This window comes from Candidatus Cloacimonadota bacterium (assembly GCA_020532085.1).
Taxonomy (GTDB): domain Bacteria; phylum Cloacimonadota; class Cloacimonadia; order Cloacimonadales; family Cloacimonadaceae; genus Syntrophosphaera.
The window spans coordinates 1-83,385 of sequence record JAJBAV010000009.1 but is presented as its reverse complement, the minus strand read 5'-3'; the positions used below and the strand labels follow the sequence as shown (position 1 = coordinate 83,385).

Annotated in this window: 66 protein-coding genes, 1 tRNA gene, 1 other RNA gene and 1 pseudogene; 45 read left to right on the top strand and 24 right to left on the bottom strand. The window is 58.2% G+C overall.

The features are described 5' to 3' along the window. The first annotated feature begins 546 nt into the window (after nucleotides 1-546). The 3 genes from LHW45_03925 to LHW45_03915 all read left to right on the top strand — a co-directional run bounded on the left by LHW45_03925 (nucleotide 547) and on the right by LHW45_03915 (nucleotide 3,888). The gene (locus tag LHW45_03925; protein ID MCB5284724.1) at nucleotides 547-1,740 is read left to right on the top strand and encodes an ankyrin repeat domain-containing protein; all 1,194 of its coding nucleotides are present in this window, start codon (nucleotides 547-549) and stop codon (nucleotides 1,738-1,740) included. Between the two features lie 124 nt (nucleotides 1,741-1,864). Next, nucleotides 1,865-2,896: an ADP-ribosylglycohydrolase family protein gene (locus tag LHW45_03920; GenBank protein MCB5284723.1), complete on the top strand. Its 1,032-nt coding sequence runs from the start codon at nucleotides 1,865-1,867 to the stop codon at nucleotides 2,894-2,896. A gap of 161 nt (nucleotides 2,897-3,057) precedes the next feature. Beyond that, the gene (locus LHW45_03915) at nucleotides 3,058-3,888 is read left to right on the top strand and encodes an alpha/beta hydrolase (protein ID MCB5284722.1); all 831 of its coding nucleotides are present in this window, start codon (nucleotides 3,058-3,060) and stop codon (nucleotides 3,886-3,888) included. A 185-nt stretch (nucleotides 3,889-4,073) separates the two neighbouring features. Here the strand turns inward: LHW45_03915 and LHW45_03910 are convergent, their stop codons facing one another. Then, on the bottom strand, nucleotides 4,074-6,863 hold the full coding sequence (locus tag LHW45_03910) for a T9SS type A sorting domain-containing protein (protein ID MCB5284721.1): 2,790 nt from the start codon (nucleotides 6,861-6,863) through the stop codon (nucleotides 4,074-4,076). A 337-nt stretch (nucleotides 6,864-7,200) separates the two neighbouring features. Between LHW45_03910 and LHW45_03905 the strand changes: the two genes are divergently transcribed. Both LHW45_03905 and LHW45_03900 read left to right on the top strand, forming a co-directional pair. Continuing rightward, nucleotides 7,201-8,334 (top strand): efflux RND transporter periplasmic adaptor subunit, encoded by a 1,134-nt coding sequence (locus tag LHW45_03905; protein MCB5284720.1) that lies wholly within the window; start codon nucleotides 7,201-7,203, stop codon nucleotides 8,332-8,334. Then, on the top strand, nucleotides 8,331-11,432 hold the full coding sequence (locus LHW45_03900; GenBank protein MCB5284719.1) for an efflux RND transporter permease subunit: 3,102 nt from the start codon (nucleotides 8,331-8,333) through the stop codon (nucleotides 11,430-11,432). The genes LHW45_03905 and LHW45_03900 overlap by 4 nt, the downstream gene beginning before the upstream one ends. Nucleotides 11,433-11,518: 86 nt before the next feature. Here the strand turns inward: LHW45_03900 and ssrA are convergent. The 5 genes from ssrA to LHW45_03875 all read right to left on the bottom strand — a co-directional run bounded on the left by ssrA (nucleotide 11,519) and on the right by LHW45_03875 (nucleotide 15,984). Then, nucleotides 11,519-11,869: a transfer-messenger RNA gene (gene ssrA / locus LHW45_03895) on the bottom strand. Nucleotides 11,870-12,122: 253 nt separating this feature from the next. Beyond that, entirely contained in the window at nucleotides 12,123-13,025 is a 903-nt protein-coding gene (locus LHW45_03890) for a dihydroorotate dehydrogenase (protein ID MCB5284718.1), read from the bottom strand. Next, on the bottom strand, nucleotides 13,022-13,762 hold the full coding sequence (locus tag LHW45_03885; protein MCB5284717.1) for a dihydroorotate dehydrogenase electron transfer subunit: 741 nt from the start codon (nucleotides 13,760-13,762) through the stop codon (nucleotides 13,022-13,024). Before LHW45_03885 ends, LHW45_03890 begins: the two co-directional genes overlap by 4 nt. After that, a complete protein-coding gene (locus tag LHW45_03880) occupies nucleotides 13,759-15,033 on the bottom strand; it encodes a dihydroorotase (GenBank protein MCB5284716.1) in 1,275 nt (424 codons plus the stop codon). Before LHW45_03880 ends, LHW45_03885 begins: the two co-directional genes overlap by 4 nt. 12 nt (nucleotides 15,034-15,045) lie before the next feature. Beyond that, nucleotides 15,046-15,984 carry an aspartate carbamoyltransferase catalytic subunit gene (locus LHW45_03875; GenBank protein ID MCB5284715.1) on the bottom strand — a complete coding sequence of 313 codons (939 nt, stop codon included), beginning with the start codon at nucleotides 15,982-15,984 and terminating at the stop codon, nucleotides 15,046-15,048. A gap of 236 nt (nucleotides 15,985-16,220) precedes the next feature. On the opposite strand from LHW45_03875, the gene LHW45_03870 reads away from it, so the two are divergent. Genes LHW45_03870 through LHW45_03860 form a run of 3 tightly spaced genes read left to right on the top strand, consistent with a single transcriptional unit; the run spans nucleotide 16,221 to nucleotide 18,716 of the window. Further along, nucleotides 16,221-17,315 carry a tetratricopeptide repeat protein gene (locus LHW45_03870; GenBank protein MCB5284714.1) on the top strand — a complete coding sequence of 365 codons (1,095 nt, stop codon included), beginning with the start codon at nucleotides 16,221-16,223 and terminating at the stop codon, nucleotides 17,313-17,315. A 10-nt stretch (nucleotides 17,316-17,325) separates the two neighbouring features. Continuing rightward, on the top strand, nucleotides 17,326-18,297 hold the full coding sequence (locus LHW45_03865; protein MCB5284713.1) for a DMT family transporter: 972 nt from the start codon (nucleotides 17,326-17,328) through the stop codon (nucleotides 18,295-18,297). A 23-nt stretch (nucleotides 18,298-18,320) separates the two neighbouring features. Continuing rightward, complete coding sequence (locus LHW45_03860) at nucleotides 18,321-18,716, top strand: VOC family protein (protein MCB5284712.1); 396 nt, start codon at nucleotides 18,321-18,323, stop codon at nucleotides 18,714-18,716. A 478-nt stretch (nucleotides 18,717-19,194) separates the two neighbouring features. Here the strand turns inward: LHW45_03860 and LHW45_03855 are convergent. Together LHW45_03855 and LHW45_03850 are read right to left on the bottom strand one after the other, a co-directional pair. Further along, nucleotides 19,195-19,980 (bottom strand): annotated as a pseudogene (locus LHW45_03855) (formylglycine-generating enzyme family protein). A gap of 238 nt (nucleotides 19,981-20,218) precedes the next feature. Then, entirely contained in the window at nucleotides 20,219-20,626 is a 408-nt protein-coding gene (locus tag LHW45_03850; GenBank protein ID MCB5284711.1) for a hypothetical protein, read from the bottom strand. A gap of 524 nt (nucleotides 20,627-21,150) precedes the next feature. Here LHW45_03850 and LHW45_03845 point away from each other — a divergent pair. Next, complete coding sequence (locus LHW45_03845; GenBank protein ID MCB5284710.1) at nucleotides 21,151-21,702, top strand: hypothetical protein; 552 nt, start codon at nucleotides 21,151-21,153, stop codon at nucleotides 21,700-21,702. Between the two features lie 98 nt (nucleotides 21,703-21,800). On the opposite strand, the gene dinB is transcribed toward LHW45_03845, so the two are convergent. Beyond that, nucleotides 21,801-22,868: a DNA polymerase IV gene (gene dinB / locus LHW45_03840; protein ID MCB5284709.1), complete on the bottom strand. Its 1,068-nt coding sequence runs from the start codon at nucleotides 22,866-22,868 to the stop codon at nucleotides 21,801-21,803. A gap of 195 nt (nucleotides 22,869-23,063) precedes the next feature. Here dinB and LHW45_03835 point away from each other — a divergent pair, with 195 nt between their 5' ends. Together LHW45_03835 and LHW45_03830 are read left to right on the top strand one after the other, a co-directional pair. Continuing rightward, complete coding sequence (locus tag LHW45_03835; GenBank protein ID MCB5284708.1) at nucleotides 23,064-23,519, top strand: hypothetical protein; 456 nt, start codon at nucleotides 23,064-23,066, stop codon at nucleotides 23,517-23,519. A gap of 139 nt (nucleotides 23,520-23,658) precedes the next feature. Then, complete coding sequence (locus LHW45_03830) at nucleotides 23,659-24,906, top strand: OFA family MFS transporter (protein MCB5284707.1); 1,248 nt, start codon at nucleotides 23,659-23,661, stop codon at nucleotides 24,904-24,906. Nucleotides 24,907-25,128: 222 nt separating this feature from the next. Here LHW45_03830 and LHW45_03825 read toward each other — a convergent pair whose 3' ends face one another. Then, nucleotides 25,129-29,019: a T9SS type A sorting domain-containing protein gene (locus LHW45_03825; protein MCB5284706.1), complete on the bottom strand. Its 3,891-nt coding sequence runs from the start codon at nucleotides 29,017-29,019 to the stop codon at nucleotides 25,129-25,131. Nucleotides 29,020-29,651: 632 nt separating this feature from the next. On the opposite strand from LHW45_03825, the gene LHW45_03820 reads away from it, so the two are divergent. The 5 genes from LHW45_03820 to LHW45_03800 all read left to right on the top strand — a co-directional run bounded on the left by LHW45_03820 (nucleotide 29,652) and on the right by LHW45_03800 (nucleotide 36,139). Continuing rightward, nucleotides 29,652-31,748 carry a T9SS type A sorting domain-containing protein gene (locus LHW45_03820; protein MCB5284705.1) on the top strand — a complete coding sequence of 699 codons (2,097 nt, stop codon included), beginning with the start codon at nucleotides 29,652-29,654 and terminating at the stop codon, nucleotides 31,746-31,748. Nucleotides 31,749-32,042: 294 nt separating this feature from the next. Further along, nucleotides 32,043-33,503 carry an IMP dehydrogenase gene (guaB, locus tag LHW45_03815; GenBank protein ID MCB5284704.1) on the top strand — a complete coding sequence of 487 codons (1,461 nt, stop codon included), beginning with the start codon at nucleotides 32,043-32,045 and terminating at the stop codon, nucleotides 33,501-33,503. After that, nucleotides 33,457-34,392: a tyrosine recombinase gene (locus LHW45_03810; protein ID MCB5284703.1), complete on the top strand. Its 936-nt coding sequence runs from the start codon at nucleotides 33,457-33,459 to the stop codon at nucleotides 34,390-34,392. The genes guaB and LHW45_03810 overlap by 47 nt, the downstream gene beginning before the upstream one ends. A 54-nt stretch (nucleotides 34,393-34,446) precedes the next feature. Then, a complete protein-coding gene (locus tag LHW45_03805; protein MCB5284702.1) occupies nucleotides 34,447-35,424 on the top strand; it encodes an ABC transporter substrate-binding protein in 978 nt (325 codons plus the stop codon). Then, nucleotides 35,399-36,139 (top strand): ATP-binding cassette domain-containing protein, encoded by a 741-nt coding sequence (locus LHW45_03800; protein MCB5284701.1) that lies wholly within the window; start codon nucleotides 35,399-35,401, stop codon nucleotides 36,137-36,139. The genes LHW45_03805 and LHW45_03800 overlap by 26 nt, the downstream gene beginning before the upstream one ends. A gap of 9 nt (nucleotides 36,140-36,148) precedes the next feature. On the opposite strand, the gene LHW45_03795 is transcribed toward LHW45_03800, so the two are convergent. From LHW45_03795 to LHW45_03780, 4 genes are read right to left on the bottom strand one after another with little or no spacing between them, the layout of a single operon-like run. Then, nucleotides 36,149-36,979 carry a peptidylprolyl isomerase gene (locus LHW45_03795; GenBank protein ID MCB5284700.1) on the bottom strand — a complete coding sequence of 277 codons (831 nt, stop codon included), beginning with the start codon at nucleotides 36,977-36,979 and terminating at the stop codon, nucleotides 36,149-36,151. 7 nt (nucleotides 36,980-36,986) lie between these two features. Continuing rightward, complete coding sequence (miaA, locus tag LHW45_03790; protein ID MCB5284699.1) at nucleotides 36,987-37,910, bottom strand: tRNA (adenosine(37)-N6)-dimethylallyltransferase MiaA; 924 nt, start codon at nucleotides 37,908-37,910, stop codon at nucleotides 36,987-36,989. Then, complete coding sequence (gene mutL, locus LHW45_03785; GenBank protein ID MCB5284698.1) at nucleotides 37,907-39,811, bottom strand: DNA mismatch repair endonuclease MutL; 1,905 nt, start codon at nucleotides 39,809-39,811, stop codon at nucleotides 37,907-37,909. Before mutL ends, miaA begins: the two co-directional genes overlap by 4 nt. A 2-nt stretch (nucleotides 39,812-39,813) precedes the next feature. Further along, nucleotides 39,814-41,475 (bottom strand): nucleoside kinase, encoded by a 1,662-nt coding sequence (locus LHW45_03780; GenBank protein MCB5284697.1) that lies wholly within the window; start codon nucleotides 41,473-41,475, stop codon nucleotides 39,814-39,816. 120 nt (nucleotides 41,476-41,595) lie between these two features. On the opposite strand from LHW45_03780, the gene LHW45_03775 reads away from it, so the two are divergent. Continuing rightward, nucleotides 41,596-42,546, top strand: coding sequence for a YitT family protein (locus LHW45_03775; protein ID MCB5284696.1), 951 nt, complete (start codon nucleotides 41,596-41,598; stop codon nucleotides 42,544-42,546). A gap of 110 nt (nucleotides 42,547-42,656) precedes the next feature. Continuing rightward, a complete protein-coding gene (locus LHW45_03770; protein ID MCB5284695.1) occupies nucleotides 42,657-44,909 on the top strand; it encodes a hypothetical protein in 2,253 nt (750 codons plus the stop codon). A 723-nt stretch (nucleotides 44,910-45,632) separates the two neighbouring features. Here LHW45_03770 and LHW45_03765 read toward each other — a convergent pair. Then, nucleotides 45,633-46,703: a peptidylprolyl isomerase gene (locus LHW45_03765; protein ID MCB5284694.1), complete on the bottom strand. Its 1,071-nt coding sequence runs from the start codon at nucleotides 46,701-46,703 to the stop codon at nucleotides 45,633-45,635. A gap of 226 nt (nucleotides 46,704-46,929) precedes the next feature. On the opposite strand from LHW45_03765, the gene asnB reads away from it, so the two are divergent. Beyond that, nucleotides 46,930-48,963 carry an asparagine synthase (glutamine-hydrolyzing) gene (asnB, locus tag LHW45_03760; protein ID MCB5284693.1) on the top strand — a complete coding sequence of 678 codons (2,034 nt, stop codon included), beginning with the start codon at nucleotides 46,930-46,932 and terminating at the stop codon, nucleotides 48,961-48,963. Nucleotides 48,964-48,983: 20 nt separating this feature from the next. Beyond that, entirely contained in the window at nucleotides 48,984-49,883 is a 900-nt protein-coding gene (locus LHW45_03755; GenBank protein MCB5284692.1) for a hypothetical protein, read from the top strand. Nucleotides 49,884-50,178: 295 nt separating this feature from the next. Here LHW45_03755 and LHW45_03750 read toward each other — a convergent pair whose 3' ends face one another. Further along, a complete protein-coding gene (locus LHW45_03750) occupies nucleotides 50,179-50,445 on the bottom strand; it encodes a hypothetical protein (protein ID MCB5284691.1) in 267 nt (88 codons plus the stop codon). A gap of 238 nt (nucleotides 50,446-50,683) precedes the next feature. On the opposite strand from LHW45_03750, the gene LHW45_03745 reads away from it, so the two are divergent. The 8 genes from LHW45_03745 to LHW45_03710 all read left to right on the top strand — a co-directional run bounded on the left by LHW45_03745 (nucleotide 50,684) and on the right by LHW45_03710 (nucleotide 57,245). Further along, nucleotides 50,684-50,974 (top strand): hypothetical protein, encoded by a 291-nt coding sequence (locus LHW45_03745; protein MCB5284690.1) that lies wholly within the window; start codon nucleotides 50,684-50,686, stop codon nucleotides 50,972-50,974. Between the two features lie 15 nt (nucleotides 50,975-50,989). Continuing rightward, a complete protein-coding gene (locus LHW45_03740; GenBank protein ID MCB5284689.1) occupies nucleotides 50,990-51,931 on the top strand; it encodes a DMT family transporter in 942 nt (313 codons plus the stop codon). Nucleotides 51,932-51,973: 42 nt separating this feature from the next. Next, nucleotides 51,974-52,366 (top strand): preprotein translocase subunit SecG, encoded by a 393-nt coding sequence (gene secG / locus LHW45_03735; protein MCB5284688.1) that lies wholly within the window; start codon nucleotides 51,974-51,976, stop codon nucleotides 52,364-52,366. 20 nt (nucleotides 52,367-52,386) lie between these two features. Next, nucleotides 52,387-52,475, top strand: a tRNA-Leu gene (locus LHW45_03730). 98 nt (nucleotides 52,476-52,573) lie between these two features. Next, nucleotides 52,574-53,761, top strand: a complete 1,188-nt coding sequence (locus tag LHW45_03725) for a glycine C-acetyltransferase (GenBank protein ID MCB5284687.1) — start codon at nucleotides 52,574-52,576, stop codon at nucleotides 53,759-53,761. Between the two features lie 9 nt (nucleotides 53,762-53,770). Then, entirely contained in the window at nucleotides 53,771-54,610 is an 840-nt protein-coding gene (gene rsmI / locus LHW45_03720) for a 16S rRNA (cytidine(1402)-2'-O)-methyltransferase (protein ID MCB5284686.1), read from the top strand. After that, complete coding sequence (locus LHW45_03715; protein ID MCB5284685.1) at nucleotides 54,607-55,242, top strand: HAD hydrolase-like protein; 636 nt, start codon at nucleotides 54,607-54,609, stop codon at nucleotides 55,240-55,242. Before rsmI ends, LHW45_03715 begins: the two co-directional genes overlap by 4 nt. Before the next feature lie 107 nt (nucleotides 55,243-55,349). Beyond that, the gene (locus tag LHW45_03710) at nucleotides 55,350-57,245 is read left to right on the top strand and encodes an Omp28-related outer membrane protein (protein MCB5284684.1); all 1,896 of its coding nucleotides are present in this window, start codon (nucleotides 55,350-55,352) and stop codon (nucleotides 57,243-57,245) included. A gap of 317 nt (nucleotides 57,246-57,562) precedes the next feature. Here LHW45_03710 and gdhA read toward each other — a convergent pair whose 3' ends face one another. Both gdhA and LHW45_03700 read right to left on the bottom strand, forming a co-directional pair. After that, the gene (gdhA, locus tag LHW45_03705; GenBank protein MCB5284683.1) at nucleotides 57,563-58,900 is read right to left on the bottom strand and encodes an NADP-specific glutamate dehydrogenase; all 1,338 of its coding nucleotides are present in this window, start codon (nucleotides 58,898-58,900) and stop codon (nucleotides 57,563-57,565) included. A gap of 58 nt (nucleotides 58,901-58,958) precedes the next feature. Beyond that, the gene (locus LHW45_03700) at nucleotides 58,959-60,182 is read right to left on the bottom strand and encodes a 6-phosphofructokinase (GenBank protein ID MCB5284682.1); all 1,224 of its coding nucleotides are present in this window, start codon (nucleotides 60,180-60,182) and stop codon (nucleotides 58,959-58,961) included. Nucleotides 60,183-60,325: 143 nt separating this feature from the next. Between LHW45_03700 and dnaX the strand changes: the two genes are divergently transcribed. Next, nucleotides 60,326-61,930, top strand: a complete 1,605-nt coding sequence (dnaX, locus tag LHW45_03695) for a DNA polymerase III subunit gamma/tau (GenBank protein MCB5284681.1) — start codon at nucleotides 60,326-60,328, stop codon at nucleotides 61,928-61,930. A 200-nt stretch (nucleotides 61,931-62,130) separates the two neighbouring features. On the opposite strand, the gene LHW45_03690 is transcribed toward dnaX, so the two are convergent. Continuing rightward, entirely contained in the window at nucleotides 62,131-62,379 is a 249-nt protein-coding gene (locus LHW45_03690) for a hypothetical protein (GenBank protein MCB5284680.1), read from the bottom strand. Nucleotides 62,380-62,515: 136 nt separating this feature from the next. Here LHW45_03690 and LHW45_03685 point away from each other — a divergent pair, with 136 nt between their 5' ends. After that, complete coding sequence (locus LHW45_03685; protein ID MCB5284679.1) at nucleotides 62,516-62,920, top strand: hypothetical protein; 405 nt, start codon at nucleotides 62,516-62,518, stop codon at nucleotides 62,918-62,920. Nucleotides 62,921-62,940: 20 nt separating this feature from the next. On the opposite strand, the gene LHW45_03680 is transcribed toward LHW45_03685, so the two are convergent. Both LHW45_03680 and LHW45_03675 read right to left on the bottom strand, forming a co-directional pair. Further along, a complete protein-coding gene (locus LHW45_03680; protein ID MCB5284678.1) occupies nucleotides 62,941-63,519 on the bottom strand; it encodes a hypothetical protein in 579 nt (192 codons plus the stop codon). Between the two features lie 94 nt (nucleotides 63,520-63,613). After that, the gene (locus tag LHW45_03675; GenBank protein MCB5284677.1) at nucleotides 63,614-65,299 is read right to left on the bottom strand and encodes a glutamine--tRNA ligase/YqeY domain fusion protein; all 1,686 of its coding nucleotides are present in this window, start codon (nucleotides 65,297-65,299) and stop codon (nucleotides 63,614-63,616) included. 176 nt (nucleotides 65,300-65,475) lie between these two features. Between LHW45_03675 and LHW45_03670 the strand changes: the two genes are divergently transcribed. Continuing rightward, nucleotides 65,476-66,636, top strand: a complete 1,161-nt coding sequence (locus LHW45_03670) for a glycosyltransferase family 4 protein (GenBank protein ID MCB5284676.1) — start codon at nucleotides 65,476-65,478, stop codon at nucleotides 66,634-66,636. Next, nucleotides 66,623-67,891, top strand: coding sequence for a glycosyltransferase (locus tag LHW45_03665; GenBank protein ID MCB5284675.1), 1,269 nt, complete (start codon nucleotides 66,623-66,625; stop codon nucleotides 67,889-67,891). Before LHW45_03670 ends, LHW45_03665 begins: the two co-directional genes overlap by 14 nt. A gap of 567 nt (nucleotides 67,892-68,458) precedes the next feature. Here LHW45_03665 and LHW45_03660 read toward each other — a convergent pair. Together LHW45_03660 and LHW45_03655 are read right to left on the bottom strand one after the other, a co-directional pair. Beyond that, entirely contained in the window at nucleotides 68,459-69,520 is a 1,062-nt protein-coding gene (locus LHW45_03660) for a glycosyltransferase family 9 protein (GenBank protein MCB5284674.1), read from the bottom strand. Beyond that, nucleotides 69,517-70,866 carry a polysaccharide biosynthesis C-terminal domain-containing protein gene (locus LHW45_03655; GenBank protein MCB5284673.1) on the bottom strand — a complete coding sequence of 450 codons (1,350 nt, stop codon included), beginning with the start codon at nucleotides 70,864-70,866 and terminating at the stop codon, nucleotides 69,517-69,519. Before LHW45_03655 ends, LHW45_03660 begins: the two co-directional genes overlap by 4 nt. A gap of 215 nt (nucleotides 70,867-71,081) precedes the next feature. On the opposite strand from LHW45_03655, the gene LHW45_03650 reads away from it, so the two are divergent. The 3 genes from LHW45_03650 to LHW45_03640 are packed head-to-tail and all read left to right on the top strand — an operon-like array spanning nucleotide 71,082 to nucleotide 74,279. Continuing rightward, complete coding sequence (locus LHW45_03650; GenBank protein ID MCB5284672.1) at nucleotides 71,082-72,230, top strand: glycosyltransferase family 2 protein; 1,149 nt, start codon at nucleotides 71,082-71,084, stop codon at nucleotides 72,228-72,230. A gap of 16 nt (nucleotides 72,231-72,246) precedes the next feature. Continuing rightward, nucleotides 72,247-73,254, top strand: a complete 1,008-nt coding sequence (locus LHW45_03645; protein MCB5284671.1) for an NAD(P)-dependent oxidoreductase — start codon at nucleotides 72,247-72,249, stop codon at nucleotides 73,252-73,254. Next, nucleotides 73,251-74,279, top strand: coding sequence for a Gfo/Idh/MocA family oxidoreductase (locus LHW45_03640; GenBank protein ID MCB5284670.1), 1,029 nt, complete (start codon nucleotides 73,251-73,253; stop codon nucleotides 74,277-74,279). Before LHW45_03645 ends, LHW45_03640 begins: the two co-directional genes overlap by 4 nt. A gap of 50 nt (nucleotides 74,280-74,329) precedes the next feature. Here LHW45_03640 and LHW45_03635 read toward each other — a convergent pair whose 3' ends face one another. Continuing rightward, complete coding sequence (locus tag LHW45_03635; GenBank protein MCB5284669.1) at nucleotides 74,330-74,590, bottom strand: hypothetical protein; 261 nt, start codon at nucleotides 74,588-74,590, stop codon at nucleotides 74,330-74,332. Between the two features lie 18 nt (nucleotides 74,591-74,608). Between LHW45_03635 and LHW45_03630 the strand changes: the two genes are divergently transcribed. From LHW45_03630 to LHW45_03585, 10 genes are all read left to right on the top strand, one after another. Then, nucleotides 74,609-74,821: a hypothetical protein gene (locus tag LHW45_03630; GenBank protein MCB5284668.1), complete on the top strand. Its 213-nt coding sequence runs from the start codon at nucleotides 74,609-74,611 to the stop codon at nucleotides 74,819-74,821. 74 nt (nucleotides 74,822-74,895) lie between these two features. Continuing rightward, nucleotides 74,896-75,783 (top strand): polyprenyl synthetase family protein, encoded by an 888-nt coding sequence (locus LHW45_03625; protein ID MCB5284667.1) that lies wholly within the window; start codon nucleotides 74,896-74,898, stop codon nucleotides 75,781-75,783. 3 nt (nucleotides 75,784-75,786) lie between these two features. After that, on the top strand, nucleotides 75,787-76,575 hold the full coding sequence (locus LHW45_03620) for a capsular biosynthesis protein (GenBank protein MCB5284666.1): 789 nt from the start codon (nucleotides 75,787-75,789) through the stop codon (nucleotides 76,573-76,575). Then, nucleotides 76,576-77,550, top strand: coding sequence for an NAD(P)-dependent oxidoreductase (locus LHW45_03615; protein MCB5284665.1), 975 nt, complete (start codon nucleotides 76,576-76,578; stop codon nucleotides 77,548-77,550). Further along, nucleotides 77,550-78,398, top strand: coding sequence for a class I SAM-dependent methyltransferase (locus LHW45_03610; protein MCB5284664.1), 849 nt, complete (start codon nucleotides 77,550-77,552; stop codon nucleotides 78,396-78,398). Before LHW45_03615 ends, LHW45_03610 begins: the two co-directional genes overlap by 1 nt. A 15-nt stretch (nucleotides 78,399-78,413) precedes the next feature. Then, on the top strand, nucleotides 78,414-79,421 hold the full coding sequence (locus LHW45_03605; GenBank protein ID MCB5284663.1) for a flippase-like domain-containing protein: 1,008 nt from the start codon (nucleotides 78,414-78,416) through the stop codon (nucleotides 79,419-79,421). Then, nucleotides 79,411-80,391: a MoxR family ATPase gene (locus tag LHW45_03600; protein MCB5284662.1), complete on the top strand. Its 981-nt coding sequence runs from the start codon at nucleotides 79,411-79,413 to the stop codon at nucleotides 80,389-80,391. The genes LHW45_03605 and LHW45_03600 overlap by 11 nt, the downstream gene beginning before the upstream one ends. 76 nt (nucleotides 80,392-80,467) lie before the next feature. Beyond that, complete coding sequence (locus tag LHW45_03595) at nucleotides 80,468-81,403, top strand: hypothetical protein (protein ID MCB5284661.1); 936 nt, start codon at nucleotides 80,468-80,470, stop codon at nucleotides 81,401-81,403. A 20-nt stretch (nucleotides 81,404-81,423) separates the two neighbouring features. Then, nucleotides 81,424-81,906 carry a hypothetical protein gene (locus LHW45_03590; GenBank protein ID MCB5284660.1) on the top strand — a complete coding sequence of 161 codons (483 nt, stop codon included), beginning with the start codon at nucleotides 81,424-81,426 and terminating at the stop codon, nucleotides 81,904-81,906. 47 nt (nucleotides 81,907-81,953) lie between these two features. Continuing rightward, the gene (locus LHW45_03585) at nucleotides 81,954-82,532 is read left to right on the top strand and encodes an NAD(P)H-dependent oxidoreductase (protein ID MCB5284659.1); all 579 of its coding nucleotides are present in this window, start codon (nucleotides 81,954-81,956) and stop codon (nucleotides 82,530-82,532) included. Nucleotides 82,533-83,385: the final 853 nt, after the last annotated feature.

The following is an 83,385-nucleotide window of genomic DNA, read 5'->3' as shown; positions in this document are numbered from 1 at the left end:
AGAGTGACAAAATATGAGCCTATCTATTTTGTCAAGAATTATTTGCAGATTTCAAAAACTACTTTTTGATCCTAAATGCTCTTACTTTTTCACCAGACCCTGAGGATTATGTGCAAAGGTCTTTGGATAATTGTTACCCACTAAATATGGAGGCTCTCTGTGCCTCTTCCCACCCACATCCCATTCACTTCCCGCTGACTTCCCAAGGGTTCAATGGGAACTGAACGGGAGGCGGACAGGAAGCTGACAAGCAAGGTTTAACAAAGAATCATCAACCCGGAGACACGGAGACACGGAGACCCAGAGAAAAGAGCATAAGGCAGGGCTATGTTGATTACTGAAACCACCGTTACGATCTTATCCTAGGGTCCCAAGGGCTGAAGCCCTTTCCCCGGAATGACAAGCGGCGTGGCGCTTCAGGGGAGAACAGACGGGGCGATGAGAAAAAAACGATTGACATTCTGGATGGAGATCCAAGACAATGACGCCACCGGGTTGGTCCAGTCTGCAGCAGGTCCCGCCCGGAAAACGGCAAAGGAGATGATCATGAAGCTTACGCTGATTTTGGTTTTATTGGCTCTGCTGGCAACAGTTTCCGCGTTTGACCTTGAGTACATCAAGCCTGTTCCCCTGGAGGGGGACAGCAAGAGCAAGACGGAAGTTAAGGAAAAACCCAGACAGAGTGAGGATGTCGTTCTGAGGCCGGCCACGCCCGATGAGTACCGGATCGAGGACGCTTTGGCCTATGTGAAAAGCCTGGATTACCGCACATACGATTGGGAACTGATCAAACACGCCTATCTGGGCAACACCGAGGTGGTGCGCGTCCTGCTGGAGCGCGATGCCAACCCAAACGCCGCCCTCAGCCCCTCCGGGGTGAGCGCTTTGCAGGCCGCGCTGTTCAGCAACAACGGCGAAATCGCACATCTGCTGCTGGACCGTGACGCCAACTGCATTCACTGGGACCAATGGGAGCGGATCGCCCTTTTCTATGCCGCGGAATGCAGGGGCAATCAAGATGTGGTGGCCAAGGTGCGCGAGCACACAGACCTCATCTACAGAGATTGGAAGTGGCGCACCGCCGCCATCTATGCTACCGTCCACGACAACGTGGAGGTGCTGGAATGGCTGCTCGACAATTACGGGCGTTATGAGGATGCCGCAGAGGACTATTCCGACCGGGACCCGGGCGCATACGCGGCCGCCAACGGCTGTCTGGACATGGTGCGCCAAATAGTAGAACGAAAGATTAAGTTTTGCGATCCGGCCGGCATGCTGGATTATGCCATAGCCGCCGGGGCAGCGGATATCGTGGATTATCTGGTGAACACGGCCGGAGTGGCTGTAAACGCCTCCGACCTGGTGATCGCCGCCGGCGGTGTGGACAGTTTTTATGCCTGGGAGATCCCGGAGATGGAGGTGAGGTTGTTCGATCCTGGCCTGCTGCTGGTCGAAGGCTACGAGGTATCCGAACTGGGGATGACCTACGATCCCGATAGCTACAAAGCCATATTTGACATGCTGGTGTCCAGGGTGGATGTGAATGCCCGTGACAGCGAAGGCAAGACCTCCCTGATAGCCTGCACCATGCAAAACGATTTCGAGGGAGCCAAAGCGCTGATCGGGCTGGGAGCCAGTCCCTTCCTGCGGTTCGAGGGCAGGACCCCGCTGGATTACGCTCTGGATTATCCCGAAACCGACCCCAGGCTGGTGGAACTGCTCAGAAGCGCGATGCGCTGAAGAATACCCCCCGGAGTATCACCAGATTCACTTCATTTTGGGAACAGCCATGCTCCATAGCGAGAAAGCCGGCGCGCTCGGGCTGAAATTGACATGCCGGCAAGGGTTGACACAGGAGATCAATGTGAAACAGGCGAACAGCTCTGAATTGATGCGGGCCATCCTGACCGGGGTGGCGGTGGGCGACGCGTTGGGCTTTCCCGCCCAGTTTGAGCCAAGGTCCGAGCGCGAGGCAAGGCCAGTGGTGGGAATGGGCGATTTCCGCGGAGAGGGCGGGCAGATCCGCTCCTGGGGCGAAGAACTGAGGGGGCTATGGTCCGATGACACCTCGCTGACGCTGTGTTTGGCGGAAAGCCTGGCGAAGGGCTTTGACCTCCAGGACCAGGCCCGGAGGTTCCTCGCCTGGCTGGACCAGGGTTACATGTCGGCCCGCGACCGCGCTTTCGACGTGGGGATCCAGACCACAAGGAGGCTGGCCGACCTCCGGAAGATCCTTAGGGCGGGCGAAACCGACCGGCTGGAAGACCTGGCCGATGATTCCGACGAATACAGCAACGGCAACGGCAGCCTGATGCGCATCCTGCCCCTGGTTGTGGCGATCAGCGGAAAAGACCCCGAAGAGCAGTTCAGGCTTGTCCGCCAAGCCGGAAACCTCACCCATCCGCACATCAGGTCCGCCCTGTGCTGCTTCCTTTACCTGAACATGGCGGAAGGGATCAGCGGCGGGACCGACAAGTTCCTGGCCTATGAACAAGCCCGAACTGATACCGCTGAACTGATGACCCGCCTGGCCTGCCACACCAAGGAGTTCCAGGCCCTGAACCGATTGCTGGAGCCCGGCCTGGCCAGCCTGGCAGAGGCGGAGATCGATTCCGGCGGCTACGTGGTGGCCAGCCTGGAAGCGAGCATCTGGTGTTTGCTGACCACGGATGACTTTGCCGCAGCGGTTTTGAAAGCGGTGAACCTGGGGGACGACGCGGACACCACCGGCGCCATCACCGGCGGGCTGGCCGCCCTGCACTACGGATATGAGGCCATCCCCACGGAGTGGATCGCCAGCCTGAAAAAACCTGAGCTGTTCGCCGCGGTGATTTCCAAATTCCAGATAGCCTCAGGCGCGGCAGCATTGCCAGCTTCACCGGCGACGCCATCGTGAACGCCGCGAACATACCCCCGCTTCCGGGCGGCGGAGTAGACGAAACCATCCCTCCCCGTGACGCTGAACCAAGCGCGGGTTTCAGATACCGGCATCAGGCCTGTCCCGGAGCCGGTTCCCGGTGTATCCAGCTGAGCCTGGGCCTCCTGGGGATGAAGAGGGTGACCCTGAAAACACTCATCAACCGCAAAAGTGGCATGAAGGCTGCCGGCCTGCCACGATCGCTGCTCAGGGAATGTGAGGTGAAAGTTGTTCGCATACGCCAGCGCCGGGTGTGGACGCTCTGTCCCAAAAACAACCCCGCTGAGACTTTGGTGCTGTTCCTGCATGGCGGGGCCCATTTCGCCAATCTCACCCGGATGCACTGGCGGCTGGTGAATAAACTCATCCGCGCCACCAAATCCACCTTTATATTGCCAGACTACCCGCTGGCCCCGGAAGCTGACTGCGAAGACGTTTACGGCTGGCTGGACGAGGTTCGCGCGGAGCTAATCTCCCGCCATCCCGGCCAGAGACTGGTTTTCATGGGGGATTCGGCAGGCGGCGGACTGGCCCTGGGTTTCGCGCAGAAGATCAGGAATGAGGGCGGCCGGCAACCGGAAGCGATCATCCTCTTTTCCCCCTGGCTGGATGTGAGCATGGACAACCCCGACCTTAGCAGATTTGACCGCAAGGACAAAATTCTGAGCATAAAAGAACTGAAATTCGCGGGCAAAGCCTTCACGGGAGGCCTGGAGACCACGGATTTCCGGGTGAGCCCCGTCCATGGCGATCTGGCCGGCTTGGGCAGGATCTCGGTCTTCACCGGCACCCACGACCTTCTGCACGCGGACGCCCTGAAGCTTCGGCAAGTGGCGGAGGAACACGGGGTCGAGATCTGCTTTTATGAATATCCGGGAATGTTTCACGATTGGGTGCTGATCACTGGCCTGAAGGAAAGCAGGGATGTGATCGGAAAAGTGGCTGGTTTTCCGGGGTTTGGGGTCCACTAATTACACGAGTTAAAATAGTGTTCACGCAGATCCACGCAGAAAAAAACACGGATCAACGCGGATAAAGGGATGGATCTGGAATGAAGGGGGTGTGGCGGAGTGGCGGGGTGGCCATTCACGACAGCCAAACGAAGAAAACCCCGGGCGGGGAACCCGGGGTGATCAATATGGCAGGGCTGGGGAGCTTATTTCAGCAGCAGCATTTTGCGGGAGGCGCTGTAACTGCCGGAGTTCATCCGATATAGGTAGAGGCCACTGGCCACGGTCGTTCCGGAGTCGTCGGTGCCGTCCCAGACCAGGCTATGGAGGCCGGAGGCGAACTCGCCCTGGGCCAGGGTTTTCACTTTGCGGCCCTTGAGGTCGTAGATTTCCAGGGTAACGGGCGCGGCGTCCTTGAGGGTGAAACTGACGCTGGTGCTGGGTTTGAAAGGATTGGGGTAATTGCCCCGCAGCGCGGTGGCCAGGGCGGGAGCGCCGGGATCCTCGTTGGCGACGGTGATGGTGGCGTAAACCTGGGTCGGAGCGGAATCCCCGGTGATGTAGGTGACCGTTATGGTATAAGCATAAGTTCCGGGCGAAAGGTACATGTCGATGTGACCATCCACGTCAGGATCGGTGATCTCGATAAGCAGTTCGCCTTCACGGTAAAGCTTGTAGCCGATCTGTCCGGCGTCCGGGGCGACCCAATTGAGCACGACGGACTGGCCCTGGACCGTAGCCGTGAACTCGATCACCGGCGGATGCGTGGGGATGGCCGGAACGACGGTGACGATCTGGGTGGGTGAGGTTTGGATGTTGTCCGCATAGACGGCGGAGACGAAGTACCTATAGGCCTGGCCGTTGAGCAGGCTGGAATCCGTGAAGGTGGAAAGACCCGCCGGCACTTGGGCCACCGGATAGCCGTCGCGCCAGATGCAATAGGCAGTTGGAGCCGGCTGTTGCGACACGGGGGTCCAGGTCAGGATCACCGATTGATCGTTGGGGATGGCGGTGAGGTCTGTGGGAAAGCCGTAGTCGGTGGCGCTGAAGCGGCTCTCCATCACACCCCGGGTCCGCAGGGCGATGTACACCTGATTGGTGCTGGAGCCCCAGGCCATTTGCCAAATGGTGGCGTTTGAGCTCAGGTTCTGGGTGAGGGAAGTGGAGGTGGCACCTTCATCCGTGCTGTAGCTCAGGCCGTTGTCCTTGCCGGAGATCACCTGCTGGCCCGGCCCGCTCAGGACACTCCAGCTGAATCCGGGCATTCCCGCCAGAGTGTAGGTGGCGCCGCCATCTGTGGATTTGTACACCCCGGAATTGGAGGAGGCGTAGATGATCTGGGGCTGGGTGCCAAAGCCAGGCCGGATGGACACCATGGGCTGATAGGTGGTGCTTTCCATGCCGGTGGAGGAGGTGAAGGTGAAGCCGTCGTCGGAATACCAGATGGCAGTGGCGCTGCCCTGATAGGAAAGGAAGAGGCGCAGATTGCCTGAAGGACCGCGTCCCAGCTTCAATCTGGGGGCGAATCCCCACATCCCGCCTGTGGCAACGGTCCAGGATTGGCCGCCGTCGTCGGTGTAGCGGATCTCGCCGGTGGCGGAACCCAGCCAGAACTTGTCGGGATCGGTGGGATGCACTTCGCAGGCCGAGACCTGCGTGCCCTGGTAATAGACATAGCTCCAGGTCTGGCCGCCATCCAGGGAGGTATAGGCGCCGTCGAGGGTGCCGGCCAGCATCCGGCCGGACTGGTAATACTGGTGGTTGGTGGGGGCAAGTTCGTAGATCATCCAGTTGTTCAAGCCGTTCACCATCTGATCCCAGGTAACGCCGCCATCGGTGCTGCGATAGAGGCCGCTGCCCTCGGTTCCACCCCAAAGCTCATTGGTGTCCGAATAGTAGGCCAGGCCGTGCACCAGGGCGAGGTTCAGGCCAGTGTGGGAGGCCGGCACGGGATCATTGTAGCCGCTGGCGCGGAAGATCCCGCCCCAGTGTCCCAGCAGCGCCCCGGCGCCCGACGAGGTGGCTGATTGCCAGTTGGATTGCGGGACCTGGGGTGAGACGGGGGTCCAGGTGAGGCCGCCGTCGTTGCTTTTCTCCACTCCCCCGCTGTTCGAGGTGGCATAATAAATCCCGTTGAATCCGGTGACGCCGCGGTAAGTGCCGGAAGCCGCGAGGGTCCAGTTGGCGCCGCCGTCCGTGGTACGGTAGATGCCGCTGGCGTGGGCGACCAGGCTGAACAGGCTGTCCGTGGGCGAAATGTACATGCCCCAGCCGTCGCCGGCGGGACCCCAGGGAGTCCAGGTCTGGCCATTGTTCACGCTGGTCATCACCGAAGCGGCGGCGGAGCCCATCACCACGAACATCCTCTCCGGATTGGCCGCTGAAGAGGTGAACATCCGCATGAAACCGCCGTTCACGCCCACCTGGGCAAAGCTGTTGCCGCCGTCCGTGGAAACCTCGATCCCCACGTTGCCGGATTTTCCCACCACGATGGTGTTGCCGTCGTTGGCCTTCACCCCCACTCCAAGGATGTAGGCACTGGACAGGGCGGCCACATTCCAGGTGAGGCCGTTGTCCACGCTTTTATAGAGGCCGTTGCGGGCACCGGCGTAAAAGGTGCCGGGCTGGGAAGGTGAAGCCGCCACGGCGTTGTACTGCTTGCGGGGCAGGGGAGCGGGCTCCCAGTTCAGGCCGCCGTCCAGGCTCATGTACACCCCGCCTTCCACGGCGGTGAGGCTGGAACCGCAGGCGGCGAAGACACGCAGGGGGTTGGCCGGATCGGTGGCCAGGCCGCGCACGTTCCCACCCCAGGGGCCGGAGCCGGTCCATTCGTTCACGCCGCGCTGGGATGACAAAGCCTCGAGGACGTCAGGCTGGTAAAAGGGATTGTGCCTGGTGAGGGAGGGGATCTCTTCACCCGTGTCCGGGCAGAGCGTAGCCGCGCCGGCAAGGGCGGCCAGGGCGAGCAGGCAAAAAATGAGGATTCTGTGTTTCATTCTGGATCTCCTGTATGTGATGATTTATCTATCCAACGGAGTGAATCTTTCAGGCGAACACGCTGGTAAACTATCTGAGCCGTGGGAGGAATCTGTCAAGCAATATATGCGGATGCGGAAAAAGAATGGACCGGGGATGAACCAGGCTGTCATTCCGGGGTGGCGTTTCAACGCCGGGGTCCCGGAATGACATGAAGGCTGGCTCTTCAGGCCAAACTGCGGAGGATCGGCATCCTCCAGCAGCGACCAAACTTTTACTTGACCTGAGACGCAGGTTGACATTTGGATGTTTAGGATCTTAATAAATTGTAAAATAATCAGATAGTGGTAACGAACGATGAAGAAATACCTTTGGCTAGTGATCGTGGTGGCGCTGCTGGGCTTGCTTTTTGCCTGGCGGCTGTGCTCCGGCAAGGATAAAGACGCTCAGCAGGGCGGCGGACCCCAGGCGGTGGCGGTGGAAACCGCGCCAGTGGAAGTGATGGACTTGGAGGACAGCGCGACCTTCAGCGGCAACCTGCGGGCCGCGAACAGCTATATCCTGGCGCCCAAGGTGGCCGGGCAGCTGGTGCAGCTGAACGTGAACATAGGCGACACCGTGAGCCGGGGCCAGGTGATCGCGGTGCTGGACGACGTGATCTTCCGGCAGGAATTCAACAAGGCCAAAGCCAATCTGGAGCAGGCAGCCAGCGCGATGGCAGAGGCGGAAAAAGCCCTGGAGCAGAGCCGGACGCTTTTGGCCAAATCCTACATCCCCCAAAGCGAGTTCGACCGCGTGAACGCCCAATACATCTCCGAACAAGCCAAATACCAGGTTGCCCTGGCCGGCAAAAACGCCGCCGAGACCCAACTGGCCAACACCCGGGTGAAGGCGGACTGGAGCGGAGGCGGGTCTGCGAGGGTCATCGGAGAAAGATTTGCCGACGCCGGCCAGCTATTGAATTCGGGCTCGCCCCTGGTTTCCGTGCTGGACATAGGCACCCTGGTGGCGGAGATCGACGTTATCGAAAGCGATTACACCCGCGTGAAGGTGGGCCAGCCCGCCAGCATCAGTTCAGATTCCTGGCCGGAAGAGGAATTCAACGGCAGGATCGCGCGAGTGGCGCCGATGCTGAAGGAGGAATCGCGGCAGGCGAGGGTGGAGATCGAAGTGGCCAATCCCGGCCTCAAACTGAAGCCAGGAATGTACGCGCGGGCACGGATAACCTGGCAGATCAAACCGCAGGCCACGGCGGTTCCCTCCGCCGCCATCTACAAGCACAAGGGCGAAGAGGGGGTTTTCCTGGTGGACAAAGCCTCCAGCAAAGTAAGTTTCATTCCGGTTGAAAAGGGCATTGTCACAACAAAATACGTGGAGATCCTCTCCCCCGCCCTCAGCGGCGAGGTGGTTACCCTGGGCCAGGACCAGCTGGATGACGGGCGGGAGATCATTCTGCCCGGAGCGGAGAAAAAGGGTAAAGCCAAACCATGAAGATAGCCCAAACATCCGTCAATTTTCCCGTGACCACCATCATGGTGGCGCTGATCGTGATCATCCTGGGCGGGGTGGCCCTCACCAGGCTGCCCATCGACGCCATGCCGGACGTAACCTCGCCCACCATCAGCATCTCCACCAGCTACTCCAAAGCCAGCCCGCTGGTGGTGGAGGAGCTGATCACGCGGCCCATCGAAGAAGCGGTGGGCGCGGTTTCCGGAGTGGAGGAGATCTCCTCCCGCTCTTCGGAAGGCAGCAGCAGCGTGCAGGTGTATTTCGCCTGGGGCACCGATCTGGACGCCGCTTCCAACGACATCCGCGACCGCCTCGACCGCATCCTGGCACGCCTGCCGGACGACGCCAGCCGGCCTTCGCTGCGTAAATTTGACCTTGCCGCCATGCCCGTGGTGATGATGGGCGTGGTGAGCGACCTGGACCCCGTGACCCTGCGCACGCTGATCGACAACGAAATCGGCTATCGCCTTGAGAGGGTCAACGGCGTGGCCAGCATCAACGTCTGGGGTGGGCTCACCCGGGAAGTGCAGATCAACATCGACCCCCAGAAACTGAAGTCGCTGGGCATTTCCATGGACTCCGTGATCAGCCGCATCCGCGCTTCCAACGTTAACCAGCCCACGGGCAACATCTACCGCGGCAACTACCAGATCACGGTGCGCGTGCCCGGGGTGTTCGAAAATCTGGACGAACTGCGGGAAACCGTGATCGCCCAGAAGGGAGGGACCTCCGTTTCGCTGAAGGAGATCGCCACCGTCGAAGACGCGTCATCCAAAGAAACAAGCGTGGTGCGGATCAACGGCGAGCCGGGCATCCAGATCTCGGTGAACAAACAATCCGGCACCAACACGGTGCGGGTGGCCAAAGGCGTTTTAAAAGAGGTGGAAAACATCAACCACAGCATCTCCCAGGTGAAGGTGGTGCCCCTGGTGGATCAATCTGTCTATATCAGCCGCTCCATCAACAATGTGGCCAGTTCCGTGGTGATCGGCGGCATCCTCGCAGTGCTGATCCTGCTCTTTTTCCTGCGCAACTTTAAAAGCACCCTGGTGATCTCCACCGCCATCCCGATCTCCATCATGGCCACCTTCGGCCTGCTCTATTTCAACGGCTTCACCCTGAACCTGATGACCATCGGCGCGCTCGCGCTGGGGGTGGGCCAGCTTTTGGACAACTCCATCGTGGTGCTGGAAAATGTATTCCGGCACCGGGAACTGGGCAAAAAACCGAAGGAAGCAGCCATCGTCGGCGCGGATGAGGTGACCTCCCCCATCATTGCCAGCACCCTCACCTCCGTGGTGGTGTTCCTGCCCATGATCTTCATGCAGGGCATGACCGGCCTGATGTACCGCCAGCTGGCCTTCGTGGTGGTTTTCGCCCTCATCTGTTCGCTGGTGACGGCGCTCACCATGGTGCCCATGCTTTCCAGCAAGCTGCTAAGCGTGAGCACGGAGCCCAAAGGCCGCAAAGACAGCCTGCGCTGCCGGATCTACCACGCCACAGGGCGGATCCTGGAGGGCATGGAAAACGTGTATGGCAAAGCCCTGAACTGGGTGCTGGACCATCGCGGCAAAGCGGTGCTCATCGCCGGAGCCGCACTGGCCGGAGCTGTGCTGCTTTCCCTGGCGATCGGCTCCGAACTGATGCCAGTGTCCGACGAAGGCGAGATCCGGGTGAACCTGGACATGGAAGCCGGCACCAGATTGGAGGTGGTGGACGCCAAGATGAAGGTTTTGGAGGAGCGGCTCAAAGGCATCGACGAGATCACGCACACCATCACCCAGGCCGGCAGCGGCGGCTGGGCCTCGGGCTCAAACACCGGCTCCATCCGGCTGCGGTTGGTGGGAAAATCGGAACGCTCCCGCAGCGATGAAGAGATCGCCGGCGAGATCCGCAAACGCTTTGCCGGCATTCCCGGCGCCAGGATCCGCGTGCGCACCGCCACCAGCAACCAGATGTCCCGCTTCATGGGTGGCGGGGACAGGCTGGAGATCCAGGTGCGGGGCCACGACCTGGAGGAATCCTTCCGTCTGGCCAGCAGCATCCAAAAATCCATCGAAGCGGTGGAAGGCGTAACCGATGCCAATCTCAGCCGCACCGCCGGCGCTCCGGAAGACCTGATCATCATCGACCGGACCAAGGCCGCCGAACTCGGCCTCAGCGTGCAGCAGATCTCCTCCGTGCTGGAAACGGCGCTCTCCGGCTCCAGCGCCGGCGAATTCGTCGACGAAGGCCGGGAATACCCAATGCTGGTGCAGATCAAGGACGCGGACCAACTGCCCCTGGAACAGCTGCTGGACCTCACGGTGGTCAATTCCGCCGGGCAGCCCGTCGTGCTGCGCAACGTGGTGCGCGTGGCCAGCAGCCAGAGCTCCACCGTGATCGAAAGGCTGAACCAGGAACGCATGATCGACATTTCCGCCAACCACACCGGCCGCAACCTCAGCGCTGTGGTGCGCGACATCCAGGCCCGGCTGGACAAGATCCCCCTGCCCCTGGGCTACAGCGTGGAGATCGCCGGCGACTACAAACAGCAGCAGGAATCCTTCCGCGAAATGCTCATCGGCCTCATCCTGGCGATCATCCTCATCTACATGGTGATGGCCAGCCAGTTCGAATCCATCAAAGATCCAATGGTGGTGATGGGCTCGGTGCCCTTCGCCTTCATCGGCGTGGCCCTGATCCTCTTCCTCACCGGCACCACCTTCAACCTCCAAAGCTACCTCGGCATCATCATGCTGGCCGGGATCGTGGTGAACAACTCCATCCTGCTGGTGGACACCACCAACAAACTGAGGCGCAATGAAGGAATGCCGCTGCGCGAGGCGATCGAGAATGCCGGACGCCGCAGATTGCGGCCCATCCTGATGACCGCCATCTCCACCGTACTGGGCCTCACGCCCCTGGCCATCGGCATGGCGGAAGGCGGCGAAACCCAGGCTCCGCTTGCCCGGGCGGTGATCGGCGGACTGCTTGTCTCCACTTTGGTGTCGTTGCTGTTCATCCCGGTGATCTATTCCTTCTTTGAAGGGGGATGGCGGCGGAAACTTTCCAAACGCACTGAAGTTCAGGATGTTTAGCGACCAGCGTTGCTACCGTTTACGGACGAAAAAAGGCTCCCCAATAAAAAAAAGGCTCCCTGAGAGGAGTCTTTTTTTTGACAAATTGGTGGAGGTGGCGGGTATCGAACCCGCGTCCAAAAAACCGGTCATGAGTGAATCTACATGCTTAGTTGTCTTTGCTCGCGGCCGGGGCGGTGAAAGACAATCAGACCCGCCGGGGCCAGGGCTCATAGTCTTAGCCGGGTTTTATGAGCTCTCGAACCCGGAGCGGCCACACTGTTTCGACGCCCAATCCCTTCCCGGCGGCGCGGAAGGGTTGAACGTTAGCTGCTTACGCTGCTAAGGAGTAGTTGTTGTTTGCAATTAGATTTGTTTGCTGCTTGATAACGGAGCGGACAGCGTCTCCGGCATGCATCTCTCACACCCTGGTTCCCTGTCGAAACCATGTCACCCCCTATACGCTGGTAAAGAACTAATAGACAAGATATTCGAAGCGGGGCTGCTGTCAAGCGGTAATTCCGCTCAAGCGATTGCGGGGATACCCGGCACTCTGGAAGTGGTTTCAAAGGCCGTTGCCTGATCACCCTCCCCAAACCCCCGCTGGTTCGACCCCTCCGAGCCTCCCGCCTGATCACCGCATTTGAGGCGAGGGGCATGCGGGGGGCACGGCGGGCGCTTGGCTGGAAGGCTTATGGTTGGGCTCAGGGATCAGCGCGCCTTGCCGATGATATCACGCAGTGAGAGGTCGTTCTCCCGCAGGAAAGCCTCCAAACCCTGGCGCAGTTTCACCGCGGCCAGGGGATCGCTGTAAAAGGCGGTGCCGAGGGCGATGGCGGAAGCGCCGGCCCAGAAAAATTCGAGGGCGTCCTGCCAGCTGTGGATGCCGCCCAGGGCCAAAATGGGGATGTCAACAGCCTGGTCAACCTTGTGGCAAAGGGCCAGAGCCACTGGTTTGATACCGCATCCGCTGTAGCCGCAAACGGGGTTGGAGATCCTGAATTTGCCCGTTTTCCAGTCGATCGCGGAGCCGTAGAGGGTGTTGATCAATGCCAGGGATGTTGCCCCTCCGGACTCGGCGGCTTGAGCGACGCGGGCGATGTCGGTCACGTTGGGGCTGAGTTTGAAGATCAGTTCGCGCTCCGTGATGGCGGCCAGCCTGGAGGCAAGGGCGAAAACCACGTCCGGGTCCGCCCCGAAGGCGATCCCCTCCCTGGCAACGTTGGGACAGGAGATATTCACCTCGTAGCCGGCGATCCCTTCCTGCAGTTCCAGTCCGTCGAGAACCTCCAGAAACTCGTCTTCGGAAGAGCCTGAGAAACTGACGATCAGCGGGATCCGAAGTTTTTCCCGCAACAACGGAAGATCTTCATTCAGCCAGGCTTTGAGGCCCGGATTCTGCAGGCCGATGGAGTTAAGCAAACCAGCCTCGGTTTCAAAGAGCCGGGGCGGCGGATTGCCGGCTATGGGGGCCAGGGTGATGGTTTTCGTGGTATAGGCACCGAGTACGTGCTGGTCGAAGAGATCGAAATACCCGGTGTCAAAGGTGCCGGAGGCCACTGTTACCGGGCTTTTCAGCCGCAGGCGCCCCATCGAGGTGGCAAGCCTGTTCATAACTCGCTCCAGCGGATTTTTGCGGCCTCGAACACAGGTCCTTCCTTGCACACGCGCTGCCAGCCCTCCCCCGCCGGGACCGCGCAGCCGTGGCAGGCGCCCAGGCCGCAGGCCATGTAGGCTTCCAGCGAGGCATAATGCGGCAGGTCGCCAACGCAGGCCTGCAGGGCTTTAAGCATCGGCAACGGCCCGCAACTGAAGACGATATCGAAGTCTTCCGTCCTGATGAAGTCAGGGATGTCCAGCGTGACCGGTCCCCGGCTGCCGGCGCTGCCGTCGAGGGTATAGGCGAGGTCACAGGGAAAGACGTCCTCGGCACAGGACCCGCCGTGGATGTGGACGACTTGGTTGTCCGCAGCCAAAACCAGCTTTAGCCAAGCCAGAGGCGGATATCCGATCCCGCCGCTCACCAGCAGGGCCTTGCGGCCCCGCACCAGGGGAAAGGAGTTGCCCAGCGGCCCGGTCAGCAGCAGCGGTTCGCCCAGCTGCAATTCTGCCAAAGCCCGGGTGCCGGGGCCCACAACCTTGATCAGGAAAGCGATCTCACCATCATGGGCGGCAAACACGCTCACAGGCTTGAAGAGGCGCTTCGTTTGGGAAGGCAGCCCGGCCTTGAGCTCAAAGAACATCCCAGGACGGCAGAGCGAGGCCAGATCCGGCGCCGCGACGCTGATCCGCAGGTAATCCCGGTTGATCCTTTCGCTGCTGAGCAGAGGCACTTCCCGATGGGCGATCATGCTCCGTCCTGCCAGGTGATCCGGCCTTCCAGAAAGGTGCAAAGCACGCGTCCGGAAAGCGTTTGATCCAGCCAGGGAGTGTTTTTTCCCTTGGAGAGGAGGGATTCCGCGGTGAAAGTGGTGCTGGCCTCGAGGTCGATGAGGTTGAGGTCGGCGGGATGTCCTGCTTTGAGTTCGGCCGGCGGCAGGTCCAAAACCCTGGTCGGGGCAATGGTCAGGGCTTCGGCAAGGCGGGCCAGGGAAAGCTGGCCGGGTTTCACCAGATGGTGGTAGATGGCGCAGAAGGCGGTTTCCAGGCCGATGATGCCGAAGGGGGCGTGGTCGAACTCGCGCACTTTCTCGAAATCCGCGTGGGGCGCGTGATCGGTGGCGATGCAGTCGATGGTGCCGTCCTTGAGGGCGGCCAGACAGGCCAGGCGGTCCTTCTCCGTGCGCAGCGGGGGTTTCATCTTGGTGTTGGTGTCGAAGCCCAGGCAGGCGTCTTCCGTAAGCAGCAGATGGTGAGGCGTTACTTCGCAAGTCACTTTCACGCCGCGCTGTTTGGCCTCACGCACCAGCTCAATGGAACGGGCGGTGCTGATGTGGGCGATGTGCAGCCTGGCGCCGGTGTTTTCCGCCAGCATGATGTCCCGCGAGACGATCACTTCTTCGGCCAGGCCGGGAAGGCCGGAAAGGCCGAGTTTGGAAGCGATCCGTCCGCCGTGGATCTGGCCTTTGCCAGCCAGGTTGTAGTCCTCGGCGTGGATCACCAGAGGCAGGCCGAAATTGGTGGCGTAGCGCATGCAGTTGAGCATCAGCTTGGCATTTTGCACGCAGTGGCCGTCGTCTGAAACAGCCACGATCCCGCCGGACTGCATGGTGGCCATTTCGCTGATCTCCTTGCCCTCGCTCTTTTTGGTCATGGCGCCGATCACATGGACCCTGGCCGAGCCCAAATCCTTGGCGCGGCGCTGGATGTAGTCCACCGTGGCGATGTTGTCCACCACGGGATCGGTGTTTGGCATGGCGCAGAGGCTGGTGAAGCCCCCCCTGGCCGCGGCGCGGGTGCCGGAAACGATGTCTTCCTTGTAGGTCTGGCCGGGGTCGCGCAGATGCACGTGGAGGTCCACGAAACCGGGAAAGACGTGCCTGCCGGTGGCGTCAAGGATCTGGTCCGCCTTTTGGGGCAGGCTTTTGGCGATCCGGGCGATGCGGCCGTTTCGGATCAAAATGTCGCGGAGCTGGAACTTTCCGTTGATGTAAGCGGTGCTGTTAATGATGAGTGTGGTCATTTTTTCCCTCCCTCAAAGTTTTCCGCCAAGGATGAGGAACATCAGCGCCATGCGCACTGCCACGCCGTTGGCGACCTGTTCCACGATGATGCTCTGGCTGCTATCCGCGATCTCGGGCAGGATCTCCACCCCGCGGTTCATCGGCCCCGGATGCATGATCAGGGCGTCCTTCTTGGCATATTTGATGGTGTCTTTGGAGAGCACGTAGTGTTTGCTGTATTCCTCAAGGCTGGGAAACAGCCCCTCCCCCATCCTCTCCAGCTGCATGCGCAGGCCCATCACGATGTCGGCGTCGCGCAGGGCTTCGCGCAGATCGTATTCCACCCGGCAGCCAAAAATCTCCGCCATGCCGCCCGGCATCAGGGTGCGCGGACCGCAGACGGTTACCTCCATGCCCAGTTTTTTCATGCCGATGAGGTTGGATCGCACCACCCGGCTGTTCAGGATATCGCCCACAATGGTGATCTTCAGGCCTTTCAGCTCGCCCACGCGTTCCCAGATGGAAAAAATGTCCAGCAAGGCCTGGGTGGGATGGGCGTGGCGCCCGTCGCCGCCGTTGATCACGGGCTTGCCGGAGTATTTGTTCACCAGTTGCGGGCTGCCGGGGCTGCTGTGGCGGATGCAGTAGAGGTCGATGCCCATGGCGCCGAGGGTGTAGATGGTGTCCTGCAGGCTTTCGCCTTTCTGGAGGGAGGAAACTGAGGCCTGAAAGCTCACCACGTCGGCGCTGAGGCGGTTGGCGGCCAGCTCGAAGCTCATCCGGGTGCGGGTGCTGTCTTCCACAAAAAGGGTGCAGACGGTCTTTCCGCGCAGGGTGGGGATCTTTTTGTACTCGCGAAGGTTGATCTCTTTCATGCCTTGGGCGGCTGAGAGGATGTACATGATCTCGTCGGCGGAATAGTCCTCCAGGTCGAAGAGGCTGCGGCCGACGAATTGGGGCGTAGATTCCATTTTGGCTCCTTTCCGGCTCACTGGCACGGATTAAAGGTTTGAATTTGTTCCCTTTTGGCGCGGCGGCCGATTTGGTCAAGTTATTTTTCCCGGCCCGGGGCCAAACCTTTCCGGACGAGGGAAAAAGCCTCTGTGCGACGGCTGTTGGGGAGGCAGGGAGGAAAAAGTCTTGACTGATAATCCCTTTCGGATTTTTGGTGCAAGCCAAAGAAAAAAACTTCACAGGAGATATAATAATGAAACGTCTCGTGATCCTGACCCTGGCCGCGCTGCTCTTTCTTACAGCCTGCGCCGCGAACAGGGAGAAACTCAACCCCCGCGCCACGGTCGACCTCAAATCCGCCGATGTGGCCTACAATCAGCAGAACGTGGACGAAGCCCTCGCTTTGTACACCAAGGTGCTGGACGAAAAAGAAGGCAATCCCAACCACGCCCACGCCCTGAGAAGGGTGGCGGATATCAACCTTTATTATGGCGAAACCATTGCCGACAAGGCCGTGGAATACAATAAGACTGCGTTTGAGAACTACGACAAGTCCATCGCCATCATGGAAAAGTATGAAAAGCCCACGGAGAAAGAGCTGGCCGCCATCCGCGACATGAAAAAACGCCGCACCAGCGCCTGGACCAGGATCTTCAACGCCGCCGACACTCAGCTGGCCGAAGGCAACACCGCCACCGCCATCGAGATCTTCGAGACCGTGGCCGCGATGGACCTTTCCCGCACGGAGCCGCTTTACAAGCTGGCCACCATCTATCAGAAGGACATGAAGGACGAAGCCAAGGCCGAGGCCATCCTGCTCAAGATCTATGACGTGGATCCCGAGAATACGGAAGTGCAGGAGTCCATGGGGATCTTCTATCTGAACAAGAAAGATTATACCGCCGCCCTGCCTTTCTTCGAGAAGGTGAAACTGGCTGAGCCGATGAACGTGAACAACCTGATGAACCTTTCCTTCTGCCAATTCGAGCTGGAGCAGTATGAGGCCGCCAAGCTGAACAACCAGATGGTGCTGGCCATCGAGCCCAACAACGAAGACGCGCTGGCCGACGCCAAATACATCGCCTACAAGCTGAAAGACAACGCCGCCGCGCTGGGATATCTGAAAAAGCTGCTGGGGATCCGCGACGATGACAAGGATTTTCAGGAGATCAGCTTCCTGCTCAACGAGATGCAGAACTTCGAAGAAATGATCACCTACGCCCGCAAATGGTACGAATATGACGGCCTGAGCAAGGACGCGGTGAGGCTGGTGATCCTGGGCGCTCAAAAGACCAAGAACAAAGCCCTCGAAACCGAATTCAACAACATCCTGAAAAAGATGAACTAAACCTATCCGGATGGAAATCAGCCTGTCCGCTATCCGGGCAGGCTTTTTCTTTGCCACCATGAAAGTGAAAACAGCTTACCTTTACGCCCTGGGCGCCGTGCTGGCCTGGTCCACCGTGTCCACGGCCTTCAAGCTGAGCCTCAGGCACCTCACGCCGCTGGGCCTGCTGCTCTTCGCGTCCAGCGCCGCAACCCTCTTTCTGGTTGTGGTGAACCTGTTTGACCGGGCAAAACGCGGGGCGGTTTTTTCCTCCTGGTGGCGTTCGCTGCCGGCGGGCTTGCTGAACCCCTTTGTCTATTACCTGATGCTGTTCGTGGCCTACCACCGCCTCCGCGCCCAGGAAGCCCAGGTGCTGAACTACACTTGGGCGATCGTGCTGTCCCTGCTTTCGGTGTGGTTGCTCAAGGAAAGGTTTCGGCTGAAAGACCTGCTGGCGCTGCTGCTAAGTTTTCTGGGGGTGGTGATCATTTCCACCCGGGGCCGGGTGCTCCTGCTGCAGTTCGAAGATCCGCTGGGCTCGCTGCTGGCGGTTTCCACCTCGCTGGTCTGGGCGGTTTACTGGATCCTGAACCTGAAGGATACCCGCGCAACGAACGGCAAGCTGCTGCTCAATTTCCTGGTGGGGACCATCGCCACCGCGCTCTACGCCCTGATCCGCGGCAGGCTGAACCTGTCCGGGCTTTTCACTGTGAACGGCGTGGTGCTCCGGGGCTTGCTGGGCGCGCTCTACGTCGGCGTTTTCGAGATGGGTTTCACCTTCATCCTCTGGCAGAAAGCGCTTCAGTCCAGCGAAAACACGGCCTCCATCTCCAACCTGATCTTCCTCACACCCTTCCTCTCGCTGATCTTCATCTCCCTCATCCTCAGGGAAAACATCCACCCCGCCACCCTCATTGGCCTGGTGGTGATCATCGGCAGCAACCTTTGGCAGAAAGGTATTTTCGTTACGCGGAGCTCCAAAGGCCCGCGGAAACAATTATGAGTACAAGTAAAAAGGAGCCTGCGATGACAGGAGTTTTGCACCATGTGGAAATTTATGTGCGGGACCTTCAGACGAGCCGCGAGTTTTGGTCCTGGTTGCTAAAGCGGCTGGGTTATACGCTCTTTCAGGCTTGGGACGGTGGCTTCAGCTACCTTCTGGGCGAGACCTACATCGTATTCGTGCAGGCGGAACAGCGCTGGCTGGACATCCCCTACCATCGCTGCCGCGCGGGTTTGAACCATCTGGCCTTTCACGCCGACAACCGGGATTGCGTGGATGAGATCACCTCTGAACTGCGGTCGAAAGGAATCACCATTCTGTACGAGGACAGGCATCCCTATGCCGGCGGAGATGACTACTACGCCGTTTTCTTTGAGGACCCGGACCGCATGAAAGTGGAGATCACCGCGGCCACTTAGGCCATGAAACATTGCCCCACGCGCGCGTCATTTTGGGAAACCAAGCTGGCGTAGAGCGAGGCTGGCGTCGGGCGAGGCAGGCGTAGAGCGAGGATCGAGCATCGACGACAGCAGATCTTACCCATCTCAGCCCTGAACGCGGGCCATTCCGGAACGCAGTGACGGAATTCAACCCTTGCGGGAATAGCAAATGTAACACAGGAGCGGGGTCGATTCAGGTAGCGCCTGGATCGTCCCTCTGCCAGGGCATTACCCAAACAGCCTGGATTCCGGGACCCCGCGTGCTGGTGCACGCTTCCCCGGAATGACATGCTGGCTCTAGCTTACCAAGAGAGTAATGTTTTGCTCTCACCAACTCGACTTGAAAGAGAGCCAATTTCTTTGGGAAAGAAAAGTAGCAAAAGAAAAACCGATCCCAGGCGTCCGAACCACGTTTCATTTTTGGCGCTTTAGGGTAAAAAGGTAAGAAATCATAAGATCAGGGGACTGCCCTGCAGACGCGGAAGCCGTAGCCGCTGTAGCCGTGGTACGGGTAGGCGCTGTAACGATTCGCGACCCGGCAACCGGAGGCATTGACGCCCCAGTAGCCGCCGCGCTTCACCCGGTTCGACCCGCTTGCAGGCCCCGTTGGATTGTTCTGCGGGCTGCTGCTGTAATAGTACCAGTCATACCAATCCCAACACCATTCCTCGAGGTTGCCGCTCATGTCGTAGGTTCCGAGTTCGTTGGGCGACTTGGTCCCGACGGGCTTGCTGCCGTAAGGCGAGTTGTTTCCACCATGCCAAGCCACTGCGCTAATGTCACCTGAGCCGCTGTAGAGATAGTCGGGCGGATCCACAGCACCCCGGGCGGCGTATTCTCATTCCGCCTCCGTGGGCAATCTGTATCCGGTGGCGTTCCAGTTGCAAATGGCGGCGTTCCAGTTGGCGTTGTAGGATGTGGGTACAGTACCCCAATTGGCGGGATTGGTGGAACCGGAAATGCTGTAGACCGGAGTGAGCCCCTCCGCGAGGCTGCGCAGGTTGCAGTATTTGAGGCTGGCGTACCAGGAGACATAATAGGCAGGATAATTGTCACCAAGTCCAGAAATTATTGTCCAGCTGAAACCTGGCTGCATATACTGGACGTACTCCGCCTGGGTGACCTCGTATTTGCCGATGTAAAAGGGATCAAGGGTTACACTGTGGACGGGAAGCTCACCGTCGTCTCCTACCTCGTCATCGATGGTATCCCCCATGGTGAAGGTGCCGCCGGGGACGAACACGAAACCGGCAGGAACTCCGGAAGTGACTGAGGTCACATAGTAAAAGCGGCGGGGGTTGGTAACCGTGGTGGACCAGGTTGTACCGGCGAAGCTGCCGCTGATGTCTTCACTGAAGCCAGACTCCGGCGATGCCGATGAAAAAACCTTGTAAGCCGCGGCTCCCGGTACTTCGAGCTAATTTAGTGTGAGCGTTGAACCGTTCACGGAGATGCTGAGATCACTCACCCTGCTCGCGCCTTCAGCGGCGATGCTGGCGGATTCGACCCGCTCCGCGCGGATGCCGGAATCGCCGCCCGCTATTGTTGGAGCTGCTTTGGGAGCTATTTCCGCGGACAAAGGGACAAGGCAGATCGCGAGCATCATAATTGAGAAAAATGTGGTCGTAAGGGCTTGCATTTCTTCCTGCCAGAAGCCTATGGTTGAGAAAATCAGCCTGTGTACAAGCTGGATTTCGACTTGAAATCACCGGGGTAGCCATGCTTCCGGCCGCTCCGGCCAGCAAAAAACGATGATCTTGCCGCCTGGCTGAAATTTGTTGGGACACCACTTTGCCCTTTACCGGTTTCTCTGATCGAACCTGCGCGGCATTTGTGAATGCTCCACCCAATATGGCCCGGAACAGCTCACCGGTTTTGGGTACGCCCATGGTACCTCCTTATTTGGCGTCATGTAAAACCTCGCCACATGTTTGTATGATCACTCCAAATTTGTCAAGCTATTTCTTTCCGACTTCGCGAGGCTGGACTTGCCCGATGTGTCCCGCAACTCATCCACCCAGGAGACAAGCCTCGTAATGGATCGGAGCTAAAAAAGTCATAGCTATACCATGGTTGGCCCCAAGTATCAATACGGTATCAATACGGAATCAATACGGATTTCATCCGTAATGATTCCGTATTGATACCGTATTGATATTGGGAGCGACCCGTGGAAAGACCAAAGTAAAAATCTGAGGATATCCAGAGCTGAAAACCATTAATGATATAGGATATAATACGGTATAATAATGGAATAAGTAATGCAATATGGACGCTGTTCATCATTTCTCTTGACAGATTTTAGCGCCTTGGGCTAATGGCCATTGAGATGAGGCAAGCAGCTTGGGGAAAATGATTGGTTTTCACCTTGCCTCACCCGAGCTTTGGAACCCTCAACAAAGGAGTGTCCGCGATGAGAAAATCAAGCTTGGCATTAGTCCTGATCACATTGGTGGCAGGATTGGCGGTTTGCGCCCAATTGGCAGCCCAGCAAGCAATCGACAGGGCTTCTGGCACTCATTTACGCGTGGGTATCTTTGACTCCCGCGCCATCGCCGTGGCCTACGCCCGATCGGAAGAATTCAATCAGTACATCAAAGACCTGAGAACTGATCTTGCCCAAGCCAAAGCCGAAGGAAACGACAAACTTGTGAACGAATTGGAAACCCTGGGCCCCGCCTTGCAGCAACTGATGCACAAACAGGGTTTCAGCACCTGGCCGGTGGATGACATCCTGGAACGGATCAAGGACCAGATCCCGGAGATTGCGAAACAAGCTGGCGTGGACATCATTGTGAGCAAATGGGACATAGTTTACCAGTTGCCTGGGGTTGAATTCATCGATGTAACCGATCTTTTGGTGATGCCCTTCGCTCCCGATGCCAGTACTCTGGACCTCATCAAGAGTTTAAGGGAGATCGAACCGGTATCACTGGAAGAACTTGAGGAGCTCGAATCCGAGTGATGGCTGACGATCTCTCCGCCAGATAAGCGATTCGGTATTCAACGGCCCAGTTCAGCACTCAGGCTTTCTGAGGTGGAATACTCCCGCGTAAACAAAGATCAGACCGGCAGTTCGAGCTGTTCGCAGCCGGTGTTTTCGCCCAGGTCCAGCTTACCCACGCCCACGCCCAGGAGGCGGATCCGGCGGCCCTCATCCCAGTTCGCCACCAGCAGTTTCTGGGCGTATTCGAAGAGCAAGACCTTATCGGAAGAGGCTTCGGGTAGCGGACAGCTGCGGGTGACGCATTCAAAATTGTCGTATTTGATCTTGAGGATCAGGTTGCGGGCCTGGATGTTGCGAAAGGCCATGCGGTTCACCAGCCTGTCCACCAAATCCCGCAATTCCTCCAGCAGCTCTTCGATGGCACTCAGATCGGCGTGGAAAGTGCTTTCGCAACTGATGGATTTGGGGTCGGATTCGGTGATCACGGCGCGGTTGTCGATCCCGCGCACCACCTGGTAGAAGTAGAGCCCCGTTTTGCCGAAAACTCTGATCAGATCGAGCATTTCCCGGGCATGCAGGTCCTCGCCGTTGTGGATGCCCATTTTCTTCATGCGGGCGGCTGTCACCCGGCCGATGCCATGGAATTTTTCAATCGGGAGAGCGAAGAGGATCTCCCGCGCGTTTTCGGGGGTGATCACGCTCAAGCCGTCGGGTTTGTTCAGTTCAGAGCCGATCTTGGCCAAAAATTTGTTGAAGGAAACCCCGGCGGAGCAGGTGAGCCGGGTGGTTTCCAGAATATCGGCTTTGATGAGCCGCGCGATCTCCACCGGGTCGTCCAGGCCCGCTTTGTTGGCTGTAACGTCCAGATAGGCTTCATCGAGGGACATCGGTTCCACAAGGTCGGTATAGCTGAAAAAGATGGCGCGGATCTGTTCCGAGACCTCTTTGTAGAGCTTGAAGTGGCTGTGCACAAAGATCCCCTGGGGACAGAGCTTCCAGGCCTGGTGTGAGCTCATGCCGCTGTGGACGCCGAATTTCCGCGCCTCGTAGGAACAGGTGGAAACCACACCGCGGCCGTTGGGGCTGCCGCCCACGATCACGCATTTGCCCTTCAGGAAAGGGTCCTCGCGGATCTCGATTGCCGCGAAATAGGCGTCCATGTCGATGTGGATGATCTTGTTCACGCGACCAATCTGCCGCCGACGCCGGTTTGGTCAAGACATTCTTTTGGTGGGGATGCATTCCGGTTCGAAAACCATTTTTCTTGAAGCACCGCCAACCTTCTTCACCGAAGCTTTGATCATGGAGACATTTTTTGCTTGACAGCGGAATCAATGACCGATTTAATCGACTTTGATAAAAAAAAGCAGGAGTTTACCATGTGTTTCAGCATCTTTTCCAAGAAGAAAAAGAACATTGAAGAAGCAGCCAAAGGCTTTGCCTCAAAGGTAAAAGATTCGGTGGGCGATGCCTACGAAAAAGCCAAGGACGCGGTGGAAGACACAGTCGACAAGGTGAAGGACGCCAATCTGGATGACAAGTTCGACAAGTTTGTGGATAATGCCAAAGACAAGTTTGAAGACGTCAAGGACAAGGTCGGCGACACACTGGAGAAAGCCAATCTGGACGAGAAGTTCGACAAAGTGGTGGAAGGCGCGAAAGACAAGTTCGAAGACATCAAGGACAAGGTCGGCGACACCCTGGAGAAAGCCAATCTGGACGAGAAATTCGACAAAGTGGTGGAAGGCGCGAAAGACAAGTTCGAAGACATCAAGGACAAAGTTGCCGACGCCACGGACAAGATCAAGGATGACACTCCGGAGAAACCTGTCTGAAAAAACTCTTCAGCCATTGAAGACACCAATCTAAACAGGAGCCCTTTATTTTTAGAGCAAGGATACCGGGATCGCCAGGGTTGATCCTGACCCGCGTGGCGCGGTATGTCCGGCGGAAGCTTTCTGGAGGAGCCAGGCCATGACCAACGGCCGCGAAAGATCGCCTTGGAAACAACGCTGGTTGGTTGTTTTGGGTGGTTTTTTGCTGGCCATGGTTGGAGGCCTTTCCTATTCTTGGGGCGTGTTTGTAGAGCCGATGCAAAAGCAGTTCGGCTGGACCAAGAGCGACGCCACCCTGCCCCTGTCCGTGTTCATGGTGGTGTTTGCCATCATGATGATCCCCGGAGGCCGGCTCCAGGAAAAGATAGGCCTGAAGAAACAGATCCGGCTGGGGGCCTTCCTCTTCCTGTTGGCCTACATTCTAAGCGGTTTGGTGCATTTCACCAACCACAAGCTGTGGCTGGTGTTCAGCTACGGGGGTTTGGGCGGAATCGCCTGCGGAATCACCTATTCCTGCATCGCGCCCGCCATTCGGCGGTGGTTTCCGGACAAGCCGGGACTGGCCGTATCGCTGGGCGTGATGGGCTTTGGCCTTGCCTCCACTTTCTTCGCGCCCTTCAAAGCCAGGGTGGCGCTGCCGCATCTGGGGATCGCCGGGACTTTCGTCCTCACTGGCGGGATCACCTTTGCCATCGCCTGGGTCGCTTCCAGTTTGCTGCGGTTTCCAGAGGATGACTGGTTCACCCACCTCTTCGGCACGATGCACCTCACCGGCCATACCAGCAGCATCATGGAGGATGTGACCCCGCGGAAAATGATGCGTGAAAAGCTCTTCTGGCTAACCTGGCTGGCTTTTCTCTGCGTGGTTTTCGGCAGTTTGATGATCATCGGCATCCTGCCATCTTTTGGCCGGGAAGCTTTGCGGCTCACAATTGCCCAGGCAGCCATACCTCTTTCCTTTTTTTCTTTCACCAACGGACTCAGCCGCCCCCTGGCGGGCTATCTTTCCGACAGGATCGGCTCCCTGCAGCTGATGGTGATGGTTTACACTCTGCAAACTGCGGTTTTTTTGCTGCTGCCCTTTCACATCAACACCCTGCTGCTGCTGAACCTTGCCGGGATCATCCTCGGCCTGGGGATCGGGGTCACCCTGGCGCTCTTTCCGGTGCTTAGTTCGGAGTTTTTCGGCGTAACCCACATGGGCATCAACTACGGCCTGCTTTTTTCCGCCTACGGGTTCGGGGCGCTGGCCATCCCGGTGGGAACCTTGATGCACGCGCGCTGGAATAGCTACACCCCACCTCTGTTGCTGGCAGGAGTCCTATCCGGTTTGGGAACCCTGATCCTAGCAGGCATCCTGCTCTTCCTGAGAAAACGGCCGCACTGACCCAGTCCGTGTCCAGCTGGCCAGCCTGAATCTCAGGATTTGTTTCAAGCTCCCTTCCAAACCACGTGGTTGGAGTGAAGGAATGACTGGAGAACCTCCAACCGCTGTTCAGATCGTCATTCCGGGAAGCGTGTACCAAGCACGCGGGGATCCGCAATGACACGCCGCTTTATCTTACCTGGGAAAGGTATTTGCCCCACCCACTTGATTTAACAGAGAGCATTATTTCATCAGCATCATCTTGATGGTTTTGGTTTCGTTTTGCGTTCTCACCCTGGCGAAATAAACGCCGCTGGCCACACCCCGGCCGTTGTCGTCACGTCCGTCCCAGCGCTGGCTGTGGTTTCCCCCAGACAACTTGGCCTGGAGGAGGGAACGCACTTTCTGGCCGCGGATGTTGAAAACGTCCACGCTCACTTCGCTGGAGAGGGCGAGGTTGAAAGCGATGCTCACATCAGGGTTGAAGGGATTGGGATAGGCCGTGAGCGCGGAAATGGGACTCTGGACCAGGTCCTGGAGAGGCACCTGATAGTTGCTGACGCGGATGTAGCCCTCGTAAGTTCCCGCCGCCGGAGGCTGCCAGGTGATCGTATCCTGGCCGTCCAGATAGTAGGGAACGTCGTTGAGCATCAGCAGGATCTGCCACTGGTCACCGATTCCCTCGGTGATGAAACTGATCTCACGGGGCGCTTCCGTACCCGCGTGGAGCCGGATGTTGAAATACTCAGCCTGTTCCGGGGCGCTGAAGGGCCGACGGTATTCACTGCAGAGGTTCCAGGCGGCCGTGGAATCGGCGTTGGCATGATGGATCCAGAGCGCGGAGCCATCCGTAAGGGGAGGATAGAGCGGGCGGGGATGGTCGAAGCGAAAATCCACCGCTTCAGAGGCCAAAGGATGCAGGCCAAGCTCGATTCCGGCGGGATGGGCTCCCGCGAGTTCCATCCGCAGCTGGAAAGCGGGCGGCGGAGCTTGCATCCCGGGACCCTCAAAGAAAGGCAGGAAGCGGATCTGTGGCACCAGGTCAGTGGAGCCGTTGTAATAGATCAGGAAAGCTTCCCAGGGCTCGATCCGGTTAGTCTTCTCATAATCCGTGCCGCGCCAGACGAAGACGGCGGGCGAGATCAGCTCCTGGCTCAGCATTTCGCTGAAGCTGTACGACTGGCCGGAAAGGGCAAAACTGAGGTCTTCAAGGTCATAGGCGCAGAGGTGGGGATTGGGCAAAAAGTTCCAGCCAGGCGCTAAATCAAGGTAATAGGTTCCGTTTTGGAGCGGCATGGTGTTGCTGTAGAAACTAACGTCATCGGTCATCACCCAGTAGGCAGTGCCGAAGTCGTAATCTTCCGTCATGCCCCAGCCGCCATCCGGGGTCAACTGATACGCAAGCGAGGGACCGAAAACCTGATCGAAGCTGAGATCAGTATTCAGCCAGGGATTGGAGCGCATCTTCAAGCCGGGTTCGTTGTAAGCAAGGATCATCTGGGGAAGCAGGGAAAAACGATAGGGGGAAAGATACCTGCTGCGCACGCCATCCACTGCCACAATGTCCACCACGAAACGACAGTCCTGCATTTCAGCCACGCTTGCCGGCACCAGCCAGGGAAAGCTGGTCTGGGTGGGCGGCACGGTGTCCGAGAGCAGCAGGCTGTCGGAAGCGTTGATCACCGAGATCTCGGCATGGTCGATGAGGAAGGGATACTGGAAACTCCAGCCAAATGTAACATTGTTGCCGCCCTGATAGACTTTGTTTTCCAGCGAGGCAAAGGTAGCCCGGGGCTGCATGTTCCCCCAGTGCAGAGTCATGGTTCGAACATTCGAGTTGGCGTTGCTGTATTGGTAGGGTCCGGCCAGCAGGTTGTGGTAGGTGCCGCCATCCTGCAAATAGAGCTTTTCCGCCCGGCTGAAGTTGCCGGATGCCGTGATGTTGAGCGTTTCCAGCTGATCACTGCGCACCCGGAGCACCCAGGTCTTGATCTGGTTGTCCGAATCGTAATCCCCTTTCACTTCCCGCGACAGATTGGTGCCGTTGGTGCTCCAATACTGTTCGTAGAAGGCGTTCCAGACATAAGTGGTACCGGGGTTGCCTTTCGTTACATCCCAGTACGCGTCGTTGCCGTCGGTGGCGAAAGGATTTGCGCTGAAGAACACCTGATCGGAAAGCGTGCCGGCCATGTTGCTGATGGTGACGGCATGGATGGGCCGGGGTGCCGCGCTGGCGGGATAATTGTGGAAATACTCCACTTCAAGGAAGTTGGTGCTGCTAATCTTGTAGGTGTATGCGCTGCCGTTGGTTACCTCGTTATCCCACCATTCAAAGCTGTTGGCGGTGGGATTGGCCAGGGCCGGATTGGTGAGCCATGAATCCACCAGGGTGAAGTTGCTTACGGCGTCACGGCGGTAGATCTTGAAGCCCTGGTTGTTGGTCTGGCCGTTCACCTGCCAGTAGAGACGCACCGTGCCGTCCAGACCGTGGGCGGTGAAAGCGGTTATATTGGCGGGAGCGAGGTTGGTGTTCACCTCGTTCGAAAGCGCGGAGACGTTGCCGTTTTTGTCTTTGGCGCGGATCTTGAAATAATAGGGGTTGGCGTTGGCCAGGTTGGGAACGGTGATCATCTCGCAGTCGGGCGAGGCGAGGAAAGAGTTGTTCGCCCGGTTGAAGATCTGGAAATTGTCTGTGCTTATGGGTTCCGTGGCATAGAGGATCTCGTAGCTGTCAAAATCGAAACCGTGGCTTTTGGCCCAGCTGAGGGTAACGCTGTTGAGGGATTGATTGTGCACTGTAAGGTTCCCCGGAGTGGGCGGGGTTTGATCGTCGTTCAGGGCGAACATATCCACCAGAACCGGTTCCAGATCGTAAACCCAGCGGCCGTAATAGTCCATGAAACGGCTGAAGAGCCCTTCCATGTCCCAGTTCTGGCTGGCTGCATCCCAGCCATAGAACCAACGATACACGTTGTCCGTTTCATCATAGCAGTTTGGCAATTCGTCCATTTCCAGGTGGAAGAAGGGCTCATAGATGTCATAATCCGTGGTTCCGCTTTGGGTGTAAAGCATGTGCTGATTTTGCGTGTAGGCCGGCAGGTCCACCTGATCGTTCACGGGATAGGCATTCTCGCCATCCGAGAAAGTGAAGTCGTGGGTGCTGTAGTTCACGCTGTAAAAATCGTTCAGCCAGACATCCGCATGGATGCCCACGGTGTTGGCGGGAATCATCAGATGCTGGCCGGCGTTGATCAGATCTCGCTTGAGCGGGGAAAGGTCGCGGATGGGCAGATTGGGGCAGGGCCGCGGATTACCGGCCGAAATCTGGCAATTGGCATAGCCCTGGTGCCGGTTCCAATCGTAGGAGTGGATCTGGGCGGAAAACTCCCGAAGGCCGAAGAGGGCGCGGATGGAATCGGCAAACTTCTTATAAAGCGTGTTGAAGGGATGAATGGCGTTGCGCAGGGGATCAGCCAGGGATTTGGAATTGGTGTAACTGCCCTCATTGGTCCAGCGCACCTCGCGGCCAGAACCGTTGATCAGCAGATAGCGGGCATCCCAAACATTCAGGGCTTCGTACCCCGTGGCAGGGGTGGGAAAGTCGTCACAGGGATGAGGAACGGTGATGATGATGGGCTTGCTGCCTTGGGGATTGTAGATGAAGAGCCCCCAACCATAGGTGAATGCGCCCCATTCATCGTCATATTCAGCCAGCGTTCCATTGTCATCAAAATAGCCAGGGTTGGGTATCTCGCGTAGCATGACATAAGTGCGGCCGGTATCTGTATCGTTGAGCTGCACGATCTCAAAGGGGGCGCTGTTCGCCGTCAGGATGGCCTGCGCGCCGTCGTAGTCTCCGGCCACAAAGAGGTCCGCCATGTTGTTCCAATAGATCAGATCGGTGGCCGTGGGCAGGCGGAAGTTGCCAAATCCGTTGGTTTGAACATCGTAGGGGGCGTAGAGGTTGTAATTCGGGCTGGCTATGCCTTCGGCCAGATGCGAGATCCAGTTGTCATAAGCGCAGGCGGGTTCGCTGCCCATAAGGAAGTCGCGCAAAGATCCGTTTTCGATGATTATTGCCGGGGCCAGAGCCGCCAGCAGACACAGCCAGGCTGCCAAGACTATTTTTTTCATGCTTTCATCCCTGTTCGGTGGCTTTGATTTGCATGAAACATACTCCTTCACAGGGGTGAAATAAGTCAAGCCTTTTTCTTTCAGCTCTGTCCAGTCCTTCATTCTGGATGCCTATCAGTACTTCGTTACCGCCGGCTTGGGCGGCATGGAACTCCTGGTGACGGCCTACACCCATTAGATTTCAAAAGAGAGCCGTACATTCCTGGCCACCACAATATCCTGTCAGCCACACCCTGAGCGCTCACGTCCATCCCCCTCCCTCGCCTCCCGCCAGATCATCGCATCAAACGCGGAGATCAGGCGGGAGGCGCATACGGAACCCGGAACAGGGCCTTTACGGACAGGCTGTATCGCTTCAATACTCCGCGGGGTAACCGTCTCTGGGATCAAGGCAGCACCACCCACTCTATTTGAATATGAGCCTTTATCTCCAAAGCACTTTCTAGTGTCTTTTTTTAATCTTCTAAAAATAATCTTTTGATGTGAGCAGAAATTGCTTACATTTTTATATGGAGCTGGAGACGAGTTCTACCTGGACATGGATGCCTGGCGGTCCAGGGTTGAGCCCTGAGCTACAAGCATCCGGTCGGGCAAGTATTAACCGCCCTATCAGGACTACAGGAAGGTGCAAGATGAAGACAGCCGTCATGGCGTTGCTGTTCCTTTTCGCCGTTGCGGCCATTCCGGCCGCCCAATGGGAACTGCACAGCTTCCCCACTGTGAAAGGGAATATGATAGCCACCCCGAACCATATCTATTACATCAACTATCCCGGCTTGGGCCGCATCGACCGCCTCACCCAGGAAATTGAGATTTTCTATACCTTCAATTCCGGCTTGCAGGAAGCCACACTGCTCAGCCTTTACTATGACAACGACGGCCTTCTCTGGATCGGCGGTTTGCATTCGCTGACCACTTTCGATGGCGACAGCACCTGGCAGAGCTTCGATCTATCCACTGCGCCGGTCGATCCGGGCTGGATCAGCGCCATCCACAAGGATTCCGCCGGCAATCTCTGGCTGGGCTGCACCCACGGTTTGTTCAAATACGATTTCTCCACCTGGACCCATTTCAACACCTTCAACACACCCCTGGACGACATGGAAATCCAGGTGATCGAGATCGACCATCTGGACAGGGTTTGGATCGGGACTTTGGAGCTCAACTCCAGTCTGGCTTGCTATGATGGGGTCAACTGGACACAAACTGACTACCATGTCACCGGACAGATCAAATTCATCCTCGAAGACAGGCAAAACAACATCTGGGTGGGAGCTTCGAACCTGAGCAAGTACGACGGGTCCAGGTGGGCCGCCATTCTCGATCCAGGCATCGGCGACAACTGGCTTTACTTTTACACAGCTGACGTGGACAGCCAGAACAACCTCTATGTGATCTGTTATGGCGACCTATACCGGCTGGACTCCCAGGGCTGGTCGATGTATGAGGAATCCGGATCTCTGCGTGAGGTCGCCGTCGATTCCGGCGGCGCGGTCTATTACTCTTCGGACAGGTTGTTCCGCCTCCACACGGAACTGGCTGGCTCCTATCAGGTCGGCAACGTCTATCCCGCCAGCTCAAGTCTGCGCGACAGCCAGAACAAGCTCTGGATCGGACAGATCAACGGCGGCATCAGCATTTTTGACGGAACCCAGTGGCAGTTCCTGGATGAAACCACGGACCCTCAACTGCAGTACGGGGTAATGGATCTGGAAATCGATGCCGACGGATTTCTCTGGGCGCTAACCCGCAGCCATGTAGTCCTGTTCCTCGATGGCTACTGCTGGTCTACGTTTGAGCTGCCCGATCTGGAAGACTATTACCACTATACCTGCCTGGAATTCGACGGCCAGGGCAACCCTTGGATCGGATCCAACGGCAATGGCCTCTACATCCGCCAAAACGACGTCTGGCAGCACTACAGCTCCCAGAATTCCGGCCTGCCGGGAGACTTGATCGATGACATCACCAAAGACCAGCAAGGCCGGATGTGGATGCTGACCAACGATGGCATCGCGGTGAACGACAACGGAAACTGGCAGGTCTACAACCATCTCAACGCCCCCTTCGAACCCCAGGGCTTCAGCGCCCTCGCCTGCGATGCCCAGAACAGGATCTGGGTTCGCAATGGCCCACAACTCTGCCGCTGTGAAAACGGCACCTGGTCCGCCTGGGCAGTGCCCTCCACAGGCAGTGGAACCTATGGAGACTGCGAACTGGGCTTTGACGCGCTGGGCCGGGTCTGGGTAGGTCTCGGCATCCACGGGGTCGGAATCTTCGACGGCACGGACTGGCAGGTCTGGAATCAGTCCAACTCCCAGCTCCAGGATTCATGGGTCTGGTCGGTTTTTTCGGATACCGACGGCGGCGTCTGGATCTGCCTGACGGCGGGATTTCAGGTCTATCGCTATGACGGCGTTGCCAGTTCAGATCCCCACTTGGTTCCGGCCGTCAGCCTGGACTTGCGCTGCTATCCCAATCCCGCTTCGAAAGAAGTGCAGATCTCTTTTTGCGCCAAGGATCGGGACCGTTACCGTGTCCAGGTGTTCAATGTGCGCGGGCAACTGGTTCGCGACCTCAGTGATACCATTTTGGAAGCTGGCCGTGTGGAAAACCTGGCTTGGGACGGACAGGACGGCCAGGGCAAACCTGCCCCCAACGGACTTTATCTGCTCCGGGTAAACAACGGAACTGAGGCGCAAACCCGGCGGGTTATTCTCCTGCGCTGAATCAGCGGCAGCCGAGCCCGATCCTGGCGGATTTCTGCCAGCTTGGGATTCTTTGCCCCCAGACCAGCCTGCGGCGCGGAAAGAGATTTTTGTTTTGCCACACCGCCATCTCCAAAGCCTGTCCATCGCAATTAACAATCATTCAAAGACTTGTCCCCACTTTCCCCTTGGGCCACAACTTGCAGCTTTGGGTGTCAGTTCACACTTCATCTGGGCAAACGATCTGCCCACTCCCGGCAAAGTGCTTGACAGCCGGGACGAAGTTCATTTTATGGCTTGTTAAGGAAGTTCACGATGAAGAAAACGATCCGTAAGACCTACACTTTCGACGATGTTCTGCTGGTGCCGCAGCATTCCAAAGTGCTGCCGGCAACGGTATCCTTGGAAACGCAGATCAGCGCCAGACTAAGCTTGAAAATACCGGTACTGAGCGCGGCGATGGACACGGTGACAGAAGCCGGGATGGCTATCGCGATGGCAAGGGAAGGCGGTCTGGGCATCATCCACAAAAACCTCAGCATAGACAAGCAAGCCGAAGAGGTGCGGCGGGTGAAACGAGCCGAAAGTGGCCTCATCACCCGTCCCTACACCCTGGCCCCCAGCGACAGCCTGGCCAAAGTGCGTCAGATCAGGGAAGAGCACAGGATCGGCGGCTTCCCCGTGGTGGACAAGGGGCGCTTGGTGGGGATTCTGACCAGCCGCGACATCCGCTTTGAGACCAACGGCAAACGTTTGGTGAAAGATCTGATGACGCCGCGGGAACGGCTGATCACCGCTCCGGAAGGCACTTCCAGCGAGGATTGCGTTGCCCTGCTGCAAAAACACAGGATCGAAAAACTCTTGATCGTGACCTCGGAATTTGGCCTGGCTGGCATGCTCACTGTGCGCGACATCTTGAAAAGGATCAGCTATCCCAACGCCGTGCAGGACGAAAAAAACCGCCTGCTGGTGGGTGCCGCCATCGGCGTAACCGGCGATTTTCTGGAACGCGCGCAGGAATTGGCGAAACAGGGTGTGAACCTTTTGGTGATCGACACCGCGCACGGCCACCAGGTGAATATCCGCGCCGCGCTCAACAAGGTGAAGGCCACCTGCAACGTGGAACTTCTGGCCGGCAACATCGCCACCGCCAAAGCCGCCCAGTTTCTGATCGACAGCGGCGCGGACGCCATCAAGGTGGGCATCGGACCCGGCTCCATCTGCACCACCAGGGTCATCGCTGGCATCGGTGTGCCTCAGCTTTCCGCCATCATGGACTGCTCCGAAATCGCTGCCAAAGCGGGGATCCCGCTGATCGCCGACGGCGGCATCAAATACTCCGGCGATATCGTGAAAGCCCTGGCCGGTGGCGCGGACGCCGTGATGATCGGCTCGCTGCTGGCCGGCACCGATGAAAGTCCCGGGGAATACATCATCTACAACGGCCGCCGCTTCAAAAGCTATCGGGGCATGGGCTCCATCGGGGCCATGCGCAAGGGCAGCAGCGACCGCTATTTCCAGGAAAACGCCGAAGACAACAAGCTGGTGGCCGAAGGCATAGAGGGCATGGTGCCCTACAAGGGTCCGCTGAAAGACTTTTTGTACCAACTGATGGGAGGCTTGCGCTCCGGAATGGGCTATTGCGGAGCGGAAAACCTGTCCGCCCTGCGAGAAAAGGCCGAATTCATCGAGATCAGCGGCGCCGGCCTCAAGGAATCGCATCCCCACGATGTCAACATCACCAAAGAATCGCCCAACTACCAGGCCGGAGATTGAACTCGATCCCAACCTGACCAGCCTGCTGAACGGTTTTGTCTATTACATCCGGGTGGAAAAAGGCATGGCTGAAAACAGCGTGGAGAGCTACCGGCGGGATGTTCTCGACTATCTGGGCTGGAACGGGCTGCCGATCGAAAAACACCAGGCGGAGCAGGTGGGCAAATACCTGGCGGAACTTGTGGGGGCAGGGTTGGTGAACACTTCCGTGGCCCGCAAAAGGGTGGCGCTGAAGCAGTTTTTTGGCTTTTTGGCTGACAACGGCAAAGACCTTAAAGTGGATTTCGACCAGATACCCAAGATCAGGCTGAGCCAGCATCTGCCGGATTTCCTGGATGTGGAGACCATGCTGGCCTTTCTGGACGAACTGCCCCGGGAAACCGTGCTGCAGAGACGCAACCGGGCGATGCTGGAACTGCTGTACTGCACAGGGTTGCGCGTCTCCGAACTGCTGGGACTCACCACCCATGACCTCAATTTTGGCGAGAGCGTGATCCTGGTGCGCGGCAAAGGTTCCAAACAGCGATTTGTCCCTTTTGTGGATAGCGTTTCAGACATCCTGAAAGACTATCTTGGTCAAACCCGCCCCGCCCTGCTGAAACTTTCCCAAACCGACAATCTGTTCCTGAATAACCGTGGCGGCAAGCTTACCCGCATGGGTTTCTGGAAGATCCTGCGCCAGGCCGCCCTGGAAGCCGGCCTCAAGCAGGAGATCACACCCCACACCTTCCGGCATTCTTTCGCCACCCATCTGCTGGAAGGAGGCGTGAACCTGCGCATCGTGCAGGTGTTGCTGGGTCACTCCAGCTTGAACACCACTCAGATCTACACCCACGTCGATACACGTTATCTGCTTGAAACACACAGAATGTATCACCCCAGAGCTTAAGTTTTATATCATATCATAGGGAGCAATAAATTGAATAACAAAATTCTTAGTATCATGCTGATCCTTGTTCTGCTGCTAGCTTTTGCCGGCTGCAAGCAAAAAAATGAGGGGCCCGAACTCCGCAAGGTACGCCTGGTGCTGGACTGGACCCCAAACACCAACCATGCCGGGGTTTATGTGGCCCGTGATCTGGGCTATTACAAAGAACAGGGCCTGGATGTGGAGATCATCCAACCGGGTGAAAACACGGCGGAAAAGATCGTGGCCATGGGGCAGGCGGAGTTTGGCTTCAGCTATCAGGAAAGCGTAACCATCGCCCGCTCCCAGGGTGTTCAGGTGAAATCCCTGGCCGCGGTGATCCAGCACAACACTTCCGGATTCGCGTCCCTGAAAGAATCAGGCATCACTTCCCCGAAGGAATTCAGCGGGAAAAGGTACGGCAGCTCCGGCTGGCCTTCCGAACTGGGGATCCTGCAGCAGGTGATGGAGAGCAGCGATGCGGATTTCGAAAGCGTGGAAGTGGTGCATGGAGTTACCGATTTCTTCACCACAATTGGCAAGAACGCCGATTTTGAGTGGATCTACCACGGATGGGACGGCGTCCAGGCCCGGCTGAAAGGCATCGACATTAACTTCATCCCCGCCCGGGAGATCGACCCCATCTTCGATTTCTACACGCCGGTGCTTATCACCAGCGATCTGCTGGCCAATTCGGACCAGGATTTGATGCGCAAGTTCCTGGCGGCCACAACCAAGGGCTACGAATTCTGCGTCAAAGACCCCGCCGAAAGCGCTGAAGTATTTTCCCGGGCGGTCCCGGAGCTTGACCCTGAGCTAGTGAAGGCCAGCCTGGAGTATCTCAGCAGCCAGTTCCAAGCCGATGCTCCCCGCTGGGGCCAGCAAAACCCGGTAATCTGGAAGAATTTTGCCGACTGGATGCTACGCAAGGGGATCATCACCACTGGCGTGGAGGCCCTGGCGGCCTTCACAAACGAGTTTCTGCCTGATGCAGCCGATCCTCAGGGCCCGTAAGCTAAGCAAATCCTTCCTGCTGCATGGGCAGCCTCAACTGATCCTGCGCGAGGTTGATTTCGAGATGCGGGCGCAGAGCTTCGTATGCGTGGTGGGAAGCAGTGGCTGTGGCAAAAGCACGTTTCTGGAACTGCTGGCCGGGATCACCCGGCCCGATTCCGGAGAGATCTTTTTCCGGGACGATGAGATCACCGGCAAAAGCGGCTGCCTGGGCTATATGCCCCAGGACGACCTGCTCTTTCCCTGGCTGAACGTATCGGAAAACGCCCTGATTCCCGTGCGGATCAAAGGCGGTGACGTAAAGACCGCCAAATCACGGGTGAAGGAACTGCTGCCGGTCTTCGGGCTGGAGGATCACGCCGCGCACCTGCCCTACCAGCTCAGCGGCGGTCTGCGCCAGCGAGCGGCTTTTCTACGCACCTGCATGATGGACACGGAACTGCTGCTGCTCGACGAGCCCTTCGCCAGCCTGGATGCCATCACCAGATTGCAACTGCAAAACTGGCTTGGATATATCGCTAAAGAGTTGAAGTTGAGCATCATACTCGTTACCCACGACATCAACGAAGCCATAAAGTTAGGCGATGAGATCCGAGTGATGAGGAGTCAGCCGGGCCAGTTCGTGGCCACGTTCACGCTTGAACGCGGCAAGGATTTGAGCGAGATTCAGAAGTTGGACCTCCAGCGGGAGGTCCTGGCCTGGGTGGAAGGCTGAAAATGAGGGTCAGCAGCTGAAGCGGGGGTCGAGGATCTGGATCTGGTCCTCGTGGTCTCGGCGCAGGTCGTTCATGTGGCGGATGAGGAAATACTCCCTTTCCAGCTGGACCAGCCTGGCTTTGAGGCTGTCCTTGATCTCTTCGAAAGGTATGCGCTGACGCAGTTTACGGTCTGTAACCAACAGGATGTGATAGCCGTGGCGGGTTTGAAAGACATCGCTGATCTGGCCTGGTTCGAGGGCGAAGGCGACATCTTCGATCTCCTTGATCATGCGGCCGCGGGGAAACCAGCCCAAATCGCCGCAACGCGCTCCGGTAGGGCACTGCGAGTGGCTGGGGCATACATTTGCGAAATCGGCCTGAGTGTGAATCTGGGCGCGTAAGTCAGTGGCTTTGCGCAAAGCCTCCGGTTCATCGCTGCGGAACAGAATATGGGAGGCCCGCACTGCCTCCGGCGCGAAAAAAACCTCCGGTTGGTCTTCATAGAAAGCCAGCAGCTGGTCATCGGCGATGATATGGTCTTGCCCGATGATCTGGCTCACATATTTGCGGATCACGATTTTCTGCCGGATGCGCTCTTCCATGTCCTGGGTCTGCGCTTCGTTTTGAGGGGCTTCGTCGATGTCCTCCAGGGTCTCCAGCAAGGCGCTGTCAAATTCGTCCTCCGTGACTTGGATGCCGGCCCGCAGTGCTTCATGCAGAAGCAGACAGCGGTCTATCACCCGGTTCAAGGCTTGGACCAAAGCCAGCGGGCCGTTCTGCCCGATCAGCTTTTCGCTTTCCGTGAGGACTTCGTCCTCTGTGATAATCAGGTCAAAGACCTTCGCGACCAGATGCATTCATTCCTCAGTGCAAAGATTTCCGCCAATCTCTAATGAGTGTGGGGATCTCTGATATTATACACACATTGGAGCCCAATGTCAAATCAAACTTGCGCTTGCGGTACCAGGTGCACTGGCGTTTGGCGTAATTGCGGGTGTGCTGGGCGGCGAGGGTGGAACAATCCTTTAGGGAAGCGGCTTCCAGCAGATGCGGCAGATATTCTTTGCAGCCCACGCTGTTAAGGCCGGGCGCGGAAGGGTTAAACCCAATTTTCAGAACGTGGCTGATCTCGTCGAGCAAACCCTCTTCCAGCATCCGGGCCGTCCGGGCGTTGATCCTTTCATAGAGCGGTTCCCGGGGTGGATCCAAGAGGACGCGGAAAGCCCGGAAACTGCTGCCGGGCTGTTGGCGGCGCCAGTGTTCGCTGATGGGAAAGCCGGTGGCGGCAAAGATCTCCAGACCCCTCAGAATCCGTTGCCTGTCATTGCGGCTGATTTTTGCGGCAAAATCGGGATCCAGCGCGGCCAGCTCACCATACAAAGCGCTCAATTCCTCGCTTTGCAAACGCTCCTGCAGCTGGCGCCGCACCTGGGGATCGATGCCGGCCTGTGGAAAGAGGCCTTGCAGCAAGGACTCCACATAGAGTCCCGTACCGCCGCAGATCAGCGGGATCCTCCCCTGCCGGTGCAGCGTTTCAATGGCTTCCGAGGCGTCGGCGATGAACCTGCCGGCGTTGTAGCTCTCCGAAGGTTCGATTATGCCGATCAAATGGTGCTTTACCGCCATCAGGTCCGCGGCGGAGGGCTTGGCCGTGCCGATATCCAGAAGCCGGTAAACCTGGCGCGAATCCGCGGAGATGATCTCCGTGTCCAGTTCCTGGGCCAGGCGCAAGGCCAGATCGGATTTTCCCGAGGCGGTGGGCCCTTCCAGCGTGACCAGGGGGATCATAGCTGGCGCTTGAATTTCTTTTCGAACTCCGCCAGGGGCATTTTCAGGATCAACGGCCGGCCGTGGGGGCAGAAATAGGGCATCTGACAGGCGAAAAGCTGATTGATCAGGTTAAGCATTTCCTTGCGGGTAAGCTTCTTCCCAGCTTTGATCGCGGCTTTGCAGGCGATCGATTTGGCCAGGGATTCGCGGAAATCGGGGTTCAGTTCCAGCTCTTCCTCCAGCTGTTTGAGGATCTCGATGAAGATCTTGCCGCCCTGCCAGTCATCCAGTTCGGCCGGAATTTCCTCTATCACCAGGGAATCGCCGCTGAATTTTTTCAGCACGAAGCCTGTCTTCTCCAGCAATTCCAGGTTCTGTTCCACCAGATCGCGGATCTCTGTGGCCACGATCGGCGGAATGTCGATCACAAGCGGAATTATCAGTTTCTGCCGCACCGGCGGCGCTCCCTGGGTGCGCTGCAGCAGCTTTTCATAGATGACGCGCTCGTGGGCGGCGTGCTGGTCGATGATCACCAGGCCATCCTCCACCTGGATGAAAATGTAGGTGTTGTGCAACTGCCAGGGATTGATGTAGTCCTCTTCGTTGCGCAGCAGCAGCCTGTACTGGAACGACTCGTTGGGCAGGTCGTTGGCTATTTCCAGCTGGTCCTCGCTGTCCTTTTTGTCCGCGTCCACCAGCGGCACCTCGATCTTGCGGGGAGGGGCCGGATCCGCTTGGGATGCGGGAAACAGCTCATCCTGATAGAGACTGCCAAACTCTTTTTTATACTGGGAAAAGCGGGGCACATCCACCTTGTTGCCGTAAACGGTGCGCTCCACGAAAGTGGCTTCGTTCACCTGCTGGGCGTGGTCGAATTTCACGCGGGCGGAGGCGAATTTCGCGTGTTCATAGGCGTTCAGGGCGTCCGTGAGCGTGAGGAAGACAAGCGAGTGCACTTTCTGCTGTTCCCGGAACCGCACCTCCAGTTTGGCGGGATGGACGTTCACGTCGATCTGCTCCACCGGGATGTCCAGAAACAGCACGTAGGGCGGGGTGCTGCCTTTTTGCCAGACGCGGGTTTTGAGAATGAAGGGCTCGTAGGCAGCCTTGATGGCGTGTTTCACGGTTTTGTCGGAGATGTAGCGTCCGTTGATGAAGCAGTATTGCATGTCCACCAATTTGTCGCTGCGGTCTTCCAAGCCAAAAATGTATCCTTCCAGGCGGTAATCCTCGGATTCGGCCTGCACTGGGATGATGTCGTCATTGAAAAATCCGGAGCCGAACACCTCACCCATCCGCTGTTCGCGATTTTCCGCGACCACGAAGGAAAGCTTCTGATTGCCTTCCACAAAGAGTTTGAAGCCAATGCCGGGATGCAGCACGGCCTGGTAGTGGATGTATTTGAGAATGTGGCGCAACTCGGCCGGAGCGCTGCGCAGAAACTTGCGCCGGGCGGGCAAGGCCTTGAAGAGGCCGCGCGCGGTGATGTTGGTGCCGGGATTCGAGGAGGTTTGCCCCACGTTGCGCAGGCGTCCGAAATCGAAGTCCACCTGGGTGGCGACCTCGCTGGCGGCGTCGCGGGTGATCAGGGTCAGGTTGCTCACGCTGGCGATGCTGGGCAGGGCTTCCCCGCGAAAACCGAGGGTGCCGATGCTGATGATGTCGCCCACGGTCTTGATCTTGCTGGTGGCGTGGCGTTCAAAGGCCAGCAGAGCGTCGTCCGGGCTCATGCCGCAGCCGTTGTCGCTCACCTGGATCAGGTCCTTGCCACCGTTCTCCACCGCCACCGTGATCTGGGTGGCGCCGGCGTCGATGGCGTTTTCCACCAGTTCCTTCACCACAGAGGCCGGCCGTTCGATCACCTCGCCCGCGGCGATCTTGTTGCGCACGTCATCGGCCAGAATATGGATCCTGTTCACGCTCAGTACCTGAAGATGGAGCCGTTGGTGAATTCCCTGATGATCGAGTTGTAGGGCACCAGAGCGTCCGGGATGTCTTTGACGTTGGCCAGCAGGGCCAGCAGTCGCTGGGCCTCGGTGTAGGCGGCGGAGCTTTTGGGAACCGAAAGAAGCAGTTTCCAGGCGTGTTTGCGCAGCACTCCCAGCTCGTAGGTGAGGCTGCTGTTGAACATATAATCCGCGTTTTCCTGATAGGGGAAGATGTTCTTTTCCTCGCCTTCTCGCACACTGGGCCAGCGCAGCATGGTCTCTGTGGCTGTGTAGCCGCGGTATTGGTGGTCTCGGATCATCCGGCGCAGCAAACGGCAGTCGGTGGTGGCCACGCGATTGTGGTTGTCTATGTTGAGCTGATTCAGGGCGCTCACGTAGATCTTGGCTTTGCGGTTGGCCGGAATGGCCGCGGTGAGTTCGTCGTTGAGGCCGTGGATGCCTTCCATCACGATCACGTCTTCCTCGCGCAGCCTGATGATCTTGTTGCTGCGGCGGCGCATGCCGCGGGTGAAATCGTAATGCGGCAGCTCCACCTCCTCGCCGCTGAGCAGCTGGGTAAGCTGTTTGTTAAGATACTCCAGGTCCAGGGCATAAATGGATTCGAAGTCAAATTCGCCGCTGTCCTTGCGCACGGTTTTGTCTCGGTCGATAAAATAATCATCGAGGCCCACCACGTTCGGTTTGGCTTTGGAGGCCTGCAGCTGGATGGACAGGCGTTTGGCGAAGGTGGTCTTGCCGGAGGAGGAAGGCCCGGCGATCAGGATCAACTTCACTTCCGGGTGTTTAACGATGTCGGCGGCGATCTCGGCGATCTTCTTTTCGTGCAGGGCTTCCTCCACCAGGATGAATTCCGAGATCTCGTAGTTGTCGGTCAGTTTGTTGATGTCGATGATGTTGTGCACGCGCAGGATATCCAGCCATTTGTCGTGTTCCTGGTGCAGTTGGAATATCTTTTCCGGCAGCACGAAGGGCTGGGCGAGGCGGCATTCCCTGCCGGTGGGAAACCTCAACACGAAGCCGGTTTCCTTGTACACCACGTCGAATTCCCTCACCATGCCGGTCCTGTCCGCCAGGGGGCGCAGAAAGCGGTCGTAATACTTGCCGCAGCGGTAAACGTAAACCTCTTCGCTGAAACGATACTGCAGGTTCTTGATCACGTCCTTCCGGCCCATGGTGCTGAAGATCTCCAGTGCCTCCCGGGTTTTCACCAAAATCTTGTCGATCGGCAGGTCGCCCTCCACGATCCGCAGCATTTCCTCTTTCACCCGCTGGCAGTCATTCGGAGTCCAGCTTTGGGTGCCGAATACCTCGCAAAAGACGCCGTCGCCGATTGAGTGTTCGATCACCAGGGCATGCCCCGCTCCCAGGATAGCGTTCAACGCCTTGGCCAGGATGAAGATCACGGAGTCCTGGTAGATCCGGCTGCCTTCGGGGTGGTTGTATGAGATGCAATCCACCAGCATGTTTTGCGTGGGAGTATATTCATCATTGACATAACGGACGTGGTCAATTTTGTAGGACAAGATCCTGTCGGCAGGGATGTCCGTGCCTTTCAGGATCTCGCGGATCGGTTTTGCCGCTTCCAGTTCGATATGGCTGTGTTTGTTGCCGTCAAATCTCAGGTCGATGATCATCTGATGTTCCTTGTCAAAGTTTTGCCAGCGGGGCTGAAACTCCCATCCGAAGCCAATCCCGCACGAAGATGCCATCATTCTGAAGCGCGCCAATCCGTCAAGCTATTAGGAGAACTAAAAATGAAGAAATTACAGGGAAAACAGCTCTTCCTCCGGGAAGCCAAATACATGGCCGGGATAGTGTTTGGGGCTTTGCTGGTGGCCATCGGCTACGCCTGGTTTTTGATGCCTTACAACATGGCTCCGGGCGGCGTGGGCGGTCTCGCCCAGGTGCTGAATTTCTATTTCCGCATCCCCGTGGGCATGTCCATGATCATTCTGAACATCCCGCTGTTCGTGATCAGTTTCATCTTCATCGGCAGATCCTTCGGCGCCAAATCCGTGCTGGGCATGCTTATCTCATCTGTTTTCACCGATCTGGTTAACATCCAAAACATCGCCAGGATAGGCATCCTGAGCCTGGGAGAGCATACTTACAGCTATCAGGGCCGCACCATCTTTGCCTACCTCGGCCCGGAAGACCTGCTCCTTTCAGCCATCGCGGGTTCCGTGGTGCTGGGCCTCGGCCTCGGCATCATTTTCAAATCCCGTGGCTCCACCGGCGGCACGGACATCCCCGTGGCCCTGATCAAACAGAAGGCCGGGGTTTCCATCGGCACCGGCTACTACATCGTGGAAAGCGGGATCATCCTGCTGGTGGCCATCCTGCTCAAAGACCCCAAGATCCTCATCTGGGGCTACATCAACCTCTTCATCACCACCAAGATCACCGACCTCGCTTCCGAAGGCCTGCCCTACATCAAAGGTGTTTACGTGATCTCGCCCAAGGTTGACGAGATCAAGGAGGACATCTACACGGAACTCGACCGCGGCGTAACTTTTTTCAAGGCCCTGGGCGGTTACGAGAAAAAAGAGACCGAGGTGCTCTTCTGTGTGATCAACCGCCGCCAGGTACCCCTGCTCACGGACATCGTGAAAGACATCGATCCCGACGCGTTCATGATCGTTACGGACGTCTACGACGTGCTGGGCTACGGGTTCCGCTCACGCAAGATCAACCTCAGCGAGTGACCGGCCCCAAAACTGGCCAGCCCGGAAAAATCGCTTGACCGGATGCGGCCCTCAGCCGAGAAAGTGATATCGCCCTCCGGGATGATCAACACCAAACAAGGAGACAGATGATGACCAGAACGGCAGTTACCCCGATCCTGCTGGCCTGCGTGCTGGCTTGCCTGATCTTGCCGCCCCTGGCGGCAAAGCACTCAGACGATTTTTTACTGGGAACCTACTCCTATCTGCGCAACAGCGGAAACTCCGCCCAGCGGGAAGCCCTATACAGGCAGATGCAAGCCCTTGGCTACAATTCCAACCTGGTGGAAACTTTTGAGGACAATGCCGACCTGGCCACCCTGCTGAAGGAGCTTGACAGCTTCGGCCTGGACGCCTGGCTGGCAGACAAAACCTGGCCCGGCCCCTCCTCCGATGTTAAGAGTTATCCCAGCTACGCCCTGTCCACGAACAACCTGCTCCGTTTTGAAGCCGAATTCGCCAGCGAAAAGGACCTGAAATACGGCGACGGCCTGGACAATCAGCATTGGTATGCCGCCCGCAGCGACAAGAAGATGCCGCGGGTGGGCAGGCCTGTCGACATCGCCGGAGCTTCCTACGGCTGGGCCTGGCAGGCAAGCATGGGGAAAGACAGGCCGGGCTGGCTGCTCACCGATCTCCGATATCGCTGGCCCAATAAAAACGGGGCTTATGTGCGCTTTGGCAAAGAATTCGTGCTGCGCCAGCTCGATCCCCCGGGGCATGAGAACAGCTTCATCCGCGTAACCTACCGCTTCCGGATCGGCAAGGTGAAAAAAGACCTGCGGATCGACGAACCCCTGCTGCGCTTCGATGTGAGCGGCTACGAACTTCAGGGCGGCGTTTTTTCCGCCCAGGCCAGGGTTTTGCGCCATCTCAACCAGGACCGCGGGCTCACCGAAACCGTTTTCCGGCTCAACGACCTGCTGCTCTCTTCCGGAGGCGACTTCACAGAGATCACTCTGCGGATACCCTACTCCGACCTGCTGGCCGCGAACCTGCTGAGCGCCGATCACGACGGCGATCCGGCCACTCCCGATTCCCAGGAGCTGCTGCGTCTGGTGAACCTCAATCCCCGCCTTTGGTGGTACGGCAATTGCGATGTGGAGCTGGACTATGTGGAGATCGAGGACCAGCTGCATCACGACTTGGTGACGAACCGGACCGTGATGCGCCAGGGGATCCAGGAACGCATGCTGAGCCTGGTGGCAGCCGGAGCTGGCAACCTGAGCGGTTTTTACACTTTCGACGAACCCCACCTGGGCCAGTTCGCCGGCTTCAAACTGATCGAGGACGCCGCCCATGAGGCTGGCACCAGGGTTTTCACCGCCGTGTACGACTATCAGGGAAAAAACTTCGTGCTCGACAAGCAAAACCAGGTCTATTACGATCACGTGGACGCCTTCCGCAAGCTCGCCCAGCCGCAGATCATCGCGCCGGACATCTATCCCCTCGCGCCGGACCTCAAATGGGGCCCGAAAGACAGAGGTTCCGGCCTGTTCATCCAGGATGTGCTGGACCAAAAGCTGCTGCGGGTTTACCGGGGCAGCATGCTCTACCGCGATGAAAAGAAAGGCCGCTCCTTCCTGCCCATCGTGCAGGTTTTGGGGAACTGGGTGAAAAACAGCGGCGGCGACAGATGGCTAACCTGGATCCAGCCCCCCTCCGCCACCCAAAAAGCGCTGCTCTATCTGCCTCTCTGCTACAAGCCGGACGGCATCATCCACTACCGCCTCAGGGTGTTTCCCGATGCCGAGGGTTACGGCAACCGCGCGGTGCTCTTTTCCCAAAGGGGGGCCAAAAACTTCCCTGATCCGGAACCTGACCCCATCGCCTGGCCCGCCGTGGCCTCCAGCAATCTCCGGGTTCTGGGCTACGGAAAGATCATCCGCGGACTCACCTGGCTGTCAGCGGAGACCATAGGCACCAAAAAAGCCCCCAACAGCAGGTGGCAAAAGAAAAACCTGATCAAGCGGCTGCAAGTGCTGAAACAGGGTAACGGCGATTACGAAGGCTTCGTGCAGTGCGCCTTGTACCAGGACGCCGAGGACAAACCCTGGTTCATGCTGGTGAACCGGCGCGGCAATTTCTTCCGCCCCGGCACCATCACTGATCCGCTTTACGTTCCGGACCGGGAATTCGCTGAGTATTTTCCGGAAGCTGAGGCCCAGATCCTCACCCTCACCTTCGACCGGAAAAAACTGGCCGCCTACGGCCCTGATCCGGGACTCTGGGACCCCCACGACCGGATGTTTCACCCCATCATCAACAGCGAGGCCCACATCTCGTTGCCTGCCGGGGAAGGCAGGCTGCTGCAGCTGGTGGCGAACAAACCGCCCCTCAGATAGCAGGGGAGGCTGTCACACCTGCACGGAACACCGGCTTCAACCGGACGCCCCCGTTCCGTCATTCCGGGCGGTGAAGCTGGAGCAGAGCGAGCCACGAGCTTCGACTCCAGCAGAAAACAGGAGAGGCAGACGTCCACGTCTGCCAAGGCCGGGAGGGCCTTTCGGAATCTACAGACAAGCTTCTGCGAAGCTTCGCAAACGGGGACGTTTGCGCCTCCATTAACGCGGCAGGACATTCAGCCCAACCCGCTCCGGAGTGTCATTCCGGGCGGTGAAGCTGGAGTCGGGCGAGTCACGAGCTTCGACTCCAGCAGAAAACAGGAGTGGCAGACGTCCCCGTCTGCCAAGGCCGGGAGGGCCTTTCGGAATCTAAAGACAAGCTTCTGCGAAGCTTCGCAAACGGGGACGTTTGCGCCTCCATTAACGCGGCAGGACATTCAGCCCAACCCGCTCCGGAGTGTCATTCCGGGCGGTGAAGCTGGAGTCGGGCGAGTCACGAGCTTCGACTCCAGCAGAAAACAGGAGTGGCAGACGTCCCCGTCTGCAAAGGCCGGGAGGGCCTTTCGGAATCTAAAGACAAGCTTCTGCGAAGCTTCGCAAACGGGGACGTTTGCGCCTCCATTAACGCGGCAGAACATTCAGCCCAACCCGCTCCGGAGCGTCATTATCTTACCAAGGGACGAGTGTTTTACTCCCACCACCTCGGTTTGCCAGAGAGCCTTTTTAGAAAACCACACAGCGCCGCGAATAACTTTGGTCCGCCGAACTAGCCCGGATCACGTAGATCCCGGCCGGAAGGCGTTTACCCCGGGCATCACAGCCATCCCAAAACCACTCGGAGCCTTGCTTCAGTGGCTCAGGCGCCGCGATCAGCAAGCGGCCCCGGAGGTCATAAACACTTACCTGAACAGGTCCGCCGCGGCCCTCAGCCAGTCTCAGCGTGGCCCCCTCCCGCAGGGGGTGGGGCATGATCTCCAGTCCTTGTAGCACCGGCGGGACGCTGTCTTCAACATTTGTTCCCTCCGCCAGGACATTCCACGCGATGGTGTGGGTCCAGTCGGCGTTGCTGATCACGCAAGCCACGGAGTGGAGGCCGGGGGTGGAAAATGTGGTTTCCAGGATGAAATCCATGCCCACGGCCTGCGCTCCGTCCACCATCCAGTCATACTGCGTGGGCAGGTTGGACACCGTTTCCACCACGAACATCTGCGGCTCGTTCACGTTCACCGTTACCGTGCTGGAATCGGAGGGCGTCACGTTCATTATGGCCAGGTCCAGGATCCTCAAAGTGTCGATGGTCACAGGCGTCAGCGGCCTGTCGTCGGCATCCACCGGCACCTGGCCGATCGCCAGAACGGTGTCCAGGCCCTGGATTACTTTGCCAAAGATCGCGTAGTTGCCGTCCAGATTGGGGGTGGGAACCAGGGTGAGGTAATATTGAGACCCGGCGGAGTTTGGCGCGGAAGAATGCGCCATGGCCAGGATCCCGGCCTGGTCGTGATGCAGGTTGGGGTGGAATTCGTCGGGAATGGTGTATCCCGGCCCGCCATAACCTGTACCCTGGGGACAGCCGTCCTGGATCACAAAGCCCGCCACCACGCGGTGGAAGATCAGATCGTTGTAAAAGCCGCTGTTGGCAAGCGAAATGAAGTTATTGGCGGTTATCGGCACCCACTGATCGTAAATCTCAGCGGTGAACGAGCCCATGGAGGTGCTCCAGCGGGCAAAATGCAAAGCGCTGAGGTTTCCCGCCAGCAGCAGGATCAGCAACAAGGTTACGGGTTTGTGTTTCATGTTCGGCCTCACTTTCTTGATGGGTCATCCGCTCCGGCAAAGATTTGCCGGAAACCACTCAGACCCGCTTAGATGAACATTGGTTCCTGTCAACAAATTTGTCTCCACTAACACACCGCCTTCGCTCCCAATATCAATACGGTATCAATACGGAATCAATACGGATTTCATCCGTAATGATTCCGTATTGATACCGTATTGATATTGGGAGCCGTCCAAAATTAGCTTGACCATATTCAAAGGTTCAGATATCTGCTACCCCATCATGTGCGGAATAAGCGGAATCCTTTGTCTCGACGCGGAAAGAATCGCTGACATCCGGCTGCTGAGGGAAATGACCAACACGGTCAGGCACCGCGGGCCGGATGACGAGGGCTATTTCCTCTGCAGCCCTGAAACCGGCGTCAGGGAGTCGTTTTCCGGCCAGGATTCCTCCGCGGAAGTGAAGGCCCTGCATCCGCGGCTGGATGAAGGGGAAAAAGCAAGGCTGGGCTTTGGTTTCCGCCGCCTGGCCATCCTCGATCCGGGGGCCGGCGGACATCAGCCCATGAGCGATCCGGAACTGGGCCTGCACATTGTTTTCAACGGTGAGATCTACAACCATGTGGAGCTGCGCGAAGAGCTGAACAGGGCAGGATATGGGTTCCGCAGCCGCTCCGACACCGAGGTGATCCTCAAGGCTTACCACGCCTGGGGAGATGACTGTTTGAAAAGGTTCAACGGCATCTGGGTCCTGGCCATCTGGGATGAAAAGCAGCGCCGGCTGTTCTGCGCGAGGGACCGCTTTGGCGTGAAACCTTTCTACTACTGCATCCACGACCAGGTTCTATATTTCGGCTCGGAGATCAAACAGCTGCTGCTTACGCCCGTGAACAAAAGCCTGAACCGGCCGATGCTCTGGCGCGCCATGAAGATCAATTCACTGCAGGTTTACGGCGGTGAAACCTTCTGGACCAACATCCACGCCCTGGAGCCAGGCACCGCCATGGCCGTGAAAGACGGGCAGATCGCGGTGTGGACCCATCATCGCCTGGACCCCTCCACCTTTGGCAGCAGCACTTTGTCCCTGGAAGACGCCACCGAAAGGTACCGCGCCCTGTTCCAACGCGCGGTGGGCTGGCAGATGCGCTCGGATGTGGAGGTTGGGGCCTGCCTGAGCGGCGGCTTGGATTCCTCGGCCATCGTGTGCAGCGCCGTGCGGCACAGCGACATCCAACTGCAGACCTTTTCCTCCTATTTTGCCGAGCTGCCCCAGCTCGATGAACGGCGCTGGATCGCTGAAGTGGCCTCGGCCTGCGGCTGTGTTTCGCATCTCACGTCACCCAAGGTGGACGACGCGCTGCAGTGGTTCGCCGAAGCCACCTGGTTCAACGATCTGCCGCTGGGAGCGGGATTCGCCGCGCAATACGCCGTGATGCGCCTGGCGCGGGAGCACGGCGTGAAAGTGTTGCTGGACGGACAGGGCAGCGATGAACTCACAGCCGGCTACAAACACGCGCAATACCGCTGGCTGGGCGACCTGCTGCGGGACCGGCGGCAGGGAAAAATCGGCACCGAACTGAAGGCTTACCTAAGCAACCACACCCTCCCCCAAAACCTGGCGGGGATCGCGAAAACCCTGCTGGCGGCAGCGTTTCCGGAATCCCGGCTGTACGAGATGGAATTCTGGCACCTGCGCTTCGAACCCTTTAACCGGGAATTCACAACCCAGGCCAAGAGATCGCTGGAAACCGGCATCCTCTCGCGCATCGCCGATCTGGAGGGGACCAGGCTGGCCAACTTCCTTTACAATGAGGTCTATTTCACCTCCCTGCCCACCCTGCTGCACTGGGAGGACCGCATGTCCATGGCCGCCTCGATCGAAAGCCGGGTGCCCTTTTTGGACCACGAACTGGTGGAATTCGCCTTTTCTCTGCCCTCCGCCTTCAAGATCCGCCACGCGTCCGGAAAGCACATCCACCGCCAGGCCATGCGCCCCATCGTTCCCCGGGCCATCGCGGAACGCCGGGACAAAGCTGTGTTCGGATCCCCCTTCCACGCCGTATGGCTGCGCGGGGGGATGAAAGCGGCCGTGAACGAACTGTTCAGCTCCACGGAATTCCGCCGCCGCGGGATTTGGGACCTGCCCCGCGTTTGGGCTAACTGGCAAAAATATCAGAAGGGCGACAACTCCCAGGCGGAGATGATCTTCAACGTGTTCGCGCTGGAGAACTGGTTCCGCAGCTTCGGCCCCTGGATCGAGTTTGACCTGCAAACATAAAACCAACACGTGAGGTACAGATGCGTAATGCACTCAATTGCCTGCTGATCTGTGCGGCTCTGCTGAGCCTGGGATCTTGCAAATTGTTCTTCAAAAGCCCCAAGGTGGAAAAAATCCACGACATCAAGGTCGTCTCCATCGATCCGGACAAGATCAGGCTGGAGATCTCGCTCAGCGTGCTCAACCCCAACCGTTACAAACTCAAACTGAACGACATGGACGTGGCATTGCTGAACAAAAACCGCGAACAGATCGGCACGGCCTCGCTCAGCCGGGCGGTGGAGATCCCCGGCCGCAAAGCCAGCGCCCTCGATTTTGACATCACCCTGGATACCCGGCCCACCGTTAAACTGGTGAATTACTCCGACCAGAAGGTCTTTGTCTATATCGCGGGAACAGGCTCTGGCAAGGTGCTGGGCACCAGGCAAAACCTGGTGTTCGAAGAGCCCTACGAGATCGACATCCGGGATCAGCTGCAAATGGTTTTGAGCACCTTCAAAGCCAACGGCGACGACATTTTCAAGATCAAACGCAGCTATCTGGGCAAAGTTGGCATCACCGAGACCCAGGTCCTGGTGGATTTCATCGTGATGAATCCCTACGGGCTCAAATTCACCCTGGAGGAATTTCCCGCCAACATCACCATCGGCAACGCGGAATCCGGCACTGGCGACCTGGACAAAGCCCTGAGCTTCGACGAAAAGGTCTACTCCCGCGAAGGCACGATGATCTTTAAAGTGAACAACCTCAAAGCCATCTACAACATCGCCAAGGGCGCTATCAACGGTGAGGTGAGCTACCGGGTGAACGGCAAGGTGAAGATCAACGCCTACGGGACCGACATCGAACAGGCCTACTCCTATAAAGACCTGATCACCATCAGCATCACGGACGACATCCTGAAACTGCTGGCGCCGTAAGACCGGATAGTTCGGCTTTCAATCAAACCGGGTGGTTGAGAGCCGGTATAAAGTTCCGGGGTGGAGGCATCTGCCCCGGGGCTCAGGAATCCAAACAGCCAAACCAAACCAAAACCCCGACCAAGTAGTGGTCGATGCGGGCACAGCCTGCCTCGACACCCTGTAAAGGCATTACCCAACAGAGCTGGATTCCGGATCTCCGGCGCCCAAGCACCTGCGTCCGGAATGACGTGTGTTCGGGGCTGAAGCGTGAACGCGGGGGTGGTTTATAAATCAGCGGAAATGGGGCCAGGAGTCAGGAATCGTCAACCTCTCCGCCATATTCGCGAATGCTTTGCAACAGCCCCTCACGGATGCAGTTCAGCTTCTTTTTTTGCTCCACCCAGTCCGAGTATAGATAGGGAAGCTCAACTTCGATCACTTCATTGCCTCTGAAACTGATGTGGAACGCCAATTTGCTGTAACCGATCGGCCCGGCGTCCACACCCTCGTCCCGGATCCTGGACACTCTGCTAACCTGCTCCAGCTCGAAACTGCGGCCATCTGGAAGCGTGTACAGCATGTGGTCTCCTTACCTTAAGGTTGTTCTTTCTCCATAGTTTCGGGCGCGCCATTTCTTGGCAAGCCTTTTTTTATAATTGCAGCGGGTAAAATAAGCATGATTGTTGATTTTTTTACACACCCTGCCAGGCATCACCCTTTTCGCAGACAATTGCGGCGCGGGGTTGAACACGTTTGCCCAACAATTCTCTTGACCAAAACCGGGGCATGGCAGTTTGGGTTGAACAGGGAGTATAAAAATGAAAACAAAACTTGCGTTGATCCTGGGCCTGCTGTTCTGCCTGGCCCTGCTTTGCGCTTGCGCGCCAGGAGTGAATGGACGTTCAGCCGATAACCGGGCTGGATTTTTCATGGGCATCTGGCACGGCTGGATCGCGCCGATCAGCCTGATCTGGCAATTGTTCAACCGGGAGGTTCGCCTCTACGAGGTCTTTAACACAGGCTGGGCCTACGATCTGGGCTATTACATGGGAGTGGTTGGCGGTTTCGGCGGCCTGGCCCTGAGCCGGAAGAGATGCCGCGAAGACTAAGCCGGGCCAGATAAGTTGGCGGCATATCTCACCCTGCTGCTCACCGCAGCGATCTGGGGCCTGGCTTTCGTGGCCCAGCGCAAAGGCATGGACAGCCTCGACCCCTTCACCTTCAACGCTTTGCGCTTCGCTTTGGGGGCGGTTTGCGTGGCCCTGCCCGGATGGTTTTCCAAAGCGAAAAACCCCAGCGCGCAGATCGCGTCAGCAGACCCCGCGCCACTTGAGTGGAATAGCTGGAAAGGCCCCCTGCTGCTGGGATCGCTGCTTTTCCTCGCCGCCAGCTTGCAGCAGTTTGGCATGCTCTGGACCGGGGCTGGCAGCGCCGGGTTCATCACCGGGCTCTACGTGGTGTTCGTTCCCCTGATCGGCCTGGGAAGGGGCCAGAAGCTGAATCCTCCGCTGGCCCTGGCCGTGGCCCTGAGTCTGGCCGGCCTGGTTTTGATCAACGGAAAACCCAATTTGCAGGCCACTTTGGGCAACTCGCTGGTGCTGGCCGGAGCTGTCTTCTGGGCGCTGCACGTGCAATTGATCGACAAGCTCACCAAATCCCACTCGAGTTTGCGCCTGGCGCAGTTCCAGTACTGGGTTTGCGCGTTCCTGAGCCTGGCCGGGAGCCTTGTCCACCGCGTTCACAGCCATCAGGGCATCTTCACCGCGAAGCTCTTGGCCGGGGTGCGAACGGCAAGCCTGCCGCTTCTCTACGCGGGAATTATGTCCGTGGGAGTGGCCTTCACCCTGCAGCTGCACGCGCAGAAAAAAGTGCAACCCCACGCGGCCAGTGTGATCCTTTGCCTGGAAGGTGTTTTCGCCATGCTGGGCGGCTGGCTGCTTCTGCGGGAAAAGGTTTCATCCACCGCCATCCTTGGCGCGGCGCTGCTTTTGGCGGCCATGTTGGTTAGCGTTTGGCAGGAACGGCGGGATTTTCTGATTGACAAAAAAGCCGCTTCCAAAACTTAGTTTCCAGACAATGCTTTTTCGAAGTTAGTTAAGGAAAGAAACATGCTTATATACACGATTGCCCTGGTGATCCATATCATAATCAGCGCCGCGCTGGTGCTGGTCATTTTGTCCCAAACCTCCAAGGGTGGCCTGGATGCCAACCTGGGCGGGGCGGCGATGAACGTGTTCGGCGGCAGCGGGGCCTCCAAGTTTCTGCGCAAATGGACCCAGATCCTGGGCGTGATCTTTGTCGTTTCCTGCCTGTTCCTGGCTTTCCAGGTATCCAGAGTGAACGAGACAAAGGCTCCCAAAGTGCTGAACGAAAAGTTTGGCGATACCAAGGCCCCGGCCCCGCAGAGCGCTCCCGCGGCCCAGCCCGCGCAAGCCGCTCCGGCCGGTTCCGCGCCGCAGCAGCCTCAGACGCCTCCCGCGGAAACCAACCCGGGCAACTGAACCCCAAAGAGTTTACAGATGCAGAAGTGGTGGAATTTGGCAGACACGCAAGACTAAGGATCTTGTGCCTGTAACGGGTGTGCGGGTTCGAGTCCCGCCTTCTGCACCAAAATCTGGCTCCCTCACCGGGAGCTTTTTTTATTGACTGATTCGAGGCCTCCAAAAAGTGTGCCAACTATTGAACCAATAATATTGTGGAGGTTTGCCATGTTTGGCAAAATGAAAACCGACCTGCAAGACCTGTTTGTGGAACTGAAACAGCAGGGCTTGTACAAGAACGAACGCGTCATCACCACGCCCCAGGGAGCGAACATCGGTGTGAGCACTGGCAAGAAAGTCATGAACTTCTGCGCGAACAACTATCTGGGGTTGGGCAACCATCCCGAGGTGGTGAAAGCCGCCCAGGACATCATGAACGACTGGGGCTACGGCCTCGCTTCCGTGCGTTTCATCTGCGGCACGCAGCAGATCCATAAAGATCTGGAACGCAAGATCTCCGAGTTTCTCGGCACCGAGGACACCATCCTCTACGCCGCTTGCTTCGACGCCAACGGCGGTGTGTTCGAACCCCTTCTGAACGAGGAAAGCGCCATCATCTCCGATGAACTGAACCACGCCTCCATCATCGACGGAGTGAGGCTCTGCAAGGCGCAGCGCTTCCGCTACAAACACTCGAACATGGAAGAGCTGGAAAAATGCCTGATCGAGGCCAAGGACCTGAAGTACCGCCTGATCTGCACCGACGGCGTTTTCTCCATGGACGGCGACATGGCCCGGTTGCCCGAGATCTGCGATCTGGCCGAAAAATACGACGCCCTGGTGATGGTGGACGATTCCCACGCCACCGGCTATATCGGCAAAACCGGCCGCGGAACCCCGGAACAGTTTGGCGTTCAGCACCGCGTGGACATAGTTACCAGCACCCTCGGCAAAGCGATGGGCGGCGCCAACGGCGGTTTCACCTCCGGCCGCAAAGAGATCATCGAGCTGCTGCGCCAGCGCAGCCGGCCCTATCTGTTTTCAAACACCGTCGCCCCCGCCGTGGTTGGCGCCAGCATCAAGGTGATCGACCTGCTTTCCGGTTCCTCCGCTCTGCGTGACAAAGTGTGGGAAAACGCCAGCTATTTCCGCGCGGAAATGATCAAGGCCGGCTTCAAGATCGTGGAAGGCAACACCGCCATCGTGCCCGTGATGCTTTACGACGAGCCTCTGGCGATGAAAATGGCCGACATGCTGCTGGAAGAAGGCATCTACGTGATTGGCTTCGTCTATCCCGTGGTGCCCAAAGGCAAAGCCCGCATCCGGGTTCAGCTTTCCGCGGCGCACAGCCGCGAGGACCTGGACAAGGCCATCGCCGCCTTCATCAAGGTGGGCAAAGCTCTGCAACTGGTTTAAGGAGCGGATTTGCCAGCAGGCAGCCTGTATCTGGTTCCGGTGCCGGTGGGAAACCTGGGTGACATCACCCTCCGCGCGCTGGACACTTTGAAGAGTGTGAACCTGATCGCTGCCGAAGACACGCGCAAAACCCGTTTCCTGCTCTCGCATTACCAGATCAAGGCTCCCAGGCTGCTCAGCCTGCACAAATACAACGAAAAACAACGCCTGGCGGAAATCCTCGCCCTGCTGCACGAAGGAAAGTCCATCGCGGTCGTTTCCGACGCCGGCAGCCCGGGGATTTCCGACCCGGCCTTTTGGCTGGTCCGCGCCGCCATTGAAGCGGGTGTGACCATCATCCCCCTGCCCGGAGCCACCGCCCTGATCCCGGCTGTCACGGCTTCCGGACTAAACCCGGAGAGCTTTCTGTTCCTGGGTTTTCTGCCCCTCAAACAGAAAGACAGGCTGGCCCGGCTCGCCCTCATCAGTTCCAGCCCCCACACCACCGCGCTGTACGAGGCACCGCACAGGCTGAAGCAAACGCTTGAGGACCTCCTCTCCCACTGTGGAAACCGGCAGGTCTGCCTCGCCCGCGAGATCAGCAAGCTGCACGAAGAGTTCATCCGCGGCAGGCTGGAAGACATTTTGGCCGACTACCAGATAATGGAAAAGGGTGAATTCGTGATCCTTGTGGAAGCCGCCACACCGGATCAGCCGGCCTCAGAAGCGGATATCAGGGCCTACCTCGCGGAGTTCGAGCCCGGCCCGGCCAGCAGCAAGGAACTCGCTGAAAACCTCTCCATACGTTTTGGGATCAGCCGCAACCAAGCTTACAAACTGATCCTGGACGCCAGGAAACGCTCCCGATGAAGCCAACCCTGATCTGCGATTTCGACGGCACGGTGGCCGATTCCATCGCCAAGATCCTGGAACTGGTGAACCAGCTGGCCCCGCGCTACGGCTACCGCACCATCAGCTCCGAGCTGTTCGAACAGGTGCGCGACCTGCCCCTCCCCAAAGCCTGCCGGGCGGTGAAGTTTCCCCTCTACAAACTCGGCCAGGCCATCGCCGTGGTGCTGCACGAATACCACAAAATGATCCCCGACCTGGAACCCTGCCCCGGGGTGGTCCCGGTGCTGCAAAAGCTGAAAGAACAGGGATATTCCCTGGCCCTGATCAGTTCCAACCACACCGAGAATTTGCAGGCCTGGCTTAGGCATCATCAGATCAGCTGTTTCGACTGGGTGGAGGGCACCAGCGGCATCCTGCACAAACACCGCAGCATCAAGGCCAGGATCCGAACCCACAACCTGGACCGCGAGCGCGTGGTCTATCTGGGCGACGAAGTCCGCGACATCAAAGCCGCCCACCACAACCGCGTGAAGATCGTCAGCGTGGGTTGGGGCCTTCATTCTGAACAAAACCTGCGCGAACACAACCCCGACCGGGTGGTGACCCAGCCGGAGGAACTGCTAAAGATAATCCCCCAACTGATTTCCTGACTCGTCTTTAGGAGGCCACACAGGATTGTCTTGACAAAATATGGGGCAGCAGTTGGAAGGAAATGAATGACAAGTTTTTCGATTTGTACATAACAAAGGAGATCAAGATGAAAAGGAACCTTTTATTGATATTGGCCCTGCTTGGCCTGCTGGCCACCCTCACCGCCGTGCCGCGCAACCTGGTGGTGGTGGAAGTTGGCACCTACATAACCTGTCCTTACTGCCCGGGGGCGGCCATGGGCTGCCATGACCTGCTGCAAAACGGACATGCCGTCGCGGTGATCAAGAATCATCAGGGCGACGCCTATTCAAACACTTATTCCCATGCCCGCAACAGCTTCTACGGCATCACCGGCTACCCCACCGCCTACTTTGACGGCCTCAATCCCTCGGTGGGTGGCAGCAACACCAGCTCCATGTATTCAAACTATCTGCCCAAGGTGAACGCGCGCCTGAATGTGCCCGCACATTTCACCATCAGCGCCCAAGGCGCCCAAGTGAACAACGAGTTCCAAGTGGCTGTCACAGTTTCCAAACCCGAGGCGGATACCAACACCAACGTGAAACTGCATGCGGTTGTCACCGAATCGAGCATCCCCCAAGTCTGGTTCAACCAAACCACGGTGGACAACGTCAACCGCGTCATGACCCCCAACCAGAACGGGACCGCCATCGACCTGGCTACCGGCGGGACCACAACCGTGAACCTGTCCTTCACCCCCGGTGCCAACTGGAACCTGGCCAACTGTGAGGTGGTTTTATTCCTTCAAAACATGACCTCCAAAGAAATATTGCAAGGCGTGAAATATTCCCTGGCCGGACTGGTGGGCGCGTATCCCGTCTCCACCGACAACCTGGCCTTCCCGGACATGTACGTGGGCGGCACTTCCGTGACTCCCGTCACCATAACCAATTTCCTCTCCGACCCTGCCAGCGGAACCATCTCCATCGACAACCCCGCCTTCTCCACCGACATTTCCACTTTCAATATCCCCGGCACTTCCTCTGTGGTCGCCAACATCAGCTTCTCCCCCACCGCCGCCCAAACCTACACCGGCACCCTGACCATCACCAGCAACCTCTACAACCATCCCAACATCAGCATCCCCCTCGCCGGGACAGGCTTCATGAACGCCGCCCCCACTGCTACCGATGTGACGGTCAGCGGCCCACCCGTGATCAATCAGGAGCTCACAGCGGCCTACAGCTTCAACGACGCGGATGGCAACACCGAAGGCAGCTCGATCCTGCAATGGTTCCGGATAGTGAACAACACGCCCCAGGCCATAGGCGGAGCCAATCAACTCATATATAGCGTCGCTGTCGAAGACCTGGGCTTCCCCCTCGCCTTCCAGGTCACTCCCGTCGATCAGCACGGCATGCCCGGAACCGCGGTCATGAGTGCCTACACCATCCCCATCGAGGAATTGCCCGCGCCTCAGAATCTGCAGGCCACCGTAACTCCCCCCAGCACCGTGACCCTCACCTGGGAGCGCCCGGAACACTTTGAGGGCAAGGGTTTGGTAGGCTACCGCCTCTACCGCAACGGCCTCACCATTTCCACCATCACGAACCCGAACACCCTCACCTTCTCGGACACCTACGTTCCCGCGGGAACCCACGAATACTGGATCTGCACGCTGTTCAACAACCCCATGATGCTCTCCAACCCCTCCAACGTGGTCACGGTAAGCATCGGAGTGGACAACGACGACCAGGTGGCACCCGCAGAGATCTCTGTGAGCGTGCATCCCAATCCTTTCCAGACCAATGCCGCGATCAGCATCCAAAGCAAAGCTGATGCCGGGGTTGACCTCGCCATCTACAACGTCCGCGGCCAGCTGGTGAAAAGCTTCGCCCTCACCACCGACACCGCCGGGATCGCCAACGCCAGTTGGGACGGCACCGACAACCAGGGCAACCTGGTCAACAGCGGCGTCTATTACTACCGGATGTTCAGCGCCGGAAGGCTCAGGAACGGACGTATCGTCCTAATGAAATAACCAGCTCCGGGGCAGCTTGACAGACTGTCCCAGCCATAGATCATCAACCCCCGGATCACACGGTCCGGGGTTCTTCTTTCCCTGCCCCCATCAGCTTCTCGCCGTGAATGGCTCCAGCTTCTGCCTGATCGGCCATAAGCCACTTCCCATTCACTTCCCATACGCCTCCCCCTGACTTCCCGCCTGTCAAGCGGGAACTAGGCGGGAGGCGAACAAGGGGCGGATGGGAGGGGGGAAAGGGCGGGACGTTCAGAATTCCAGGTAAAAGAAAACCCGGCTCGGAGGAGCCGGGTGATATGTGGGATCGTTATGTTTGTTTAGATAAGACCCTGATCGCACATGGCGTTGGCGACTTTCAGGAAGCCGGCAACGTTGGCGCCTTTCACATAGTTCACATAGCCGTCGGCCTGTTTGCCGTTGTCCCGGCAGGCTTCGTGGATGTTCTTCATGATGGAGTGCAGGCGGGCGTCCACTTCTTCGCGGTCCCAGCCGAGGCGCATGGAGTTCTGGGTCATTTCCAGTCCGCTAGTGGCCACACCGCCGGCGTTGGCGGCTTTGCCTGGCGCGAAGAGGATCTTGGCGTTCATGAACACTTCCACCGCTTCCGGAGTGCAGGGCATGTTCGCGGCTTCGGTAACGCAGAAGCAGCCATTCTTCACGAGGTTTTTGGCATCTTCCACATCCAGTTCGTTCTGGGTGGCGCAGGGGATGGCCACATCCACCGGAACTTCCCAGGGACGCTTGCCTTCGATGAATTTGGCTTTGGGGAAGACCTGCGCGTAATCGATCACGCGGTCGTTGTTGGAAGCGCGGAGCTCGAGCAGATAGTCGATCTTTTCGCCGGAAACGCCGTCCTCATCGTAGATGTAGCCGTCTGGACCGGAGAGGGTGACAACCTTGCCGCCCAGTTCGTTGATCTTCTGGGCAGCGCCCCAGGCGACGTTGCCAAAGCCGGACAGCGCCACGCGCAGCCCTTCGAAGCTCTTGCCCTGGGTCTTGAGCATTTCCTCGGCGAAATAGACAACGCCGAAGCCGGTGGCTTCAGGACGGATGAGGCTTCCGCCCCAGGTACGGCCTTTGCCGGTGAGCACGCCGGTGAATTCGTTCACCAGCTTTCTATAGTAACCATACAGATAGCCGATCTCGCGGCCGCCCACACCGATGTCGCCGGCGGGAACGTCCGTGTTCGGACCGATATGGCGGTAAAGCTCAGCCATGAAAGATTGGCAGAAACGCATGATCTCGGCGTCGGATTTGCCTTTGGCGTCAAAATCCGAACCGCCTTTGCCGCCGCCCATGGGGAGGGTGGTGAGGCTGTTTTTGAAGATCTGCTCGAAACCGAGGAACTTCAAAATTGAGAGGTTCACGCTGGGGTGGAAGCGCAGGCCGCCCTTGTAGGGGCCAATGGCGCTGTTGAACTGCACGCGGTAGCCGCGCTGCACATGAACTTCACCCTTGTCATCCATCCAGGGCACGCGAAACATGATCGTGCGTTCCGGCTCGACCAAGCGTTCCAGAATGTTCGCTTTCACAAAGCGCGGGTTGTCTTGGTAGACGTCCCAAATGGTTTCGACAACTTCTTTTACCGCCTGCAAAAATTCCGGTTGGCCCGGATTCTTGGCGGCGACTTTGTCCATGAATTCCTGAAAGGTCATGGTTTCCTCCATGTCTGTATTTGTTTTTTAAACCACTTTTTTATTGCGCGACTTAATGTCAAGTGTTTCCCTTAAGCAATTTTGCCACCCTGGGGGCGCGGAGCCTGTGCGCGGAGGCGAAACCGGAGCCGAGCAGCGGTCGCAGGTAATACTTGAATTCGTCGGTGATCCCGTTGCCGCTGGAATTGATGTATTCATCAGGCATGTGGCGGGTTTTGCGGGCGACGTCAGCCAGCTTTTCCAGCTGGTAGTTCACGGAGTAAAATCCCGTGCGCTGGATGGAGATGGAGCCGTCCAGATTGTACCAGATGGCGTAATGGGCGGCGCGTTCGCCCACCTCGCGGGCCTCGCGCTGGTCCACATCCGAAACGCAGCCCATGAAAGAACGCTGCAGATAGCCAAAGGTGTCGGAGCGCACGCGCTTGATCTGCAGTTTTTCCTTCACCAGGTCACCGAGGAGGTCGCCCAGCATTCCGGTGCCGGAAAGCTGCACGTTGCCGTGGGCGTCGGTTTCGCTGTTTTTGGTGAGAATGGTCATCATGGGCGTGCCGTGTTCGTCCACGATCCCCTCCGAAACGGCGATCACGCAGCGTCCGAATTGGTCGTAAACGCGTTTCACGTCGGCCAGGAAATTTTCCTGTTTGAAGGGCCGTTCGGGCAGGTAAACCAGATGGGGGCCGTCATCGGGATACTTTTGGGCCAGGGCCGCCGCGGCAGTGAGAAAACCGGCGTGACGCCCCATCACCACACCGATGTAGACTCCGGGCAGGGCGCGGTTGTCCAGGTTCACCCCGGTGAAGGCCGAGGCCACGAATCTGGCCGCGGAACCGTAGCCAGGGGTGTGATCGCTGAGCACGAGGTCGTTGTCGATGGTTTTGGGAATGTGGATGGCGCGGAACTCGTAATCGGCCTGGTTGGCCTGTTCATTCACGATGCGCACGGTATCGGCGGAATCGTTGCCGCCGATATAGAAGAAATAGCGGACGTCATGGGCTTTGAGCACCCGGAAGATCTCGCGGCAGTACTGTTCGTCCGGTTTGTCGCGCGTGGAAAGCAGCGCCGAGGAGGGTGTGTCGGCCACCTGTTCCAGATTGTGCGTGGTTTCCTGGGTGAGATCGATGAACTGTTCGTTCACGATGCCCTGCACGCCGTAAAGCGCTCCGTAAACCCGTGTGACCTGCTGAAATTTCCTTGCCTCCAGGGTTACCCCCACCAAAGACTGGTTGATCACGGCCGTCGGGCCTCCGCCCTGGGCGATCACCACTTTTCCTTCCAGTTTCATCTCTAAACCTCACAGCTAATCATTTAAAAGGATTGTCCCGGCAACGGCCGGGTAGAATCCCCATAAATGAAGCGGCTGAATTTGTCCAGCAGAAAATGCTTGCCTGAAAGACCGGGCTGAAAAAGAATGACGACGGAGCACAGATGAGCTATATCGTACTTGCCAGAAAATACCGCCCGCAAACCTTCAGCGAGGTTTACGCGCAGGAACACATCACCGAAATACTGCACAATGCCATTCTCAGCAACCGCATCGCCCACGCCTATCTTTTCACCGGGCCGCGGGGAGTGGGAAAAACTTCCATGGCCCGCATCCTGGCCAAAAACCTAAACTGCGTGGAAGGGCCCACCGTCACCCCCTGCAACAAATGCCACAACTGCCTGGAGATCGCGGCCGGTACGTCTTCGGACGTGATCGAGATCGACGGCGCCTCGAACACCGGGGTGGACGACATCCGCGAGCTGCAGCGCGAGCTGCTTTACGCCCCCAGCCAGTCACCCTGGAAGATCTATATCATCGACGAAGTGCACATGCTCTCCAAAAGCGCGTTCAACGCCCTGCTCAAAACTCTGGAGGAACCGCCGGAAAACGTGCTCTTCATCTTTGCCACCACCGAACCCTTCAAGGTTCCGGCCACCATCATCTCCCGCTGCCAGCGCTACGATTTCAAGCGCATCCCGATCGATTCCATCGTGAAACGGCTCAAGGAGCTGATGCGGGAGGAAAACATCGAGATCGACGCGGAATCGCTGCACATGATCGCCCGCAAGGCCGACGGCAGCCTGCGCGACGCTTTGTCGCTGACCGACCAGGTGCTTTCCTACTGCCAAAACAAAGTCAGCATCGACAAGGTGCGCGAGATCTTCGGCCTCATCCCCACCCAGATCTACTGCGAACTGCTGCGGCTGATCCAGGCGAGGGAAAACTCCGCCCTGCTGGAAAGGCTGCAGTCCATATTTGAGGAAGGCGTGGACCTGCAGGAATTTCTGAACAACATGATGGAATTCGTCCGCATCGTGATCCTGCGCAAGATAGGGATGTCGCCCAGCGAGGTCACCAGTGAGGAATATCCTCTCTACGACGAGATCGCAGCCCTCTTCAGCCGGGAAAACCTGCTCTACATCATGAGCATGCTGATGCAGGCCCGAAACGAGATCAAGAGCAGCGGAAACCCTTATCTGATCTTCGAACTGATGATGCTCAAGCTCTGCAAGCTGGATGAGATGGAGGATGTGGCCCAGTTGATCGCCAAGCTCTCTTCCGGCACCGTGTCCTCTGCCCCGGCCAGCATCTCCCTTTCTCCGGCGGCCAGACCGGCACCGACACCCGGCCCGGAAAAAAAGCCGGAACCCGCGCGGACCGCCGAACCCGCTCCCAGCAACAAACTGGAGTTCAACCAAGCCAACCTGGACAAGGTCTGGGACCGGATCAAGGCCCGGGTCAAGAAGGAAAGCAGCACCTCCGGGATCGCGCTCGGCACCTCCAGCTGCGAAGTGAAGGAAGGTTTCAAGCTGCTGCTCAAAGTTACCGGCAGCACCAATTTCAAGACCCTGGCAGACTACAAGGATGAGATCACGAAGATCCTGGCGGAATTCTTCACCCAGACGCCGCGCCTGGAACTGGAGCAGCTGGCCAGCGAAGCGCCCACCAAAGTGGAGATCAAACGCCAGACCCTGGAAGACCTTAAAAACCTGGATAAAAACCTTGCCCGCTTCATCGAGATCACAGATTCCAAACTGAGCCAGTAAGTCCGCCCCTCTTGCCTGAAGCGGTTTGAGGCCCAAGCTGGCGGGCGCAAGAGCCATTAACGCCGTCCAAGCCCCATCTGCCCCGCTTTTCGGCTGGATAAAAGATCAGGCGCCGAACCGGGCCTCATCCCCGCAATGCTTGCAAGGATGGGGTTCCAGGCTGAGCGCCGGATACGCTGGTTGCCCCCGAAGGGGAACGCTTACATCTCGATCAACTGCGCTTCCACATACTCCACCGCGTTGAGTTTTTTCACGATGGTGTTCAGTTTCCGCTTGTCGCCTTCCACTTCCAACACGATCAGGCCGTCGTTGGCGCAGAATTCCTTGGAAACCTCGTGCAAGCCGAGCCGCACCTTGATGTTGCAGCCGTATTCCGTGAGGATGTTTTGCACGATCGCGGCTTCCGTGCTGCGGTGGTCGATCTTGATCAGGATCACTTTGTACTTCATTTTTTCCTCCCGGTATCAGCTTTTTGCAGGCTGGAAATTCTGTCCACCTCTTTTTTGCGCGCCCTCGGAAAGAAAATTCTGTTGACATTACGGGGACTTGAAGTTTAATGGGGGAAAATTGAAAACTGGAGCAAACATGAAATACATTGGCAGCATTTTGGCCATGCTCGGCGGCCTCATCGTGGTGGCGGCAGCGCTGGTATCACTGTTATCCAAAGAAATCAAGGGCATCTGGACCTACGAGTTCAGCAGCACCCAGGAATTCTTCATAGTGGCGGCCATCCTGGCCATCCTGATTACCATCCTCGCCTTTCTTTCCTTCTCCACCAGACCCCGGCTGCTTGGTTCCATCATCATTGTCGCCTCGTTCGCCGGGATCATCGTGGGCAGCACCCTCACGGACATTGCCATGATCTTCAGCAATTTGGGCGGAATAGCCCTGTACACGATGCCCAAGCCGGAAAAAGCCGCGGATAAAAAAGAGCCGCCCCAGGATAAACCCGGGCAGCCCGAAGAACCGGCGACCCCCAATCCCAGTTGAGGGCATCCAACCAGTTTAGCTCAATATTCTTCCTGACCCTCAGGCGCTGGAGCAGGCTCCAGGCCATCGCTTAGTGGCCTGAGGCTGTTCCGCATCCTGGCAAAGATGTCCGCGTTGTTATTGTAGGCGCCGTTTTCGCCGGAGAAGGAAAGCAAGACCAGGCTGGGGCCCAGATCGACGATCACGTTGTACATGCGCATTTCCGCCATGCCCATGAAATCGAGCTTGAGGTCCAGCACGTAGGCGGGCAGGTTGTTCACCTGGCTGTAGCCGCGTTCCAAGGTAACCGCATCTCCAAATCCCAAGGCGGAGATCTCTTGTTCCAGGGAAGCCATCTCGGCTTCCAGGTAGGCGGGCATGATCCCCTCTTCCGCGCTGGTGGAATCAGCTTCCGCGGCTACGGCGATCACCAGCGGCAGGTCGGCTTCCAGTTTGCTGAGGGCCAGCAGGGCGTCTTCATTGATCTGCGCGTCCCAGTCATCAGGATAATCCAGGCTGAAACCGTGTTCAGCGCTGTTCAGCGTGGCCCAGCCCGCTTCCGCCCAGGCCGGCAGCGCCGCCAGGGCCAGTATGGCGATCATAATCGCTAGTTTGTTCATTCTTCCTCCCGGAATGTGTTTTCCGTAAAGCCGCGGAACTCCCTTTTGGGGATGGCTCCGTCCGCAGATGATACTCCCTCCCGGGAGGATCCCCTCAACCTTTTTTGCTCTGCTTGGCCCAACTGTCCTTGAGGGTCACGATGCGGTTGAAGACAGGTTTTTCCCGGGTGGAATCGTCATCCGCGCAGAAATATCCCTGCCGCATGAACTGGAATCTGTCTCCCGGCTCAGCCGCGGCCAGGGAAGGCTCCAGCTTGCAGCCGGAGAGCACTTTCAGCGAATTCGGATCCAGGTAATCGTGGTAATCCCTGCCCTCTTCCATGGCGTTGAAATCGGCCAGGGTGAAAAGCTGGTCGTAGAGCCGGATCTCGGCGTCGATGGCGTGGGCCGCGCTCACCCAGTGGATGGTACCTTTCACCTTGCGTTCGTCAGGTGTCCAGCCACCCCGGGACTGCGGATCGTGGCTGCAGATGATCTCGGTGATGTGGCCGGCGGCGTCTTTGACCACTTCCTTGCAGGTGATGTAGTAGGCGTGTTTGAGCCGCACCTCGGCCCCCGGTGAGAGGCGGAACCAGCCTTTGGCGGGGTTCTCGGAGAAATCGCCGCGCTCGATGAACAGATGTTTTCCGAAAGGCACCAAACGTTTGCCGGCGCTGGCGTCCTCGGGGTTGTTATCGGCTTCCAGTTCCTCAAACTTGTCCTCGGGATAGTTCTCGATGGTCAGCTTCAGCGGCTCCAGCACCGCCATCACGCGGTTGGCGCGCTTGTTCAGGTCTTCCCGCACGCAGAACTGGAGCAGCTCGAAATCCACCATGGAGTTGGCTTTGGCCACTCCGATGCGGTCGGCGAATTCCCGGATCGCCTCCGGCGAAAAGCCCCGGCGCCTCATGCCGGCGATGGTGGGCATGCGCGGATCGTCCCATCCCTTCACCGTGCCGGTTTGCACCAATTCCAGCAGGCGGCGTTTGCTCATCACGGTGTAGCTCAGGTTCAGCCGGGCGAATTCGATCTGTTGCGGGTGGCAGGGCACGGGGAGTTGGTCCAGAAACCAGTCGTAGAGGGGCCTGTGGTCCTCGAACTCCAGGGTGCAGATGGAATGGGTGATCCCTTCGATGGCGTCGGAAATGCAGTGGGTGTAATCATACATGGGATAAACCACCCACTTGGCGCCGGTGCGGTGGTGTTCGGCCTTCTTGATGCGGTAGATCACGGGATCGCGCATGTTCAGGTTCGGAGAGGCCATGTCGATCCTGGCGCGCAGGGATTTGGTCCCCTCTTCGAACTCGCCGTCCCGCATCCTGCGAAAGAGGTCCAGGTTCTCTTCCACGCTTCGGTTGCGGTAAGGGCTGTCCTGGCCCGCGACGGTGAGGGTGCCCCGGTGGGCGCGGATCTCTTCCTGGCTGAGGTCACAAACGTAGGCGAGGCCTTTCTGGATCAGGATCTCGGCGTAGGCATAGAGCTGGTCAAAGTAGTCGGAGGCGTAAAAAAGCTTGTCCTGCCAGTCGAATCCGAGCCAGCGCACATCGGCCAGAATGGAATCCACATACTCGATGTCTTCCTTGATGGGGTTGGTGTCGTCGAAACGCAGATGGCAGACCCCGCCGTAGTCTCTGGCGAGGCCAAAATTGAGGCAGATCGATTTGGCGTGCCCGATGTGCAGATAACCGTTCGGCTCCGGCGGGAAGCGGGTGACCACCTGGCTGTGTTTGCCGCTGGCCAGGTCCTTGTCTATGATCGTGCGGATAAAGTTCGATACCGCTGTTTTGGCGCTGTTTTCCATATAATCTCGCTTAACAAATCAGAATTCCGCACCAATATTTCCGGCCTGCCCCATGAGTCAAGGGAATTGCGAGAATTAGCCCTCAGCCTGCTCCGGCCAAAAAAAGCTTGTCAAAAAACCGCCTGCCCCGTTGCTGGCTTTGGCGTGGGGGCAAATGCCCCGCACGAACAGGCAAAATGAAAAAATTACTGATCCTCAGCGACCTCTACCCCACCCGTCAGGACAACCTGAACGGGATCTTCGTGAAACACCAGGTTGACGCGCTGGCACCGCATTACCAGATTTTGGTGATCGCGTTCCACATTGGCAGCAGTTTCCGGGTGGAGCGGTATGGCCAGGGCCTGGTTTCCGTCTGCTCGATCACCTACCCGGCCCGGAAGGTCCCGTTTCTATCGGCCTTTGCCAGCTTCCCGGCCTTTGCCCTGCCCGTGGCCAGACTGGTCGGGACTCGCTTCCGGCCGGATCTCATCCACGTTCACGATTTCCGCCACATCCCTGAGCTGTTTTGGCTGAAAACCTGGCTGGACCGGGTGGAAACCCCAAAATTCCTAACCCTCCACAACATCCGCACCCACCCCGACCGCCTGGGCGGAAACCGGCTGCTGCCCTTTTACCGCAAGACCCTGCCCAAAGCGCTGGCCCGCTGGGATCACGCTTTCACCGTCAACGCGCGGCTTAAAAACTGGCTGCTGCCGCATCTGGAAGCAGCCAGGATCAGCGTTTTGGGCAACGCGATCGGCCCCAACCCCAACTGCCGGGAGGAGGAACTTACCCCGGTGAGAGCAGGATTGCGGGAGGGCAGCCACAAGCTCATATCCGTGGGCAACCTGACCCCGGAAAAGGGCTTCTCTTATCTGATCGAAGCGGTTAAGATCCTCACAGACAAAGGGCTGGACCTGCAGCTGGTGATCGTGGGCAAGGGAACGGAACGCGCGGCTCTGAACGCGCGGATCAGGGCTTTGGGGCTGGGTGGCAGCATTTGGCTGGCCGGCGGGCTGGATAACCATATCGTGCGCAACCTTTATCAGCACTTCGACCTCTTCGTGCTGCCCAGTTACAGCGAGACCTTTGGCATCGTGTTCCTGGAGGCGATGGATGCCGGCCTGCCGGTGCTGGGCATTGAGAGACAGGGCATCCACGGCCTCTTCGAAGAAGGCCGGGAAGCTCTTTTCGCCCAGCCCCGCGACGCTGCCAGCCTGGCAGACCGGATCGCCAGATTCATCCAGGAACCGGAACTCGCCGCCCAGCTTGCCCGGGCTGGGCAAACGCGGGTCCAGAAGGATTTCATGTTGCCCGGGCTGATCGGCCGGGTGAGGGAAGTGTATGAGCGACAATAAACTGCTGATGATCATCAACGAGTTTCCGCCCACCGGCTTGAGCGGCGTCCAGCGGGCGCTGAAATTCCTCAAATACGCCTGCCGCGAAGGCTGGGAAGTGCACGCTGTCGTGCCCAACAAACCGGTGCGGAAAGAAACTGATCATTCCCTGCTGGTCGACATTCCCCCCGAAGCCCATATCCACCGGGTGGGCGGCTTGGGCATCCGCAGCCGCAACGTGAGCCGGATCACCAGCACCCGCTTTGCCGACACCATGCCCAAAAACCCGCTCTCAAGGGGGTTTTGGACCCTGGCGAAATTCATCAATGACCTCCTTTGGCCCATCGATAAACAGATCGGCTGGATGCCCTTCGCCGCCTGGAAAGCGGCCCGGATCATCCGCCGCCACCAGATCCGCAATCTCTATATCACGGCTTATCCCTACTCCTCCTTCCTGGCCGGGATCAGGCTGAAAAAGCGGTTTAAGGAAAAGATCTTCTGGGTGGCCGATTACCGCGACGCCTGGCAGTTCGCGCCCCTGCTGGACAAAAAAGTGCTGCCCTTCAGAATGAAGCGCATCGAAAAAACCGATGCCAAGGTCCTCAAAACCTGCGATGCTGCGGTGTTCGTAACCCCTCGCACCCGGTTTCTTTACGCGGAAAAATATCCCTGGGCGGCAGATAAGTCCAGGGTGATCACCAACGGCTATGATGAGGACGATTTTGCCTGCCTCTTGCCTGTGCCATATCCAGAACCGACCCTGGTCTATATGGGCAGGATGGACCGCAATTACGGTGATCCGCTCCAGCTCTTCGCCGGAATGGAGCTCGCGTCAATTCCCGGCCTGCGGCTGGTGCATGTGGGCACGATCGACCCCCAGCTGCTAGCCAGGATCGAAGCGAAGGGGATAACGACTTATGACCATCTGGGATACCAGCCTCACCGGACCGCGCTGGAACACATCCTCGGCGCCTGGGCGAATGTGATCATCCGGGACAACAGCCCTGCCTCCGAGCAGGACTACCCCGGCAAACTATTTGAACTGCTGCGGGCGGGCAAGCCCATACTCTCGATCGGCGCTCCCGGATCGATCATCGGGGACCTGCTGCGTGAAACCGGGCTGGGGCTGCATGTTAATTCCGCCGATCCGGATGCCATAGCACGTGCTCTGAACCAGCTTTTAAGGGATCCTCACCAGACCATGGCCCCCTCACCAATAATCAACCAGTTCTCCCGGGCCGAGATCTCCCGGCAGCTGCTGCAGCTTTTCCCCTGAGCCGTTCCTTCGCCAGTTTTTACCCGCCTCCCTCTTAGCTCTGAACAGCCCACCCCTGAAGTGATGACGTCCGGGTAAAGTTCCAGCCGGGCATTGCCTGGACATGGGCTTCACATCACCGGGGCATGATGGATCAAGGCTCTCGTTCAAATCAAGTGGGTGAAGGCGCTAAAGCAGCCAGCAGCCCGGAGGGCGACAGAACGATAGCGAGGGCGCGTAAGCCCCTCAATTGACAAAAAGCTGAGTCAGTTCATTTTCTCCCGAACCCCGGCCCAGGCTCACTGAAGAGTGGGCCTGGGCTGGGGTTCGGTGCTGCTTCAAGGTGTACCTACCTCTCCTAACGAGGGGTTCCGATCGCTAAGCTCTCTCCACACCCTCGCTATCGTTCTGTCGCCCTCACGGGCTTTACCCACTGGATTTGAAAGAAGGCCTGAATTGGGAGGGTCTTGGGATTTGTGGCTCGTTCCCAAACCGGGGCAGGGAGACCGGTGGTTTGCCCCCCGCCTGATGCCCGCGTCAGGTGCGGCCATTTGGCGGGAGCAAGGCCGGAGGATTTAAACCATAACTTTAGGTATCATTGGCAAAAACGCTGTCCAGGATAGGTTTAAGGGCAACATATACTTTTTGGGGGCTCAGCCCGGTGAGGCATTCCGCCTGGCAGTTCCTTTGCTTGCTCCTCACGCAGGGCGCGCAGTGGATGGGAAGCCTTACGACCTGGCTGTTGGGTGAAAAGGGTGCCGTCTGGGCTTCGTCTCCGGGCCCGAAGATGGTGAGCGAGGGGATGCGGAAACAGGAGGCGATGTGCCCCAGGCCTGAATCGGTGTTCACAAATGCCTGGCAGCGGGCGATGAAGGCCGCCACGTTGGCCAGGGACGTCCTTCGGAGCAGATGGACCCCCTCGATCCGTGCCAGAAAAAGGCCGACGTCCTCTTCATCCGGGCCGGCGATCACCACCGTGTGGCAGTCAAAGTCCTGCCTTACAGCCCTGATCAGTTCGGCGAAATACTCCTGCGGCCAGCGCCTGAACTTGTTCCGCGCCATGCAGCCGGGATGGATCGCCAATATGGGTTTGCCGGCCAGACCCTGTTCCCGGAGATAGTCCTCCGCCCAGTTCCGGTGGGCCTCGTTGAGTGCGAAAGCAGTGGCCAGATCCAGCTCTTCCTGGCGCCGCAGCGCTTCCTCCCAACCCGGCAGAGGCAGCACCGCCCTGAGCAGTTCGTAGTTGTTGCGCGTTCTGGGACCTGGGCTGGAATAGGGAACATAATCGGTTAAACCCGGATATTTGATATTACTGTGTTCACTTATCTTATGTTTTGCTTTCAATAACAGCATGAAAAGCCAAGCTTTCCAAGGCTTTACTCCCGTAGTGAACATCACCGCGTGATACCTCTTCCTGCACAAAAACCGGATCGTTCGCGCCAGGGTCAGAGGTTTCCAGCCCCCATAAGCGATCTCATCCACGTAATCCGCTTCCAGAACAGGGATGGCCGCCTGGCGGGGAAAGACCAGCAGGGTGATCCGCAGTTCCGGATGCAGCTTTTTAGCCACTCTCAACGCCGGCGTAAGCAGGATCAGGTCGCCAATGCCCCAGGTGTGGATGATCAGGATTTCCCGAATTGGTCCGTTCATCTGGAATGACCCTTGCCCGGCTTGTTCCTGTTCCGCACATGCAAGGCGGAGAGAAGCTCCCGGCTGAAATCGCGCCAGTCGGTTCTGGCCGGGACCAGGCAGGGCAACATCCGGCCACCGCTGCTGCGCTGTTCATAAGAGATGATCAGTACAAACCAGAGCAGATAGGCAATGTCGGTGGCGAGGGCAGCCCCGTATATTCCCCAAACCGGGATGAGCAGCAGGTTCAGCCCGATGTTGACCATCAGGGCGAGTCCGGCGATGAAGATGGTGGCAACGGGGAAGCCCTTGCTGTTCAGATAGTTGTTGAACAGCGAGCCGAAGCTGAGCCCGTAACTGGCCGGGATCAGCCAAAGATACACCCCGTAGGCAGGCACAAAGTCAGTTCCGTAAAGGGTTTGGAGCACCCACTTGCCCAGCAGGGCAAAGCCGAGGTTGGTGAGGGTGAGAAAGACGAAGAACAGCATCAGCATCTTCTTCATCAAAACCCATTTGGCGCGGTCGTCCGCGGTATCCGAAAGTTTCACGAAGAGAAGGCCTCCGGCCACGTTGGACGCGGCCTGCAGCATGTCCACGATATGGGCTCCGATCGCGTAGATCCCCACCTCCCTGAAGCCAAGGAAATGCTTGATGAGGACAATGTCCGCGCGGATCAGCAGCATGATCAGCAGGCTGGAAAGGAACACCCGGATCCCGAATCTGTAGGATCCCAGCACAAAGCGCGGCTGCCATTCCCGCCACGGATTGCCCCAGCTTTTGGCCAGCAGGAAGAAGAGGCTGGCCGCCGCCAAACCCAGCAGCACCGAGCCCAGGATGAAGGCCAGCCGTCCTTCCCCCCGGAAGAGGAAATAGCCCAGGGCAAAGAGCAGCAGGCAGGCAAAGGAATTGAGGATGTGCCCCAGCGAGTGCAGCCCGACGCGGTCCATGCCCAGATAGAGGCTCTGAAGGTGCATGAACAGCTTGGTGAGGGTGATGAAGCCAATGAAGAGCAGCATGTATAGCGGATCGAAGGCAAAGCCCAGGATGGAGTTCCAGAATCGCAGCAAACCCAGTCCCAAAGCCGCCAGGATCAAAGTCTCCAGCGCGAAGGAGATGATCGCCCAGCCCAGCAGGCTGTTCAGTTTGTCCGGATGTTTGCGGATCAGATAGGGATAACTGCGGTACAGACCCAGATCCAGCGCCATCCAGATGAACCCGCCCAGGGTTACCAGATAGCTGTACTGGCCTTTGAGCTCCACTCCCAAAAAACGTGCCGAGATCCAGCTGCAAAGGAAAGACAGCCCCATGATCAGCAATCTGGAGCTGCCACCCAGCAGGATGTTTTTCTTCAGGTTGATCCCGGGCATAATGTTATGTCCCAGTATCCCCTGAGCAGTTGTTCGAGAACCAAAGCCTTGCCATGGAGTACAGAATTATCCGCCGCCCGCCGGTGTCAAATGTTTCTTTGCGGAAGCGGCAAATTGCTTGACAGAAAAGGCCTTTCCCTGAGTTTGCGCCTGTCGCCTTGGATTTCGGCACCCACTAATTCCAGCCGGGATCGGCGGCAGGAAAAAAACCGAATATGATCATCGCGCAAGTGCTCTTCTGGATCTCCGTGGCCGCCCTGGTTTACCATCTGGCGGGATATCCCTTCATCCTGGCCGTTTTCAACCGCCTCCGGAAGAAGACACGGCAGAATCCGCCCGAGCCAACTGAATTTCCCCGCGTTACCGTGCTCTGCCCAGCCCGCAACGAAGAGGACGCGATCGAGGCCAAGATCAGATCATTCCTGGCCCTTGACTATCCCCCCGACCGCTTGAAAATGATCGTGATCTCGGACGATTCCACCGACCGCACCAATGAGATCGTGAGCCGTTTTGAAAGCCAGAATGTTGAACTGGTGGTGCAAAAACCCCGCCAGGGCAAACCTTCCGCCCACAATCTGGTGATCCCGCGTCTGGACTGCGATTACGTGCTCTCCACCGACGCCAACTCCATTTTCGCGCCGGACGCCCTGAGGCTGCTAGTGGCCAAAATGCTCTCCGATCCACGCCTGGCCGTTGTTTCCGGAGAACTGCGCCTCATCCCCGGCGAGGGTCAAAAATCCGGCGAAGGCCTCTACTGGCGCTACGAATCCCGGCTCAAACAGCTGGACAGCGATTTTCACTCCCTCATCGGCGCCAACGGCTCGCTCTTCCTCATCCGCCGCGACCACTTCCAGCCCGTGGATCCCCAGTCCGTGGACGATTTCGAGCGTGTGCTCACCGTGCTGAAAAGTGGCTTCCTGGCGGCTTATGAACCCCGCGCCAACGTGTTTGAGCGGGAAACGGAAGCCGCGGGCCAGGAAATGGCGCGCAAGATCCGCATCGTCACCCGCGAATGGTATGTGCTGGAGCGCAACCTCAAGCTGCTCAACCCTTTCCGCCATCCCGCCACCAGCTTTCAGCTGGTTTCCCACAAGCTGCTGCGCTGGCTCTTCTTCGTTTTTGTGTTGACAGGATTCCTTGCCTCCGCTTTGCTGTTAAAAATATGGTTTTACCGGGTCACCTTTTTACTCCAGGCCCTGATCTACGGTCTGGGAGCTCTCGGCCTTGTCTTTCAGGCCAGAGGCCGGCGCCTGCCGCTGAGCACCGTTCCGGCCTATCTGGTGGCGATGATCTGGTCGTCGCTGGCGGCTTTTGTGCGCTATCTGCTAAGAACGAGGGCCAACACCTGGAACCCGGTGCGTTAGGAGACGCCCTGCACCAATGAATTTACTTATCACAGGCAGCAACGGCTTTGTAGGCTCCCGGCTGATGTGGGAGCTCGACCGCCTGGGCCATCAGGTTCAGGGGATCGATCTCAGCGCCCACTGCGACGCCGTTCCCCATCCCAAAACCCTGATCGGCGACATCCGCACCCCGGCCGACCTGAAAAGCGTGGCCGGCGCTTTCGAGCTGGAAAACAACGCCGAATTTGACCTTATCATCCACTGTGCCGCTGCCAAACACGATTTCGGCATCAAGCGCGGCGACTATTTTTCCCACAACAAATACGGGACCAAGACCCTGCTCGAATTCGCTTCCCAGAGAGGGATCCGGCGCCTCGTTTACCTGAGCACCGTCTCCGTCTTCGGGCATCCCATCGGCCCCGCTGATGAGGACGCGCCTTACGCGCCGGACCATCCCTACGGGGAATCCAAGCTGGCCGGCGAACTGCTCTGCGTGGACTGGCAAAAGAAAGATCCGCTCCGAGAGCTCATCGTCCTGCGCCCCACCGTGATCTTCGGCCCCCACAACTTTGCCAACATGTATAAACTGCTGGACACGATGCACCGCCGCCCCTGGGTGATGGTGGGCAAAGGCGACCACGTGAAGAGCGTGGTCTCGCTGGACACAGTCACCGGCATGGTCATTTTCGCCCTGGGCCTGCTCCAGCCGGGCTTTCAGCACTTCAACTGCGTGGACGAGCCCTACCTCACCCTGCACGAACTGATGCGCCTCATCGCCTCGCAGCCCGGATTCCGGATGCCCCGCGTGACCATCCCCATCCAGCTGGCCGTGGGCATTGGCAGGATCTTCGACCTCCCCGCCAAACTGCTGGGGATCGACCTGCCCATCAACAGCGACCGCATGAAGAAATTCGCCACCGAAACCAATTTCCTCGCCGCCAGGATCCGCGCCGCGGGCTTTGTTCAGACCACCAGCATCGCCTCCAGCGTGGCGGAAATGTGCGCCTGGTATCTCCAAAATCCCCCCCAAGGAGCCAAGAATTGAAAAAGATCAGATTAGGCTTGATCGGCTGCGGCCGCATCTCCAAAAACCACTTTGAAGCAGTTTCCCAGATCCCCGAGGCCGAGTTCGTGGCCTGCGCGGACTTGAACGAAGACAAAGCCCGCCTCGCCGCCGAAACCTACGGCGTGAAAACCTGGTACACCGACTATCTGGAAATGCTGAACAAGGAAGAGCTGGACGCCGTGAGCATCTGCTCCCCCAGCGGGATCCATCCCCAGATCGGCATCGACGTGGCCAAACACAAATTCAACGTGATCACCGAAAAACCCATGGGCATCAACATCGACGGCGCGGACAAACTGATCAGGGCCTGCGACGCCAACCACGTGAAACTTTTCGTGGTGAAACAAAACCGCCTCAACAGCACCATGCAGCTGCTGAAAAACGCCGTGGACAAAAACCGCTTCGGACGTATCTTCGTGGCCCAGTCCAACGTCTTCTGGCAACGCCCCCAGGATTATTACGACGCCGCCAAATGGCGCGGCACCTGGGAATTCGACGGCGGCGCTTTCATGAACCAGGCCAGCCACTACGTGGACGCCATGTACTGGCTGCTGGGGAATGTGGACAGCGTGATGGCCTACACCGCCACCATGGCCCGCCGGATCGAGGCTGAGGACACCGGTTGCGCCATCCTCCATTTCCGCTCCGGGATCATCGCCACCCTCAACGTAACCATGCTCACCTATCCCAAGAATTTCGAGGGCTCCATCACCATCATCGGCGAAAAAGGCACCGTGAAAGTGGGCGGCGTGGCCGTCAACAAGATCGAAAAATGGGAATTTGAGGAATACGACGATGACGACCGCATCGCCCTGGACGCCAATTACCAGCCGCCGAACGTTTACGGATTCGGCCACAACCCCTATTACCGCAACGTGGTGGACGTTCTGCTGGACATGGGAAAACCCTTCACCGACGGACGCGACGGACGCAAATCCGTGGAGATCATCCAGGCCATCTACCAATCCGCCAAAACGGGAAAAAGGGTTTCGCTGCCCCTCTGATCCGGCCTTACCTCCTCACGCGCCAGGCCGTGTTCTGACTTCGCGCCGGATCAGACCCTCACGCTCTTGATCGTGCCCTGATTCAGTTTGAGCGCCGGCTCGCCGTGGATCATCATCACGATGCCCAGTTCGCGGCCGCAGCCGGGACAGACGGGCCGGGAAAAGGTTTCCGCGCCCGCCAGGCCCACCCGGTCTTCACTCAGCCGGCTGATCAGGCATTTGATCAGCCTCCCCTTCCCCGCCTTGTAATAGCGGAAAAGCCTGGTGCCGCACTGGCAATCGATGTCGATGATCTTTCCGGTCCGCGTCATTTTTCCTCTGGAAACTGAATGTGGTCGCCTCTGCCGGAGGTCAAGGAAAATGTTTCGATCCCGGCTTTGTCAGTCAATGCCGGTCTGCCATGCCATCCCGGGCGGACAAGGCCTGAAGGGGAGGAGGTTCAGGGCGATGAAACACAGCCGGATATTGATTCCCAGCCCGATTTCGGGCAAAATCACCTGCCAAGCGGAGCAAATTGGCACGTGAGCGAACAAAAAACTTGACAATATTGGCTGTGTCAGAGTAGGGAAAACCATAATGGCCGAAAAGTGAGAGAAACCGCCATCAGGAGTATAACTTGCTGTTACAGAAGTATTTTGAGACACGTTTGGAAATGATCGAAGCCAGTCTGAAACAATACGCGAGCCCGCAGACGGCTCCAGCCAAGGAACTCAAGAAAGCCACGCGCTACGCGATCTTCCCCGGCGGCAAACGCTGGCGCCCGCTGCTGCTGCTCTCGATGTATGAGATGCTCACCGGGATGAAAAAGAGCAAGGGCCTGGCGGAGGCGGTGAAGGCCGCCGCAGCGCTGGAAATAGCCCACAGCGCGGCTTTGACGCATGACGATCTGCCCCTTTTGATGAACAGAACGGAGCGGCGCGCGGCCCCGGCGCTGCACATCAAATACGACAATACGGTGGGGATCCTGGCCGGAGACGCTCTTTACGCTCTCGCCTTCGAGGTTTTGGGCGATATCACCCCGCCTTCCAAAGCTCTGGCCTGCATCCGCATCCTTTCCACCAGCACCCGGTCCTACGGCATGATCGGAGGCCAGGCCGTGGCCCTGGAAAGCAAGCACCGGGTGATGAAACTGAACACGCTGCGCTACATAGATTCCAAAAAGGTGGGGTCGCTGCTGCAGGCGGCCGCGGACATGGCCTGCGTGCTGGCCGGGGCGGAGGAAAACACGCGCCAGATCATGAACAGCTACGCCCTGAACCTTGGCCTGGCCTACCAGATGATCGAGGACATCAACAAAGATTACAACCGCGGCAGCGAGGACATCGATTTCGATGAAGACTACGTTCCCGCCTCCAAAAACAGCTACACCGGCTTTCTGGGCTTCGACAAAGCGCGCCAGGCGGTGGAGAAGCTGCTGGACGAAAGTGAGCGGATGATAAGCCCCTTTGAGCATACGGAGGTTCTGGTGGAGTTTGTGCAAATGATCAAGGAGAATCTGCCCTGAGCGATGATCGACATTCATTGCCACCTGCTGCCCCAAATTGACGACGGCTCGGATTCTGAGGAAAAGTCGCTGGACCAGTTGAAACTGATGGCCGAAGGCGGCATCTCTGACGCTTTTCTCACCTCCCACTTCATGCCGGGGCACTATCAGTACCAGCGCGCGGATTACGACGCCAAACTGCTCCGGCTGCGGGAACTGGCGAAGGGTGCAGGCCTGGGGATCAGGCTCCATCCGGGTTTTGAGATCTACCTCCATCCTTTCAGCCTGAAAGACATCGAACAGCACAACCTCAGGCTGGGAAACTCCCGCTACATCCTGGTGGAATCGGACCTCAACGGCCTGCCGACGGATTTTTACGAAAACCTCTACCCCCTGCTCCGCAAAGGCTACAAGCCGATCCTGGCCCACGCCGAACGCTATGTGAGCATCATGAAAAATGTGCACGACGCCAAGGACCTGATCCGGCGCGACATCTACATGCAGGTGAACGCCGGCAGCCTGCTGGGGCTCTACGGCGAAAAGGTGCGCCAGACCGCCTGGTTGCTGCTGCGCAACGGCTGGGCGCATTTCCTGGCTTCGGACGACCACGCCAAAGCGCCCTACGGCGCGTATTTCCAGGCCCTGGAACTGCTCATGGAGGAACTGGACCCCACCGTGGTCCAACTGCTCACCCAGGATTTTCCCGCCAAGATCCTCGCCGGCGAAAACGTTCCCTTCAAATATGTGTATCTGCGCGCCAGCCACGAATCCCGCCGCAAGAAGAAAAGCTGGCTGCGAAGGATCTTCGGATAGATGCCCCGGCTGCTGATCACCGGCGTGACCGGACTGATAGGAAGGGCGGTGCTGAACAGTGTCCTGGCCGCCAAAACCGACTACCACATCACCGCGCTGATCCGCCCGGAAACGGTTCCCGAGCGCTACGCGGCCTTCCGCACCGAGCTGGAGATCGTGAAGCTGGACCTGGCGGACACCTCCAAACTCACATCCTGGCTGAAAGACAACGCCTTCGACGCCGTGCTGCACATCGGCGCGCTGCGGGGCGGACGCAAATTCAACCACCAGGAGTATCTGCGGGCCAACTACATCTGCACCCAGGCCCTGGCGGAACACTGCCTTCAGCACAACGCCAAATTCATGTTCTGCTCTTCGGTGGGAGTTTTCGGCGCCATCCCGGAGGAATTGCCCGCGAACAACCAAACGGAGCGGAATCCGGACAATTTTTACCACTACACCAAGATCGAAAGCGAAAAGATGATCCAGCGGATGGTCACGCGGGGCCTCAAAGCCGCCATCCTGCGCCCTTCCGTTACCTACGGCATCCGCGACCGCGGCTTCCCCTACCAAATGGTGAAAATGGTCCACGCCAACCGCTTTCCCCTCATCAATAAACGCGTCTGGCTGCATCTCTGCCACGTGGACACCATCTCCCGCGCCTTCACCTGGCTGCTGCTGAACGACTATAAACCCGGCCTGGCAATGAATGTGGCCGACCGCGAGCCGGTGCAGCTGCAGCAGCTGGTGAACTTCATTTCCCGAGAGCTGAGAGGCGAAAACTACGGCTCCATCCTCAAGCTCGACCGCCTTTTCTTCCGCTGGGGCGAACAGGCGGCCAGGCTGGTGAAAAACGAACTCTGGATCAGCCGCTTCCAGTTGATCTCGCGCTCCTGGTTCTATCAGGTGGCCGATACCTACGAACTGATGGGCCTCACCCCCACTTACACCATTCCGGACATCCGGATCACCATCGCGGACTATCTGGGCAAATAATGGCCATCCCGATCATCAACGCCTGGGAAAAGTTCTTCGACAACCCCCACGAAGGTTTGGGCTCTTCCTATGAACGCATCGTGCTCAACGACCTGCTGCTGGCCACCGCGGCCAAATATGATGCCCAGAGCGTGCTGGAAAGCCCTTCTTTCGGTTTCACCGGGATCAGCGGGATCAACCTCGTCGCCCTGGCCGATGCCGGCCTGGAAGTGACCCTGGAGGATGACAACACCCACCGCCTGGAACTGATCCGCAACCTCTGGCGCACTCTGGACCGCTCCTTCACCGCGCGTCACAATCCGGGTTTCAAACGCCTCGATTATCCCGACCAGGCCTTCGACCTCAGCTTTTCCTTTTCCGCGCTCTGGTTCGTTCCGGACCTGAACAGCTTTTTGCGGGAACTCTCGCGAGTGACCTCCAAAGCCATCTTCATCAGCGTGCCCAACCGCGCCGGGCTGGGCTACAAGATGCAGCTGAAGGACTACAGCGCCGCCAAATATCCGGACCTCCGCCTGGACAACATCGATCCGCCCTCGATCATCCGCCTGCTCAAAGCCCTGGGCTGGAAGCTCGCCGAATCCGGCTGTTTCGACTGCCCGCCCTGGCCGGACATCGGCATGACCAAAGAGGAATTGCTGGCCAAATGGCTGCCCCAGTGGCTGCTGCCCAAAAAGCTGGCCCGGCCAAAGCAAGATGACGGCGAGGCCATCAGCATCCTCAGCCACTATCTGGGCGACGATCCTGGTTTCGACGAACGGATGCGGGCCTACCAGTGGCTGGAAAAAGCCGCGCCGGAAGCCCTGAAACGGGTTTGGGCGCACCATTTCCGGATGGTCTTTGAGCGCTGAGCCGGGCTGGAGCTGATGTCCCGCAAGCGCGTTTTGTTCCTGATCGCCAGCCTCCTTTTGGGCCTGGCCCTGATCTGGCTCTGGCTGCGCAGCATCGACGTCAACGCCGTGCTGGCCAACATCCGCCAGGTGAGGCCAAACTTGGTGGTCCTCGCCGCCATCGCCTATCTGAGCGCCTATTTCGTCCGCAGCTGGCGCTGGAATCTGCTGCTGAGGTCCCAGGCCGCCATTTCACCGGGCCGCACCTTCCTTTACAGCATGGGCGGAAACTGGATCAACTACCTCATCCCCATCCGCGCCGGCGAGGTGGTGAAGGCCTGGTTTGTGAAACGCAATCATGGCCTGCCCCTGCTCAATGTGCTGCCCTCCATCTTCATCGACAAGACCTTCGACACCCTGGGCATCCTCTTTGTGCTGGTGATGGTGCCGCTGCTGCGCATCCGCGTTTCCGCCGGGCTCACGGTGCTGCTGGTTTTGCTGGGCCTGGTGTTTCTGCTTTCCCTGGGCATCCTGTTGCTGGCCGTGTGGCGCAAGGAAGCAGTGGTGAGGTTTCTGCGGGTGTTTTTCGCCTGGTTGCCCCGGCGCTGGCGGGAGCAGATCTTCGGCTACATCGACGTCTTCATCCGCGGCCTGAATGTGTTTGAACAGCATTGGTCGCGCCTGCTGGTGGCCGTGCTGCTCACCGCTGTCGGAGTGGGCCTGGACGGCCTCTATTTTCATCTCCTGTTCCGGGCTTTCGGGGTGGATTTTCCTTTTGTTTACGTGCTTTTCGGCTATACCCTGATCAATCTGTCCTACGCCCTGCCCCAGCCCCCGGCCCAGCTGGGCAGCAACGAATGGATGATGATCATCATCTTCTCGGTGGGATTTGCATTGACAAAAGACAGTGCTTCGGCGATCATGGCTTTCGCGCACGTGTTAACGGCCATCCTCATCGGCGTGATCGGCTTTGCCGCCATCGCCGCCAGTGGCAGCCAGGTGCTGAAAGCAATCATCCGTGGAGACAAGATATATGAACAGTGAAGCCATGATCGGCAAGATCGAATCATTGAAAAGTGTAAAGCAGGAACTGCTGGCCGAGATCCGCAAGGTGATCGTGGGCCAGGACGCCGTGGTGGAAAAAGTGCTCATCGGCCTCTTCGCCAACGGCCACATGCTCATCGAAGGCGTGCCCGGCCTGGCCAAAACCCTGCTCATCTCAACCATCGCCAAAGCCCTCAACCTCTCCTTTGGCCGCATCCAGTTCACGCCGGACCTGATGCCTTCAGACATCACCGGCTCGGACATCCTGGTCTCCCTCAGCGGCGGCGAGCGGCGGGAATTCCAATACATCAAGGGCCCCGTCTTTGCCAACATCATCCTGGCCGACGAGATCAACCGCACCCCGCCCAAAACCCAGGCCGCGCTGCTGCAGGCGATGCAGGAATACCAGGTGAGCAGCGGCAACGTGACCCGTCCGCTGGACCTGCCCTTCATCGTGATGGCCACCCAAAACCCCATCGAACAGGAAGGCACCTATCCCCTGCCGGAAGCCCAGCTCGACCGCTTCATGCTCTATATAAACATCGGCTATCCCTCTTATGAAGAGGAACTCACCATCGTGCAAACCACCACCGGCGCCGCCCCGGAAGAACCGCGTCCCCTGCTTTCAGCGGACCAGATCATCGCCTTCCAGGCCGCCATCCGCGCCATGCCGCTCAGTTCCCACGTGCTGGAATACGCGGTTAAGCTGGCCCGCCTCACCCGCCCCGGAAATCCCGATCTCGATCCCGAACTGGCCAAATGGATCAACTGGGGCGCCGGACCCCGCGCCAGCCAGTATCTGGTGTTGGGCGCCAAGGCCAGGGCCGCGCTGGACGGACGCCTCACCCCCTCGGAAGAGGATGTGAAAGCCGTGGCGCTGCCCGTGCTCAGCCACAGGGTGCTGATCTCCTTTGCCGCCGAGGCTGAGGGCATGACCTCCGCCGACATCATCCGGCAACTGCTGAAATGATGCAGGAAACACCCGCCTGCCGGGTATATACTCTGGCAGCCCGCGCGGCTGCCTCACATCCACGAAGGAGTGACAGATGAAACACATTCTGCTGCTTGTTTTGGTGCTTGCCGCCTGCGGCCCGGCGCTCGCCGTCGATTTCCGCATCCCGCAGCTGCTGGTGCATGATACCACTGTCCAGCCATATAACATCGACTTTCAGGAAGACCAGGTGATCCTCCGCAACCAGAATTACATCTGGATCCATTCCATCTTCAACCCCTGGTCGCCGCGCCTCGAGGCCGTCTTCCGCTCCCAATACATCATCGAGGATGTGAACATGCTGGGCGGAAACCAGATCTACATCTGCAGCCAGGACCCCGCCAACCTCGTTTCCACCGTGGACACCCTTTCCTACCCCGGCACCATCTATTTCACCAATACCGTGCCGGGCAACAAGATCACCCGCGAAGGCTCGATGCTCTACGTGGCTGACCGCTTCAAGGGCATCGACATCATCGACATCGGCAAGGGCGGGATGCGCGAACTTAAAAGCACCTTTTCCGAAAAGTGGGGCATCCGCGATTTCATCGCCGAATATCCCTACCTTTGGGCCCTGAACGATTTCGGGCTGGTGACCGTGGATATCTCCGACCTCCAGTTTCCCATCAGCATGGGGGTCAATTACGAGATCACCGACGCCACCGTGATGGCCAAAAACGGCGACATCGTCTGGCTGGGCGCCGGCAAAAAACTCCTCGCCATCAACGCCGCGGACATGAACAACCCCCGCCTCATCTTCCAGACCCGCCTTTCCAACGACATTCGCGACCTCGAACTGAAGGACAACCTGCTCTACCTCGCCCTCGGACAGGGTGGCCTCAAGATCCTCGATGTGGCCAACCCCCTCCGCGTGAATGACCTCAGAACCATCACCCACCCCTACATGGAGATCTTCGACGTCGCCCTGGACGGCGACCTCATCTTCCTCGCCCTGGGCACCAAAGGCTGGATGATCTACCAATACCGCTGATCCATCACGCGGGACATCACATGCGCGGATCCAACCTCTGGCCACTGATCCTGCTTCTGGGACTTGTTTTGGCTTTCGCCGCCGCCTGCCAAGAGAAGGAGAAAACTGCTTCGCCCCCGGAACAGCAACCCCGTGGGGAACAGCCGGCCCAACCCGCTCCCGCAAAGCTTTCCGAACTCGATGAGGCCGTCCGCCTCTATTCCGCCTCCACTTCCTTCCGGGATCAGGAAAAAGCCGTGCAGGTCTTTTACAAATACGCCTACAGCAACGACCCCGAGGGCCAATACCAGCTGGGCCTGGCCCGCTGGGAAGGCAAAGGCTCCCAGCAGAGCGACCTCGAAGCCTACGTCTGGTGGACCATCGCCGCCCGCCAGCACCATCTGGAGGCCATGAACAGGATCGAGGACGTTGAAACCCGCTTCACCCAGGAATGGCTGGACGAGATCAACAACCGCGCCAACGACTGGCAGGAAAAGGTGCGCGCAACCCCGGAGCTGCAATGAACCGCGCGGAAAGGCCCCGGATCCCGCAGTGGGGAAACTGAGGATACATGAAGATATTGCTGATCAAAGCGCATCCGCGGGAAGACAGTTTTTGCCATGCTTTGGCAGATGAATATTGCCAAGGCGCCCTGGCCGCGGGCCACGAAGTGGAATCTGTCATGCTGAGCGCGCTGGACCTCGCCCCCTACCTTAAGCATGGCCAGAAGCAAAAGGTAGAGCTGTCGGAAGAACTTTTGGCCGTACAAAGACAGATTTCAGCCTGCGGGCTGCTGGTATTCGCCTATCCGAACTGGTGGGCCACTCCGCCGGCGCTGCTGAAGCTCTTCCTGGAGATCATCCTGCTGCCCGGTTTTGCCTATAAATACCGCCAGCGGAAGGGCCTGGCGGTGGGCTGGGACAAACTCCTCCAGGGAAGATCGGCCCGGCTTTTGGTAACTATGGATGGTCCCCCGGTTTATTACCGCTTTTATCTTAAAGACCCCGGTTACAAAATGATGAACGCCAATTTGCGCTTTTGCGGGATCAGACCAGTCCGCAGCAGCTATTTCGGCTCGGTGAAGCTGTCATCCGCGAAAACCCGGCAACGCTGGCTGGCCAGGGCCTACAAGCTGGGCTTGGCTGAATGAGTGACTTTTTAACCCCGAGTGCGCAGAGAAACAGAGAAAAAGAGAAAAGGACTTTAACACAGAGAAAACAGGGTAAAAGCGGAGCATAAGCGGAGGGGTTTAATTGTAGCATAAGCTTCAGCTTGTTGGGTGCCCGAGATTCCCGGGGTCCTCGCGGAGGAGCGCAGCGAGTCCGTGGGGTGGTTCATCTCGAGGCACAAGGATAAACACAGAGGCACAGAGACACAGAGGGGTTTTAAAAACAGAGGGACAGAGAGGTGGTGGCGTGGTGACGTGGCCGTGGCGCAGCATTCCAATGCTGCGTTTGGGCTTTTCGCAGGGTCGGAATCCTGCGCTAAGCCTTCAGCCGCTCCGTCATTCCGGAATGACGTAATGGTGGAATCTTCAGCTGAGACATCCCGGAAGGTCGATGTCCCGGTCGACCGCATAAATGGAGCGGCAGACGTCCCCGTCTGCCAAGGCCCAAAGGGCCTTTCAGAACCCAACACCAAGCCCCTGCGGGTCTTCACGGACGGGGACGTCCGTGACTCCTGTGAGACGGCCGAACGTAACCCCGTCACCACGTCACCCCCTCTCTGTCTCTCTGTCCCTCTGTTTTTATCCTTGTGCCTCGAGATGAATCTCGGACACCCAACAAGCTGAAGCTTATGCTACAATTAAACCCCTCTGTGTCTCTGTGTCTCTGTGCCTCTGTGTTTATCCTTGTGCCTCGAGATGAATCTCGGGCACCCAACAAGCTGAAGCTTATGCTACAATTAAACCCCTCTGTGTCTCTGTGTCTCTGTGCCTCTGTGTTTATCCTTGTGCCTCGAGATGAATCTCGGGCACCCAACAAGCTGAAGCTTATGCTACA

Excerpts from the sequence above, each read along its gene's own strand:
- LHW45_03925 (MCB5284724.1), top strand. The coding sequence starts at position 547 with ATGAAGCTTACGCTGATTTTGGTTTTATTGGCTCTGCTGGCAACAGTT.
- LHW45_03910 (MCB5284721.1), bottom strand. The coding sequence starts at position 6,863 with ATGAAACACAGAATCCTCATTTTTTGCCTGCTCGCCCTGGCCGCCCTT.
- LHW45_03905 (MCB5284720.1), top strand. The coding sequence starts at position 7,201 with ATGAAGAAATACCTTTGGCTAGTGATCGTGGTGGCGCTGCTGGGCTTG.
- LHW45_03900 (MCB5284719.1), top strand. The coding sequence starts at position 8,331 with ATGAAGATAGCCCAAACATCCGTCAATTTTCCCGTGACCACCATCATG.
- LHW45_03890 (MCB5284718.1), bottom strand. The coding sequence starts at position 13,025 with ATGAACAGGCTTGCCACCTCGATGGGGCGCCTGCGGCTGAAAAGCCCG.
- LHW45_03885 (MCB5284717.1), bottom strand. The coding sequence starts at position 13,762 with ATGATCGCCCATCGGGAAGTGCCTCTGCTCAGCAGCGAAAGGATCAAC.
- LHW45_03880 (MCB5284716.1), bottom strand. The coding sequence starts at position 15,033 with ATGACCACACTCATCATTAACAGCACCGCTTACATCAACGGAAAGTTC.
- LHW45_03875 (MCB5284715.1), bottom strand. The coding sequence starts at position 15,984 with ATGGAATCTACGCCCCAATTCGTCGGCCGCAGCCTCTTCGACCTGGAG.
- LHW45_03870 (MCB5284714.1), top strand. The coding sequence starts at position 16,221 with ATGAAACGTCTCGTGATCCTGACCCTGGCCGCGCTGCTCTTTCTTACA.
- LHW45_03865 (MCB5284713.1), top strand. The coding sequence starts at position 17,326 with ATGGAAATCAGCCTGTCCGCTATCCGGGCAGGCTTTTTCTTTGCCACC.
- LHW45_03860 (MCB5284712.1), top strand. The coding sequence starts at position 18,321 with ATGACAGGAGTTTTGCACCATGTGGAAATTTATGTGCGGGACCTTCAG.
- LHW45_03850 (MCB5284711.1), bottom strand. The coding sequence starts at position 20,626 with ATGGGCGTACCCAAAACCGGTGAGCTGTTCCGGGCCATATTGGGTGGA.
- LHW45_03845 (MCB5284710.1), top strand. The coding sequence starts at position 21,151 with ATGAGAAAATCAAGCTTGGCATTAGTCCTGATCACATTGGTGGCAGGA.
- LHW45_03835 (MCB5284708.1), top strand. The coding sequence starts at position 23,064 with ATGTGTTTCAGCATCTTTTCCAAGAAGAAAAAGAACATTGAAGAAGCA.
- LHW45_03830 (MCB5284707.1), top strand. The coding sequence starts at position 23,659 with ATGACCAACGGCCGCGAAAGATCGCCTTGGAAACAACGCTGGTTGGTT.
- LHW45_03825 (MCB5284706.1), bottom strand. The coding sequence starts at position 29,019 with ATGAAAAAAATAGTCTTGGCAGCCTGGCTGTGTCTGCTGGCGGCTCTG.
- LHW45_03820 (MCB5284705.1), top strand. The coding sequence starts at position 29,652 with ATGAAGACAGCCGTCATGGCGTTGCTGTTCCTTTTCGCCGTTGCGGCC.
- guaB (MCB5284704.1), top strand. The coding sequence starts at position 32,043 with ATGAAGAAAACGATCCGTAAGACCTACACTTTCGACGATGTTCTGCTG.
- LHW45_03810 (MCB5284703.1), top strand. The coding sequence starts at position 33,457 with ATGTCAACATCACCAAAGAATCGCCCAACTACCAGGCCGGAGATTGAA.
- LHW45_03805 (MCB5284702.1), top strand. The coding sequence starts at position 34,447 with ATGCTGATCCTTGTTCTGCTGCTAGCTTTTGCCGGCTGCAAGCAAAAA.
- LHW45_03800 (MCB5284701.1), top strand. The coding sequence starts at position 35,399 with ATGCAGCCGATCCTCAGGGCCCGTAAGCTAAGCAAATCCTTCCTGCTG.
- LHW45_03795 (MCB5284700.1), bottom strand. The coding sequence starts at position 36,979 with ATGCATCTGGTCGCGAAGGTCTTTGACCTGATTATCACAGAGGACGAA.
- miaA (MCB5284699.1), bottom strand. The coding sequence starts at position 37,910 with ATGATCCCCCTGGTCACGCTGGAAGGGCCCACCGCCTCGGGAAAATCC.
- LHW45_03780 (MCB5284697.1), bottom strand. The coding sequence starts at position 41,475 with ATGATCATCGACCTGAGATTTGACGGCAACAAACACAGCCATATCGAA.
- LHW45_03775 (MCB5284696.1), top strand. The coding sequence starts at position 41,596 with ATGAAGAAATTACAGGGAAAACAGCTCTTCCTCCGGGAAGCCAAATAC.
- LHW45_03770 (MCB5284695.1), top strand. The coding sequence starts at position 42,657 with ATGACCAGAACGGCAGTTACCCCGATCCTGCTGGCCTGCGTGCTGGCT.
- LHW45_03765 (MCB5284694.1), bottom strand. The coding sequence starts at position 46,703 with ATGAAACACAAACCCGTAACCTTGTTGCTGATCCTGCTGCTGGCGGGA.
- LHW45_03755 (MCB5284692.1), top strand. The coding sequence starts at position 48,984 with ATGCGTAATGCACTCAATTGCCTGCTGATCTGTGCGGCTCTGCTGAGC.
- LHW45_03750 (MCB5284691.1), bottom strand. The coding sequence starts at position 50,445 with ATGCTGTACACGCTTCCAGATGGCCGCAGTTTCGAGCTGGAGCAGGTT.
- LHW45_03745 (MCB5284690.1), top strand. The coding sequence starts at position 50,684 with ATGAAAACAAAACTTGCGTTGATCCTGGGCCTGCTGTTCTGCCTGGCC.
- secG (MCB5284688.1), top strand. The coding sequence starts at position 51,974 with ATGCTTATATACACGATTGCCCTGGTGATCCATATCATAATCAGCGCC.
- LHW45_03725 (MCB5284687.1), top strand. The coding sequence starts at position 52,574 with ATGTTTGGCAAAATGAAAACCGACCTGCAAGACCTGTTTGTGGAACTG.
- LHW45_03715 (MCB5284685.1), top strand. The coding sequence starts at position 54,607 with ATGAAGCCAACCCTGATCTGCGATTTCGACGGCACGGTGGCCGATTCC.
- LHW45_03710 (MCB5284684.1), top strand. The coding sequence starts at position 55,350 with ATGAAAAGGAACCTTTTATTGATATTGGCCCTGCTTGGCCTGCTGGCC.
- gdhA (MCB5284683.1), bottom strand. The coding sequence starts at position 58,900 with ATGACCTTTCAGGAATTCATGGACAAAGTCGCCGCCAAGAATCCGGGC.
- LHW45_03700 (MCB5284682.1), bottom strand. The coding sequence starts at position 60,182 with ATGAAACTGGAAGGAAAAGTGGTGATCGCCCAGGGCGGAGGCCCGACG.
- dnaX (MCB5284681.1), top strand. The coding sequence starts at position 60,326 with ATGAGCTATATCGTACTTGCCAGAAAATACCGCCCGCAAACCTTCAGC.
- LHW45_03690 (MCB5284680.1), bottom strand. The coding sequence starts at position 62,379 with ATGAAGTACAAAGTGATCCTGATCAAGATCGACCACCGCAGCACGGAA.
- LHW45_03685 (MCB5284679.1), top strand. The coding sequence starts at position 62,516 with ATGAAATACATTGGCAGCATTTTGGCCATGCTCGGCGGCCTCATCGTG.
- LHW45_03680 (MCB5284678.1), bottom strand. The coding sequence starts at position 63,519 with ATGAACAAACTAGCGATTATGATCGCCATACTGGCCCTGGCGGCGCTG.
- LHW45_03675 (MCB5284677.1), bottom strand. The coding sequence starts at position 65,299 with ATGGAAAACAGCGCCAAAACAGCGGTATCGAACTTTATCCGCACGATC.
- LHW45_03670 (MCB5284676.1), top strand. The coding sequence starts at position 65,476 with ATGAAAAAATTACTGATCCTCAGCGACCTCTACCCCACCCGTCAGGAC.
- LHW45_03665 (MCB5284675.1), top strand. The coding sequence starts at position 66,623 with ATGAGCGACAATAAACTGCTGATGATCATCAACGAGTTTCCGCCCACC.
- LHW45_03660 (MCB5284674.1), bottom strand. The coding sequence starts at position 69,520 with ATGAACGGACCAATTCGGGAAATCCTGATCATCCACACCTGGGGCATT.
- LHW45_03655 (MCB5284673.1), bottom strand. The coding sequence starts at position 70,866 with ATGCCCGGGATCAACCTGAAGAAAAACATCCTGCTGGGTGGCAGCTCC.
- LHW45_03650 (MCB5284672.1), top strand. The coding sequence starts at position 71,082 with ATGATCATCGCGCAAGTGCTCTTCTGGATCTCCGTGGCCGCCCTGGTT.
- LHW45_03645 (MCB5284671.1), top strand. The coding sequence starts at position 72,247 with ATGAATTTACTTATCACAGGCAGCAACGGCTTTGTAGGCTCCCGGCTG.
- LHW45_03635 (MCB5284669.1), bottom strand. The coding sequence starts at position 74,590 with ATGACGCGGACCGGAAAGATCATCGACATCGATTGCCAGTGCGGCACC.
- LHW45_03630 (MCB5284668.1), top strand. The coding sequence starts at position 74,609 with ATGTGGTCGCCTCTGCCGGAGGTCAAGGAAAATGTTTCGATCCCGGCT.
- LHW45_03620 (MCB5284666.1), top strand. The coding sequence starts at position 75,787 with ATGATCGACATTCATTGCCACCTGCTGCCCCAAATTGACGACGGCTCG.
- LHW45_03615 (MCB5284665.1), top strand. The coding sequence starts at position 76,576 with ATGCCCCGGCTGCTGATCACCGGCGTGACCGGACTGATAGGAAGGGCG.
- LHW45_03610 (MCB5284664.1), top strand. The coding sequence starts at position 77,550 with ATGGCCATCCCGATCATCAACGCCTGGGAAAAGTTCTTCGACAACCCC.
- LHW45_03605 (MCB5284663.1), top strand. The coding sequence starts at position 78,414 with ATGTCCCGCAAGCGCGTTTTGTTCCTGATCGCCAGCCTCCTTTTGGGC.
- LHW45_03600 (MCB5284662.1), top strand. The coding sequence starts at position 79,411 with ATGAACAGTGAAGCCATGATCGGCAAGATCGAATCATTGAAAAGTGTA.
- LHW45_03595 (MCB5284661.1), top strand. The coding sequence starts at position 80,468 with ATGAAACACATTCTGCTGCTTGTTTTGGTGCTTGCCGCCTGCGGCCCG.
- LHW45_03590 (MCB5284660.1), top strand. The coding sequence starts at position 81,424 with ATGCGCGGATCCAACCTCTGGCCACTGATCCTGCTTCTGGGACTTGTT.
- LHW45_03585 (MCB5284659.1), top strand. The coding sequence starts at position 81,954 with ATGAAGATATTGCTGATCAAAGCGCATCCGCGGGAAGACAGTTTTTGC.